A 95,188-nucleotide genomic window follows, 5' to 3' on the forward strand; every position below is an offset into this window, starting at 1 on the left:
TATGTCAGCAAATGCATTAACGCCTATGTTGTGGTTGCAAAAATTAGTACCAGTATTAACCGGAAAACTAAGGTGTAACTTAATTGTGTTCAGCGCTAGAGTTGGCAGTATTAGTGAGAATCAGCTTGGAGGTTGGTATAGCTACCGAGCGTCAAAAGCCGCATTGAATATGATGCTAAAAACGGCGTCGGTAGAGCTTGCTCGTCGAGCAAAAAATATCAAAGTCATAGTCTTTCATCCAGGTACTACCGATACTGAATTATCAAAACCGTTTCAGAAAAACGTTCCTAAAGGTAAGTTGTTTACCTGCGAATTTGTTGCTCAGCAATTATTAGAAATAGTTACAAGACAGGAACTAGATCACACTGCCAGTTTCTTAGATTGGAAAGGTGAAACCATCAACTGGTGAGCAAGGATCAACTGGCGAACAACAATCAGCTTAGTGGCAGGTCAAGCTAAGCTGATCTTTAGCTTTAATCGAAGCTTATTTTGAAGATAGATAAAGAAAACGTTTTTGGTTTGTGGTTTTTTTTTGGGTGAATAATGAGCTTAGTAAAGTTAAGTAAAAATCCAACTTCAACAATATTCTCAGACGTTAACTCAGGTGCATTATCAATGTTACGACCTCGGAAATACGCTTGAAAATCACTTAATTTAAAGGTTATTTGTTGTCTTTCATTAAGGCTAGTAGCGAAATCCTGTTTGTAAGATAAACGATAACCATCAACTATAGTAACCAGTCTTAATTGATAAATATGACCGTCACCTTGCACATCTATGCTGATGGTATCGATACCTGGCTCTAAAGAGGTCACTGGATGAAAAGTAGAGGTGAATCCACCGTTATTTTCCAACGAAATTTCACCAGTAAATAACACTCTATCTTGAGCAAGTATTATTTCACCTTGCGACTTTCCACCCATAACACTGTCGTTTGTAATGCGCCAATTAGCTAACTCTTCAGAGCCTGTATAATCATTAATGCCAACCATATTATTTTTCAAAGCATCGATTTTCAAACTAGCGTCTTTTAAAGTGTTCATATTTTTACAATAGACCTTTGATAAAATAGCATAAGCTATTAAAGCGAATACAAAAATGATTAACCATTTCATCCTCTTATCCTAATGATGGGTTGATTAAATATTATGTGTATTTTCAATTATGCTTTGTAAATCGGTTAGCTCATTGACCACAAGCGTAGCTAAATGTGCATAGTCTGGTGTATTACCGTGTGTCACTAAACAAGACATTGTATTTGCATTAATCGCGGCTTGAATGTCATATAAATAATCACCTACATACAATAAGTTTTCAGGTGGGATGCCCCATTTATTTGCCAAAAATAATAAGCCGTCGGGAGCTGGTTTTGCTTGGTGTTCTTCTCTTGATATGAGAATAGGAATATTAAGGTTATTATTGTTAATTTTGATTAACGCAGCATCACGACAATTTCGGGTGACGATTGCTATTGGCATGTTTAGCTTATGCAATAATGTTAACAGATTATCAGCGCCGTCTAATTTAACTGATTCGGCCGCTTCTTTGATTTCATAACCAATTAATTTCTGCTCTATTCTGCCTTTCTCTGGCTGAGTCTTCCCATCTAAAAAATCCAATACATCAGTGTCTAGCGGACAACCTAGAGATTTTTTAATTTTATTAAAATTTAGACTAGACGACACTAATGTGTCGTCTAAATCAAAAATAACACCCTGCAATTTATTGGTTAACAAAGCTTATCCTTACAGTATATAAACAGTTAAAAAGTTATGTTTTGACGACATGGTGCAGCCGGACTTAACCCACACATTTCATCGTATGGTGTTTGATATTCAAGTGTTGCTGTGAATATATTTTTTTTACGTAAATAGTTTTTGGCTTCAGTGAGAGACGATGTAATACCTATTTTATTCGACTTATCTAAGCTAATTAAATTGTCCAACGAGTCTTGTACGCCAATTAAATAATGAGTAGATTCTGCTACGCAAATGATAGTTGGTGTTAGCTCTAAATTTGCTTCGGTTAACGTGTTGCTCATAATAAAACTCCAATTAAAGTAGTTTAAGTAATTACGAGGCAATTGCCTTTAAGGATCATCATTAGTTGTGCATTGCTTGATGAAGTTTTGTCAAACTAGGGTGAACTTTATTGAAATCAAGAACGTATATATAACAAATTAAATTTTATAAAAGTGAAATCCCAATGCGTATCGTTATTTTAGCTATATTTGTATCGCTGTTATCAGCATGTGGCACATCTTATCCAAATCAGTCGGTTAAGGGCCAAGTGTTCCCATCCATTACCGGACAAACATTAGAACAAAATCAGTTGAATATTCCTGCTGATTTAAAGCAAGACGCTGTTTTATTATTAATAGGTTACAAGCAAAACTCGCAGTTTGATATTGACCGTTGGTTAATTGGTTTAGACATGACAAATACCATAGTGGACGTGTATGAGCTACCAACTATTCAAGGCATGTTCCCAAGAATGTTTAGTACCGTTATCGACAATGGTATGCGTAAAGGCATTCCAAAAGAGTTATGGAAAGGTGTGGTAACCGTTTATGAAGATGGCGAAAAAGTACAAAAATTTACAGGTAATGAAAGTGGTAATAACGCCAGAGTTGCCTTGATAAATAAAGACGGTGTTATTTTGTATTTTTATGACAGAGGCTTTTCGGTTGGAGCGCTGAATGAGTTAAGAAATGCATTAGAAGCTACTAGGTAAGAGGATAAATTTATTGACTCATTCTTATACCGGGGTATACACTTCATATATGTTGTATATATAAAGTGTATAAAGCCAAATGGGTATAGTAAAAATATCAGAAACATTGCATGAAGAAATTAGACGTTCTAGCAATGTCATGTCTAGGTCCATTAATTCACAAGCTGAGTTTTGGATAAAAGTCGGGCGATTAGCAGAGTTGAACCCAACACTGACTTTTACTGAAATAATGAAAGCTGAGTTACTTAAAGCCGATCAGACTATTGCAGAGGCGTTTCATGAGTAAAGCCATTTTAAAAAATGAACAAGAAATTGCATTAATGCGTGAATCTGGCCGACTGTTGGCACAAGTATTTAAAATGTTAGATGACTTTATTTGTGAAGGCATGACAACATTGGAAATAGATACCAAAGTTGAAGATTATATTCGTAATGAATTGAATGCTCGTCCCGCCAGCAAAGGTCAATATGATTACAAGTTCTCGTTAAACTCATCCATTAATGACGTGGTTTGCCACGGTGTTCCTAGCGATACAGTCAAGATCAATGCTAAAGATATTATCAATCTTGATATCACTTTAGAAAAAGACGGGTTTATTAGCGACTCCAGTAAAATGTTCACCTTTAGCAATACCAGTGTAGAGGCTAAGCGCTTAGTTAAAACCACTTATGATGCCATGTGGAAAGGCATTAACGTGGTGAAGCCAGGAGCAAGATTAGGAGATGTTGGTTATGCAATTCAAAAACATGCAGAGCAGGCCGGTTACAGTGTTGTAAGAGAATATTGTGGTCATGGTATCGGCCGTGAAATGCACGAAGATCCTCAAGTATTGCATTACGGCAGACCGAATACGGGACTAGTTCTGAAAGCGGGTATGACATTCACCATTGAACCTATGATCAACCAAGGTACTCACAAAATTAAAAACAAGAAAGATGGTTGGACAGTAGTCACAAAAGATAAAAAACTATCTGCTCAATGGGAGCATACAATTTTGGTGACCAAAACGGGGTTTGAGGTATTAACGCTGCGTCATGAGGAAACTCTGTAAATTAATATAATGCCCAGCCTATAGTCCACTTATAGCTAATTATAATGTATTACTTATGTTTCATCATTTGACTTGAAACTACTGTGGCCAAATTTCGCTAAAATATGTTTTTAATAATTCGGCCACTATCACCACTCTTTCAACGTGCTGGTAGCGCTTATGGATGACGATATGTAATTCACCAGCGGCAACTTCACTTAGGTCAATGTCTAGAGCTGTAAGTCCTTTAATTAATGGGCTTTTTACAAAACTAGTAGGTAAGGCTAATGCTCCTAATCCGGCACAACACGCCGCTACTTGGACGTTATAATCATTAGAGCTGAATACTGGCTTAAAGTTTTGTATTTCCCTCTTTAAAATTTGATTAGTCAGTAAATGATCGTGGTCTTCCGACCAACAAATCCAGTTTAACTCTTGAAAAGTCACATCATTACTTAACGAGTTGGCAACATCTTCCGATACATAAACGTTTATTCCACAATAAAAAGACGCCATACAAATTAGGTCTTTATCTTTTGGTTTTTCTGTACGAAATGATATATCTGCCTCGCCACGGGTAAGATTAAAGGTATTGGTGCCACTTAACACTTCGAGCTGAATACCGGGATATTTGTCTTTTAGCTTTTTTCCTACCTGCGGTAAAAAGGCAAAACAAATTCCAGGAGGCGCGGTGATCCGCACTCTACCTTCAACTTTATTTGGTGCTTGAGCCTGCGTCATGGTTTCAACTGACCAAATTGCCATTTGTTTTGCTGCAGGCAAAAGTTTTTGCCCTAATGCTGTAAGTTCACAACCCTGACTAAAACGAGAAAATAATGGCTGACCAAGCTGTTGCTCCAGCTCTGCAATACGTCTGCTGAGTGTTGGTTGGCCAAGTTTTAAATTTCTGGCTGCAGCACTAAAACTACCACTCTCAGCTACCGCTAAAAAAAGTCGGATGTCTTGCCAATTTAATTCATTGCTATTCATTTTTGGATATGCCGATTGTTATTTAGTGGATTTACATGATTTATAGAATGGCTAAACTATGCCATATCTTCTTTTACTACTAAAGGTAAAGAGAGAATAAATCACATTAACTAATTATGGAGTAAATAATATGAGTAAGAATAGGTTCTATATAAAAATGGTAATTGGCTTTGTTAGTCTTTTATTTCTCTCTTCCATAATATGGATTAATCAAGCAACGCAAACAAACCACCCATCTATTACATCAACATTAGGGCAAGAAAGTAATTATCAGTCTTTAGTTGATAGCCTAACTACAGGAAAAAAAATATCGGTGAACAAGGTTAAATCTGCAAACTGGAAAGTCCCTTTAAGTGGTTTACTTAATCTTGAGTCCGCAGCCGCAAAACATGAAGGGTTGGAAGATCATGATGAAGACATTCAAATTTATACTTTCCATTTAACGCATCCTTTACACGGAGACTTTTTGATTGATACAGGCGTTAGCCAACAGTTTTATAATGATCCAGAGTCGTTAGGTATTCCTAGCTGGTTAGCATCTGGGTATGGATTAGAGAACATGACAATACTGACGGCAACAGATGATTATATAAAACAAAGAAACTTGGATTTAAAAGGCGTGTTTTTAACGCATTTACACCTTGATCATATAAGCGGTATATCGGCAATAGATAAACAGGTTCCTTTGTATGTAGGAGAAGGAGAAACTGAAGAACGTTATTTCTTATACGCAGCAACGCGAGGTGCTACCGACACTATGCTTAACGGCAGACCGTCGTTGCAACAATGGACCGCAGAGTATGTTGATGTGTTTGGAGATAGTAGTGTGTTTGCAATTCATTCACCTGGTCACACAGCGGGTTCTACCGCTTATTTAGTAAATACATTTGAAGGTCCGGTGCTTTTTACTGGTGATGCAAGCCATACTACGTGGGGATGGAACCATGGCGTTGAACCTGGCAGCTTTTCAACCGATCAAACTCGCAGTCTTACAAGTTTAAACAAACTGATTGAACTAGTTAAAAGCTACCCTGAGATCCGAGTACAGCCTGGACATCAAAGTCTATAAATTATGCTCGTTATATTTAATCAGGCATTTAATGTCTGATTAAATAGCCGCATCATAAATGAAGTAAGATAGAAGCTTGATCTTTTTGCGGCATATTGCCTACAACTAACATGTAAGAGTTATCGATCATGCGCTCAATTTCTCCTTGAGGAACTGAACCGTCTAAAATAATGGTATTCCAATGTTTTTTGTTCATGTGATAGCCTGGGATTATAGAAGGGAAAATATCACGTAACATTATTGCTTCATCTGGGTCACATTTTAAATTTAGCCAATACGGCTCAGAGCCGTCTTCTGCTTTAACCTCAGCTTTACTTTCGCTAAGAATTGCAAACATCTTATGTTTAACTTTATACACTTCAGATACGTCATTAAATGGAAAATTTACTAAGGTTTCAGGCTTTGATTTTAAGTACGTTTGAACTGGAATTTGAAAATTCATTAATAGCTTCCATTTAAGTGAAAATATGCGTAGCCAAGGTATGCTTGTAAAGAAAAAAGCGCAATATATATACTGCGCTTAATGTACCATTATTAACAGCTAGTAATATAATTATTCAGTAACTTTTCGGCTACGAGAGATAAAGAATGCCCCAACAATAGCTGACAGAATAGATCCCGATAATACACCGACTTTAACGCTATTTAAATGTTCAAACCCTTGGTGTTCAAAAGCTAATGATCCAATGAATAAGCTCATGGTAAAACCAATCCCACATAAAAGAGTAACTCCATAAAGTTGCAGCCAATTTGTTCCATCAGGTAATTTAGCTAATCCACTCTTAACGGCTAACCAGCAAGCACCAAAAATACCAACTTGTTTACCAATAAATAATCCAGCAACAATACCCATGACAATAGGGTTAAAAATATCTTCTGTTGTTGTTCCAATAAGTTGTACACCTGCATTGGCAAAGGCAAATACTGGTAAGATAAAAAAGGCGACCCAATTATGTAAGCTGTGCTCCATGTGATGCAGCATTGGATGACCATCTTCGTTCTTAACATTAATAGGAATAAACATGGCAACCGCAAAACCTGCAAGAGTTGCATGAACGCCGGATTTTAAAACAGCTGCCCATACAATAATTCCAATTAAAACATACGCACCTTGTGCTCTAACTTTATAGCGATTTAAGCCAAATAGAGCTAACAGCCCTACAGCAGCAATAATTAAAGATGTTGTGGATAAGTCAGCAGAATAAAATAACGCAATAATCACTATCGCGCCTATGTCATCAAAAATTGCTACCGACAATAAAAACAGTTTTAACGTTATAGGTAACGAACGACCAAATAAACTAAATACTCCAAGCGCAAATGCAATGTCTGTAGCAGAAGGTATTGCCCATCCGGTAACGGCAATAGGATCATCTTGGTTAAACCAAACATAAATTAATGCTGGTACGGCGATACCTGCAATTGCAGCTATTGCTGGTAAGGTTATTTGAGCAACAGAACTTAAATGACCCTGTAGAATTTCTCGTTTAATTTCTAAACCCACCATAAAAAAGAAAATGGCCATCAGCCCATCGTTAATCCATAACAGTAAAGGTTTAGCTATTTCAAATGAACCGAACTGAATTGCTACTGGTAGATTTAACATACCATTGTAGAAACCATCTAAAGGCGAATTAGCAAAGATAAGAGCCAGGATTGCGGCGCAAACAAGAATAACTCCACCTGCAGCATCGTGTTGGATCATTTGTTTTAATTTTTTAGACATTAGTGGTTTCTTTAAATATTTTCATGAAGCTAACCATAACAAGGAATTAAGGATATAGAAATAAATAGACGGTTAATCGACTAATTTCAATTATATAAGGTCACTTTTTTAACCAGAAAAATAAGCAGTTAACTTGATATAGCTCAATATTAGTTGTCGTAAGTTGGCGGGATCTGGATTCGTGGTTTACTTTTATAGTCGTGATATCGATTTATCTCATATCACTAACTTTCACAACAAAGCGTTCATGGTCGATTTTTTGATCGCTGACTTTAAATATAATATCAACAACAACATGGGTCGTATTTAATGAAAAACACTCTAGCAGCAGCAATTATAGTTGCACTTGGTGCAACATCGACATCAGCTCTGGCATTAGCAGATACCCAGATTAAGGGCTTTGCCTCAGTCGTTGCAGGAATTACAACAGACGCAGATACAAGCTTGTTTGGTTATAATGATAAACTTTCATTTAAACCAGAAAGTCTATTTGCTTTACAGATTTCGTCTGACTTAGGTGAGGGGCTATCAGCAACCGCACAAATAATGTCTCGTGGAGAAAATGATTATTCTGCAAATTTTGAATGGGCTTATTTGTCTTATGAGATATCAGACAACTCTCAAATAAACGCAGGCCGATTGCGTATTCCATTTTATCGTTACTCTGACTTTTTAGATGTTGGTTACGCTTATAACTGGAATCGTCCACCTTCGAGCGTATATAACTCAGATTTTTCCTCTTTTGACGGCTTAAGCTATGTATATAGCAGTACGCTAGGAGATGCCGACTCAAGCTTGCAATTAATTGCAGGATCAAATGACAGTATAATTAATGGAAACCCCTCTAAGCTAGATAATTTAGTGGGCATTAACTGGACCGTAACTTACGACTGGCTAACGGCTAGAATAGGCTACTTTGGTGCAGACGTTACTGTAGATATACAAAATGAAGGTTTGGTTGCTCTAATAGCCGGATTAAATAATGTTGGCTTGGTAGATGATGCAAATGGCATTGCAGTTATTGAAGACTTTGGTGACTTTTTTGCTATAGGTTTAAGTGCTGATTACAACGACTTTCTTTTTGATTTTGAGTTAATTAGCTCTGGAACCGAAGACGCCGTAGCGGCAGATCAGGATTCATCTTATGTATCGGTTGGATATCGTTTTGACCAATGGATTGTATTAGCTACCGTTGAAACCCGTGAAGATGGATTTGATGACTCTAGGTTTGGTCAAATCCCAAGTGTGTATGCTCCGCTTGATTCATTAGTAGATGGAGCACTTGAAGGTCAAGAAGTGCAACAAGATAGTGTATCGGTAGGTGTGCGTTACAACTTCCATCCATCAGCGTCATTGAAATTTGATTATACAAGTAGTGAAATTAACGATGCAGATGCGGTAAATGTATTCACCGTTGGTGTGGACTTGGTATTTTAAGGGGTAATAAATGAAATTTTTAAAAACTAAATTATGTGTAACGATTCTTGGCCTAACGTCAGTGTTTGCCCAAGCAGAAATTGCAGTGGTGGTTCACCCTTCAAATGCATCTGCACTTGATAGCTCATCTATCTCTAGAATATTTCTAGGTAAATTAAAAAGTTTTGATGGTGGCGGCCAAGCGGTCCCTATCAATCAGGAATCTTCAATGCCTGCGACAGATGAATTTAACTCTAAAGTGTTAAATAAATCGGGGAGTCAGTTGAAGTCATACTGGTCTAAATTGGTATTTACCGGAAAAGGTACACCACCAAAAGTGGTAGCTAATGATGCAGAAGTTATTAGTTTAATTTCAGCAAATCCAAATTTAATTGGATATATCGACGCAAGTGCCGTTACAGGTAATGTGAAGGTAATCGCTAAGTTTTAAATTAAGCATAAGCTCCTTAATATAAAAAAGGAGCTTATGCTCCTTTTTTATATACTTATTCCTGTGTTGAATAACATTAGGGGAAACCACTATAGGTAGCGTATTACCAAAATGGTATAATTTACACGTAAAGTCATTAACTGTTTATTAAAGATACTATCTTCTTTTATATTCGATAGAGTTAATGTAAACATCAATAAAAAATATGGATCATTAATTAATGAAAAATACACTTGTAGCAGCAATTATCGTTGTACTTGGTGCAACATCAACATCTGCTCTTGCGGCAGACACTAAAATAAATGGATTCGCCTCTGTTGTTGCTGGGATAATGTCTGATCCTGATACAGAACTGTTTGGCTACTCAGATAAAATGTCATTTAAGCCTGAGAGTTTATTTGCTTTGCAAATTACTTCAGATTTAACTGAAAGCGTAACGGCAACCGCACAAATAATGTCCCGCGGAGAAAATGATTACTCTGCTGAATTTGAATGGGTTTATTTGTCTTATGAGATATCAGACAGCTCTCAACTAAATATAGGTAGATTACGTATCCCATTTTATCGCTACTCTGATTTCTTGGATGTTGGTTATGCTTATAATTGGGTTCGTCCACCTTCAACCGTATATAATTTAGATTTCACGTCTTATGACGGGGTAAGTTATGTATATAGCAGCACAATAGGTGACGTTGACTCTACTCTACAATTAATTGCTGGCTCACATAATAGTGTGATAGATGGAGATCCTTCAGAATTAGATAGTTTAATGGGCGTTAACTGGACATTAAATTACGACTGGCTAACAGCTCGAGTCGCTTACTTTGGTGCTGATGTGAGTGTTGAGGTTGGAGCTTCGGCTCCCTTAATTACCGCACTAACATCCGTTGGCTTGAATAATGATGCAAGTAATATTGAAATTGCTGACGATTATGGCGACTTTTTAGCGCTAGGTTTAAGTGTTGATTACAATAATTTTTTAGTTGATTTTGAAATAATCAGTGTAGCTGTAGAAAATAGTATTTTTGCGGAGCAAAATTCAGCTTATCTATCTCTAGGTTATCGTTTTGATGAGTTAACTCTACTGGCAACTATTGAAAACCGCAATGATGAACATGACGACTCAAGGTATGGTCAAATTTCAAGCGCTTATGGTGTATTAGGGCCGACAGTGGATAGCGTATTAAAAAGCCGAAAAATAAAACAAGATATTGTTTCTTTAGGCGCGCGATACAACTTCCACCCATCCGCAGCATTAAAATTTGATTATACGAATAGTGAAACTAACAAAGAAGCGCGCGAAAGTTCGTTATCAGTTGGTGTGGACTTGGTATTTTAAGAGGCAATAAATGAAATTTTTAAAAACAAAATTATGTGTAACGATTCTTGGCCTAACGTCAGTGTTTGCCCAAGCAGAAATTGCCGTGGTTGTTCACCCTTCAAATGCTTCAGCAATTGATAGCTCATCTATCTCTAGAATATTTCTAGGTAAAAAGAAGAGTTTTGATGGTGGCGGTCAAGCAGTACCAATTACACAAGATGCATCAAGTGCAGCAACAGATGAATTTAACTCTAAAGTGTTAAATAAATCAGGCAGCCAAATAAAGTCATACTGGTCTAAACTAGTATTTACTGGTAAAGGCACACCACCAAAGGTTGTGGCTAATGACGCAGAAGTTATCAAGCTTATCTCGGCAGATCCGACTTTAATTGGTTATGTTGATGCCAGCGCTGTAACTGGTGCAGTAAAGGTAATAGCTAAATTTTAAGCTCTGAGCTCTGATATATAGGGCTATATTAAGTTTTGTTACGGTAATGAAAATGAGTTCATGCTTCGATTTATTATCGTAAATGTAAGAATTAACAACAAAATATGGATAAACAACTAATGAAAAATACACTAGCAGCAGCAATTGTACTTGCACTTGGTGCAACATCGGCCTCAGCTATAGCAGCTGATACAAGAATTAATGGGTTTGCGTCAGTCGTTGCAGGCGTAACTACTGACGAAGACGCAAGCATGTTTGGCTACAATGATAATATTTCATTTAAACCGGAAAGCTTATTTGCTTTACAAATATCTTCAGATTTAGGTGATGGCTTATCAGCAACAGCGCAAATTATGTCTCGCGGGTCGAATGATTACGCTGCAGAATTTGAGTGGGCTTATTTGTCTTATGATATTAATGACAGTACACAAATAAATGCCGGTAAACTTCGTATTCCATTTTACCGTTATTCTGACTTTTTGGATGTTGGTTATGCATATGCATGGGCTCGTCCACCGCAAGCAGTTTACAGTTTAGTATTCTCTACATTTGATGGTTTAAGCCTTGTTAATAATCATACGATAGGCGATTGGGATTCAACTATCCAAGGTTTCTATGGTAGTTATGATGGTAGCGTTGATTTAGTATCTGATGAAGATCCAGCCACATTAAATAACATGATGGGTATTAACTGGACTGTTACTTATGACTGGTTTACTGCTCGTGCAATATATGCTCAAGCCGAAACATCAATTAGTTTTGAAAATAATGAAGATCCAGAGCGACTTTTAAATAACGGTATTGCACTGGTTGGTAGTATATATCCACAAGTTGCTAGTGATTTAAATGTTGACGAAGATATAGGTTCGTTTATTGGACTTGGATTCGCTGTTGATTATAATAACTTATTAGTTGAAGCTGAATTTACAACTGTTGACGTAGAGGATAGTATTGTAGCAAAACAAGAGCAGTATTATGTATCTGTAGGATACCGTTTTGATGACTTTACTGTTTATGCAATAACTGAGCACGGCGAAGATACTAATGAGGGTGATTACGATTACAGCTCTGATTTACCAGAAAGCTTAGCCATAACAGCCGATTATACTGTATATCCGAGAACTGCATATCAAACTCTTATTTCATCTCAAGAGGAAACAATTGATACATTTACTGTTGGTACCCGTTACAATTTTCACCCATCAGCAGCATTAAAATTTGATATCACAAGTACTAAAATTAACGATGCAGATGCAATAAATGTATTGTCAGTTGGTGTGGACTTGGTATTTTAAGGGGTAGTAAATGAAATTTTTAAAAACAAAATTATGTGTAACGATTCTTGGCTTAACGTCAGTGTTTGCCCAAGCAGAAATTGCCGTGGTTGTTCACCCTTCAAATGCTTCAGCAATAGATAGCTCATCTATCTCTAGAATATTTCTAGGTAAAAAGAAAAGTTTTGATGGTGGCGGTCAAGCGGTACCAATTACACAAGATGCATCAAGTGCAGCAACAGATGAATTTAACTCTAAAGTGTTAAATAAATCAGGCAGCCAAATAAAGTCATACTGGTCTAAACTAGTATTTACTGGTAAAGGCACACCACCAAAGGTTGTGGCTAATGACGCAGAAGTTATCAAGCTTATCTCAGCAGATCCGACTTTAATCGGTTATGTTGATGCGAGTGCGGTTACTGGTGCAGTAAAAGTAATAGCTAAATTTTAAGTTCTTATAACGCTAAATTTATAGCAAGATAAGTACATTAATAGTCATAAAAAAAAGGAGCGTAAGCTCCTTTTTTTATATCTGTATTTTAATAAATTTAGAGAAGGTTTAAACCAATAAATCTTTAATATTGGCTAATTCAGTTTTACCTTCTAACAATTCTTCTTTTGTTAAGCCAGAAAGTTCATGCGGGAATACTAACCACTCTTCGCTTTCGTTTATATAATAATCCGGCACGATATCTACCTGGTTATTAGTTGGTTTATACCAAGGGCAAGCAATACGTATGTCTTGTGGTGTATTAAGGCGAGATAATGAGCGTATTTGCTTAATTAAAGCGTCAATGCTGCGACCTGAGTCGAATACATCATCAACAATTAGTAATGAATCCGAGGCATTCGCGTTTTCAATTAAATAGTGCAACCCGTGTACTTTGATCTCTTTCGATTGTTGTCCAATACCGTAGTAAGACGAAGTACGAACCGCAATATGATCAGTTTCTACTTTTTTAAAGTCAAAAAACTCTTGAACCGCTATACCTATTGGTGCACCACCGCGCCATATACCTATGATAAAGTCTGGACGGAAACCATCTTGAAATACTTTGTGGGCTAATCTAAATGAATCTTCTAGAAGCTCTTGTGAAGTTATAAATTTTTTTGTACTCATGAGTGGGCTACCAATTAATAAATGACTTCAAATTATAGATTATTTATTAAGTAGCTAAAACGTAATTCTTGCAGAACTCGGTAATATAGAGCAATAGTGTTGGTTTATATTAATTTTAAGCTGTATTGGCAGTTAATTTAATGCACGGACGGTTGTTGTTGAGGTGTTTTTTGAGTTGGCTCGTCAAAACCATCATTTAACCCTCTTATATTAAATGGCTTTTCATCATTAATCTGTTCTGCACTTTTTTCTGCAACTCCCGATAAGGTATCAAGGGAGTAGACAAACTCTTCAAGAATAGTTGGTAGTGCTATATTATAAAAATTAACTTTAAAGTCACGGGCGCTAATAGGAATTGACTGGATAAATTTATCAAACACATCTGGGAATTCTTCAGGGTATTGACTGTTATCTATTCGACACTTATCAAACACTCCTCGGCATGACTCAACGATATGCAATAATCTTTCAATGTTTTGTTCAGAGACCGGTTGAAAAACAAAAAAGTTAGAGACTATTGATGTTAGTCTTTGTCTCGACATGACATTGACTATATTGTCTGTATAAAGCGGAGCAACAAGCTCACGAAAGTCGGCTTGTATATCTCTAACTTGTTTGTTCATTGATTTGTTTTTAGCTTCTATCTTTCTTGCTTCTTGAATGCGCACCAAAGCTAGGCCTATCATCAAAGTAAAGACGATGCTTACAATAAATGAGACTATAAATGTCATAATAAGGTCCCCAAACAGGTAAAAAAAGTTGTTGAAAAATATACCCTAATGAATGTTAAGTCAAATGAACATTTTTATACTATAAAGTGAATGGATAACGAGATAACTAGTGAGAAATAGTAAACACGCACCAGATTTAAATCCAACCGAGTTTAGCTGGCGCTCAATAGCGTCATTATTACCATATTTAATGGAACATAAACTTCGAGTTGTGTTGGCGTTGATATGTTTAGTGTTAGCTAAAATAGCAATTGTCGGCTTGCCATTTGTTTTGAAAGAAATTGTAGATTCATTAGATCAGGTTAATGATGGTGTTGTGGCTATCGTGGCAGTACCGGTTAGTTTGGTATTAGCATATGGTTTACTCCGTTTTTTAAATGTAATTTTAGGTGAAATTAGAGATACCTTATTTGGCAGAGTAACAGAGCGAGCCATGCGTAGAGTTGGCTTAAAGTTATTTAATCATTTACATAATTTAGACTTGGATTTTCATTTAAACCGCCAGACAGGTGGACTTTCCCGAGACATGGAACGTGGTACATCTGGCATCAGTTTTTTAATGCGCTTTATGGTGTTTAATATCGTTCCTACCTTATTAGAAATCCTATTTGTTGTGGCTATCTTCTTTTATCAATACGGCGTGAGCTTCGCGTTAATAACGTTTAGCTCTATTGTCTTGTATATTGCCTTTACGGCGTATGCAACGGAGTGGCGCACTAAATATATTCGCGAAGCCAACAAAGCAGACTCATCCAGCAACTCACGCGCAATCGATAGCCTGCTAAATTACGAAACCGTTAAATACTTTAATAACGAAGAGTACGAAGCCAAACGCTATGATGATGAATTAGCATTATGGGAAAGTGCGCGTCGAAAAAATAGGTTAACCTTATTTGGTCTAAATAGCGGCCAGGCGATGATTATAGCGTCGGCTATGACCGCAATGTTATTACTAGCAGCTCAAGGTGTTGTAGCTAAGGAAATGACCTTAGGTGACTTTGTGTTGATTAATGCCTTTATGATGCAGTTATTTATGCCATTGAACTTTTTAGGGTTTGTTTATCGTGAAATTAAAGGCTCATTGGCAAATATTGAACGTATGTTTGAGTTACTGGCTCGAAAACCAAAAGTGACCGACTCGAAAGACGCGGCAAACTTACAAATCGGCAAGGGTGCTATTCGCTTTAATGATGTTAAATTCGAATACGACCCTAGTAGACCGATTTTAAAAGGTATCAGCTTTAACATTAACAGCGGTGAAAAGCTGGCTGTGGTTGGTGAAAGTGGTTCTGGAAAATCGACATTAGTGAAATTGTTATTTCGTTTTTATGATGTGACTCAAGGTTCAATTGAAATTGATGGTGTTGATATAAAAACAGTGACACAGCAGTCGTTACGCAAACATATGGGCATAGTTCCGCAGGATACCGTTTTATTTAATGACACTATTTTTGAAAATATTCGATATGGCAACCCCAATGCTGATGATTCGGAAGTTTGGCAGGCCATTAAACACGCTCATTTGTTTGACTTTATTCAAGATCTACCCAAAAAAGAACATGCTGTTGTGGGCGAAAGAGGTTTGAAATTATCTGGTGGAGAAAAACAAAGAGTGGCCATCGCCAGAACAATCTTAAAACGTCCGCCAATACTTATTTTTGATGAAGCGACGTCGTCGTTAGATTCTGGCTCAGAGCAAGCAATCTTGAAAGCATTGCAAGAGATCTCCACCGGACATACATCGTTAGTGATTGCTCACCGACTATCCACTATAGTCGATGCCGATAAAATTATTGTCATGCATCAAGGTGAGATTGTAGAAACGGGTGATCATCAGCAATTAATCGCCGCTAACGGACGTTATGCAAAAATGTGGGCGATGCAACAAGATTAATACCGGTATTAGTTAATCTAGTCCTGTGTTAATAAGTAGTGAGTACCTTGTTTATCTGCCTGGTAAAGCGTTGGTAAAAAGGCATTGAGGTTACTCACTTCTTCTACTTGATGTCTAATTGATTGTTTAAGCATGTCTTCTGGCAGTATTTTGTAGCGAATAATTAAATTTATAACGGGACCAATAATTGGTAAGTCAGATCCTATTAAGCTGCTGACTTGGTATTGAGTTCCTGTTTTTGTTTTAATGAATAAGTGTTCAACTTGTGCAAAAGATAATCCGGCAAGCTCAGGTTTAAGTGTCATGCCTTGTTCTGAGAATGCCATAACACGTTCGGTTGTTAGACTATTGTAAGAACCAAACCACTGTTTTTTCTCTATTAATGCTCCGATTCCAAGACCAATAGAACCGTCGGTGGTTGACTGTAAAATATTAATACTTTGATGTTCTGATGGATGGAATATTTGATACCAGGGTAATATTTCTTGGCCAATTTGTACGCTTGATACCGGTAGGTTTTGATAAAACCAAGTCAACATTTTAGGCGTGATATCAATAAGTGGTACATGAGTAATGGAGATCAAGATTTGGCCATTTTCTAAATACTGATAATTTGTTTGAGCTAAGCTAGTATCTTGAATCTGCCAAGGTAGAGTCACGGGGTTGTGATGCGGGAAGTCAGGCATAGGCTTTACTAAAAAACCAATAACTAATAACAAAACTAGATAGGTGAAAATTTTGAAGCCTGTCTTTAACATGTATTTATATCTATTTAATAACTTTGACATTATCTTAACGTTAAAATTACATCTTTGAAATCGACAATCAGGCTTAATGTTTACAGTGAACCTTAGTCTAAAAATTAATTTTAGTGTTAATTACGCTAATTAACGGAGAACTAAATATCCAATATATTGACCGTTATATATTTATACTTTTAATACTCATGATCCCATTTAACTCATTGGCTGACGCTGGTAGTTGTGACATATTTGAAGTAATCGATTGTGATAAAAATGTCGTTTCCCCTAAAGAAAAAAAGGGTAAATGGATACTAGGTGTCGGTTTAGCTCATGCACATGGCGTTCCTGATTATATAGGCTCAGATGAAAGTCGTAATTTAACGCTTCCGCTGCCTTATATTCTTTATAACGGCCCTAAAATGAAAATCAGCTCAAGCGGTATTAATCGGAAATTATTTCATCATGATAAGCTTTTTGTCTCATTAAGTTTATCAGGCGCTATTCCTGTCGACAGCGATAAAAACCAAGCAAGAAAGGGCATGGATGATATCGATGCCGTTTTTGAATATGGGCCAAGTTTTAAATATTTTTTACAAGGTAATAACAAAGCCGACAGTGCGCTGTTTATTGATCTCAATTTTAGAGAAGCAAGAACCTTAAAGCTTGATTCATTAAATTTTAGCTCTAGCCCGAGTGTTGTATTCAGAAAGAAATTACAACAAGATTACTTTATGGGGCAAGTAAGCATGTCGAGTACCTTTAAGTTTGAATTTGTATCTGACAAATATGCTCAAGCTTTCTACGGTGTTGATGAAGCCTTTGAAACGGCCACTAGAGAAAGTTACAAAGCTGAAGGAGGTTATGCGGGCATTCGCTTCAATAGCAGTTTACGTTGGCAAAGAGACAATCAAATTGTTAGTTTGTTTTTTGCTTATAGCGATATCAGCGCCGCAAAATACGTATCTTCTCCTTTAGTAAAAGTGACAAGCCATACTTTATTTGGCGGCTCTTATTTTTGGCTATTTGATTAACCTGAATTAGGGCAATTAGATCTTATTGTTTAAAGTGGAAATTAATACATGGCAATTGGCGTTATATCAGAATTAGTTATTTATCCGGTTAAATCTCTGCAAGGGATCAGCTTAGATAAAAGTATGGTCACAGAACAAGGGCTTAAATGGGACCGACATTGGATGATAGTTAACGACGATGGTTTGTTCTTAACTCAGCGCACTTGGCCTGAAATGGCAACAATTCAAACTAGCATTACAGATACCCACCTTATTCTGAAACATCCAGAACATGAACCCCTACAGATATTGTTAGAGTCTAATTCAACAGAAGAAAAACAAGCTAAGGTTTGGAAAAGTGAATGTCAGGTATTAGATGAAGGCCAGGCTGCATCTGACTGGTTAGTGCAAGTTTTAGGTTTATGGCGAGAGCAGAAACTACATTTGGTGCGCATGAGTCCAGATTTTAAAAGACAAGTAAGCGTAAAGCATAGCCAGGGTAATAAAAACACAACCAACTTTGCCGACGGTTATCCATTTTTAATTACTAATACTAATTCGTTGCTTGAGCTTAATAATGAATTACAGGCTCAAGATATCCCAACGATTCCTATGAATCGCTTTCGTGGCAATATTATTGTGGATAATGTTCCTGCATTTATAGAGCACCAAAGTGACAATCTTAGATTACTTGGTCAAGATGAAACTCAAGTTGGAGTTATCGACTTTTGTAATCCTTGTCAGCGCTGTCCTGTGCCAGGGATTGACCAATTTACCGCGCAAGTACCAACACCTCAGCAGCCATTAAAAACTTTGTTTAATATGCAGCATGTCCCAGACAAAGGAGCTTTTTTTGGACAAAACGCAGTGCTTGCACCAAGTAGTAAAAGCCTTCCAACTTTTATGATCGCCATTGGCGATAAAGTTGAATTTGTGAATGAGAACCATTGATAGATAGTGAGTTTTAGTATGATCCAAGCTGTAATTTTTGATATGGACGGAATTCTTATTGATTCTGAAGCCATGTGGGTAGAGGCGGAAAAACAAGTTTTTTCATCTGTTGGTGTTGAAGTAACCGACGAGCTCTCAAAATTAACCTCGTCTTTGACAACAAAAGATGTAACTGATTTTTGGTATGCAAGATCGCCCTGGGAAAATAAAAGTTTAGAACAAGTAGAAAATGAAGTAATTAGAAAAGTAGAGCAGCTGATCAAACAAAGTGGACAGCAAATGGACGGCGTACAATATCTGTTAGATTTGCTGGTCAAACATAAAGTAAAAATAGGTCTGTCGACAAACTCACCAAGCTGTCTTACTAAAGCGGTATTAAATAAGTTGGACATTGCGCATTATTTTGCAGTTACGACATCGTCGGATCAAGTTATTAATGGTAAGCCTAATCCTGAAGTTTACTTAGCTACCGCTAAAAAATTATCAGTAAAACCAGAACATTGTTTAGTGTTTGAAGATTCTATAACAGGACTAACTGCAGCGATTGCTGCCAATATGCAAGTAGCCGTTGTACCTCCATTAGCTTCTTTTTCTAATGAGAAGTATGCACCTGCCATTCTAAAATTACGCACACTAAATGAATTTAGTGAACAAGATCTAACCAGATTAATTGGCCGTGTAGATTAATCTGGTATTAGTATTTTGTAATTGAAGACCGTAATCTTAATTTTTAGCCAATGTATTATTATGCTGCGAGATAAGCTTAGCGAGCTTATTCGCTTCAATCGGTTTAGACGCATAATCATTCATGCCAGCGTTTAAGCAAATATCAATATCTTCTTTACCGACATTTGCGGTTAACGCGATTATTGGCAAGTCTTTAAATATAGGCATAGTTCGTAGTATTTTGGTTGCTTCTACACCGTCTAGAACCGGCATTTGCATATCCATTAGAACGACATTATATGCATCGTGATTTAACTCAAGCAGCTCAATAGCTTCGGCACCATTATCAGCAACTTCAAATGTAGCACCTAGTTTAGCTAATATTTTGCCACAGACTGTCTGGTTCACTCTATTATCATCAACCACTAACACATGAATTCCTTTCAATACATCGGCGTCAAATTGAGTTGGTGACAAAGCGATAGACTGTTTAATATCTTTGTTTTTGATTAAGCTGAGTTGTTCGTTTACCACATCAAATACGTCTGATGGCGTGATTGGTTTTACCAATAATTGATTTATAGAATCAGAAAAACCAGCTTCTCGCATCACTTCACGTCCGTATGCGGTTTCCATAATAATAACTGGTTTCTTATCTGAACTTAGCTCGGTAATTTTCTTGGCAATCGACAAGCCATCTTTACCTGGTAAGCGCCAATCCATAAAGATTAAATGTATTTTTTTCCCCGCCATAATAGATTGCTGGTAAAAAGCTAAACTATCTTCGCCAGTTGCAAAAGACGTGACTTGGCAGCCAAAGCTATTGAGGATCGAGGTTAAGTATTCTCTGGCCACGTTGTCATCATCAACCACTAATACGTTTAGCTTTTTAAAGTCGATTTCATCGTATGCGCGGTACTGTACTTTGGTTTTACTACGTGAAAATGGTAGCTCTACAACAAAGGTGGAACCTTCATTAATCGTGCTTTTTATTGCAATTGAACCACCCATTAACTTAGTTAATTGGTCAACAATCGAAATGCCTAAACCTGTACCACCAAAGCGTCGAGTCGTTGATGTATCAGCTTGCTGGAATGGGTTCCGAATTAACTCAATCGTTTCTTCACTCATGCCACAGCCTGTATCTGTGACGGTAAATTTGGCTAAAACCACATTGTCTTGTTCTACCGTTTCTATGTCTAAAGTTACATGACCTTCACTAGTAAACTTAATGGCATTACTGATTAAGTTAATCAGTATTTGGGTCAATCTAAATGCATCACCAGAGAGTTCAGAGATAATGCCATCTGAAATAGATGTTAATACCTGGATATCTTTATCTTTCGATAATTGTCGACTCATTCCTGCAACGTTGTCTAATATTTCGTGTAAATGGAAGTCTTCTTGTTCTAACCTGAGCATATTGGAGTCGATTTTCGAGTAGTCCAAAATATCGTTCACTATTGACAATAAATGACCACAACTAGACTCTAAAGTATTAATCAACTTAAGTTGTGATTCTGTTGGTGAGTCATTTTTAATTAAAAACAACATACCAACAATTGCGTTAAGCGGCGTCCTGATCTCATGACTCATATTAGCTAAAAAACGACTTTTGAATTCAGCGCCACTTTTTGCTTCCGATAACGAATGGATAATTTGTTGTTGGTGTTGGCCTTTTATTTTTTGATAGCGAATCGTGATAAAGAGTAAGGCGATACTAAAAGCACTAATAAGTAAAAAGTAAATTAGGTAATGATATTGCAAGTTTGAAATGGCTGAATTTATTCTTTTAGCTGGAGTCGATACCGCAATAAATCCAGAGTAAAGACCATTTTGTGGGCTGTATTGCATCGATAAAATAGATCCGGATTTATCTTTAATGGTTTGTGTTTTAGCTAATATCGGCATTATATCTTGGCCGATATTTTCAGTTATCGTGGCGCGCTCTCGATCTGGTAAAACGTTGCCCCATCTCAGTTCATCATTCCTGTGGTATAAAAAATAACCTTGATTATCTGTATGAATAAATTCTAAATTTCTAGACTCTACGAAGGTATTTACTTTTTGATACAGATTATTGAGATCTAAATTGAGAATAACAATACCGATACGTTCGTCTTGTTTATCTGTGATTATTTTTGCTGCACGAGTTGTCGCTATAAAAGGCGTTTGAATAACACCTTGTTCTATATTTAAGTCTATATTTGACCAGTACGTATTACCTTTGGGGGTAGCGAGAGCTTCTACAAAGTAAGTTCTAGATGATTTGTTTTGTAAATCTGAGGCTTTAGCAGTAATGATTTTGGAACCTTTATGATCGACCCTGATTTTCTCCATGCCATCTTGGTCAATAACTCTGGCTTGTAGATATAAGTTTTCTCTAGCGTTTAATAAGTCTTGGAAAAGTAAGGCAAGTGACCTTGGATCATCAAGGTGGTGGGCATACGAACTAGCTAATAAAGTTAAATCTTGTTCTACTACTTTTTGTAATTCCCGAAAGGTTTCTTTTGATAAAATTAATACCGACTCGCGTTCATTTTTCAGTTCAAGAAGGATTAAATCTTTATCTTTTACATAATTGAAAACTAAAGCGACAACTAATAAGGCAAACAATAATAGCGAGGAAGCTACACCAAATATTCCATCTTTCATCATTAAGTCATACCTATAATTTGTCTCGATTTCTTATGATAAAGACTATATCACTAAAATAAAATAGCGTATGGATTTAATTATTTAAGTCATATCTAGGCTGTAATAACGTGAAATACTATTTATTCATTTCCAGTTTACACTCCACTTATAAACTCATTGAAGCTCCCAGTAATACTAGCGAAGCTTGCAATTTACAACGCATAGTAAATTAATAAAGGTCGATAAAACTACAATGATATTAGAAAAAATAAAAAACATTAATTTATCAATAAAAATGGTTTTAGGGATTGTTTTTTTAATACTAGTAATCTTATGGTGCGTGAGCATACATGACCTAGATCCATGCTTGGATAACACTACACCTAAACTAGATAAAAACTTCCAACCTCATTCTTTAGGTATCGACGTTTCTCATTACCAAGGGGATATTAATTGGTCTACCGTTGAGCTGTCTGGGATTAACTTTGCTTATGTTAAAGCAACAGGAGGCGAAACTTACAAAGATCCTAAATTTGACAAAAATTGGTACCTCCTTAGAACGACTAAGGTTCACCGTGGTGCTTATCATTTTTTCTTTGCCCACGACAATCCTAAAACGCAAGCTGAACACTTTATAAAAACCATTGGTGAGTTACGAGAGTACGACTTACCGCCTATGTTAGATATAGAAGTTAGTGATCATAAGTCTTATAAAATTGTAGAAGAAAGAGCATTGATTTGGTTGCAAGAAGTGGAAAAGGGAACAAAGCGCATACCTATTATCTACACCAATAGTAGCTTTGGTAGTGAAGTGTTAACTCAAGAAAAATTTTCCCGTTATCCCTTATGGATAGCAGAGTATGGGAAAGAGATAAAAGAGATTCCATCACCATGGAAACATAGTGGTTGGACAATTTGGCAACACTCAATGAAAGGTAAAATAAATGGCATTAATGGGCATGTTGATTTAAATCGATTTTATTCGGATAGCGGGAAATTATTACGATTTATTGAAGAGTCACATACCGAAAGCATTACCATTCGGCCGTAGATATGACAGATGAAAGTAATATTAAACAATCATTAGTTCAACGTTCTCTGGTGCTGATAGTCATTAGTATAATGGCTTATTTATCGTACCTAGGGTATTTGTCAGCTTGGTTCCGTCAAGTAACGGGTTCAAACCATATAGACGCAACTAATGTAGCTTATTTGGCATCGGCTAGAGATTATACCGCTGACTTATTGGCCATATTGACGGAAAGTAAAATCGTACTTGCTGTCTTACAAAGTAGCCAAGGCGGAATTAGCTTTATTGTGGACGTACAAGTTCAGTTAGGTCAGATCCTTTCCAGCTTGCATGACGTTATTAATTTATCGTGGCAACTCACACTAGCGTCGTTATCATCAATCGAATTTTTGTCACTATTACTGGAGGCGAGTCATTTTTCGATGTCAGTAATGTTAACCATGTTCTTTATTTCATTAGGCATTAGTGTTTGTTTTTGGAAGCGTTATCATAAAATATCTCAAATGGTCAGTAAGATCTCGGCTACTCTAGGGCTTATTGTACTGGTTACTCACTTTATATTGCCTTATTCAATTTACTCAACGGCCATGTTGAGTAAACACCTGCTATCACCTCATAAGTCTGAAATATACCGAGGGTATTCAAGTTTTCATCATCAACTTCCACAATACGAGGGCAGTTCTGACTTGAAAGATAAAGTAAAAGGAACGATGAGTTACTTTAAAGACAAACCAGAGCATTTAGGAAAGCACTCTGAGAAAATGTCAGCTTTGTCAGCCAAACATTTAACATTAATATTTGTCGAGTATCTGTTTATGCCCTTATTTATCATTTATTTTTTTATTCGGCTAACTAAGCAAGGGTTCAATTCCTTGCTGTTACATAGAAAGTAACAGCAGCGAATAACTAGAGCATCCTGCTCTTTGTTAATGGATTTTTACGTAGAATAACGATGCCTGCTATCCATCGCCTCAACTCAGAACGATTCTAGTTTGAACGAAATTTATACCGCAAAGATAAACACGCTCTAATATACTCACCGCTTTAGTTAGACGGCACGGTTTAATGATGTGTTTACTTAAATGGCATAGTTAACAATGATAAAAGTGAACTGTTTTGTTTAGCGCCTGGATATTCAACTAAACCGATATTAAGGTTCTGATCACTTTTTTCCGCACTACCTTTGTAACTATTAAATAATTTGTCCCACCAAATAACACTAAAACCATAATTTGAGTTGGTTTCATTTACCACTTGGCTGTGATGGATACGATGCAATATTTGTGTCATCAATATAAGTCGTAACGGCTTCTCTATGGCATTAGGTAAGCGAATATTGGCGTGGTTGAATAATGCTAAGCCGTTTAAGGTTATTTCAAATATAAGTACTGCAATGGCAGGAACGCCCAATGCCGTTACGGCCACAAACTTGACCGCTATGCTAATGACAATTTCAATTGGATGAAAACGTAATCCTGTGCTGGTATCTACATGGGCATCAGCGTGATGTACTTTATGTAAACGCCACAGCATTGGCACTTTATGAAATAACCTGTGTTGCCAGTAAATTAAAATATCTAACAACAACAGGCTTAATACAATGATCAACCAGTTTGGCATGTTAGTCGTTAGCTGTAATTGATTAAACAAACCTATGTTCTGTTCTGTGTTGTACAAAGCAACTGCGGTTAAGCCAATTGGGATCACTAATCTTGCAAACAATGACGAGGTAAATACCAAGCCAAAGTTAGCCAACCAACGTTTAGTATTTTTAATAGGGGATTGGCGTGCAGGCAGTCGCCATTCAAGTAACATCATTATTACTAAAATGCTGAAAAAGAATCCAAGTCTCCACCATACTTCGTTAGTCATTTTCTACCTTAGCGGTTTCATTAGCCGTATCGTTTGTTTCTTCGGTGTTGGCATTTACATTCGCTTCTTGCTGCTTAAGTGTGTGATAACCACCGTGTATCCGAGTGAAAATTGTGATGGCACACGCTGTTGCAAAAACACTGGCTAACAAAACAAAATGCTGCGGCCAAATACAAAAGGCAATAAACAGAGCAATGGTTTCGGTGCCTTCGGTTAAGCCGTTTAAATAATAGAAACTTTTGTACTTAAACTGCGGTTTTTCTAATTTGAATTTCTCGGCGGCAATAGCGAAAGCTAAAAAGCTGGAGCCTGTGCCAATAAAGGTGGCCAGTAAAATAGAACCAGCGATGGCATTTTGTTCAGGATTTGCCAATATAAAACCAAGCGGAATGGCCGCGTAAAACAAAAAGTCTAACGTAATATCTAAGTAACCACCGGCGCTAGAGCTTTGATTTGCGTAACGGGCGAGTGCACCATCTAATCCATCCAAAATACGATTAAGCACAATAGCGGTTAATGCGCCGTACCATAATTCAAATGCTAATAACGGAACCGCTAACATGCCAATTAAAAAGCCAATCACTGTCAATTGGTCCGCAGTTACGCCTCGTTTATGTAATAAGCTCACAACAGGAATTAATATTGGTTTTATAGCTGGCGTAATAAATTTATCTAACATGTACTTCTCTTGTAAGTAGCTCTTGCGAATCGCTTTGTAAGTGTTCTTGCGAATGCAGCGTTATGATTTTACCTTGCGCTGCTTCAGCATCACTATGATCGTGGGTGACCATAATTGCAGGTAGTTTATGTTCACGGATTAGATCAAACACTAATTTTCGCGTATCGACACGTAATTGAGTGTCTAGTTTACTAAACGGTTCGTCCAATAAAATAGCTTTGGGTTCACTTAATAACATTCGTAGTAACGCTACTCTTGCTTGTTGACCACCAGAAAGGCTATCCGGGTGGCGATCCCCCATGTCTTTCAAGCCTACTTGCTCCAGTGCTTGATCTACTTTTTCAAGTCGTTGTTTTTTATTACCTTTGGGCATGGCAAATAGGATATTACCGGCCACTGATAAATGTGAGAACAACAGGGCGTCTTGGTATAACACTCCAATATGGCGCGAATTCGCCGGTAAATCCCCAATGTTTTGACCATTGAGCCATACCTCACCGCTAGCGCTGAATACACTAGGTAATGTGCCCGTAAGCCAATTCAATAAGCTAGATTTACCACTGCCAGAAGGGCCCATAATTGTAAGAACGTCGCCGCCATTCACTAACTCGTTTAGGTTAAGTAGTTGCTCACTCTGACGAAACAATTGTAAATCTTTGATCTGTAAAGAAGATTGCATTTAAAAACCTATGCTTTTGCAAGTATTAACTGGGTACGCTCTCATCGATGTGCGCTTTTAAAAAAGTATTTAGGTAACAGCCAGGCCAATATAAATCCTATTAATGGCAACACCATTTGCATAATGGCATAAACCGCACTCGTACGCCTACTAGCACCATTGGCAAGTGTAACGGCTTCTGTTGTTATGGTGCTTATTCGCCCACCGCCAGCTAAAAGTGTAGGTAAATATTGACCAAAACTAATGGCTAAGCCAAGGGCAATAGCTATTAAAATTGGTGAAAATAATTGAGGCAACTTAATTTGCAAGAATACTTTTGCAGGGGATGCACCAAGGCTTGCTGCAACATGAGCAAAACGTGGATCTAAACGTCTATAACTACTAGACAGTGATAGAAAAACATACGGTAAAACAAATAATAAATGGGTAAACACTACATTAAAAAAGGAAGTTTGGTTATGCACAAGTTGTTGCATCCATACTAAGCCAAATAAAAATGCAATACTTGGGACAAGTAAGGGGATGTAAATAACTAAACTGGTAAAACGAGACATAGGTTTTGCAGTTAATTGCTCTGACTCTAAACAGAGCAAAGTGATGATAGTGGCAAACACCGTAGTGATTATACCTATAGCAAGGGTGTTAAATAGTGGTTCACTCATTTGCATCAATGCATTTTGAAAATGTGATAATACAAACTGATCTGGCATAACAGCAGGGAAGCGCCAAAATCCAGCGACCGACCACATAACTAAACCAATTAATGACAGTAATATAAAAGCAATAACTAAGGTGGTAAGCACTAAGGTAATTGTTTGCCAAAAAGCGCTGCCATATCGGCGTTGGCCGTTGGTCATTAAGCCGCTAAATAAGACTTTAACTGCCTTTTCGCCGCCAAGCCATAATGCTAGCAATCCGCCAGTCAGCGTCAGTTGTAATAACGCGCCGGCTGATGCTTTGATACGCAAGTTTAAGTCAACATCACTAAACCAGTGCATAATCGCAACTGCAAGAGTGGGAGGGGTGTTTGGTCCCAATATCAGTGGCATTTCCACACTCGCACTAGCATAGGCGAGCACCGCTAAAATAGGTAAACGTAATAAAGGATAAAGACTTGGTAGTATGACTTTAAAAAAGGCTGTCATAGGACAATAGCCTAAGTTAAGTGCCACCTTATGTTGCTGGCGTAATTTTTTGCCAAGTTCAGGTTGTGCCAATACACCAAGGGCCATTAACAATAAAAACGGTAACTCTTTGAGTGTTAACCCTAAAATAATACTGATGCCATAAGGGTCGTGTGGAAACAGGCCATTTGGGGCTAATTCCCATCCTGTTAACCAAGGCGATAGTAATCGTGAGATCATGCCGGAAGGCGCAATTAAAAAGCCAACAGCAATAGCCGCTGCCGCATGTGGAATAACTAAAATAGGGCTGAGTAAACGTTGAATACGGTTAAGCCAGGGACTGTTAAAGAATGCGGCTAAGATCATTAAGGTAATAATAAAAGCCAGTAAAGTGCTAATTAACCCTGTCGAAACACTCAGTGTTACCATTTGGCTCAAGCCAGGTGTTTGCCAAAGCGCATAAAATCCATGCAGCCCAATACTTGTTTGTTCGAGTTCTGGAGCCCAGCCAAAAGCTGGTAGTAATACACTAATTAAACCAGCAAAAATCGGTAGTAAAAGTAGGGCAAGTAGAAAACGTGGGCTGAGTTTTACCATACGGGTAAATACATCAGTTTTTATGTTGCTCGTCATTGGCTTACCCCGTAACGAGTTTGCCAGCCTGTCATAATGGCTTCAACCCAACTAGGGTGTGGTTCGCTCAAAGTTCGTTTAATACTATTAAGTGGTAGCGCACTTGGATGTGGAGTGTCCGTTTGAAATAAAGCTTGCTGATCAGAGGATAAGGTTGACTGAATTAGGACGGTTTTATCGCCCCAAACACTTGGCTTTTGTTTCTGGGCTTGCGCTTGTGGACTGAGTAAAAAGTTAGCCACTAATTGTGCGCTTTGCTGGTGGCTCGCGTTATAAGGGATAGCGACAAAATGTGTATTACTTAAACTGCCATCACTCATAGCGTAACTGCGAATACTCTTTGGCAAATCAAAGCGTTTCACTGCGGCTGGTACTTCTGGTGCTGAGAAAGTAAAAGCTAAGCTTAATTCTGTGTCATCCACTAAACGGCGCATTTGTGCGCCATTTTGCATAAAATGTTGTCCGTGACGCCAAAGTGTTGGATGTAATTTATTTAAAAAATTCCACAGTGGCATTAATATTTGTTGTGTATTTTGCTTGGTAGCCATTTGGTTTAATTGTGCTTTTATTGTTTCATCACTTTGTTGATGTAGCATAACAAGTGCATATTTTAAAAAGCTCATCCCCAAATAGTCAGGCGGTTTAGGATAACTAAAGCGCCCTGGATTTTGTGTACTCCAAACTAATAATTCATCTAGAGTAGTTGGCAATTGATTATTAGCAGAGCCGTTAATGGCCAGATTGTCATAATAAAAAGTAAGAGAGGCTAATCCCCATGGTGCTTCCATCCCTTGAGTTGGAATGCCAAAATCAAAAGTAACGGCAGGGTTGTTTACTGGATCTGTGTATTGAAAGTTGGGCAATTTATTTGCCCATTGCTTCAATAATAATGTATGCTCGTTCATAGTCGCGAAGTTAGCACCGTTAATCCACATTAAATCGACGCTGCCTTGGTTGTTATTATTTGCAGATTTTTCCGCAAGCACACGACTTACTGCTTCACTAGTATCACTTAGTTTTACATGTACTAAGTTAATATTATATTTTGTTTTAACTTGCGTAGCAGCCCATTGAATATAAGCATTTACTTGTGAGTCAGCACCCCATGCGTAGAAGTATACGTCTTGATTTTCACCCGTCTGTTCAATTTTTTGCCAGCGTGATTGCTGGGCTAAATTTGAGTTTTGTTCTGTGTAGGCAAAAATGGCTGTTGGAAATAGAGAGACACTTAGGGTTATACAAATGAAAAAAGCGATGCATGAAAAGTAGTGTCGCGAGTTCACCTGCCAAAATTTAGTTAAGGGCATTTAAGTCCCAGTTGTAATCTAAAAAGTTAATTTTCATATCGTCGTTTTTAAGGGCTTGTTGTTGAGCTGCGTTTAGTTTTAGTTCGTTAACGTACAACAAAAGAAACTCTTCAAAGCTAGTTGCTGCTTTAAAACCATTCTTAAAATCGTCACCGTACCATTTAAATATTGAAGAAATATTGAGGTTATTACCTTTGGCAAAATTACGTGATGAGTCTGATATAAAACGAATGGTTTGTTGCTGTAATTGTGTTTCTAACATCTCACCAGTATAAGCTTCTTCACGAAGTGCAGGGCAGCCAATGCTAGCGCAGTTTAAGGCAAAATGGATACGCGGTTCGTTATATTTAGATTTGCCTGTATCAGTGACTCTTGTATCAACCGCACCACGAATTAAACCATGTTCAATATCATCAAGGCTCAGAGTCTCACCAAATAAAGGAATGAATTTTTTGCTCCAAGGTGATCTAAAAAAACTACCCAAATCCTTAATTGATTTAAGCTTTGGGTGTTGTTTAGTTTGGTGATTTTTTTGGGGGTGGTAGTTACTTACAATAAGCTCAACGGTCCATGCGTTATAAGCGTTGATTAAAAAAGCCAATTGCTTAGACTTTTCCCAGCTATAAAATTCACTTTTACTGGTAGCACTTAATAAATCTAAATAGGCTTTTAACTGACTGTGCTGTGCTTTAAATCCTGCGTAATTGACTTGTGTGCTGTGGCCATTATTAATGGCCACGACATTGTCACTTAACAGTTTATCCCACACTTTATGCGTTATATCAGTGCTAATCTCACTTTTAACATTAGCTTGAACTAGGTTAGCAAATAAACCTGCAAACAAAGTTAAACTCAGTAAAAGTGATTTGATCATATTAGCCTCTGCGCCACGTGTGGTATTTTTCTAGCAAGTTAAGTACTTTTTCAGGAGCATGGTTACGTTTCCACTCACCCGCTGCGAATTTATTGCCTTCAGCCCATGTAGGGTAGCTGTGAATTGTACCTAATATTTTATTAAGTCCTAAGCCATGTTTCATGGCTAATACAAACTCAGCAATTAAATCACCCGCGTGTTCAGATACTACCGTTACACCCAATATTTTGTCTTTACCTTTTGGCGTAATGACTTTAATAAAGCCTTTAGTTGCACTGTCGGTAATTGCACGGTCTAGCTCTTCAAACTCAAAACGGGTAATTTCAAAGTCGATGCCTTTATCTATAGCGTCTTGTTCGTTTAAGCCAACACGTGCTACTTCTGGGTCAATAAAAGTAGTCCATGGAATAACACGGTAATCTACTTTAAACTTTTTAAGATGACCAAATAAACCATTTACTGCTGCGTACCAACCTTGGTGAGCTGCAACATGAGTAAATTGGTATGGACCAACAATATCACCAGCGGCAAAAATGTTAGGGTAAAGTGTTTCTAAGTATTCGTTGGTAACAACGGTACGATTGGTTTCTATGCCCAGCTCTTCAAGGCCATAACCTTTAAGGCGAGCACTACGACCAACGGCACATAACAATTCGTCGTATTCAATCTCAACTTCTTCGTCTTTACCATTATCTTGGCTAAGGCGTTTAACAATAATGAATTTTTTACCATCACGAGCTTCACAGCGTAATGCTTGGTGTGAGGTTAAAATATTAACACCACTTTCAGTTAGTGCTTGGTGTGCAAAGGTCGACACTTCAAGATCTTCTTTGATCATGATGCGCTCAGCCATTTCAATTTGTGTCACACTTGAACCCAAACGAGAAAAGCTTTGTGCTAACTCACTACCAATTGGGCCACCACCAAGAACAACTAGCTTTTTAGGTGCTTCGTCCAACTCAGCAAATTTGCTCCATAAAGTATCACTCGTTACATAACCTGTTTCTTCAATACCCGGAAGAGGTGGAACAAATGGACGTGCGCCAGTGGCGATAACAATGGTACGAGCCGTTAACGTTTGTGTGCCACCGTCGTTAAGTTTGATCTCAACTGTCCACGGGTCGATTAACTTACCATAGCCTTTTACAACTTCTACACCTAAGTCAGTGTAACGTTCTACGCTGTCATGCGGGGCTATATCTGCAATGACTTTATGTACACGAGCCATTACTTTTTTGAATGAAAATTGTGGTGTTGCGTTCTCAAGACCGTAGTTTTCGCCGTGGCGAATTTGTTCTGCAATTTTTGCGCTTTTAATAACGGCTTTACTTGGAACACAACCGTAGTTTAAACAGTCGCCACCCATTTCACCGGCTTCAATTAAGGTTACTTTTGCTTTAACCGCTGCTGCGATGTAACTCGTTACTAAGCCGCCAGCGCCAGCGCCAATAACAATCATGTTGCGGTCAAATTTCTTAGGCTTAGTATAATTTTTGTAAACACGACGTTTTTTAAACACGTTTAATATTCCTTTTGCAATCAGTGGGAAAATACCCAATAAAGCGAATGATAAAATAAGGTTAAAGGATAAAATTCCAGACAAGCTATCTATTTGAGCAAGTTGAGTACCGGCGTTAACAAATACAAATGTTCCGGCTAACATACCTATCTGGCTTACCCAGTAAAAAGTCCATGACTTAATCGCGGTAACACCCATTAATAAGTTAATTAAAAAGAATGGGAACACAGGCACTAAACGTAGTGTGAATAAGTAGAATGCACCTTCTTTCTCAACACCTGCGTCAATTGCGCTTAAGCGCTCTGGAAAACGTTGTTTAATGTAATTACGTAATAAATAACGTGATACTAAAAAGGCCAGTGTTGCACCTATGGTCGATGCAAAAGAAACGATTAATAAACCTTCCCCTAAGCCAAACAATGCACCTGCTGCCAGAGTTAAAATTGCAGCGCCCGGTAAAGAAAGCGCCGTCACTAAAACGTACAGTAAGAAGAATCCACCAATAACCAGCAGTGGAGATTGGGCTTTATAGTCGTTGAATTGGTCCATTGAGCCTTTTAGGCCATCAAGGGTAAGTAACTGATGTAAGTCAAAATGAAAGAACAAACCGATAGCGGCGGCTGCAATCAATAATAGGGCTAGCTTTTTAATCATGTATCTCTCTTTAAATTCTTGTTTATATTTCTATCTATATGCGTATTAGAAAGTATGGGTAAGCGTTAATTTGGCGTTAATCGGTAACTCAGGAAACACTAAAGTTGCGCCAAAATAACCACCTTCAAATACAGGACGCCAGTTTTCTTGATTGGTTATGTTATTTACATCTAATCGTAATTTTGTATTAGGGCTAAATGAATAACTGCTGTTTACGCTTAACGTGTGTTGATCTCGGATATTAACCGTCGCCAAAAAGTCCAACGGATAACTCTTAGTATAAAGACCCGAGAAACCCACTTGCCATTTCGCATTAATTGAATAATTTCCGTTAAAGCTAAATGATTGTGGTGGCATGCCTTGTAAAGTGCGATTTGATGCGGCAAAAACAGTGTAACTTGGTGCACCAACGCTTGTGCCATTAACTATGTCAGGGCGTGAATTATCAAAGGCATCTATTACTTGGGCTGAATCTTGTGCACTTGTTGAGTTATCATACGTTGCATGTAAATAACTGTAACCTGCACTTATCCAGTATGGGTAAGAGTCGTAAAATACTTGAGCTTCAAAACCGTTAGTATCGATACCAGAATTACTGCCATCACGGTTACGTAAACTACGTCTTTGATTAAAGATAGTGGCATCTGCATACCAGTCGTTGTCAGCTGGCGCGTACTTTAAACCAAGTTCAAGCAGCTTGTTTCCAGTGGCAAAGTTTTGCTCGCTAATAACATTGTCACCGTTAAGTGCATTACCGCCAGCCATGCTGTTTGATGTCGCGTCGTTGTAGCTTAATACTCTATAAACCGTAAAGTCGTCATTGATTTTGTAATTTGCACTTATTTGAAACGAGTGCAGAACTTCGTTTATGTCATCGCTCGCTGCTACTTGTCCTTGTGGTGCAATAGGGTCTTGGGCATGAACATCGTAAAAGTCGGCACGATAACCAATGTTTATATGCAATTTTTCTGACCAGTATGAGTCATGTTGGATAGCCAAACCAGTTTGCCATGAGGTTGAGTCTGTGGTGTCTGACATATTAAAGTCACCAACACCGTCGTTATCAATATCGTACTGGCCACCAGGGGACACAAATACACCAGGACGAAGTTCCACTAGACGCGCTTGTTGTTCAACCGTCAAAGGAATACGGCGATTTGAAATTGGGCCAGTTAAATCAATCGGTAAGTCTGCTTCGGTGGTAAATTGGCTGTAACCTAATACGTCGTTGTAACGTACGTCAAAGGCCAAAATGGTTTGTTCTTTGTCATTCCATTGATAGGCTAATTCGGTACGATTTTGTGCTGTGTGAGCCGCATCAATAATTTCAACAAAACTGTTTTGCGCAATGCCTTCACGTTCTAAGTGCTGAAAGTACGATGTATTTTTAACGGATAAGCTATCTGAAAGCTCTCGTTTATAAATACTGTGAATTAAATAGGTACTGGCATCGTTTAGGTTATCAGGGTCGGTAAGTACATTACTGCGGTCAATAACAACTTGTCCGGTTGGTGAAATGATGGAACCTGCCGCAGGTACTGTGCTGCCATTACTTTGTACACCTTGACCTGTGATATATAAGCCGTCATCAATTAGTGCTTGAGTAGGGCGGTTAATCCCTGCGTTGTCTGTGAATTCAACTTGGTATAATTCAAAGTTGATATCCCAGCTGCTTTTATCGTCCGGTAATATGTTTAATGCGAGAAATAAGCTATCGCTTTTGGTACTAGAAAAGTCATAAAAGCTGCCGTTATCAATATGTTCAGCACTGACTCTAAAGCCAATTTGATTTTTTACAATTGGCGCTGTGTAATCAACCAAAGCACGATATTGATCCCAACGTCCTGCAGATAAACTCACTTTGCCTTTCGTTTCATAGGTTGATGCTTTTTTAGAATGTAAATTTACAAAACCACCATTACGTTGGCTCGAGCCAAACAATACAGTTGGCGCGCCCTTTACTACATCAATTTGTTCAATTGAGTTAAATGACAGGGGGACACCAAAACCATTATTACCGGCTTGACGACGAGTGCCATCTTGAAATAATTCACCGAGTTGTCCGCGAATAGTTGGTAAGCTTGGTGCACCAAAGCCACTAGCAGCATACGTATTAGGGCTCACTGCAAGGACATCTTGTAAAGTCGTAATATTGAGTTGTTCAATTAATTCGCTGGAAATAGGCGTTAACGAACGGGAGATATCTTGTAAAGCCAGGCCGTCACCAAATGGACCGTCTACTTTTGCATCTTTAACCGATAATCCTTGAGATTTAGTCACTTGACCTACCACTTTAATTACTTCGATTGATTCATCATTTACTTTATCTTCTGCACTCACAGTAAACGGTATCTGTAACGCTGCCAATATTGATAGGGTTAAACATGCAAGCTTCAAATTTTTACTCTCTACAATTATTTTATGATTAAGCATAGGTGTTAAGACCTAAACTGGGGTAAATAAATTTCATACCACGGCAGTATATTTTTAAAATGACGATTAGGAAAAATTATTTTGAAATAAAAAAAGTAAAGCTGCGGTCTTAGTCTCCGAATGTTTATTAATTTAATTTTTTTAGGAAGAGTTTATGAGTAACCCAATAGATACAAATGTACAGAATCGTTTGCAATGGTCTTTATTTTCGCTACGTCTTGGCGTGTTTATCGTAATGATAATGTGGACATTGGATAAATTTATGAATCCAGGCCACAGTGCTAAAATCTTTGAGCATTTTTATGGCATAAGCGGTTCAACTGATATGGTTGCGTATGTGTTAGGTGCGCTTCAATTAGTGTTGGTTTTTGCATTTGTTGCTGGTATTCAAAAGAAAATCACTTACGGTGTGATCTTTGTAATGCACGGTTTATCAACTTTATCGTCGTATAACCAGTACATTGATGGTTTTAATAACCTATTGTTCTTTACTGCATGGCCTATGTGGGCAGCATGTTTTGCACTTTACTTGTTACGCGATCAAGACGTTAAGTTCACTGTAAAATAAGCTAGCGTATTCAATTTATGAACACTCATTAGTAATATCTCAAGTGAGCAATTTACATAATTGAAGTTCATTCTTTGTCACCAAAGCCTAATAAAAAAGCCCGTAATGCAAAACATTACGGGCTTTTTTGTGTACTTTTATTTAGTTCATTTGAAACTCAATGAGGTTCTATGAAACGGTCAGATGAAAATCATTAGGTTAGACAAGCTTTTGATACTGTTGATAAATAAGGAAGGTTTAAGGATGATTGATAGGTTTAATATATAAGAAAGATGTTGGCCAGTTTTTTTCTGAGCGTTAAACGTCTTTAGCATCTTCGCTTATAAACTCTTTTACAAAACCCAATAATTGCAGCAAAAATATAAGTAAAAAAGGTAAGGCGCCAATAATGGCAATGCTTCGATTTAATGACTCGTTATTTTGTACCAACAAAACATAGGCGCATAAGCCTAATGCAAATGACCAACCGTATAAGCTCCATGTTTTCGTTTCGTTAGCTCCACTTAACTGACGAATAACTAATATAGCTGAGTCAGCCGAGGTGGCGACAAAAATTAATAGCAATAATAAACTGGCCCAAACGAGTACAGCACCTTGCCATCCTAGTTGCTCAAAAAACACAAATAAGCCTTGGGTATAATCAGTTTTAATTGCCTCTAAAATACCACTTTGGTGTACTGAATCCCAAGCAATAGCTGAGCCTGAAAATACACTAAACCAGACAATAGTGACAAGAGTCGGCACTAAGACCACACCTAAAATATATTGCCACACCGGACGGCCTTGGCTAATTTTTGCTAAAAATACGCCAACAAATGGCCCCCACGCTAACCACCAAAAATAATAATTATAAGTCCAACCATTGGCCCATTCAGGATCGTTAAGTTGATTAGCAAAGTGCCAAGTACCATTGGTGATCAATTGTATGTAATCCCAAGTTCCACCAACTGCAGTGTCAATAATAGGTTGGATAGGCACAAACATTAATAACCAAATAATCAAAGTAAATGCGATATAAACGTTCAATTTGCTAAGCGCTTGAATTCCTTTTTTAAGACCAAATTTGGCTGATAAAGTATATAAAATCACAATCAAACCAATAATGATAAAACCTGAGAACAAAGCTGATCCAACATTCAGTTTAATTTCTAAACCTTTACGGAGTAATAACGTCGAGTTGGCTATGGTGCCAACAACGCCAAAAAAGATGGCAAAAATAGCTACTAATTTAATAATAAACCGCAACTTGTTTAACCATCTTTCGCTGAGCATACCTCTGCATATGCTGATCACAGGGGCACTAATATCACCGGCTTTACCGCTTTTAGTACTTAACCCACCTAAAACCAAACCAAATACTGCATAGAGTGCCCAAGCATGCGCTCCCCAATTAACTAACGTTAAAGCTAATCCGCTTGATTGTGGATTGGCGTATAAGTCTGCTTTTAAAGGTGAACTAATAGTATGTAATGCGGGCTCGGCAATCCCCCAGAAGATAAGCCCTGACCCCATACCCGCAGCAAATAACATGGACAGCCAGCCAAATAATTTGAATTCTATAATCGCCTGTTCACCACCCATTTTGCGTCGGCCGATTGGACTGATAGCAATCACTATTACAGTCAGCAGTAAAATATTAACCAATATGAAAAATGGTGAGCCTAAGGCGGCTAATAACTGATTAACTATCGGTTGTAACTTTTGAGTCAACAAGTCGGGAAACCAAAACGCCACAATCGACAAACTGACACATAAGATCAGTGCTGTTTTCTCGAGGTTAGTGGCTTTATTTAAGGACAAGATAGCGGCCTAATTTCGATTCAATAAATAATTAGCAAAGTAATTTTTTTGGTCAGTAAATTTAGAGTTAACCGAGAAGTCTGTTTTAGCTAATATCTTTGCTAAAACATCGTCGTCATATTTACGTGATATTTCAGTATGAATTTTCTCACCAGCGCGAAAGTGATAGGTTTTTCCTGTGGCTGCTATTTTAACCGATTGCTCTTTGTTACTTAATAAATAACTCTTAGCAATCCCCTCATCTTCATTATATTCAGGGGCGTGGGAAAATGCGTCAAGGTCAAAGTTAGCACCTAGTTCAGTATTCATTCTATGTAATAAATTAATATTAAACGAATGTGTGATACCTGATTCATCGTTATACGCGGGTAACACAATATCTTCAGATTTAATTAAATCAGTTCCCAGTAGTAACTTGTCATTTTTACTTAAATTAGCACCTAACTGATAAAGAAAGTCACTGGCTACAGTGTCTGTCATATTGCCGATATTTGAGCCTAAAAAGAGTACAATTTTTGGATGATGGCTATCCTTCACTGAACCTAACATCTCAAAATAGTCACCATGTTTTGGAACAACTGACACCAGTGGTAAATGATGTTGTAATGATAGCTGTAATTGCTCTAAAGAATTTTGGGATATGTCTACTGGTAAGTAATCAAATTGATAACCTTTATCACTAAGCGCTGCAAGTAACTTACGTGTTTTACTGCCATCACCGGCACCAAGTTCAATTAACTCAAAATACTCATTTTTATCAGCCCGAAAAGAGTCGACTAATTCATCAGTTTGGGTAGTAAATATTTCCATTTCGCAACGGGTTAAATAGTATTCGGGCATGTTCATGATTTCTATAAATAGTTCGTCACCATTTTTGTCATAGAAATATTTAGAAGGTAAGGTCTTTTCAGATTTGCTCAGACCTAGATCTACATTTTCTGCAAATTGTTCAATCATGTTATTTGAGGATCCTTTTATTGGGTACAGCCCATTTATTTGACTAAACGAATGCCAGAAAATTGCCATTGACATTGTGGCTGGAAAAAATTTCGATAACTGGCTCGTGAATGGTTTTCTGAAGTCGCTACGGAAGCGCCTCGCAATACCATTTGATTAACCATAAACTTGCCATTGTATTCACCTACAGCACCTTCACTGATAGCAAAACCTGGATACGGAAGATAGGCTGAAGATGTCCATTCCCACCTTTGTCCCCAGTTAAATTGAGTGGCAGCGATTTCCCACTCAAACTCAGTGGCCAAACGCATTTTTTTCCAAGTAGCAAAAGCATTCGCTTCATAATATGAAACATGGGAAATAATGGCATCTGGCTCAACTAACTTTAAACCGGCTAGTGTGTAGTAATACCATTGGCCATCTAAGTACTGCCAATATAAAGGACTGTTTATTTGATTATTGCATAACCAGGCCCAACCATCGTCTAACCAGTATTGAAAGGTGCTATAACCGCCGCTTTCTATAAACTCAATATATTCCGCGTTAGTCACTAATGACGTTGCTATTTGAAAATTTTGTAAATAAACCTTATGTCGCCCTAGCTCATTGTCAAAACAAAAACCTGAATCCTTATAACCTATTTCATAAACGCCTTCGGAAAAACTAAGCCATTGTTTTTCTTCAGTGCGTACTAGGGGCTGGCTAACGAGATCAAAGTCTGGATGATAAACCGGATGAGTAGGGTTTAACGATAAGGTGTATTTAAGATCAGTTAATAATAACTCTTGATGCTGTTGTTCGTGATTAATACCCAAAATGATAAGCGCTTGGATCTCCTCAGAAATATCATCACTGAGTAAACGCTGAATATGCCCATCTACATAATGTCGGTATTGATACACTTGTTCTACAGTAGGCCTGGTCATTATGCCACGCTGAGCCCTTAGCGCTTTTTCCCCAACAGTTTGATAGTAACTATTGAATAAGAAGCCAAAATGTCGATCAAACACAGCATAATCCGCAACAAATTTTGTCAGGATCATTTCTTCGAAAAACCAAGTGGTATGGGCTAAGTGCCATTTAGGCGGGCTGGTGAAATCAACTGCCTGGGGAATATAGTCTTCTATATTCAGTGGAGAACAGAGGGATTCTGTGTATTTTCGCGTTTTATTATATTGGTTTAATAACATCTACTGCACCTAAATTTTAACCTATAGATAGGCTTAGTTGTTAGTTAGCTTGCTGTAAAACAGCAAGTTAATCAACTAGAACATGCCATATTTGATCCGTTATTGGCTTGCTTTAAGCGCAGAAAAATAAGACTGCCAAGTCTGATGTTCACGACCTGCTGCAGCCAGATAATGACTAACATTATCTGATTTCCCCAACCTAATGCCTTGGTAAATACCCGCTATAATATTACCGATGAAGTCGCCCAACTCAGCTTGACGCTCTGCACGGTATTCTTCTACTGACATAGATTTATAAACTAAATCAGTACCAAAGGCGCTATTTAAATAGTCGGCAAGTTGGTATTGGCTAATTGCTTCACCGTGTAAATTGTAGGTTAGGCCGTTATGTTTATCTTCAGTAAGCATTTTGGCATAAGCGAAGGCTAATTCTGTTCTTGTGGTATAACCACAAAGGCCATCACCTGCACAATTAAAAATACCTCCTGATTTTTTGTAATTGTCTATGTATTCAATATCAGGTTCAATATAGATACCGTTACGCCCAATTACCCAATCTAGACCACTACTACAGACATCTTTTTCAGTTTGGCGGTTACTTTGCACAACTGGCGAAAACGCGGTGTTTTCTTCAGCACCTTGCACGCTGGTATAGACAATCTTTTTAACACCTGCTGATTTTGCAGCCTGAATGACATTCCTATGTTGTTCTATACGTTTATCTGGTGCATCCATCCCCGAGACCAAAAGTAACGTATCGATAGATTGTAAAGACGCTTCCAACATACCTTTATCATTGTAATCACCTGGGCGTATTTCTATTCCCAAGTGTTTGGCTTTCTCTGGCGTACGTGCCAAGCCAATAATGTTCTCTTTTGCTAGTAAGCTTGTAGTTGCTTTAATTATTGCAGAACCTAAGTTTCCACTTGCGGCGGTAATTGCGATTTTCATTATTTATCTACCTTAAACCTATCACTAAAATATGGATTTATTGAGAGGTGTATACCTTCAATATTTCGTTTTTATGCCGCTAATTAATAAATTATTAGGCTGTAACCATGTTTGAACAATATATGACTACCAAGTTCCAATCATAAAAATATAACCTGTTCACGAACGCATTATGTGTTTAGCTAATACACTTATATTTAGATGTGTTAAATTTAATCAATACATGGGATTACCATTTTTAGTTGCAGCGGGGATCTCTTGTATTGAATCCCAGTGTTCTACGATTTTTCCAGCATCATCAAAGCGGAAAAAATCCATAGTCACATATTGATCACCACCTGGCCATGTCTGGTGAGTATGTAACGCTACGAGATCGCCTTCAGCAATAGCTCTAACAAACTCTATAGTTTTCCCAGGATAATCTCTATCCATCTCACTGAAGTAATCAATAAAGGCCTGCTTACCATCAGCCACAACGGGATTGTGCTGTATGTATTCTTCACCTACATACATATCCACCGCTTTGCTAGGTTCGCCTAAGTAGGCTGTTTTGTAAAAGGCGATGGCATTTTCTTTGTTGCGTTTTAAATCAGGAGTCATAGAAAGCCCTAAAAAATAAGTACATCATGTTTCGAATGATAACGATTTACAATAGACGATATTAACTATTTTAGTTTTATTTAACGGTGATTGAGCTTTTTTGAGTTTATAGAGAATTAGATTAAACATCTCAACCATTAATATTCCGCCTTATAAAATGGTGAACAAAATTTAGGGGCAAATCAATTTGTTAAAACTCATGGGTGCCGACGAAACGACTAAATTTTGTCTCTCTATCTTGTCAGCCGCATATACCAAGATTGGTTATAATGAAGGTACCTTGCTAAATTTGAGCTTAAAAGTAAAAAGAACAATAATATTTAGAATTACAAAATCACAGTCAGCATATTTATCACTAACAATTTTCAGCTAAAAAGCGTACTAACAGCAAGGTCAAATTTTCGCGCCGCGATTTATTCGGCCAAACGGCATAATAGCCTAAAGATTTAAGTTTCCATTCTGGTAATACATGCACCAAATCACCATTTTTAATATCGTCGGCAACAATATGCTCTGGTAAATAAGCTAAGCCCATATGTTTTTTGACAAAGCTAGACAAAGCGTCAGCGCTATTCACACTAAAGCGAGTGTTTTCTGTGATAGATACTTTTTCGCCAGTCGGAGATTCAAACTCTACAGAACTAGAACGAATATCAAAGCGTATCCAGTCCCAACTTAATAAATCTGATGGGTGAGTTGGTGTAACTTTGCTTGCTAGATACTTGTTACTAGCGACTAATAAACGTCTTCCATCATAAAGTTTACGGGACATCATAGTACTATCTTGTAACCAACCCACGCGAATACTCATGTCGATGCCTTCATTCAAAATGTCGACTATGTGATCAGTGAACATCAAAGATAGGGTGACTTTAGGGTATTGTTTAGCAAATTCAGCAATGGCTGTTGAAATCGTTGAGTAGGTAAGAAAAGCAGGAAGAGATATTCGCAAAGTCCCAATGTGCTGTTGTGAAAGTGCATTCAGCTCATTTAAACCAGCCTCTGCATTTTTTAGCATTTCTAAAGCATGAGTATAAAACTTGGCTCCTTCGCTAGTCAGTACTAGTTTTCGGGTTGACCTGTATAGCAAGGTTACACCTAAATACTGCTCTAGATCTGCGACTGTTTGACTAGTTCTTGATGGTGCTAAATTCAAAGTTTTAGCTGCTCGACGAAAAGATCCTTCATCTACTACTCTGGCAAAAATGGCCATGTGCTTTAAGTGATTTATCATTGTTCTGTTTTTCAGAATTATAAAATCAAATTATTGCATATATTCAGGGTAATCAGAAAGGAATAAGATCGTTTCGAGTTTAATAAAACAGCATTGAAAATGAATTTCCCATTTTTAATGGATGAAAACATTAAAGGATAAACGATGAAATATATTCCAAAAACATTAGCAATTAGCATTGCGGTTGCTTTAGCAGCTCCAATGATAGCTCAAGCCGATGGTTTTTATGGCACAGGTCAATTGGGTAGCAGTCAACAAATAAATGGCTCTCAAGCCTATGGTAACAATATTGCGAAAGATACTGATTTCCCAGCTGAGTTTGATGTGAATTCCGGCACAGTAGGAAGTATCGGAATAGGTTATATAATCAATAGACAATTCCGCGTTGAAGGCCGTATAGGTTATCGAGAAAGTAGCTTTGATCAACAAAGGTTTGGTACAGGAGCTCGCACAGATGAAGAATATATCTTGGATGGTGAAATCGAAAGTTTCACTTATACAATAGAAGGCTTTTATGACTTCGCTAATGACTCAGTTTTCACTCCTTATATTAAAGCGGGTATAGGGATTGCTGATAATAGTTATTCGGCCAAATTAGGAGGGGCTGGCGTAGCCGCATTTGACCCCTTTGATGGATCTGCTGATGGTTTTTACGACGGTTACGCCGACGACAAATCAACTGAACTTTCTTGGAATCTAGGTTTCGGTGTTAATTACCAATTAACTGAAATTGCAGCCGTTTACGCTGAATATCAGTACACCTATTTAGGTGATGTCATGACTGGACAAGATTTATTTACAGATGGTTTTATGATCGATGATCTAGCAGCCAATGAACTATCAATCGGTCTTCGAATTAACTTTTAACTAGGAAAAAATAATGAAATCAATCAATAAACTAATACTAAGTCTAGCTATGTTAACTTCGCCAATATTTGCCTTTGCTGAAGTAATTGAAGTCGCAAGTTTTAATCTTAATAAAGATGTGACTTATCAAGAATTTTCGGTAATTGATAAGACCGTAGAAAAAGAACATGTAAGTAAACAACCTGGCTTTATTTCGAGAGAAACAGCTAAAGGTGAAAAGGGCGAATGGCTAGTTGTAGTTCATTGGGAAACATTAAAAGATGCTGATGCCTCAATGAATAGTTTTATGCAAGCGAAAGCAGCAAGCACGTTTATGTCAAAAATTGATACATCCAGTATGATTATGAAACGTTATACTAAATAATTACAAAGCAAAAAGTTATTTGGGGTAAACGATACTTACCTCAAATAAAACGCTTTTAAATGTTTTCTTCAAAGTACTCTTGTTTTGATTAAAGCTGCTTTCCAATTTTTATGTACGTTTGATTATATAAAAAAACAAAAACCTGCTGAAGCAGGTTTTTTTATTTTAAGAGGCTTGTATTGTGAACCAACAATTAAATGGCCAGCGCAATTAAATTTGTGGATGAAAGAGCAAGAGTTAGAGTTAGAGTCGGGCGTTGTGTTATTGATGCCACAACAACTGAAGTAATAAACGCTAGATAAGGTTATGAAAATAGTTTTTATAACCTGTGTGACTCCATTTATATTGAGTTTTAGGCCAGTGGTTTCGTTACTGTTTTTTAAGTCATGAAACAACTAAGCCACTTAGAATATAAGTGGCTTAGTTTATTGAGCTAATGCTAATGCTAATACTAACGCTGGTTAGCGTTTAGAGCTTTTTAACAAGCTTATAAAACTTGGATTATTTGCTCTTTCGCTAAACGCGACTTAGGTAACTTAGCGTTATAATCTTCAGCGTCATCATGGTAGCCAAGCACTAATGCTACGTCACAGATGTAACCGTCTAATTCTTTTTCAAAAATTTCACCAATAAGTTCAGCATCTACGCCTTCCATTGGGGTTGAGTCAATACCTAAACGCGCTGCTGCATGCATGGTGTTACCTAAAGCAATGTAGGTTTGTGCTTTAGTCCATGTTGCATTGTTGCCTTGCTCATCTGTATTCATATCAACAAAAGCAAAAGCGCCAAACGCTTGCTCACGGTTCTCAGCTTGAGTGCGACCATTTTTAATATCGGCATCAATGACTTTTGCGTAATCATCGCGAGTATATTCAGGGTTGTAAGCAAATAAAATAACGTGCGAGGCTGTTTTAATGTGTGGCTGATTAAACTGAAACTTATTAGCAAAAGTATTATGCATACGTTCTTTAGCTTCATCAGACTCAATAACAATAAACTTCCAAGGTTGTGAGTTAATTGATGAAGGAGAAAGACGCATAGCTTCAAAAACTACGTCTAGGTCATCTTGAGGAATACGCTTGGTGGTATAGCGTTTAGTAGTATAACGTTTTTCTAAATCACTAATGATTGGGTGAGTCGTGTTTTGTTGAGTCATGGGTTTCTCCGTTAGGTGGCCTGTTTTGCCGATGTTTACTATGTTGAGGCTTTGTTATTAAAAACAAAGCCCGTGTAACAATTAATTACTTATTTGCTGAGCCATTGGCGAGTAACTTCATCTAATACCTGTCGCTCTTTACTAACTTTGTAATCAAGCGCGGCAATTATGTCGTTTGAAAAATGTAGCTTATCAAGTGTTTCTAATTGTGTTTGACTAAAAAGTGCTTGTTTATCTTCTCTTAATAATAAAACCGCTCTATCAACGTTACCGAGTAAACCTTTAGGGTCTGCAAGTTCACGTATATTATGTTTATGGTGTAAAAATTGCGGCTTCCAAAGTGGTACTACGCACCATGTGTTTGTCGTGATTGCATCTTCAAAAGCGCTAAAACAATCTTCTTCTGTGCCCGTGAAAAACTCATAACCTGCTTGGGTTAATCCGTACTCTTTCATCATGTTGATAGAGAAACGAGTAATGCCAGCACCGGCATTAATGCCCTGAATAGATTTTTGCATTTTTGCGATTACGTCAGGTTTAAGTAAGTCGCTAATTTGGCTTACGATTTGCTCTGGTATGTAATCTGGCACGCCCCAATGAGCATAAGGTTGATAATGTAAACCAAGCTCCATAAGTGGCATAACTTGCTCTACATCTGCTTTATAAATACCGTGGCTTGAAGGCAGCCACGCAGAAGCGAGTAGATCTATCTCACCTGATTTTAAATTTTTAAAGTTGTCTTGATGCGGCGCGTAAATACGCTCAACGCTAAAGCCCATATCAGTTAAAACATGGCTGACAATTGAAGCGGTAACTCGATGAAATGATAAGTCGGTTACACCTAATTTTAGATGTGGCTTATTCATAGTGTGTTACTCCATTTGATAGAGCAACCCATGCTTGGTATTTGCTCTTTTGGACCTTGGCCTGTTGTGGCTATTTGGCGCATTGCATTGATGAGTTCTGGCGAACGGTTAGTAGCATCATTCATTTTTGTATCGTCTAACCTGCCGCGATATTGCAGTTGCCCATGCTTATTAAAACCAAAAAAATCAGGTGTACATACCGCGCCATAGGCTTTGCCTACGCGCAGGTCTTCATCAACCAAATACGGGAATAAAAAACCATGTTGTTTAGCAAATTTTTCCATATTGGCCGGAGAGTCTTCTGCAACATATCGATAGTCGTTTGACATAATCGCTAATACATTAATGCCTTCACTGATAAGTAGCGCCGTGTCTTGGCTCAAACGTTCGGCTATGCGTTGTACGTAAGGGCAGTGGTTGCAAATAAACATAATAAGTAAGCCATTTTCGCCAAGGTTATCGGCTAATGAAAACGACTCTCCTAATGGATTTTTTAATGTGAAGTTAGGGGCTTTCCAGCCAAAATCGCAAATGGGAGTATCTAATAACATATGTTAACTCCTAGCAGGCCAGCGTTGATGCCTGGCCTGGTTAAATTTTCTATTTAAATTCTGGTTAGAATCTATTTAAGTTATTGCTAAAAAATTTACTGTTTAAAGCGAAAGCGCGTTAATACGTAAGGCGGTTTAGCATTACCAAGACCTTGGCTGAACGCCGGGTGTTGATGAAGTTGGTCTTGTGTTACATAAATCCAACCTTCGCTAACGGCTAAGCTGTCTGGCCATGATAATTTTTTATCTTGCACGATGATTTCGTAGTGGCCTTTAGTCGTTAAGCCGATGGCGTTGTTTTCAAGATCAGTGACTAAAATGCCACCGCCGGGGGCGTAGGTCATGCCATCGCTTGGATTTTTAGGGCCAAATATTTCAATGTTTTTTTCTTTTTTACTATTGGAGTAACTGCTATTAGCCAATGTTTTTGCTGGAATACGGTAAACCTTGGTGCCAGTAAATGAGCCAAAGTAAACCCACTCGTTATCGTCATCAATCGTTATTGGGTTTAAACCAAAGCGAAGATTAGTGGTTTTTCCTTCAGGTGATTTAGATGCGACAGGTGACGCTTCAATAACAAGGTCACGCTCTTCAGGCATTAGCGTTGCGCTGCCTTCAAGTACGCGAGTAGAGTCGCCCGTTTTTAAATCAACAACAATAAAGGCTGGCTTGGTTGCACCCATAAAATTACCGAACGACATATCAGCAATGTAAATTTTGTTATTAAGCTCATCAATGACAAAGTCTTGTAAGAATGAGTTAGCAAGTACCGCTGATTTACTTAACGTTATGGTATTTACTAAGCTGTTATTTACGCTATTCCAGGCAATAAGTTTAGGCGCTACCTTTTCACTGCCCATGTCTAAGATCCACACAACGCCTTTACTATCGCTATGTATGCCAATGACTGCAGCCAGACCTACTTCGCCAATTTCTGGACCGTCTGCCCAATCGGTTGTTGGAAATGGTTGTTGCGCACCATTAGCCATAATTTCAACAACGCGTGTTTTAGGGTTATCTAACGGGTGCATACTCACTAACATTCTGCCTGCTGGTGTAATAGTAATACCTGCACCACGGTACTCAGTAAAAGTTGTTACTGTTTCAAGTGGACCAACTTCTGCTGCGTTAAGATTTGTAAGGGCGCTTGCTACTAGTGATAGTGTGGCTATGGCTAAAGTGCTTTTTAACTGTTTCATAATTTGTTACTCGCTGTATTTATCTAAATTGTGAATAAGGCCGCACAGATCTTATGTTCATTTATGAACAGCCTTATTGTTTGCTTGAATGAATAATAGGCGGGTATTGAAATGTAATAAACAGTGTAATAATTGAATCTTTATCAAATATTTATAGATAATAAAAATATGCAATAAAAAAACACCAATATAAATTGGTGTTTTTAGTTAGCAGACAATCTGTTGTTAACTGATAGCGGTCAGCTCACTAGCATTCATCGAAACAATACAGCCATCAACTTCTGCTAAGTAGTTTTTAAAATTCTGCGCATCTACATGCTGTTGCCATAATTCATAACTTTGCCAGTTTTCATAAAACACAAAATGAGCATCATCTTGGTTATTCTGATGCAAGGTGTAAGTAACACATTCAGGCTCTTTGTGCGTCTGTTCAATAAGTAACAAAAGTGCACTTTTGACAGGGGCGATTCTATCGCTGTTAGCAAAAATTTAGCTGCGGTAGTTCAACATTAATCAGTGTCTGAAGCTGGACGTGATTGTGTAACCTATTACTTTCTAGATGGTGGAGTTAGTTTACGTTTTACACTCATTTAGATAAACAACATAATCATTGAAGAATTATCAAAAAGTAATAGATAATCTTAATGTTGATTTATGCTTTTAATGCTGCAGGGAGTATATTTTTTGTTATTAGCTTCAATTAGATCTAACCGAAGTGGATTTATAAAAATGTTGTTAGAAGACCTACAGGTAATATTAAAAGTATTACCGCCGATGCTTCAAATCTCGATATGCGAACGGCCACTGCGGCAGTTAAAAGGGCAGAAAATCGCTTGGGCTAGATCTATTTATTTGTACCACTCGTCATTTTCGTTTGTCAGCTGAGGGAACGCTATACCCATTTAAAAAAGCCCGTAGACAATAAAATCTGCGGGCTTTTCTGTTTTCAGCTTATGGGGCTGAGGTATCTACATAGTCAAATTCGACTACATCATGCCGCCCACCTACAACTTAACCAACTGATATTTAAATAAAAATAAAATTCATGAAGAGGGATACCACCCCCTACCAATTAAGGGGCTTAATTAAACAGTTACAATTTGATGAAATAATATGCTTCTTAAACATTCCACCCTGTATCATCATTATTTCAACACAGAGTGTAAAATTGTTACTACTCATTGTGTGGATAGTCACCTAAGAACTTCATCAGATACTAAAAGCCTTCTAGAGGACGGCTCTTAGCCAGAAGCTGACATTAACACTTGTAAAATCATAAACATATTAGGGGAAATTTGAATCAGAAATCACTATAGGTTAAAGGGGAGGGGGTAAACTCAAGCAGACGATTGAAATCGTTCGTTTTAAAACAAAGTCAGAATTTTAAGTTTAAGTCGCTTTTTGTCTTTAACCGGTTATAAACTATAAGTTAGTGGTCCAAATGGTTCATCCGCCACATATCAATTAACAGGAAATTAAAGCTTTAAGCGTACATTATATTTAATAAGCTTAACCGATAGCTTAGCTTTGTCATTATTTTTAACCTTTCTTATTACGACTAACTAAAAACTTAAGGCCTGTAATTAGTTTCATTACCAATAAAGCTAACCCTAAAGGAATACCAATTAAGATAAACTCTTTAACAAAAGGTAAAACATACATCAATATAGTTGATATATTTCGTTGCCCATCACCTCCACCACTATGGGAATAACCTTGTTGATTAATCTGCTCAGCCCATTGTGTTTGCTCTAAAGTTACCAGTAAAACACTGACCACTATTGAAACGAGTAGTACGGTAAAGGTGCGAGACTGCCAACTATTTTTTAGGTATTTCATACTTGAACCTTTTTTTTCAACATTTGCTTGCTTAATTTAACAATCCACGACCAGTAAAGAGCTAGATGCACACCTAACATTGGCATGATCAACGTAGCTGAATCATGATGTATTTTTGACCAAAAACCTTGTATGTTAAGGTCTATATTTAATGCTGGTAACAATGCAACAGAAACTAAAAATCCGCTAACAAAAACTGTCAACATCAATAAATATAATAAATAATTCCAGATAATACTAAAGCGTTCCTTTCCCTGTATTCGAGTAAATAAACGCAAAAAACTTTTTTTAATCCAATCCCAATGTAGCAACAAATGAATAACCAACGGCACAACAAAAAACAGACTTAACCACTCATGAGCAGCAATACCTGTAGATTGAGGGGCTGATATCAACATAAAGCTGAACAGTAACAATACATCCATCACATAACGTGTTTTATGTAAGTTTTCTTTCCAATCTGACATGGTTTCTTTCTCATTTTTTAAACAATACTAAACATAGCTAAGAACAAAAAAATAATTAGTCATTCCAATATGGGCTAGCATACAAATTTGATTTATTATATTGGCAATTTTTGTTCAAATACGCTTTTAACTGCTTAACAATACTTGTTGCACCAGCAATAAAAATCGCGGTATTCCTTAGATCTTTTGGTTGTGCTTTTAATGATTCTAAAAATCTATCGGTTAGCTTATCTTTTGTAACTACCCATTGCACATCAACCCCCTTTGGCGCATCTAAAAGCTGAATATCTGCTTCATTGGGAACTTGAATACAGGCGCTACCCACAGCACTTGCCGGTAATTGCTCAAGTGTTGACGCAATAGCTGGTAAAGCCGTTAAGTCACCGATAAAAATATGATGCTCTGCATTTAAGTTAGTATGTTTAATTTTGCTGCCAGGCCCTGCAATACCAATATAATCACCTTCTTTAGCTTTAGCAGCCCAATTACTTGCAAGACCTTCATGGTCATTAATCGCAAAATCTAAAGTAAGCTGTAATTCTTTTTGATCAAATTTACGTACGGTATAAGTACGCATCCACTTTTTAAATCCGAAGTAAATCCCTAACATTGGCTTATTATCTATCGCGTCAGGTTTTGGAAAAATAACTTTAACATGGGCGCTCTCTCTGTCTTGTGGAAAGTCAGTTAACGACTCACCAGTAACTGTAATACGCCTCATATGTGGAGACAAATCTTCAATCGATATAACTTGAGTCATTCGCATTTTTGGGCCCATCATGTTGTTCTCCTGTATTTAATTATGAGTGCAACCTATGAATCGACATAACATAGTTGATAAAGTCATCTACACTAACAAGGTGGATGATAATGTCAACCATATTATTAGGCATATAATAAAATCAGGAGCATGTATGAACCTAAATGGAGCACGTTTTAATTTAATGCACACTGTTCGTAATACGATGATCAATAAAATAAAAGCACTAGATATGAACTTGTCACCTATGCACTTAAAATCTTTAAAAATCATTTCTACTATTGATGATTGCACAGGTCAAAAACTTGCAGGTTTTATGGGACGGGATAAAGGGCTTAATCAAAGAATTATCAGCCAAAATTTTTTGATAAAAAAAGATAACGAAAAAGATAAACGCAGCGAATGACTGAGATTAACGTATCAAGCGAGTGGGCTAGTGAATCAATTTAACGAAATGGAACAAGAAGTTTTTCAAGCAATGGCGATTAATATCTCAGATGAAAAGATAGAAGAATTCATTGCATTGGCTGATAAGTTTACAACAAATCTTAACGCTGCAACTAATAAATAAGACTAATTGTCTTTCGGTAAAGAGTAAAGTAATACTACTATTAAAAAAACGACTTCAAAAAATAATAAGCGGATCTACAATGTCCGCTAACGTATCAACGAAGGCATTAGTTTTAGTTTTGCTTGGAAGATAGCTTTCGCTTTACCCACAATTACTACATAACAAAAGTATTATTCGATATTGATAAAAAGCCTAATAAAAAAGCCCGTGATGCATAACATTACGGGCTTTTTTGTGTACTTTTGTTTAGTTCATTTGAAACTCAATGAGGTTCTATGAAACGAGTAAATGTTGTCTTTCGACTACATCATGCCGCCCATACCACCCATTCCGCCCATGCCACCCATATCTGGCATAGCTGGAGCTGAGTCTTGTGGAGCGTCAGTGATCATTGCTTCTGTTGTGATCATAAGACCAGCAACTGATGCTGCGAACTGTAACGCACTACGAGTTACTTTAGTTGGGTCAAGAATACCTTCTTTAACTAAATCAACGTATGTGCTGTTTGCTGCGTTATAACCAAAGTTAGCAGTAAGCTCTTTTACTTTATTTACAACAACAGATGCTTCATCACCTGAGTTGAATGCGATTTGACGAAGAGGTGCTTCCATTGCGCGTAGGGCAATTTTAATACCGTGAGTTTGATCTTCGTTGTCACCTTTTAAACCAGCTAATATAGCGGCAACACGTACAAGTGCAGTACCACCACCGGCTACGATACCTTCTTCTACCGCTGCGCGAGTAGCGTGAAGAGCGTCGTCAACACGGTCTTTTTTCTCTTTCATTTCCATTTCAGTTGATGCGCCAACTTTAATTACGGCAACACCACCAGAAAGTTTAGCTAAACGTTCTTGTAGTTTTTCTTTGTCGTAATCAGAAGTAGACTCTTCAATTTGCGCTTTGATTTGAGAAACGCGGCCATCAATGCCTTCTTGTTCGCCAGCACCGTCAATGATTGTTGTGTCGTCTTTAGTGATAACAACACGTTTTGCTGTTCCTAAATCTTCAAGTTGTGCTTTTTCTAGTTCCATACCGATTTCTTCAGAAATAACAGTACCACCAGTTAATACAGCGATGTCTTGTAACATTGCTTTACGACGGTCACCAAAACCAGGGGCTTTAACCGCTGCAACTTTAACGATACCGCGCATGTTATTTACAACTAGAGTTGCTAACGCTTCGCCTTCAAGATCTTCAGCAATAATTAAAAGAGGTTTACCAGACTTAGCAACGCCTTCTAATGTTGGCAATAATTCACGAATGTTTGATATCTTTTTATCTACTAATAAGATGAATGGGCTGTCTAGTTCTACAGAGCCATTTTCTTGGTTAGTCATAAAGTATGGAGATAAGTAACCACGGTCAAACTGCATACCTTCAACAACGTCAAGTTCAGTTTCCAAAGATTGACCTTCTTCAACAGTGATAACGCCTTCTTTGCCAACCTTTTCCATTGCTTTTGCAATGATGTCACCAATTTCAGTGTCTGAGTTTGCAGAAATAGTACCTACTTGAGCAATGGCAGTGCTGTCTGAACATGGTACAGAAAGAAGTTTTAATTCTTCAATTGCAGCTTTAACGGCTTTGTCGATACCACGTTTCAAATCCATTGGATTCATGTCTGCGGCTACGGCTTTAATACCTTCAGAAATAATAGCTTGTGCTAATACTGTTGCCGTTGTTGTTCCGTCGCCAGCTGCGTCATTGGCTTTAGAAGCAACTTCTTTAACCATTTGAGCGCCCATGTTTTCAAACTTGTCTGCAAGTTCGATTTCTTTTGCAACAGAAACACCGTCTTTAGTGATTGCTGGGCCACCAAATGATTTGTCTAAAACTACGTTACGGCCTTTAGGACCTAATGTTACTTTTACTGCGTCTGCAAGTACGTTTACGCCAGCTAACATTTTGATGCGAGCGTCATTACCGAATTTTACGTCTTTTGCTGCCATGATATTTTTTCCTAATAATTCTTTTTGTTAGTTACTTATTTTAGCTACTTAAATAATTAGATTAAGTCGTATTATTCTACGATGGCTAAGATGTCAGATTCTGACATGATAAGAACTTCTTCACCGTCTAACTTCTCAGTTTTCACGCCGTAACCTTCACTAAATATAACTGTGTCGCCAACTTTAACGTCTAACGCTCTTACGTCGCCGTTTTCTAAAATGCGACCATTACCCACGGCAATTACTTCACCACGAGTTGATTTTTCTGCTGCTGAACCTGTTAATACGATTCCGCCAGCTGATTTAGTTTCTTGTTCATTACGTTTAACAATTAAACGGTCATGTAGAGGACGAATAGTCATGTATCATAATCTCCAGATTTAAGGTTATTTTATGCTCAAGGGCATTTAATTAGTTGTTGATATAGTGGGGGTGATTACCTAGATTCCAAGTCAAAAAATAAAAAATGTTGCCATCGGTAGTTACATTATTATTTAATGCCAACGCTAAGAAGGTAAACCCTTACAAGGAATGAATTTGAAACATTGGATTTTTTTATTAATAGCCGCCGTATCGCTAACAACATCAAACTCTAGTGTTGCCAGTGTTGTACTGAAAAAGGCAAACAAAGATTGTTCTAAAGAATGCTCACAAAAATTAATAGTGGGTACTAAAACCTTTCGTTATAACTACAAAGCCTCACTACAAATTAGCGCTATCTATAACAATATAGAGTGGGCGTTAATATCGTTACCTATAAAAAACAATAAAAGAACCATAATGCATTACTACTTGCACAGCTCTAACAGTAGAAAGCGATTCTCTACCACAAAAATGTGTAAAGGTTTAGACCGTGATATTTCAAGTCAGGGTGAAGTGGTGTGTATTACCGGTGGGAATGTAGAAGTGGTAGGTAAGTTTTCTGGTAATAAAGACAAAACCTTTCCGTTATTACCTAATGTAAAAATTGCTGTGGTCGATCATTATCCAGGCGGTGTTATAAACCTTGCTTATATAAATGAAACAATCAACGAATACGATGAAGGGTTATTGGAATATCAACTTAATGTAAACGACTTGAACAATCTTAAAAAGTCACAGTCTAGCTGGCTAACAACACAAACCAATTTACATAAAAATAGTGACTTTGGCGATATTCTAGCGGTGAATTCAAGAGGTGACCGTAAATTCTCTGCAGCAGTTTACGAGTGGGTAAATGCCTATAATAAAGCGTTGGTTGCTTATAACTTTTCTTCTACCGGCATTGATAATGTAGGAAAGATTAATGCTAGCGAATTACATAACTATGGTTTTTCACCAAGCGTTGAAATGACCAAGCGTAATGTCACATTTAGTGCGTTAAACAGCTCAAGTGGTGAGCGAGAAAGATTCAGTTACTCGAATACTGACTTAACTAAAATGAATTATGAGCAACACGAATTTGCTAACGCGAGTACGTTTGAGTTTATGTTTGGTGCTGGTTTTCAACCGTCATTTTGGCACGTTAGTCAAACGGTAGATGTTGACGATATATCAAAGGCAAGAACCAAATATGAAATGAATACCAATACGTTAACGTCTTACTATATGCAGGGGCGTTGGGGCGACAGCCAACTAGCGGTCAGTTTGCTACAAAATAAAGCCAAAGAAAAAGTTAATCACGCGATTGATAATAAATTAATACAAGAAGTGGTTAAAGAGTATGTTGTTCAGTATGACTATCATGGGCTGTTTTCTGGGGCTAGTACATTAAGGTTAATGTATGGATCTTTAAATGCCGGAGGTATTGCTACCTATCAAGTGGATGATGAAGAAGAATCTGAGTACGCATTTGAAAGTAAACGTGTTATTTATCAGGCGCTAGTGATGGCTGAAAAAGGCATGTACGCTGGTGGATATTATTCTACTTATAATTCACCAAGCATGGTTGGATTTGCGGATGAATATCGAGATTATGCTGGTGTCGCATTCGATAAAGATTTTAGATTATCTAAATACGGTGTTGTGCTTGGTTACGATGAAGGCTGGTATGGCAGCCGCTATGAAACGGATTACAACCGCTGGTATATAAGTGGTGAAGTTGGTTTAGGTATGGTTCGTTTACACGCCAGTAGGCAAGTATTACTTGATGCCGTTGGCACTGATGAGGGTGATATTCATGGTAAAAACACCATTGAATTAAAATGGGCGATTGACGCAGGTTATGTTTGGCAAAGACGTATTAAATCATTAAAAGGTTTAGGCATGTCAGTGTTGGCTGGGTATAAAATACAAATGGAGTCTTTGGGTCAAGACCCAGAAGATGGTGAAGAAGACGAAGACGGTGGTTGGATCATCAACTATCAACGCCAGGATATTATCCATGGCCCATACGTTAAGCTAAATGTGATTTTTTAGTATTGGTTTTAAGGTTTTAAGGCTTTAAGGTTGTAAGGCTATAAGGCTATAAGGCTATAAGGCTGTAGGCTGTAGGCTGTAGGCTGTAAGGTAGTAAGGCTGTAAGGTAGTAAGGCTGTAAGGTAGTAAGGCTGTAAGGTTGTAAAGTTGTAAAGTTGTAAAGTTGTAAAGTTGTAAGGCTATAAGGTTATAGCCTTACACTTAGAGTTAGTCTTTGCGCTCAAAGTCACCATCTAAGGTTGTTGGTTTATGCTCACTAATACGGTGATCATTATCCGTCTCTGTTGTTTCAGTAAACTCGCCTTCAAAAGTTGAATGATTTTGAGATTGTTGGAAATGTGCAGACGCCGCAGCTTTAAATTTTATTTTGCTACCAAACTGTCGATAAGAAACCGCTCTAAATGCAGGGATCATTAACAACAGTCCAATCACGTCAGTAATTAAACCCGGAGTAATTAACATGACACCGGAGATAAGAATACAAATACCATCAAACAATGACTGAGCCGGTAATTGTCCTTGCGCCATTTCTTGTTGAATATTGGTCCAAGTTTGTAAACCTTGCTGTTTAACTAGCTTAGCGCCTATAAACGCAGTTGCGATAATAATAACAAATGTCCAGCCAGTGCCAATGATGCCACCCACTTGAATGAGTAACATTAATTCAATGAGAGGGATAACGATTAAGATTAAAAATAAGGGCATAATAATTTCACAATTTGTTAATGTAACTCTATTTATATGGGACATGTTTGCTGTTATCAAGTACAGTATTTACAGCGGCTTATAATTAAAACTAAATAATAAGTAACTAAACGTAAATAACTCAAATATAAACAGCCAATATGACCTATAAACTTATCTTAACGACTTGCCCCGATTTAGCGTCTGCACACTTGATAGCAGAGGGATTGGTTAAGCTTGAAATCGCGGCTTGTGTAAATATCTTACCTACCATTATCTCTATTTATAAATGGCAAAATAATATTGAGCAATCGGCGGAATCTCAATTATTTATCAAAACCAATGAAAGTAATTGGCCTAAAGTAGAGTCTTATATAAAAACCAACCATCCTTATGATGTTCCTGAATTGATAGAGCTCGATATCTCTAACGGCAGCCCAGAATACTTTTCTTGGATGGATAATAATTTACAACAAGGCGAATGATGATGTTTCGAACTTTTGCAAACCTGCTAAATCCTATTTTATTGTCGATTACCTTGATGATGTCACTGTCTGCTTCTGCAGCGTTTAATTCTGACAAAGATCCGCTAAAAGACATTTTCTCTAGCCAACCAAGCTTTTTGGAAGTTGAAGATGCCTTTATGTTTAACTTTGAGCAAAAAGGCTCAAAACTAACCCTGTCTTGGGTTATTGCCGATGATTACTATTTATATACCGACAAGTTCCAATTTGCGGTAGAAAACGCCGATATCACTAAGAACATAAAAGAAAAGGGCACTCAAATAGTTGATGATTATTTTGGCGCAACCGATGTGTACTTTTTTGAAACTAAGATTGAACTTGAGTTAGCTAATATTACAGAAGGTGCTTTAGTTAAAGTACGTTATCAAGGCTGTGCCAATGCAGGCTTATGTTACAACCCAGTAACTAAGGTAGTAGAACTTGATATTATCGAAGAAACTGCTGGTGGGGCGGTTGACGAGAACACGGCAATAGCTGATAAAACTCAGCTTGGTAGCGATAGTTCACAGCAAAATCAACTTGCCGATACTTTAAACAGTGGCAGCTTACTTTTTAGTTTACTGATCTTTTTCGGTTTAGGTGTTGGTTTAGCTTTTACTCCATGCGTATTTCCAATGTTTCCAATTTTGTCAGGCATTATTGCTGGGCAACAAAACTTAACCATTAAAAAAGGTCTGTATTTAGCCTTTATTTATGTGCAAGGTATGGCGTTGACTTATTCTTTACTTGGCCTTGTTGTGGCCAGTATGGGCGTGCAATTCCAAGCCTATTTACAGCACCCTTCAGTATTGATTGTTACTAGTATTATTTTTGTTTTATTAGCGGTCGCTATGTTTGGTTGGGTTAATTTACAACTGCCTGCATCTTGGACTTCAAAACTCACTGAGGTGAGTAACAAACAAAAGTCAGGCAATGTATTTGGCGTATTCGCTATGGGGTTATTAAGTGGCCTTATCGCATCTCCTTGTACTACAGCGCCATTGACTGGCGCTTTGTTATACGTAGCTCAAACGGGTGATATGTTAATTGGTTTTGTCACCTTGTATGTGTTGAGCTTAGGTATGGGATTACCGTTATTAGTCATTGGTGCATCTGGTGGTAAGTTATTACCAAAAGCTGGAGCGTGGATGGATATGGTAAAAGTCATCTTTGGATTTATTCTATTGTCTATTCCACTTATTTTGTTGGAACGCATTATTGATGTATCTATTGTATTGCAGTTAGCTGGCGTATTGTTATTGGTATTGGCTGCGTATTTACGTTTTCAGTACTTGTCTCATAACGGCACTAAGGTTAAGAGCATCTTTTGGTTGTTATCTTTAACCATATTGTTAACTGGGTTTGTGTTAGTCGCTAAGCCTTGGTTGCCAACGAGTAACGTTTCTGCTTTACAAGAGTCGGTTGAAAGTCACTCAGACAAGTTTATTAAAGTGGTCACTTTGCAAGATATTCAGCAGCAAGTTGAGAATGCCAAAGTAGATAACAAAACAGTGATGTTAGACTTCTATGCTGACTGGTGTGTGGCTTGTAAAGAATTTGAAACGTACACCTTTTCAGATAAAACCGTAAAAGAACAAATGACCTCTTTTGTTTTATTGCAAGTTGATATGACGGGGAATACGGATAAGGACATAGAAATATTAGAGCACTTTAATATCCTAGGCTTGCCGACAATTATGTTTTTTGACCCAAGCAAAGGTGAGTTAACCAATAACCGAGTCACCGGCTTTATGAATGCTAAAGCATTTTCTCAGCATATTGATTTAATAACTAAGTATTAAACAATAAATAAAGAATAAATAAAGTAGTAGCATCTTAAAAATAAGATGCTTTTCCACTAACCAATATCCTCTTTTTGGTTCGTTTTTTTAAATTCATGGTTTATCAATATTTAGCTTATAAATAATAAGCCATGAATCTGTCATTTTATCGAGTTCGAACAATTTAAAAACTGATATTACAGACCAAAACTCGCTTTATCTTAGCGATGAATTTTTACGCACCCCTTATTTTTAATGGTCTCAGCTTGGGGTTTGTGTCATTAGACCAGTATTTTGCTGCTAATTGTGTTGATTTCTCTATAATACATGCTTAATTTCTTTACATTCTTGTTTTTTACTCGTAATTTGATTACAACGACAAAATGTCAAAAAGAAATGCATGATAAGAACAAAAGGTGGGTAAATGACTACAAATAGCAGTGTTTTATTGTTGAATGGACCAAACTTGAATTTGCTAGGCAAAAGAGAGCCAGAAATTTATGGAGCTCAATCTTTAGACCAATTGGTTGGTGAGCTAAAAGCTCAAGCTTCAGCAGAGGGTGTTCAATTAACACATACACAATCAAATTCAGAAGCTGAATTGATAGATGTTATTCACCAAGCTATGGGGAAAATAGATTTTATTATATTTAACCCTGCCGCTTTTACTCATACAAGCGTGGCACTACGAGATGCTTTATTAGGTGTAAATATTCCTTTTATTGAAATACATATCTCAAATGTTCACGCTAGAGAAGATTTTCGTCATAAATCATTTTTATCTGATATTGCTCAGGGTGTGATTTGTGGACTTGGAACGGATGGTTATCGTTACGCACTAACGCACGCGATTAGCCATTTATCAAAATAGTATTTAACAAATTAGCTTTTAACAAGTAGGTATTAAAGTATGGATATTCGTAAAATTAGAACATTAGTTGATATGGTTATTGAATCTGGCGTTGGTGAGATTGAAATCACTGAAGGCGAAGAATCAATTCGTATCTCTGCAGCAGCACCTGCACCAATTATGCAGGCTACGCAAATTGCAGCAGCACCTCTTGCAGCTCCAGTAGCAGCGGCAGCAGCCCCTGTGGCAGCGGCTCCAGCTGAACCAACTGGCCACCAAGTTAAATCGCCGATGGTTGGTAGTTTCTACCGTGCATCTTCACCATCTACACCAGCATTTGCTGAAGTAGGCCAAACGGTTAAGGTTGGCGATGTGTTATGTATCATTGAAGCAATGAAAATGATGAACCAAATCGAATCTGACAAAGCTGGTGTAATTAAAGCTATTCTTGTTGAAAACGAAGACCCAGTAGAATTTGATCAACCTTTATTCATAATTGAATAAGTAGGGGCATCACATGATAGATAAAGTCGTTATTGCAAACCGAGGTGAAATCGCACTTCGTATTTTGCGCGCATGTAAAGAATTAGGGATTAAAACAGTTGCTGTTCATTCAGTCGTTGATAGAAACCTTAAACATGTATTGTTAGCTGATGAAACCATTTGTATTGGTAAAGCGTCGGCGCAAGAAAGTTATTTAAACATCCCTCGTATAATCGCTGCTGCTGAAGTGACTGATGCAGTTGCTATTCACCCTGGTTACGGATTTTTAGCAGAAAACGCTGATTTTGCAGACCAAGTTGAAAAAAGTGGTTTGATCTTCATTGGTCCAACTGGCGACACTATTCGCTTAATGGGTGATAAAGTTTCTGCAATTGAAGCAATGAAGAAAGCAGGGGTGCCTTGTGTTCCTGGTTCTGATGGCGAGCTTGGTGAAGATCCAGATGTTAATAAATCTATCGCTAAACGCATTGGTTATCCATTGATCGTAAAAGCTGCTGGTGGCGGTGGTGGTCGTGGTATGCGCGTTGTAAGAAGCGAAGCTGATTTAATAGATTCAATAGCATTAACTAAACAAGAAGCCGGTGCTGCATTTAATAACGATGTGGTTTACATGGAAAAATTCCTTGAAAACCCACGTCATATTGAAGTTCAAGTATTGGCTGATGGTCAAGGCAACGCGATTCATTTAGGTGAACGTGATTGTTCTATGCAACGTCGTCATCAAAAAGTAGTAGAAGAAGCTCCGGCTCCAGGTATTACGGCTGATTTACGTAAGTACATTGGCGACCGTTGTGTAAGAGCTTGTGTTGAGATTGGTTACCGTGGTGCGGGTACGTTTGAGTTCTTATACGAAAACGGCGAGTTTTATTTCATTGAAATGAATACTCGTATTCAGGTTGAACATCCAGTTACTGAAATGGTAACCGGTGTAGATTTGATTAAAGAGCAACTGCGTGTAGCCGCTGGTCAGCCTTTATCGCTTACTCAAGAAGATATTGTTATTCGCGGACATGCAATTGAGTGCCGTATCAATGCAGAAGATCCAGAAACATTTATTCCATGTGCAGGGGAAATTACACGTTTCCATTCACCTGGTGGATTAGGTGTTCGTTGGGATTCGCACATTTATACTAATTATAAAGTGCCACCTAACTATGACTCTATGGTTGGTAAGCTTATTACTTATGGTGAAAACCGCGGTATCGCTATCAAACGTATGGAACATGCACTTAATGAGTTGTTGATTGAAGGGATTAAAACTAACATTCCTTTGCAACAACGAATTATGGATGATGAACATTTCCAAAATGGTGGTACTAACATCCACTATTTAGAAAAGAAATTAGGCATGTATAAATAGTTAATTCTATTGTTAAAGAACCGAGCATCTGCTCGGTTTTTTTGATCTTGGACTAAGACTAAGAGGTGTATCTAAGTACGTAGTCTATTTTAATTAGCTGCTGATTTAGTTAGTCACTTATACCAAGGGAGAAAAACTGTTCAGCGCTAGCAATTCCTATATGCGTTTCACCGTCTATTACTTTTTCTTGGCCGATATTTACCCACTGATAATATACATTTCTATGTACTTTAGCGGTTAAACCTCTATGTAACTCTACGTAGAGCTTAGGTTGCTCAGGGTTTGATGTATTTACCGTAATAGGGTGTTGCTTTGACAGAATAGCTCTGTGGCCTAAATTTGAAGTTACTTCTATTGCGTCACCCACATCGGTTGGGATAGTTTGCCAATCAATAATAACAAATGGTGCCTCTTCTACTTTTATCCCGACTTTTTCCGCTGGCGTTTTTAAAAAAAACTTGGAACTCTCTTTGACCAATACATTGGCAAACAGCTTAACTAATTTTACTCTATTGATTGGTGTGCCCATATACCACCATGTACCGTCGGATTTAATCACCATGTCTATATCACCACAATTTGGTGGATCCCATAGCTCAAAAGGTGGTTCTGACTCAAGCGAGTCAATTTGTTGGACTAAATTGGTTAAATCCATTCAGCACTCAATATTTATTCTGATATAGTTTAGCGATGCTAGCACAATATGATTTCGCTAGGCGAGCAATCAACCCAACCTGAGATTAAATTGGCTAACTTTGGTGGGTTATAAATATCAATATGGTTTAGATCACCACAGTTAAATAAGTAGTAAGTATGAAACTCGACTTTAAATATCAACTAATTAATGACGATAATATAATTAAGGTGAATGTAGATCCCCAGCCCGATTGGGATGAATTTGAACAGTTTGTTGATTTATTCTTGGAAAATGAAGGTGTTACCCGGATATCACAAGATCTTGGAATGGACAGACATCAAGTGCGTTATAGGAAAGGTGATAAACAATTTATCCTACAATATGAGCATTATTCCAACTCAATTTGGATTGAGCGAGATTTTTAAACAAATGTTTGAATTTAACTTCTAAAGTTAAGCCTAGTTAAGATAAAATAGAATTATGTTGTGCAGATTAAAGTTTGATGAAAATTTTAGTCTGTATTTTGAAATTAAGAGTTGAAGAGTGAAACGTGTTGAATAAAGTCTTTGGGATGTTAGTGGCAATTGTAGCGTTAAGTTTTTATATGCTTAATACCTTTTTTTGGTGTCTGCCAATATTTTTATTGTCGATTTTTAAGTTGATCCCTATTACTGCACTAAGAGCTGCAATCGGTCGTGTTTTAGACCGCTGTGCAACCGGCTGGGTAACGATGAATTATTTCATTCAGCGGGTATTTAGCCGAATGGATATTCGAGTATCTGGTAATTATAAATTATCGAATAAAGATTGGTATTTGGTTATATCGAATCATCAATCTTGGGTTGATATTGTTGTTCTACAACGTGTATTTAATCGTAACATTCCATTTTTAAAGTTCTTTTTAAAACACGAATTAATTTACGTGCCTTTATTGGGCCTTGCTTGGTGGGCACTAGATTTTCCTTTTATGAAACGTTATAGCAAATCATTTTTAGCTAAGTATCCGCACCTTAAAGGCAAGGACCTAGAGACAACTAAACGTTCTTGCGAGAAGTTTAAACATACTCCTGTGTCTATTATGAATTTTATGGAAGGGACTCGCTATACAGATGACAAACATCTAAAACAAAGTAGTCAGTTAGAAGGTTTATTAAAACCTAAATCTGGTGGTGTAGGATTTGTATTAACCGTAATGGGTGAGCAATTACATAAAGTGATAGATGTCACTATTTACTACCCTAATAAAATACCAACGTTTTATAACTTCTTATCAGGGCGTGTTAAAAATGTATTTATGCATATTGATGTGCACGAGATCAGTAACGACCTAATTGGTGATTATGCTACGGATAAAGAATACAAAAAGCATATACATCAATGGGTATCTGGCATATGGCAGCAAAAAGAGAAAACATTGCAAAAGCTGAAGCTAGAGGCGGAAAGTCAGGGCTTGAACTAATTGTAATTAGTTTGTCGCACTGGTAACTGAGAGTTGCCAGTTAATAAAAAAGGGAAAACATAGTTTTCCCTTTTTTAGTTGTATTGTCCCGACCTAAAATTAGTATTACTTGCTAAGAGTAAATTCCAGTATTAATTGGCTGGTATCCAGTACGATTTGTTCTGCATACTTTTGCTCTGCTTCCATACGTTGAAGATCTAATTTTAGTATGTCTTTTTTACTAAACTTCTTTCTTGCTTCGTGGGTTGGCATATCTTTTATTTCTGAATATAAAGCAGAATAGCCACTGTATAATTCGACATAATCTTTAGGCTCAGCTTGAGCTTTATTATAATGCTCAAGTAAAACCCAAATTCTTAATACACCTTCAGAAGGTTCACACTGTTCTGCTTTCATCGCTTTTGCGATATGACAGATACTGTCAGTGATATAATTAAGTCGTTTAGTTTGTTCTTCTTCTACAGCTTTTTCTTGTTGTTTTACTCGCCACAATAATGTGCCAGCATAATAAGAAAGAGCAACAAGAACCACTACACCTAATGTAATAATTAAATACAAAATGTTACTACCCTATTTATTCGTCTAACAGATCATCCCATTGGTCGGATTTTAATCCTTCAATTGGGTCAACATCATCTTCAAGAGCGTCATCTTCTTCATCTTCAACACCGAGGATTTTAAGAAGCTCAGCGTGACGATCCATTAATTTATTAAAGTACTTAGCTTCTTTACCTGCAAGTAGCTCACCGTCTTCTACACGCTCAACTAATGCAATTAATGTTTCATCTGATTCTATATCAGTTAATTCTACATCTGGTGGGATCTTATCAGCTTTTGCTTTGCTAAGTTTTCCAATTGGTTTGTTCGTTGAATGAATAATTTCTTTTTCAACTGGCTGTTTAGCCGAAGGTACAGTCAACGAAATAGGCTTTTTACTACCATGCTTTGGATCTTTTTTAATATTAGAGCCCGTTATAGCTGTTCTTTGTTCTTCAACTAAGCTATTTCTAGTTCCGGCTTTTTGACCTTTAGGCGTTTTCTTTCGACGATTTTCGGTAGGTTTTTCATCACGAGTTTCTTTACTTCTAACTCTGATCTCTGCAACTTTTCTGCTTTTTTTCTGGCGTGTCATTATTTATCCGACATATAGGGTGTTTAGTTAATGTGAGTTTACTGAAGAATTTGTATTTATGGAATAAAAGGCAATAAAAAAGGCGACAGTGTGACATCTATCGCCTTGAATTTTTGATTGTGTTCAAACTATGTTTGACACCTCTCCTATTTAATTTCGATAATTCCTTCCGAAAGCACGACACCTTGTCTAGTCACTCATTTAATTATCCGTATTATTTTTATTTAATGTCCGTATATGTCTTTATTAATTATTGGTCATCATGACACTTTATTATGTTCATCCTTGGGAGCCCAATTGGTAACTCCGCAATTTGTACCCACACCCACTTCCTTGAGTCGCATCCATATTTTTATTTGCTAAGCGGTAACGGGGATTAATGTACTCTAATTGACAAAAGTCACAAGTAAATATTTATATTTTTTTACGCCTGTTCAGTAAATAAACTAGTAAATCTTTAATTTACATGGCCTTGACGTCATATTGAGATTTTTTTGTCAGATATATCCTACAAGCTATAGTGAGATATATCTCACAAATTACTGTGGTCAATGGCTTACATTTTTCAGGAATAAAAAAAGCGTCTAGGACGCTTTTTTTTATTTTATCGTTTTCAAACAGGCTGACTAGTGAAGTCCAGACATGTATTTTGATAATATTTCGATATCTTTATCAGTTAACTTAACAGCAATGTCTCGCATCATGCCATTCATATCGTTGTTTCTTGTTCCTGCACGGAATTTCTCTAACTGAGATTTAATGTAATCAGGATTCTGAAATGAGATTTTTGGGAAACCTGCAAGGCTGTGACCTACGCCTCGTGGACCATGACATGCTAAACATGCTGGAATACCACGTTCCATATCACCGCCGCGGTACAAATCTTGACCTGTAACAACAACGTCTTCTGCAGTTGAACCAGAAGTCATTGTTTGTGATGAGAAATAAGCTGCTAAATCTTTCATGTCTTGATCTGACAAAGGAGAAGCCATCGCACTCATTACCGGATCATATCGGCCTTCTTTTCCGCCAGATGTCATTCCTAGCTTTAATTCAGTTAGCTGTTTATAAATATAACCAGCATGTTGGCCTGCAATCTTAGGATAAATAGTGATTGCAGCATTACCATCGGCTCCATGACAAGCAGCACAAGGGGCTGATTTTGTTTTACCGGCTTCGGCATCGCCTTCAACAGCTTGAGCTGAGCCAATGAGTCCAACTAACATGGTAAGTGTAAATGCAATATTTCTCATAGTATTGTCTCTATTATTTAAGTGATCTCAAACCCTTTGTCTATGAAGCAGTTCATGCAAAGAGTATAATAAGGATATTCTACACCAAATGTGAGAATGTGAAACATTCTTAGAGAGTATATTTCTCTCAAGTTGCTGAATACTAAAGTTAGAAAACACACATATAGAGGAAATACGGTGTCTAAATCAATTATTAATTATACAAAAGCGTCATTTTTAACGTCGGCGCCTGATATTCGCCGCTTACCTATCGATGCTGGATATGAAGTTGCGTTTGCTGGTAGATCAAATGCCGGCAAGTCCAGCGCCTTAAATACATTAACCGATCAAACAGGCTTGGCCCGTACCAGTAAAACACCAGGTCGAACGCAGTTAATTAATGTATTTGATGTAGGTAATGAACGTCGTTTAGTCGATTTACCAGGTTATGGTTTTGCTAAAGTACCATTAGCGATGAAATTAAAGTGGCAAAAATCGTTAACTGAATACTTACAAAAAAGAAATTGTTTAAAAGGTCTGATCATCTTAATGGATATTCGTCATCCAATGAAAGATTTAGATAAAGACTTAATACATTGGGCTGTTGAAGTGGAATTACCCGTTTTAGCTTTATTAACTAAAGCGGATAAATATAAGTCAGGAAAACGTAAATCAGAATTATTACGTATTAAAGAGATGGCTAAAGAGTTTAATGGCGATGTGTCAGTTGAAACATTCTCATCATTGAAAAAGTTAGGTATTCCTCAACTATCTAAAAAGCTAGATCTTTGGTTTGATGCTGAAGAATTAAAACCCGCCGTTGTTGAAGGACCAGAGCTTTAACTTTTCTAAATCCCCCGCTTGTTTATACAACTATTAATATTGATTAATAGTTGTAATCAAATTACAAAACAGTCAGTTAATTATAAAAATGCAAAAAAAAACCGATACTTTAAAAGTATCGGCTATAGCAAATTTGGGGAGAGGCTATTAATTCTCGTCAAATATCAACAGGGTCAACTCATAAGAGCGACTGTGGACATAATAACGTTTTAAACATGAAAGTAAAGTCTTTACTCTAAATTAGTTGAGTTTTTATTCTTTATTTATCCCTGTATTTAAAGGGGTCTTATCATTTGGTTGATATTTTTCATGATAAATTAGTAATTTAACTCTAATGTTTGAGATTTCATTTTTATGCTTTTATAAATGAAATAACCGCAAAATATAAAAGGTTTATTTGAATTCAGCCGATTTTCTTGGAGAATAAAATCAAAAAAAGCCATGTAATAAAATTACATGGCTTTTTGTTTTACTATCATTTATCTAATCTAATGTGCTTGATCCCAATTATCACCCGTGCCTGAGTCAGCAATTAAAGGTACTTTTAATGATGCGGCACTTTCCATTAAATCGGTAAGTATTGGCAAGTATTCATCAACAAGGTTTTCATCTATCTCGAAAACCAATTCATCGTGTACTTGCATTACTATTTTCACACCTTGTATATCATTTGAGGTGAGCCATTGGTAAACATTGATCATCGCCATTTTGATAATGTCAGCTGCGGTACCTTGCATTGGTGCATTGATTGCGGCACGTTCAGCGGCTTTTCTACGAGGCACATTACGTGCAGTAATGTCAGGTAAGTAAAGGCGTCTGCCAAACAAGGTCTCAACGTAACCTTGTTTCTCTGCATTGACTCTTGTCGTTTCCATATAAGTGAGAACACCAGGGAAACGTTCAAAGTATTTATCTATATATGACTGTGCTTCGCCACGTTTAATATCTAGCTGTCTGGCTAAACCAAATGCGGACATACCATAGATTAATCCAAAGTTAACCGCTTTAGCTGCACGTCTTTGTTCTTTTGTTACTTCTTCAAAAGGTGTTGAGAATACTTCAGAGGCCGTTTTTTTATGGATATCTAAGTTATTTGCAAAGGCAGTTAATAGCCCTTTATCATCACTTAAATGTGCCATGATGCGTAATTCGATTTGTGAATAATCGATGGCAACTATTTTGGTACCTTGTGGTGCAACAAACGCTTCTCTTATTCTTCTACCATTTGCATTTCTGATTGGAATGTTTTGTAAGTTTGGATCGGTAGAGCTCAATCTTCCTGTTGCAGCAATTGCTTGATGATAAGAGGTATGAACTCTTCCCGTTGCCGGTTTGATCATTAACGGTAATTTATCTGTGTAGGTCGATTTAAGTTTACTTAACCCTCTAAACTCCATAATAACTTTTGGTAAGTCGTAATCATGAGAAAGTTCTAGTAATACTTCTTCCGCTGTCGATGGCGCACCTTTTGGGGTTTTCTTTACAATAGGTAATTCTAATTTCTCAAATAGAATAACTTGAAGTTGTTTTGGTGAGGCTAAATTAAACTCCTCGCCAGCAATTTCATGAGCTTTTAACTCAAGCTCTTGTAATTTTATCGAGAACTCGCTGCTCAGTGCATGCATCTGATCAGCGTCTATTAATACACCGTTATGCTCAATGTGAGATAAAATAGGCATTAAAGGTAGTTCAATGTTCTTCATTAACTCATTTAATGGCGCAATATTTTGTAATTTCTCATCAAAGTATTTATATAAACGCAATGTGATGTCGGCATCTTCTGCAGCATAAGGTGCAGCTGTTTCGATACTAATTTGATTAAAGGTTATTTGCTTAGCACCTTTACCTGCAACATCTTCAAATGAAATACAATTATGACCAAGGTATTTTAACGCCAGAGCATCCATATTATGTTTTGTTGCTGTGCTGTTAAATACATACGACTGCAACATAGTGTCGCCAACTACACCTTTAATGGTTAGGTTATATTTAGCTAACACATTTATGTCGTACTTTAGGTTTTGGCCGACTTTGGAAATGTTCTTATCTTCTAATAAGGCTTTTAAACTTGGTGTTATTTGCTCCAATGAAATTTGTTCCGGGGCATCTTCGTAATCATGCGCAAGGGGAACATATATCGCTTTAATGTCGTCATTCAATTCGTAAGCAATAGAAAAACCAACTAGCTCGGCATCCATGTAATCGATTGATGTGGTTTCGGTATCAAATGCAATTAGTTTTGCATTGTTGATCTCAGCTAAGATTGATTGCCATTGTTCAAGAGTGAAAATGGTTTGATACAAGTCTTTGTTAATTGATACTGCATCTATACTGCTATCTTCATCTTGATCATCAATTGATGTATTAGCAGGCTTTGTTGTTGAACCAACAAGTGGCGGCTCTGAATTACTATTGCCGGCAAGTACTTCTGCCAACCAACGTTTAAACTCACACTCTTTATATAGCTCGGCTAGTTTTTCTTTATCTGGAGACTGAATGAACATCTTATCTGATGTTATGCCATGGTCTACATCAAGCTTTATGGTTGCTAGCTGATAAGAAAGCTTAAGTTGATCTTGGTTATCAACCAATTTTGCTTTCATGGTTTTTGAACCACGGAATCCTAAACCTGCAACGTCATCAAGATTTTGATAAATATTATCGATGCTGCCTAAACCTTGAATAAGTCCAACCGCTGTTTTTTCACCAACACCTGGAACGCCAGGAATATTGTCCGACTTATCGCCCATTAATGCTAGGTAATCAATGATTTGTTCTGGTTTTACACCAAATTTAGTCTCAACACCTTCTGGATTCAAAATAGTATTGGTCATGGTATTAATAAGCGTAACGTGTTCATTAACAAGCTGCGCCATGTCTTTATCGCCAGTACTTATTAATACTTTATTACCTAATTTGGATTGTTGATCTGCAATTGTCCCTATTACGTCATCGGCTTCTACACCTTCAATAGCGGTAATAGGCAATCCCATTGCTTCAATAATTTTATGCAAAGGTGCAATTTGAGTTCTTAGGTCATCCGGCATAGGAGGGCGGTTGGCTTTATATTCAGAATACATTTCATTTCTAAATGTTGGGCCTTTGGCATCAAAGATAACAATCATCTGTTCAGGCGAGTATTGACGCACTAAACTTTTCAGCATGTTGATCACGCCATAAATAGCACCAGTGGCTTCACCGCGAGAATTAGTTAGATGTGGTGGTGAATGATATGCACGAAATAAGTACGAAGATCCATCAACTAAAATTAAAGGCGAACTCGGGTCTGAAATACGATCATTAGACATGTGGATTATTTCCAGATTACTTTGAATAAATTAGTGTGTAAGAATGACATAAAATGTCGAAAGCCGCTATAGGCATAGCGTTCAATAGGAGATTAAATTTGTGTATAACATTTTAAACTTGTGGATAAGTACGTGAATAACACTTTATTCAGCTAAGCAAAAATTTAAATTTTAAATGAGGTTATTTGTTTAGGTTAAGTAGCAGTAGCAACTCCAATTTCTTATTATTATAGTGTTTCATCTACCAATCTCTAAAGGGCTGGTTTTTTGTTCTGTTTCGAAAAACAGGAGGAGTAATTTACACATAAAATCGAATTGGATCTAGGACTTTTTAATATTTTTTACACTTAATGTACTTTTATTAATATCGTCTATCCTAGGTATAGAAGTTTAGAGGCAGTTAGCCTTAATAACCTACTTATAATAGGGGCATAGGTTGTATTTAGTGAGGTTTAAGGTTTAACAATAGTTATTTGGTCAAGCAATTGAATAACAAAGTTGGGATAATAAATAACCTCTAGTAATAAAAAACTAAATAAATATAGGCATTTACTTGATTTGATAGTGCTTATAAATCCATAATATCGTTATGGATGTAAAATCGATAGAATTTATAAGATACAATGTCTGTGTATCTTAAAAAATAGGTGAGCTCAGAATGAGAAAAATACTTGTAACACTTTTAACTGTACTGTCTATAGCTTCAGTTCAAGCAACTGAACCTACAAAAAGCGCTGTAGAGCAAAGAATTCAACCGGTTGGAGATGTTTATCTTGCTGGAGCTGAGCCTGAAAAGCCTGCAGAACCTGCTGGACCTAAGTCTGGTGAGCAAGTTTATCAACAAGCTTGTTTTGCTTGTCATGGAACTGGAGCATTGGGTGCACCTAAAAACGGTGATGCAGCAGCATGGGCTCCAAGAATGGCACAAGGTATAGATGTATTATTAAAACATGCAATCAATGGTTTTAATGCGATGCCTCCAAAAGGAACATGCATGGCGTGTTCAAGTGATGAAATTAAAGCTGCAATTGATTTTATGACTAAAAGCTAGTTTTTAAATTATTACTGGATGTAATTACATCTAGCATAAAAAAAGCCAATCTGATGATTGGCTTTTTTGTGTTTGCGGTTTGATATATTTATTTTTGTAACATAGATCGCAAATTAGCTATGTTGGCTTTATTTTTTTGCTGACGTTGTTCTTGTGGTACAACTTGCCCTGTTTTTTCCCAGCGAAGATCTTTCTGATCAAGCTCCTCAATAAACCTTGATGGTTCACTTATAACAGTCTCACCATATTGACGACGCTCCTTGGTGTAAGTTAACACCAACTCTTTTTGTGCTCTAGTGATCCCAACGTAGGCTAAACGTCTTTCTTCTTCAATGTTGTCTTCGTCAATACTAGACTGATGAGGTAGGAATCCTTCTTCCATACCCACCATAAAGACGTATGGGAACTCTAAACCTTTCGACGCGTGCATTGTCATTAACTGAACTTGATTATTACTCTCGTCTTCATCTTCGTTTCTTTCCATCATGTCGCGTAGAGCTAATTTATTTACAGTTTCGAGTAATGTTAATGGTTCATGCTCACTGTCGCCTTGTAACATTTGAGTTACCCACTTATATAACTCACTGACATTTTTCATTCTCATTTCTGCCGCTTTAGGGCTAGCGCTGGTTTCAAATAGCCAGTCTTCGTAATGAATGCCTTTTAATAACTCTTTCACCGCATCAAGCGGTTCACTACGTAATACCTGATCGCTTATTTCTACAATCCAGCGGGTAAAATATTGAATGGCTGATTTGGCTGGACCCGAAATCATACCAATAAAAGCATTATCAAATGACGCTTCAAACAAGCTGATGTGTTTGTCATTGGCTAAATGGCCAAGCTTTTCTAATGTAACAGGGCCTATTTGACGCCTGGGTGTATTCACAACACGTAGAAATGCATTGTCGTCATCTTGGTTAACGACTAAGCGTAAATACGCCATGATGTCTTTAATTTCTGGACGAGAGAAGAATGACGTTCCGCCGCTTATTTTATAAGGAATTCTATTTGTGGTTAGCAGCTTTTCAAAAATACGACTTTGGTGGTTACCGCGATACAAAATTGCGTAATCACCATAATGTGTTTTGTTGGTAAATCGGTGACCAATAATTTCGGCAATAACTCGCTCAGCTTCATTGTCTTCATTTTTGGTTTGAATAACTCGAATAGGGTTACCGTATTCCATCGTCGTTTTGAGTTTTTTATCAAAAACGTGCGGGTTTTTATCAATTAGAACATTTGCCGCGTGTAGTACACAGCCTACCGAGCGGTAGTTTTGTTCCAGCTTTATTAAGTTTAAGTTGGGAAAATCTTTGCTTAATAACACTAAGTTTTGTGGTTTAGCGCCACGCCATGAATAGATAGATTGGTCATCATCGCCAACTACTGTGAAGTGAGCGCGCTTACCAACTAACATCTTAACCAGTTCATACTGACTGGTGTTGGTATCTTGATATTCATCCACTAGTAGATATTGAATTTTTTCCTGCCAACGAGCAATTACTTCAGGGTAATTTCTAAATAATAAGGTAGGGATTAGTATTAAGTCGTCAAAGTCCAACGCGTTATACGCTCTCATTTGAGATTGATAACGCTGATATAGCTCAGCATACAACGCCGTTTCAGAATCTTCTGCCTGACTTATGGCCGCTTGCGGCAGCATTAATTCATTTTTCCAGTTAGAGATATGCTTAATTAACTGGTAAATGCTTTCTTTGTCTTCTTGTAACTCGACTTCAGTGAGTTCTTTTAATAACGCAAAGCAATCTTGGTCGTCAAATAATGAAAAATTTGATTTATATCCAAGTATTTTTATCTCTTTTTTTATTATATTTAAGCCTAAAGTGTGAAATGTTGATATTTGTAAACCTTTCACTTTATGTTTTTCAATCGACTGATTAACACGTTCTCTCATTTCACGAGCGGCTTTATTGGTGAACGTAACCGCTGCAATTTTATTTGCAGGAACATTACAGTTTTCAATAAGATGGCCGATTTTATTTATGATAACTCGGGTTTTGCCAGAACCGGCACCAGCTAATACTAAGCATGGGCCATCCACATATGTAACGGCTAATTCTTGTTCTGGATTTAATTTCACGTGGTTCCCTTTTAATTAAGTGCGGGATATTATCAAATAAATATGACAATATGCAGAATAACTGTAATTCGATAGAAGTTAATTTAATTGGGTTAATACCTCGAATAATTAGGTTTATTTACTATTATGAACATTGGTATAAGATTTACTTTTTTCTAGGAGAACTCATGAAAAAGTCAACATTAACTATTGCAACATTGGTGGCATTAACAAGTACCTCGGCATCTGCATTTGATTACTTTTTTCAAACCGGCCGCTCTATGGGTTACGGAAGCGCAGGGACGACTTATGCACATTGGTCTGCAGCCGCAAACTATAATCCAGCTCTTATTGGCTCAGCAGCTGGTACAGAAGAAGACTTTTTCTTTGTATTAAATGGCTCACTTCGAGTAAATGAGCAAAATGATGCTATCGATACCATGGACCAATTCTCAGAAGATACAGAGTCATTTGACGGTTTTTCAGATGTAGATTTGCTGGAAGGTGATAAAGCAGCGTTACAAAATAATGTTGATACTGCTAATCAGTTAGTGACGTCAGTTGAAAAATTAGATGGTGCAGGCATGAACCTTGGCCTTGGTATAAATGGCGGTTTAGGTATGTCATTTGAAACCTTTGCCATGTCATTCCAAGTGAATACTCAAGTAGTGGTCGGTGGTACGGTAAATATAGCGGAAGAAGATACTTCTATGTTTCGTCGTTTTACAGAGTTAGGTCAAGTGTTAATTGATGATGTTCGCCCACTCTATGATGATTTAAAAGTAAAAGAAGCTGAGTTAGCTGCAATTCAAGAGTCGTATGAGGCAGGCAACGCGACACAGGACGATATTAATGACGCACAATTATTAGTAGACGAAGCGGAAGCAATAGCAGAAGACGCTAAAAATACACAGGTTGGTATTGAAACAGACTTCGCTGATATTTTTGATACAGAAACTCAAAGTATTACTTTCAATGACGAAGATTTGAAATCTAACACTCGCTTTGCTGCAATTGGTTGGGCTGAAGCTGGCATGACTTTAGGTAGTAACTGGAAGTTAGACGGTGGGAAAGTACTGAGTGTTGGTGCAACATTTAAAGCCGTCCATCTAGAGTTTTATGATTACCAAGCGTCTACTGCTGGTTTTGATGAAGATAACCTTGATGGCGATGCGTATAAAAGTGAAGAAGACTTTGTTACTGCAGATATAGGTGCAATTTTAGCGTTAGACTCAGCTGATAAGTGGCGTGTTGGTATATCCGTTAAGAACTTAAATGGCGTGACGATAACAACTAACCCAGCAGGATTACAAGCTGGGCAGGAAGAGTTGATCTTTGAAGTGAAACCTCAAGTTAGAATTGGCACCAGTTATAACGGTGGTTGGTATCGTTTAGCTGCGGATGTTGATGTAACGGAATCTAAAGGACCACACTATGCTGATGGCACTGAATTTTTCAAAGGTACTCAATACGCAAGTTTAGGTGCAATTATCAATGCTTGGGACTTTATTGAGTTAAGAGTTGGTTATAGACATAACCTAATCACAACCGATGAATTAGCCGCTCGTACGTCAGAAGCAGATGGTTTAGTTACCGCCGGTGCTGGTATTTATCTAGGACCTGTTCAGTTTGATTTAGGTTTACAAGCTTCTGAAGAAGAAGTTGGTGGCGGCTTGCAAGCGATGATCACTTGGTAACCAGTAAGTAAAATTAATAAAATACATGATAAAGGCCAACATTTGTTGGCCTTTTTTTGTATTATCTTACCAATAATAAATATTACGAGAATCACACTATGTTAAACGCTAAAAAAATAGAGCAATTAGCTGAGCAAATAACGAATGCAATCCCTCCTGGGGTTAAAAACATAGCTGACAATGTTGAAGAAAAAGTCAAAGCAGTTCTGCAAGCTAAACTCACTCAATTAGATGTGGTTAGCCGAGAAGAATTTGATGTGCAGACTCAGGTATTAGCACGTACTCGTGCAAAGTTGGAACAGCTTGAAGCCATAGTTGAAGAGTTAAAAAATAAGTAACTTTCCTTAAGAAAGTTTTGTATTAACTCTCCAGTATAAATAAGTAGCATATTTACAAAATGTGTTACTTAGCTTTATTCCATAATTCAATATCTTCAGGAAAACTGAAGTCTTCAATCTTATTGACCATTAATATATGATTTTGCATATTAGGTACGGCAAAAATATAGTGTTTATAATTGAATGCCTGCTTCAAATAATCCCCTAACAGCATGACCTCCTCATCGTTATCAATTAAGCAGTTTATTATTAACCAACCATTTGGGTTTATTAGATCGTAAAGTTGTTTAAACAATCGTTGGTTTTTAATCAATATAGGTGATTCATCACCTTGGAAAAGGTCGGATATAATCCAATCGTAATGTGTTTGGTTTTGATGAGCGGTATCGATAAAGCTAAAGGCATCTTGTTTAATAACTGATGGTTGGTCTATGGCCGGAAAATACTCATCAACTACATCTATAATCTTCTGACTTCCTTCAATACTGGTTACCTTAATTGAAGGGTAGGCGTAACTTAGGTAGCGTTGTATAGCAAGACCGCCCCCACCTAGTTCCAGAATCGAATTAGGTGTTTTATGATGAAGCATAGGCAATAGCATTACAAAGCAATGGGGAAGAATCGGGCGATACGGTCTCTGGTTCTCTATGGCACTTTGAATGACGTCTCGGACTAACAGCCAAGTGTAGTTTTCATTTTTATATATGGTGATTCTGTCATTTAAACTGCTATCCATATAAACCAGTTTAGCTTGTTTATCTGGAGATAGTGTTTGCGCTAAGTTCATGAATAGTCTTAAATGGTTCAAAGGTTAAGTTATTTGTAACGTAAATAATAAATAATAAAAAATATAAACATAAAAATAACAGTGTTTTGAATTAGGCAGAGGGTATATATGTATCAAGTGGTTGCTCCACAGACAGAGGAAGAGTGGGAACATTACTACGAAATCCGTTGGCAGGTATTAAGAGCGCCTTTACAGGAGCCTAGAGGATCAGAGAAAGATGAGTATGAACAACACGCTTGGCATCGAATGGTCATTGATGATCAAGGTAAGGTTGTTGGCGTTGCACGATTACATATAGTTAATACGGATGAAGGACAAATCCGCTATATGGCTGTTATTGAGCAACATAGGCGTAAAGGCTTGGCAACTATCATGCTGGAGTCTTTAGAAGCAATAGCACGACAAGAGAGTGTTAAACGGGTTATTTTAAATGCTCGTAAAAGCGCGACAAATTTCTATGAAAATTTAGGTTATCACGTAACCGGTGAAGCACCAGAGATATTTGGTCAAATCCCACATATGCAAATGTGTAAACCGTTAGAGGGGGTGGAAGTCATTATCCGAAACCCTCAATGGTGTTTAGATTTACAAAATATTTGGCATCAACAAATACCAATAACTCAGTTAATGGGAATACGAGTATTCCAATATACAGGTTCTACGTTTGAAACGAGAGCGGCACTAAATCCAAAAATGAACTTACAAGGCACTATGTTTGCTGGCAGTATTTATTCATTAGCCACCTTAACTGGGTGGGGGTTAGTTCACCTGATGATGAAAGAGCAGAAAATAGAAGGTGATATTGTACTGGCCGATGCGGATATTCATTATCATAAACCCGTTACAGAATTACCTCGCTCAATTGCCAACTTTGAGAATATAGAAGGTGACTTTAAACCGTTAGAGAATAATCAAAAAGCCAGAATAACAGTAAAGGTAGAAGTGTTAGACGATGTAACACCAGTTGCTGAATTTATTGGACAGTACGTGGTTATGCCAAAAGAGAAGATTGAAGATTAGTTACTGCTTTGCAATATAGTGGCAGTGTGTTGGTTAATAAAAAGCAGTGATATCTATCACTGCTTTTTTGATTTAACGAGCTGACTTTGCCAGCCATTGATCGAGTTGGTTAGCAAACTGCTGCTTATCTTTATCACCGTACTTTGGTTGCCCTGTGCTATTAATCCCGCTTGAACGCATGGTATCCATAAAGTCGCGCATATTAAGTATTTGTTTAATATTGCTGGTGGTATAAAGCTCACCCCTAGGGTTTAACGCTAATGCACCTTTTTCTACAATCTCAGCCGCTAAGGGAATATCCGACGTTATTACTAAGTCACTAGGTTGTGCGCGCTTTACAATTTCATCATCGGCAACATCAAACCCGCTTGGCACTTGTATCATTTGAATAAACTGTGATGGTGGAATTTTAATATATTGATTTGCCACTAAAATTAACTGTGTTTTTGTTCGTTCTGCAGCCTTAAATAAAATTTCTTTTGCTGGAAGTGGACAAGCATCCGCATCAACCCAAATAGTCATAGTTGTTATTACTTTTCTGTTATTAGAACACCTAGTTTGAATTCTGTTGTATTTTTACTAATTTATCTATCGTTTATTAATACTAACAATAAGAAAAACTCAAACTATCAGCTATATTTCCTATAGTGTTTGTTAAGTCGGTGAGAATACATTCAAACGTTTGTTTTAATTTATTCTTAATGTATAGTTTGTTAACTTTTGATCAATGAGTGAAAAAAATGAGTAAATATTCTGCCCCTGTAAATGACATGAACTTTTTATTATTTGACGTATTTAAGGCGGATAAATTTTGGCAAGGTAATGCCCAATTAGCAGAAAGCATTGATCGCGAAACTGCAAACGCCATTTTACAAGAAAGTGCCAAAGTAACAGAAGGTGTTATCGCACCAAATAGTCGTGCAGCAGATGAAGAAGGCGTGACTTGGGTTGACGGTAAAGTAACAACACCTAAAGGCTTTAAAGAGGCTTATAACGTAGTATCAGAAGGCGGCTGGGTTGGTTTAGCTGGCGATCCTGAGTATGGCGGTATGGGCATGCCTAAAATGTTATCAGCTATGCATGAAGAAATGATGTGTGGTGCCGATCTTGGCTTTTCTTTGTATTCAGGTTTAACTGCTGGCGCATGTGTATCTATTCATGCCCATGCATCAGAAGAATTAAAAAACATTTATTTACCAAATATGTATGCAGGAACATGGACGGGCAGTATGTGCTTAACCGAAGCTCATGCTGGAACCGACTTAGGTTTAATTAAAACTAAAGCCGTTAAAAATGATGATAACAGCTACAACATAACCGGTAGCAAAATTTTCATTACTGGTGGAGATCACGACCTAACAGAAAATATTATTCATTTAGTATTAGCCAAATTACCAGGCGCTCCAGAAGGCTCTAGAGGCATATCTTTATTTATAGTACCAAAATATAATGTCAATGAAGATGGCTCATTAGGTGAACTTAATACACTAGGTTGTGGCTCTATTGAACATAAAATGGGTATTCATGGCAGTTCAACCTGTGTAATGAACTTTGATGACGCTAAAGGTTATTTAGTTGGTGAAGAAAATAAAGGGTTAGCCTGCATGTTCACTATGATGAACTACGAGCGCTTGTTTGTGGGGATTCAAGGGTTAGGCGCATCAGAGCGTTCTTATCAAAATGCGTTGGAATACGCTATAGATAGAAAGCAAGGTAAGGGGGCAATTAAAACCGCAGATAAAAAGCCTCAGCCAATTATCGTTCATCCAGATGTTCGTAGAATGTTATTAAACATGAAAGCTTTAAACGAAGGCGCAAGAGCATTTAATACTTATGTTGCGATGCAACTCGATATTGCTAAATTTTCAGATGATGCGGATGCAGTCAAAACCGCATACGATAAAGGTCAGCTATTAACGCCAATTGCGAAAGCATTTGTTACAGACATGGGCTTTGATTCATGTGTTGCCGGTCAGCAAGTGTTTGGTGGGCATGGTTACATTCGCGAGTGGGGGCAAGAGCAACTTGTTAGAGATTGTCGTATTACTCAAATTTATGAAGGGACGAATGGTGTACAAGCACTCGATCTCATAGGCCGTAAGGTCGCTATGGATAATGGCCATACTGCGAATTTATTAGCAAAAGAAGTGATTGAATTTGCTAAACAGAATGAAGCAAGTTTCCCAGATGAGTTAGCCCAACTGATAGCAGCCGTTGACTTGTTATCTGCGGTAACTGTTGATGTGTTAAAAAAGGCATCTACTAACCCTGATGAGCTAGGCGCTGCGTCGGTGGAGTACTTGCATTTGTTTGGCTATGTTATGTTTGGTTATATGTGGGCTAAAATGATGGTCTCAGCCAACAGCATAGATGACAAAATGTTGGCTCAATCTAAAGTGAAAACAGGTAAATACTATTTTGCCAGAGTATTGCCGAAGATCATGAGCTTAAAACTACAAATTGAATCTGGCGCTGATAATTTATATCAGTTTGAATTAGAAGATTTCTAATAATCTTTTAATAGCAGAAGTATTTATTGAGCTGAAACCAATAAATATCAATTAATCTAGCTATTCCTTACTATCCTTCCGGCCTGTTCTTAGGCAGGAGGGTTAGTTTATCCAAACATCCTCAGCATTAAATCTAACTAATCACACCTGCATTGAATTAATTTATCTAAATACCAATTACCTGTTGCATTTATAATCAGAATCTATAGAATGCGCACTCCCATTTTGTACTTGTTGCAATTGTATGGGCAAACCAATAATTAAAATGTTCTTTTGATTGGTTTGAATGACTAGCGATATGTTAGTCGATACAGAGGTTCCAATTAGGAATCTAATTAATAGATAAATTTACACCGCTTAGGTTTCCTTTAAAGAAAACTAATGCGATGTTTTTTTATGCTCTTTCTAAAATGCTCTTTTGAGGTAAGTAATGAACAGTCAACGTATTCGTATCCGATTGAAAGCGTTCGACCATCGTTTAATCGATGCGTCAACACAAGAAATCGTAGAAACGGCTAAGCGTACAGGCGCGCAGGTTCGTGGTCCTATTCCACTGCCAACTCGTAAAGAACGCTTCACTATATTGGTATCTCCGCATGTAAATAAAGATGCGCGTGACCAATATGAAATTCGTACGCACAAGCGTTTAATCGACATTGTTGAACCAACGGAAAAAACTGTTGATGCATTAATGCGTTTAGATCTTGCTGCTGGTGTAGATGTTCAGATCAGTCTGGGTTAATCGAGAGATTAAAGGGGTTTCAAAATGACTATAGGTCTAGTCGGACGTAAAGTAGGAATGACACGTATCTTCACTGAAGATGGTGTATCAATTCCTGTTACGGTAATAGAAGCAACACCTAACCGTGTTACTCAAATCCGTAACGAAGAAACCGACGGTTATCGCGCATTGCAAGTAACTGCTGGCACAAAAAAAGCGAACCGCGTAACTAAGGCACAAGCAGGACACTTTGCGAAAGCAGGTGTTGAAGCTGGCCGTGGTATGTGGGAATTTCGCTTAGCTGCAGGTGAAGGCGACGATATCGCAGTTGGTAGCGAAATTACTGTAGAAGTATTTAATGACGCTAAATTAGTAGACGTTACAGGCACGTCAAAAGGTAAAGGTTTCCAAGGTGGTGTTAAGCGCTGGAATTTCAGCATGCAAGACGCAACTCATGGTAACTCTCTTTCTCACCGTGCGCCGGGTTCAATTGGTCAAAACCAAACTCCAGGTCGTGTATTTAAAGGTAAGAAAATGGCTGGCCAAATGGGTAACGTACGTACAACAACTCAGAATCTTGAAGTTGTACGTGTAGATGCAGAGCGTAACTTACTATTAGTTAAAGGCGCTGTACCTGGTTCAATTGGCGGCGACGTCATTGTTAAACCTGCTGTTAAAGCGTAATCCGGAGAATAGTGATGAAATTAAATTTTGCTGGCGCTACGGGCGCTGTTGAAGTTTCTGAAGCTACCTTCGGTCGTGAGTTCAACGAAGCATTAGTTCACCAAGTAGTAACTGCATACGCTGCAGGCGCTCGTCAGGGTTCTAAAGCTCAAAAAACTCGCTCAGAAGTTAGCGGTGGTGGTATAAAACCATGGCGTCAAAAGGGAACAGGTCGTGCTCGTGCGGGTACTATTCGTTCTCCAATATGGCGTTCTGGTGGTGTTACATTTGCTGCAAAGCCACAAGACCATTCACAAAAAGTGAATAAAAAGATGTATCGTGGTGCTATCCAAAGCATCCTATCTGAATTAGTTCGTCAAGAACGTTTCGTAGTTGTAGAAAGTTTCGAATTAGAAACTCCTAAAACTAAAGCACTAGCTGCTAAATTAAACGAAATGAGCTTGAAAGATGTACTTATCATAACTGAAGAAGTATCTGAGAACTTATTCTTATCAGCACGCAACTTATATAAAGTTGATGTACGTGACGTTGCAACAATCGACCCGGTTAGTTTAATCGCGTTTGATAAAGTTGTAGTAACTGCTGGTGCCGTGAAACAAATTGAGGAGATGCTAGCATGATAAGCGAAGAACGTTTGTTAAAAGTATTAGTAGCTCCGCATGTTTCTGAAAAGAGCACATTAGCGAATGAAGCTAACAATACGTTAGTATTCAAAGTTGCTGTAGACGCTACAAAAGCTGAAATTAAAGCTGCTGTTGAAAAACTTTTCGAAGTTGAAGTTACGAAAGTAAATTCACTTAATGTGAAAGGTAAAGCGAAACGTACTGGTGCCCGCATGGGTCGTCGTAAGAATTGGAAAAAAGCTTACGTGACACTTGCTGAAGGTGCTTCTCTTGATCTTGAAGACGGCGCAGCCGAGTAATAGGAGACTAAAAAATGGCTTTAGTAAAATGTAAACCAACTTCTCCTGGTCGCCGTCACGTAACGAAGGTAGTAAATACCGAGTTACATAAAGGCGCACCATACGCTCCTCTTTTAGAGAAAAAATCTAAATCAGGTGGTCGTAACAATAACGGTCGTATTACTGTTCGTCACATTGGTGGCGGTCATAAACAACATTACCGTGTTGTGGACTTTAAGCGTAACAAAGACGGAATTCCTGCGAAAGTAGAACGTCTAGAGTATGATCCAAATCGTAGTGCAAACATTGCATTAGTTCTTTATGCAGACGGTGAACGTAAGTACATCATCGCGCCTAAAGGTCTAAAAGCAGGTGATCCAGTTATGTCTGGTATCGATGCCCCGATTAAACCTGGTAATGCTATGCCTATGCGTAACATGCCTGTAGGTAGCACAGTACATAACGTTGAGTTGAAACCTGGTAAAGGTGCACAGCTTGCTCGTTCTGCAGGTGCTTACGTACAAATCTTAGCATTTGATGGTCAATATGTAACAGTACGTCTTCGCTCTGGCGAAATGCGTAAAGTTCTTGCTGATTGTCGTGCGACGTTAGGTGAAGTTGGTAACGCTGAACATATGCTTCGCAAGCTTGGTAAAGCTGGTGCAAGCCGTTGGCGCGGTGTACGTCCTACAGTCCGTGGTGTTGTTATGAACCCGGTTGATCACCCACATGGTGGTGGTGAAGGTCGTACTTCTGGTGGTCGTCACCCGGTTACTCCTTGGGGTAAACCGACTAAAGGTGCTAAGACTCGTAAGAACAAGTCAACGGACAAGTATATTGTTCGTCGTCGTAATAAATAATTAGTGAGGTAATACCATGCCACGTTCTCTCAAGAAAGGTCCTTTTATAGACCTGCACTTGCTGAAGAAGGTTGAAGCAGCCTTGGAAAGCGGGAACAAGAAACCAATTAAAACTTGGTCTCGTCGCTCAATGATCATTCCTGATATGATTGGATTGACCATCGCTGTCCATAATGGTCGTCAACACGTTCCAGTATATGTATCTGACGAAATGGTTGGACACAAGTTGGGTGAGTTTTCACCAACTCGTACGTACCGCGGTCACGCGGCTGACAAGAAAGCTAAGAAGAAGTAGGAGTAGAAAATGGAAGCTTTAGCTAAACATCGTTTTGCCCGTACTTCTCCACAGAAGGCTCGCTTGGTAGCTGACCAGATTCGTGGTCTACCAGTGGACAAAGCGTTAGAAATTTTGACATACAGCAACAAAAAAGCAGCTGTGTTAGTGAAGAAAGTTTTAGAATCTGCAATCGCCAATGCTGAGCATAACGACGGTGCAGATATCGATGAACTTAGTGTTGCGAAAATCTTTGTGGACGTAGGTCCTACAATGAAACGCATCAAGACTCGTGCAAAAGGTCGTGCTGATCGCGTTCTTAAGCGCTCTTCACATATCACTGTTGTAGTAGCGGATTAGGAGATTAACTAATGGGTCAAAAAGTACATCCTACGGGTATTCGCCTAGGTATCACTAAACCATGGGTTTCTACCTGGTACGCGAATACTAAAGAATATGCGAGTCACTTAAATGGCGACATAAAAGTCCGTCAATTTTTGACTAAAGAATTAAAAAACGCTTCAGTATCTAAGATTACGATTGAACGTCCAGCGAAATCTATCAAAGTAACTATACACACGGCTCGTCCAGGTGTTGTTATTGGTAAGAAAGGCGCAGACGTTGAAAAACTTCGTAATGTTGTTGCAAAATTGACAGGTGTACCTGCTCAAATCAACATCGCAGAAATACGCAAGCCTGAGTTAGATGCACAGCTAGTAGCTGACAGCATCTCTAGTCAGCTTGAACGTCGTGTTATGTTCCGTCGTGCTATGAAGCGCGCGGTTCAAAATGCAATGCGTATTGGCGCTAAAGGTATCAAAGTTGAAGTTAGTGGTCGTTTGGGCGGAGCAGAAATTGCACGTTCAGAATGGTATCGTGAAGGCCGTGTACCTCTACACACTTTACGTGCTGATATTGACTACGCAACTTCTGAAGCATTAACTACTTACGGCATCATCGGTGTGAAAGTATGGATCTTTAAAGGTGAAGTACTAGGTGGTTTCGGTTCTGTTCAAGTTGAAGAGCCAAAACAACCAAAACCAGCGAAGAAGCGTCGTAGCCAGAAAGCAAAGTAGGGAGTAGACGATGTTACAACCAAAACGTACAAAATTCCGTAAGCAGCATAAAGGCCGCAACCGTGGATTAGCACAAAACGGTAACAAAGTTAGCTTTGGTACTTTCGGCCTTAAGGCTACTGGTCGTGGTCGTATGACTGCTCGTCAAATCGAAGCAGCTCGTCGAGCAATGACACGTCACGTAAAACGTCAAGGTCAAATTTGGATCCGCGTTTTCCCTGACAAACCAATAACGGCAAAACCGTTAGAAGTTCGTCAAGGTAAAGGTAAGGGTAATGTAGAATATTGGGTTGCTGAAGTTCAACCTGGTAAAGTACTTTACGAAATGGATGGTGTTAGTGAAGAACTAGCACGTGAAGCATTTAAACTTGCTGCACGTAAATTGCCATTCAAAACCACTTTTGTAACTAGAACGGTGATGTAATGAAAGCTAGCGAACTTAAAGATAAATCTGTAGAAGAGCTAAATGCTGAACTACTAAGTTTGTTACGTGAGCAATTTAACTTGCGCATGCAACATGCTTCGGGTCAACTAGCTCAATCACATTTACTGAGAATAGTACGTCGCAACATTGCACGTGTTAAAACAGTAATTGCACAAACTAAGGTAGGTGCGTAATGAGCGAAATTCGTACATTACAAGGCCGCGTAATTAGCGACAAAATGGACAAGTCTATTGTTGTTGCTATTGAACGCAAGGTAAAACACCCTATTTACGGAAAATTCGTTAAGCGTACAACTAAGATGCACGCACATGACGAAACTAACCAATGTGGAACTGGCGACACGGTAACTATCCGTGAATGTCGTCCACTGTCTAAGAATAAATCTTGGACGTTAGTAGACGTAATAGAAAAAGCAAAAGCGCTTTAATTTAATTAAAGAACTTTTGTAATGAAAACCGGAGCTTAGCTCCGGTTTTTTTATACAGATACAGTGTGATATTTAACCTGTATTTTAACCCTTACTTCTTTGCATTGAGGTCATGGTTTATATTTTCTTGCGCAGTTGAACAAATCTTAAACATATTCAAATCATTGGTTGAATTTGTTTGGACGTTCAGTTACACTTGCGCGCCCTTTTTGAGGGTAACCTCGTAAAGAGGTTTGAAGGTAAGCTTTGTCCGAAAGGGCAGTAAAAGTAAATTAATAGTGGAGCACTAAACATGATCCAAATGCAAACTACGCTTGATGTGGCTGACAACAGCGGTGCACGTCGCGTACAGTGTATTAAGGTTCTAGGTGGCTCTCACCGACGTTACGCCCGTGTAGGCGATATCATTAAAGTTACCGTTAAGGAAGCAATTCCTCGTGGTAAAGTTAAAAAAGGTGATGTTCTTAACGCGGTGGTAGTTCGCACTAAAGCACCTGTACGTCGTTCAGATGGTCAATCCATCCGTTTCGATAGTAATGCAGCTGTTATATTGAACGCCAACTTGCAGCCAATTGGTACTCGTATTTTCGGACCTGTTACACGTGAATTACGTAATGACAAGTTTATGAAAATCGTGTCCTTGGCACCTGAAGTAATTTAAGGAGCTAAACATGGCAAGCAAAATTCGTCGTGATGATGAAGTCATCGTTATTGCTGGCAAAGATAAAGGAAAAACTGGTAAAGTTTTGAAAGTTATCGCTGGTACTGAACGAGTAATCGTTGAAGGGATCAATCTGATCAAGAAGCACACTAAGCCTGTACCACAGTTACAGCAGCCTGGTGGGATTATTGAGAAAGAAGCGTCTATCAACGTATCAAATGTTGCGGTTGTTAACCCAGAAACTGGGAAAGCAGATCGTGTTGGATTTAAATTTGAAGACGGAAACAAAATTCGTTTCTTCAAATCTAATGGTAAAACTATCTAATCTTGGAGTATACGATGGCGAAACTGCATGATACTTATAAAGACAGCGTAGTGCCTGAACTAGTTAAACAGTTCGGCTACACATCTGTCATGCAAGTCCCTCGACTTGAGAAAATTACCCTGAACATGGGTCTGGGTGAAGCCCTAGCTGATAAGAAAGTTCTTGAAGCTGCAACTGGAGACATGCAAGCAATTGCCGGTCAAAAGCCTGTAGTAACAAAAGCTAGAAAATCAGTTGCTGGTTTCAAAATCCGTGAAGGATACCCGATCGGTGCCAAGGTAACTCTACGCGGTGAGCGTATGTGGGACTTTTTAGAACGCCTTATTACTATTGCACTACCTCGTGTACGTGACTTTCGTGGTTTAAACCCGAAATCATTCGATGGTCGTGGTAACTATAGTATGGGTGTACGTGAGCAAATAATCTTTCCGGAAATTGATTTCGATAAAGTAGATAAAATTCGTGGTTTAGATATCACAATTACTACTTCAGCTGGATCAAATGAAGAAGGTCATGCTTTGTTAGCTGCTTTCGGCTTCCCATTTAAAGGATAAGGTGTAGAGTTATGGCTAAACAATCAATGAAAGCACGCGATGTAAAGCGTACTAAATTAGTTGCTAAATTTGCTGCTAAACGTGCCGAATTAAAGGCTACTATCAGTGACGTTAACACGTCAGATGAAGATCGTTGGGCAGCAGTGCTTAAGCTTCAAGAGCTTCCTCGTGATTCAAGTGCCTCGCGTCAACGTAATCGTTGTAACGTGACCGGTCGTCCTCATGGCTTTTTACGTAAGTTCGGCTTAAGCCGTATTAAACTTCGTGAAGCAGCTATGCGTGGTGAAGTTCCAGGCCTTAAAAAGGCTTCTTGGTAAGAATCTGGGAGTATTGAAAGATGAGCATGCAAGATCCTATCGCGGATATGTTCACCCGCGTTCGTAACGGCCAAATGTCTAACAAGGTTGCCGTTACTATGCCTTCATCAAAGTTGAAAACAGCGTTAGCTGAACTTTTGAAGAGCGAAGGTTTTATTGCTGGTTACGAAGTGTCAGGTGATGTTAAGCGTGAGCTAAACGTTACTTTGAAATACTTTGAAGGTAATCCAGTAATAGAAACAATTAAACGCGTTAGCCGCCCTGGTCTTCGTATATATAAGAAGACTGGAGACCTACCTAAAGTAATGGGTGGTCTTGGCGTAGCTATCGTATCAACATCGAAAGGTTTGATGACTGACCGTGCTGCTCGTAAAGCGGGTATCGGCGGCGAAATCATCGGCTACGTAGCTTAATAGGAGTGTCATAATGTCTCGTGTAGCAAAAGCACCTATTAATGTTCCTGCCGGTGTAGAAATCGCCGTAAATGGTCAGGACGTAAAAGTTAAAGGTAAAGTAGGCGAGTTAGCTATTATTGTTAACCCTGCTGTTGAAGTTGTCGTTGAAGACAACGTAGTTCGCACAGTTCCACGTGACGGTTTTGCCGACGCATGGGCTCAAGCGGGTACAGCTCGAGCTAACATAAACAACATGGTTGTTGGTGTTAGTGCTGGCTTTGAAAAGAAACTAGTTTTAAATGGTGTTGGTTACCGTGCAGCTTTAAAAGGCAACGTACTTAACTTATCACTAGGTTTCTCTCATCCAGTTAATTTCGATGTACCAGCTGGTGTAACTATCGAAGTACCTACTCAGACGGAAGTCATAGTTAAGGGTGCTAGCAAACATCTAATTGGTCAAGTTGCAGCGAATATTCGCGCTTATCGTGAACCAGAACCTTATAAAGGTAAAGGTATACGTTATAGTGATGAAATTATTCGTCGCAAAGAGGCTAAGAAAAAGTAGGGTAAGACGATGGATAAAAAAACAGCTCGTTTACGTCGTGCCAAACGCACTCGCAGAACGTTTATTGAAAACGGTGTTACACGTTTAGTAATGCACCGTACGTCACGTCACGCTTACGCTCAGGTAATTTCTCCTGAAGGTAAAGTATTGGCGGCGGCGTCTACTGTAGAAAAAGATATCCGCACAGCGGTTTCTTCTACAGGTAACGTTGATGCTGCAGCTGCTGTTGGTAAAGCAATTGCAGAACGTGCGGTTAAAAATGGCGTTGAGAAAGTGTCATTTGACCGTAGCGGTTTTAAATATCACGGCCGTGTGAAAGCGTTAGCAGACGCTGCTCGCGAAGCCGGTCTTCAGTTCTAGGAGTAGCTCATGTCTAATGTAGATACAAAACAAACAGAATTCGAAGAAAAGCTTATCGCGGTCAACCGTGTATCAAAAGTAGTTAAGGGTGGTCGTATATTCTCGTTCACTGCTTTAACTGTTGTTGGTGACAAAAACGGCCGTGTAGGTTTTGGTTATGGTAAAGCGCGTGAAGTTCCAGCTGCTATTCAAAAAGCAATGGAAAAAGCGCGTCGTAACATGGTAAATGTAGAGTTAACTAATGGTACATTGCAACACCCAATTAAGGGTCGTCACTCTGGATCAAAAGTTTACATGCAACCAGCTTCTGAAGGTACAGGTATCATTGCCGGTGGCGCTATGCGTGCCGTCCTTGAAGTAGCAGGTGTACATAACGTACTTTCTAAATGTTACGGTTCTACTAACCCAATCAACGTAGTTCGCGCTACAGTAGATGCTCTTGCTGGAATGAAATCTCCTGCACAAGTAGCTGCTAAACGTGGTCTTAACGTTGGCGAAATTTTGGGGTAATAAACCATGGCTCAGAAAACGATTAAAGTAACACAAATTCGTAGCTCTATCGGTCGTTTGCCGAAGCATAAAGCTACACTTCGTGGCTTGGGATTACGCCGTATCAATCACACAGTAGAGTTGGAAGACACTGCATGTGTGCGTGGTATGGTAAACCAAGTTCAATACATGATTAAAGTGGAGGGGTAATCGATGCGTTTGAATACTCTATCTCCAGCGGCAGGTTCTACCAAAGATAAGAAACGCGTTGGTCGCGGTATCGGTTCTGGTAACGGTAAAACAGCCGGTCGTGGACACAAAGGTCAGAAATCTCGTACTGGCGGAAGTGTAAGACCTGGTTTTGAAGGCGGTCAAATGCCTTTACAACGTCGTCTACCGAAATTCGGTTTCACTTCACGTAAGTCTTTGGTAACTGATGAAGTAACATTGTCTGAAATCGCTAAAGTTGAGGGTGACGTAGTCAACCTTGAGTCGCTAAAAGCGGCTGGTTTAGTGAAGAAAGATATACTTTTTGTAAAAGTTGTAATGTCTGGCACTCTTTCACGTTCGGTAACTGTAGCTGGTCTACGTGTTACTAAAGGTGCATTAGAAGCTATCACTGCAGCTGGCGGAAAAGTAGAATAAGGATAAGTACATTATGGCTAAACCAGGATTAGACTTACAAAGCGGACAAACCGGTTTTTCCGAGTTGAAACAACGCTTATGGTTTGTATTGGTCGCAATCGTAGTATTTCGATTGGGATCATTTGTTCCAATTCCTGGGATTGACGCCGCAGTACTAGCTGATCTATTCGAGCAGCAAAAGGGTACCATCGTAGAAATGTTTAATATGTTCTCCGGTGGTGCGCTTGAGCGTGCTTCAGTATTAGCGTTGGGTATTATGCCGTATATAACAGCCTCTATTATTATGCAGTTATTAACGGTTATGCATCCTTCTTTAGCTGAGCTAAAGAAAGAAGGCGAGTCTGGTCGTAAGAAAATCAGTCAATACACACGCTATTTTACGCTGGTACTAGCGACATTCCAGTCGTTTGGTGTTGCTACATCTTTACCAAGTATGATGCCCGGACTAGTTATTGATCCTAGCCCAGGTTTTTACTTCACCGCTGTAGTTAGTTTGGTTACCGGCACCATGTTTTTAATGTGGTTAGGCGAACAAATTACCGAACGTGGTATTGGTAACGGTATTTCAATACTAATATTTACTGGTATCGTTGCAGGATTGCCGTCAGCAATAGGACAAACCGCGGAGCAAGCCCGTCAGGGTGAAATTCACGTATTGTTGTTATTGGTGATTACGGCTGTTGTTTTTGCGGTAACATACTTTGTTGTTTTTGTTGAACGTGGTCAACGTCGAATCGTCGTTAATTACGCTAAACGCCAACAAGGCCGCCAAGTGTTTCAAGCACAAAGTTCACATTTACCTCTCAAGGTAAATATGGCTGGCGTAATACCTCCAATTTTTGCTGGTAGTATTATCATGTTTCCAAGTACAATAGCAGCTTGGTTTGGTACAGGTGATGGACCTGTTGCAGAATTCTTGCAACAAATGTCTTTAACTTTATCCCCAGGGCAACCTCTATACGTAATGTTGTACGCGGCTGCTATAATATTCTTCTGTTTTTTCTATACGGCGTTGGTTTTCAACCCGAGAGAAACAGCTGATAACTTAAAGCGCTCAGGTGCATTTATTCCAGGTATCAGACCTGGTGAACAAACGTCTCGTTATGTTGATAAAGTAATGACTCGTTTGACACTAGCTGGTGCTATGTACATCACATTTGTTTGTCTTGTACCGGAATTTATGATGATAGCTTGGAACGTCCAATTTTATTTTGGTGGCACATCGTTGTTAATCATCGTTGTCGTTGTCATGGATTTTATGGCTCAGGTTCAAACTTTATTGATGTCTCATCAGTATGAATCTGTTCTTAAAAAGGCAAACCTAGCAGGAAATGCTTTAGATAAAGCTAACCTGAAAGGTTATAGCCGCTAAAATTGCGGAGTATAAGCAATGAAAGTACGTGCTTCCGTTAAGAAGATTTGTCGTAACTGTAAAGTAATTAAGCGTTCAGGTGTTGTTCGCGTAATTTGTACAGACCCTAAGCATAAACAGCGTCAGGGTTAATACGACATAAACTTGATGGGCGAGAATATTTCTCGCCCTTATTTACAATCGGTCAGAGGTCGAGTATCCTAACGGGCTTTTCGACTGACCCATAACTATAGGAGATGTGTTAGTGGCCCGTATCGCTGGCATTAACATTTCCGATCGTAAACATTCTGTAATCGCTCTTACAGCGATTTACGGTATCGGCAAAACACGCTCACAAGCTATTTGTGTTGCGGCTGGTATCGCAGAAGATACGAAAATCGGAACTTTATCTGAACAAGATTTGGATAAATTACGTGAAGAAGTTGGCAAGTACACCGTAGAAGGTGATCTTCGCCGTGAAGTAACATTGAATATTAAGCGTTTAATGGATCTAGGTTGTTTTCGTGGCATACGCCATCGTCGCAGTCTTCCTCTACGCGGTCAGCGCACTAAAACTAATGCGCGTACCCGTAAAGGTCCACGTAAACCTATTTCAAAATAAGGCGGAGGTAGCAAGAAATGGCAAAAGCTCCAACTCGTTCACGTAAAAAGGTAAAAAAGCAGGTTGCTGATGGTATGGCTCATATCCATGCGTCTTTCAACAACACAATCGTTACATTAACCGACCGTCAAGGCAATGCGTTGTCTTGGGCTACGGCAGGTGGTTCAGGTTTCCGTGGTTCACGTAAATCTACACCATTCGCTGCACAAGTAGCGGCTGAACGCGCAGGCGAAGCAGCAAAAGAGTACGGTTTGAAGAATATTGAAGTTTTCGTAAAGGGCCCAGGTCCTGGTCGTGAATCTGCAATCCGCGCATTAAATGGCGTAGGTTTCAAGATTACTAACATTACCGACGTAACTCCTATTCCTCATAACGGTTGTCGTCCGCCTAAAAAACGTCGTGTATAACGACTGTTAGTGGAGAAAGAACATGGCTAGATATTTGGGTCCAAAGCTAAAGCTTAGTCGTCGCGAAGGAACAGATTTGTTCCTTAAAAGCGGTGTACGTGCAATAGAATCTAAATGTAAAATCGATACTGCACCTGGTCAGCATGGAGCTCGTAAAGCTCGTTTGTCTGATTACGGTTTGCAACTTCGTGAAAAACAAAAAGTACGTCGTATTTACGGTATTTTAGAAAAACAATTCCGTAACTACTATAAACAAGCGGCTCGTATAAAAGGTAATACTGGTGAAAACCTATTACAACTTTTAGAAAGCCGTTTAGATAACGTTGTTTATCGCATGGGTTATGCAACTACTCGTGCTGAAGCTCGTCAACTTGTTAGCCACAAAGCAATTGTAGTTAACGGTGTCGTAGTGAACGTTCCTTCCTACAAAGTGTCTGCTGAAGACGTGATTGCTATTCGTGAAAAATCGAAGAAACAAGATCGTATTGCTGCAGCTCTTGAGTTAGCTGAACAACGTGAAAAACCGACTTGGATTGAAGTAGATAATAAAGCTATGACTGGTGTTTATAAATCAAACCCAGAACGTACTGATTTATCTGCAGAGATTAATGAACAGTTAATTGTTGAACTTTACTCTAAGTAAAGTTGAAACATAAGAGGATATATAATGCAGGGGTCTGTAACTGAATTCCTTAAGCCAAGGCTTGTAGATATAGAACAGGTGAGTCCAACTCGCGCTAAAGTAACACTAGAACCATTAGAACGTGGGTTTGGTCACACTTTAGGTAATGCGTTGCGCAGAATTTTGTTGTCTTCTATGCCTGGTTGTGCAGTGACCGAAGTAGAAATCGACGGTGTTCAGCACGAATACAGTGCCAAAGAAGGCGTGCAGGAAGATGTGATTGAAATATTGTTAAACCTTAAAGGTTTGGCAGTAAGCGTAGAAGGGAAGGACGAAGTTATCTTAACTTTAACTAAGTCTGGTAGTGGCCCTGTTACAGCTGCTGATTTTCAGCACGATGGTGATGTAGAAATCATCAACCCTGAGCACGTAATTTGTAATTTGACGAGCGCAAACTCTGAAATTTCAATGCGTGTAACAGTGCAGCGTGGCCGTGGCTATGTTCCTGCATCTGCGCGTGTGTCCTCTGACGACGAGGATCGTCCAATTGGTCGTCTTTTACTTGACGCATCATTCAGCCCTGTTGAGCGTATAGCTTACAATGTTGAAAGTGCTCGTGTAGAACAACGTACTGATCTAGACAAATTGATCATTGATATGGAAACGAATGGCACATTGGATCCTGAAGAGGCAATCCGTCGTTCATCTACTATTTTAGCCGAGCAATTAGATGCGTTCGTAGATTTACGTGACGTAACTGAAGTTCAGCAAGAAGAAGAGAAACCAGAATTTGATCCAATTCTATTACGTCCTGTGGACGATCTAGAGTTGACTGTTCGTTCAGCTAACTGTTTGAAAGCTGAACAAGTACAATACATCGGCGATTTGGTTCAAAGAACTGAGGTTGAGTTACTTAAAACTCCTAACCTTGGTAAAAAGTCTCTAACAGAAATAAAAGACGTTTTGGCGTCTCGCGGGTTGTCACTAGGCATGCGTCTAGAAAATTGGCCGCCAGCTAGTCTGTTAGAAAATGACTAAACCGAATTACGGTTAAACGAATTAGTTAGAAGGAAAAGCTCATGCGCCATCGTAAGAGTGGTCGTCAATTAAACCGCAACAGCAGTCATCGTCAAGCGATGTTCCGTAATATGGCGGGTTCATTGGTGAAGCATGAAATCATCAAGACAACTTTGCCTAAAGCTAAAGAATTACGTCGTGTTGTTGAACCATTGATCACAATGGCTAAACAAGACAGCGTAGCTAACCGCCGCTTAGCGTTTGCTCGTACAAGAGACGCAGAAGTAGTTGGTAAGTTATTTAGCGAATTAGGTCAACGTTACAGTGAACGCCCTGGTGGATATACACGTATCATTAAGTGCGGCTACCGTACTGGTGATAAAGCACCAATGGCATACATTGAACTGGTTGAAAGACCAGAAGTTGATGCAGATGCTGAAGTAGTTGAAGCTACTGAAGAGTAAAGAAAAGCCGGGTTCGCCCGGCTTTTTTGTATCTAAAATTTATGATCACTTATTTCACCTCCTATTTCAGTTCTGTTAGTTAAACTTTTATATCCTACTTATTTAAATTATTTCCTACCTTATATAGTCAAACCTTCTTTTTATAATTAAGTTATTTAATTAGATGAAAGATAAATAATCTATTAGCAACTATATAGTGAATTTTTTTAAAGTAATTAAACTAGATTATTAGTTATTAGCTTCATATATTGATGATAATTCCATATATGAATCATAGTAAATCGGCCATATATCTTCCTATATATGTCATATTTAATCGTTTTTTATACAAGATGTTTGCTATTTGACCAAACAAACATAAATGTTAAAAAAGATCTTGCGCGTGTTTAAAAGATCCCTATAATGCGCCCCATGTTGTCAGGGAGACATCAAACGGCAGAAAGACAAAGTTAAGTAAGCAGTTTGAGATTGAAATTGATTAGGAAGTTTGCAAAAACTAAATAAAAAAGATTTCAAATAATCGTTGACAACGATAACGGGAAGTGTAAAATGCGCATCCCGGTTGAGACAAGCCTTGAGCGACTCAAATGAGAGTCAGTCTTAACCAGAACCTTCGGGGTTCGAAATGTTCTTTAACAACTTGTAATTAATTATCTGTGTGGGCACTTGTGAATGATAGTAACAAAAAGATTTACTATTTTTTAAGTGTCTGTGCAAACAAATTTATTTATTTGAACAGTATTTATTGAGTAGGATTAAATGAAACACTTTAAAGTGAAGAGTTTGATCATGGCTCAGATTGAACGCTGGCGGCAGGCCTAACACATGCAAGTCGAACGGTAACAGAACTAGCTTGCTAGTTGCTGACGAGTGGCGGACGGGTGAGTAATGCTTGGGAATTTGCCTTTAGGTGGGGGACAACAGTTGGAAACGACTGCTAATACCGCATAATAGCTACGGCTTAAAGGGGGCTTCGGCTCTCGCCTTTAGAGAAGCCCAAGTGGGATTAGATAGTTGGTGTGGTAATGGCGCACCAAGTCAACGATCCCTAGCTGGTCTGAGAGGATGATCAGCCACACTGGAACTGAGACACGGTCCAGACTCCTACGGGAGGCAGCAGTGGGGAATATTGCACAATGGGCGCAAGCCTGATGCAGCCATGCCGCGTGTGTGAAGAAGGCCTTCGGGTTGTAAAGCACTTTCAGCGAGGAGGAAAGCTTAGTAGTTAATACCTACTAGGTGTGACGTTACTCGCAGAAGAAGGACCGGCTAACTCCGTGCCAGCAGCCGCGGTAATACGGAGGGTCCGAGCGTTAATCGGAATTACTGGGCGTAAAGCGTACGCAGGCGGTCATTTAAGTCAGATGTGAAAGCCCCGGGCTCAACCTGGGAACTGCATTTGAAACTGGATGACTAGAGTGCGACAGAGGGTGGTAGAATTTCAGGTGTAGCGGTGAAATGCGTAGAGATCTGAAGGAATACCAATGGCGAAGGCAGCCACCTGGGTCGACACTGACGCTCATGTACGAAAGCGTGGGTAGCAAACAGGATTAGATACCCTGGTAGTCCACGCCGTAAACGATGTCTACTAGCAGCTTGGCGCTTAAGCGCTGTTTTGCGAAGCTAACGCGATAAGTAGACCGCCTGGGGAGTACGGCCGCAAGGTTAAAACTCAAATGAATTGACGGGGGCCCGCACAAGCGGTGGAGCATGTGGTTTAATTCGATGCAACGCGAAGAACCTTACCATCTCTTGACATCCAGAGAATTTTCTAGAGATAGATTAGTGCCTTCGGGAACTCTGAGACAGGTGCTGCATGGCTGTCGTCAGCTCGTGTTGTGAAATGTTGGGTTAAGTCCCGCAACGAGCGCAACCCTTATCCTTAGTTGCTAGCAGGTTATGCTGAGAACTCTAAGGAGACTGCCG

At 38.2% G+C, this 95,188-nt stretch carries 108 protein-coding genes and 1 rRNA gene (2 of these 109 only partly in view); 66 read left to right on the top strand and 43 right to left on the bottom strand.

The window, feature by feature from the left end:
• A protein-coding gene (locus BTO11_RS04215) for an SDR family NAD(P)-dependent oxidoreductase (RefSeq protein WP_105051414.1) crosses the window boundary here: on the top strand, nucleotides 1-409 show its 3' portion. Its footprint begins 335 nt before the window's first position; 409 of the gene's 744 nt are visible here — the last part of the coding sequence; its start codon lies beyond the left edge, outside the window; the stop codon is at nucleotides 407-409.
• A gap of 64 nt (nucleotides 410-473) precedes the next feature.
• Here BTO11_RS04215 and BTO11_RS04220 read toward each other — a convergent pair whose 3' ends face one another.
• From BTO11_RS04220 to BTO11_RS04230, 3 genes are all read right to left on the bottom strand, one after another.
• Nucleotides 474-1,043, bottom strand: coding sequence for a CIA30 family protein (locus BTO11_RS04220; RefSeq protein ID WP_229793399.1), 570 nt, complete (start codon nucleotides 1,041-1,043; stop codon nucleotides 474-476).
• Between the two features lie 96 nt (nucleotides 1,044-1,139).
• Nucleotides 1,140-1,736 carry an HAD family hydrolase gene (locus BTO11_RS04225; RefSeq protein WP_105051415.1) on the bottom strand — a complete coding sequence of 199 codons (597 nt, stop codon included), beginning with the start codon at nucleotides 1,734-1,736 and terminating at the stop codon, nucleotides 1,140-1,142.
• Between the two features lie 26 nt (nucleotides 1,737-1,762).
• The gene (locus BTO11_RS04230) at nucleotides 1,763-2,041 is read right to left on the bottom strand and encodes a DUF6482 family protein (RefSeq protein WP_105051416.1); all 279 of its coding nucleotides are present in this window, start codon (nucleotides 2,039-2,041) and stop codon (nucleotides 1,763-1,765) included.
• 164 nt (nucleotides 2,042-2,205) lie between these two features.
• Here BTO11_RS04230 and BTO11_RS04235 point away from each other — a divergent pair, with 164 nt between their 5' ends.
• The 3 genes from BTO11_RS04235 (at nucleotide 2,206) to map (ending at nucleotide 3,785) form a co-directional block, all read left to right on the top strand.
• Nucleotides 2,206-2,733 carry a hypothetical protein gene (locus BTO11_RS04235; protein WP_105051417.1) on the top strand — a complete coding sequence of 176 codons (528 nt, stop codon included), beginning with the start codon at nucleotides 2,206-2,208 and terminating at the stop codon, nucleotides 2,731-2,733.
• Nucleotides 2,734-2,812: 79 nt separating this feature from the next.
• Complete coding sequence (locus tag BTO11_RS04240; protein WP_105051418.1) at nucleotides 2,813-3,019, top strand: ParD-like family protein; 207 nt, start codon at nucleotides 2,813-2,815, stop codon at nucleotides 3,017-3,019.
• Complete coding sequence (gene map / locus BTO11_RS04245) at nucleotides 3,012-3,785, top strand: type I methionyl aminopeptidase (RefSeq protein WP_105051419.1); 774 nt, start codon at nucleotides 3,012-3,014, stop codon at nucleotides 3,783-3,785. Before BTO11_RS04240 ends, map begins: the two co-directional genes overlap by 8 nt.
• A 78-nt stretch (nucleotides 3,786-3,863) precedes the next feature.
• On the opposite strand, the gene BTO11_RS04250 is transcribed toward map, so the two are convergent.
• Entirely contained in the window at nucleotides 3,864-4,754 is an 891-nt protein-coding gene (locus tag BTO11_RS04250) for a LysR family transcriptional regulator (protein ID WP_105051420.1), read from the bottom strand.
• 130 nt (nucleotides 4,755-4,884) lie between these two features.
• Between BTO11_RS04250 and BTO11_RS04255 the strand changes: the two genes are divergently transcribed.
• Nucleotides 4,885-5,823 carry an MBL fold metallo-hydrolase gene (locus tag BTO11_RS04255; RefSeq protein ID WP_105051421.1) on the top strand — a complete coding sequence of 313 codons (939 nt, stop codon included), beginning with the start codon at nucleotides 4,885-4,887 and terminating at the stop codon, nucleotides 5,821-5,823.
• Between the two features lie 52 nt (nucleotides 5,824-5,875).
• On the opposite strand, the gene BTO11_RS04260 is transcribed toward BTO11_RS04255, so the two are convergent.
• Both BTO11_RS04260 and nhaA read right to left on the bottom strand, forming a co-directional pair.
• On the bottom strand, nucleotides 5,876-6,265 hold the full coding sequence (locus BTO11_RS04260; RefSeq protein WP_105051422.1) for an MmcQ/YjbR family DNA-binding protein: 390 nt from the start codon (nucleotides 6,263-6,265) through the stop codon (nucleotides 5,876-5,878).
• A 111-nt stretch (nucleotides 6,266-6,376) separates the two neighbouring features.
• Complete coding sequence (nhaA, locus tag BTO11_RS04265; protein ID WP_105051423.1) at nucleotides 6,377-7,549, bottom strand: Na+/H+ antiporter NhaA; 1,173 nt, start codon at nucleotides 7,547-7,549, stop codon at nucleotides 6,377-6,379.
• Nucleotides 7,550-7,858: 309 nt separating this feature from the next.
• Here nhaA and BTO11_RS04270 point away from each other — a divergent pair, with 309 nt between their 5' ends.
• The 6 genes from BTO11_RS04270 (at nucleotide 7,859) to BTO11_RS04295 (ending at nucleotide 12,910) form a co-directional block, all read left to right on the top strand.
• The gene (locus BTO11_RS04270) at nucleotides 7,859-8,986 is read left to right on the top strand and encodes a porin (RefSeq protein ID WP_105051424.1); all 1,128 of its coding nucleotides are present in this window, start codon (nucleotides 7,859-7,861) and stop codon (nucleotides 8,984-8,986) included.
• A gap of 10 nt (nucleotides 8,987-8,996) precedes the next feature.
• Nucleotides 8,997-9,416 carry a type 2 periplasmic-binding domain-containing protein gene (locus tag BTO11_RS04275; RefSeq protein ID WP_105051425.1) on the top strand — a complete coding sequence of 140 codons (420 nt, stop codon included), beginning with the start codon at nucleotides 8,997-8,999 and terminating at the stop codon, nucleotides 9,414-9,416.
• Between the two features lie 220 nt (nucleotides 9,417-9,636).
• Nucleotides 9,637-10,755, top strand: coding sequence for a porin (locus BTO11_RS04280; RefSeq protein ID WP_105051426.1), 1,119 nt, complete (start codon nucleotides 9,637-9,639; stop codon nucleotides 10,753-10,755).
• Between the two features lie 10 nt (nucleotides 10,756-10,765).
• Complete coding sequence (locus BTO11_RS04285; RefSeq protein ID WP_105051427.1) at nucleotides 10,766-11,185, top strand: type 2 periplasmic-binding domain-containing protein; 420 nt, start codon at nucleotides 10,766-10,768, stop codon at nucleotides 11,183-11,185.
• A 119-nt stretch (nucleotides 11,186-11,304) separates the two neighbouring features.
• Complete coding sequence (locus tag BTO11_RS04290) at nucleotides 11,305-12,480, top strand: porin (RefSeq protein WP_105053662.1); 1,176 nt, start codon at nucleotides 11,305-11,307, stop codon at nucleotides 12,478-12,480.
• A 10-nt stretch (nucleotides 12,481-12,490) separates the two neighbouring features.
• On the top strand, nucleotides 12,491-12,910 hold the full coding sequence (locus tag BTO11_RS04295; RefSeq protein WP_105051427.1) for a type 2 periplasmic-binding domain-containing protein: 420 nt from the start codon (nucleotides 12,491-12,493) through the stop codon (nucleotides 12,908-12,910).
• Nucleotides 12,911-13,018: 108 nt separating this feature from the next.
• Here BTO11_RS04295 and BTO11_RS04300 read toward each other — a convergent pair whose 3' ends face one another.
• Nucleotides 13,019-13,579 carry a phosphoribosyltransferase gene (locus tag BTO11_RS04300; RefSeq protein ID WP_105051428.1) on the bottom strand — a complete coding sequence of 187 codons (561 nt, stop codon included), beginning with the start codon at nucleotides 13,577-13,579 and terminating at the stop codon, nucleotides 13,019-13,021.
• 137 nt (nucleotides 13,580-13,716) lie between these two features.
• Nucleotides 13,717-14,310, bottom strand: coding sequence for a hypothetical protein (locus BTO11_RS04305; protein WP_105051429.1), 594 nt, complete (start codon nucleotides 14,308-14,310; stop codon nucleotides 13,717-13,719).
• A 109-nt stretch (nucleotides 14,311-14,419) separates the two neighbouring features.
• Here BTO11_RS04305 and BTO11_RS04310 point away from each other — a divergent pair, with 109 nt between their 5' ends.
• On the top strand, nucleotides 14,420-16,204 hold the full coding sequence (locus BTO11_RS04310; RefSeq protein ID WP_105051430.1) for an ABCB family ABC transporter ATP-binding protein/permease: 1,785 nt from the start codon (nucleotides 14,420-14,422) through the stop codon (nucleotides 16,202-16,204).
• Between the two features lie 17 nt (nucleotides 16,205-16,221).
• On the opposite strand, the gene BTO11_RS04315 is transcribed toward BTO11_RS04310, so the two are convergent.
• Nucleotides 16,222-16,992: a hypothetical protein gene (locus BTO11_RS04315; RefSeq protein WP_146105457.1), complete on the bottom strand. Its 771-nt coding sequence runs from the start codon at nucleotides 16,990-16,992 to the stop codon at nucleotides 16,222-16,224.
• A gap of 158 nt (nucleotides 16,993-17,150) precedes the next feature.
• On the opposite strand from BTO11_RS04315, the gene BTO11_RS04320 reads away from it, so the two are divergent.
• Genes BTO11_RS04320 through hxpB form a run of 3 tightly spaced genes read left to right on the top strand, consistent with a single transcriptional unit; the run spans nucleotide 17,151 to nucleotide 19,595 of the window.
• Nucleotides 17,151-17,978 (top strand): MipA/OmpV family protein, encoded by an 828-nt coding sequence (locus tag BTO11_RS04320; protein WP_146105458.1) that lies wholly within the window; start codon nucleotides 17,151-17,153, stop codon nucleotides 17,976-17,978.
• Between the two features lie 48 nt (nucleotides 17,979-18,026).
• Nucleotides 18,027-18,908, top strand: a complete 882-nt coding sequence (locus BTO11_RS04325; protein ID WP_105051433.1) for an MOSC domain-containing protein — start codon at nucleotides 18,027-18,029, stop codon at nucleotides 18,906-18,908.
• A gap of 18 nt (nucleotides 18,909-18,926) precedes the next feature.
• Nucleotides 18,927-19,595: a hexitol phosphatase HxpB gene (gene hxpB / locus BTO11_RS04330; RefSeq protein ID WP_105051434.1), complete on the top strand. Its 669-nt coding sequence runs from the start codon at nucleotides 18,927-18,929 to the stop codon at nucleotides 19,593-19,595.
• 36 nt (nucleotides 19,596-19,631) lie between these two features.
• Here hxpB and BTO11_RS04335 read toward each other — a convergent pair whose 3' ends face one another.
• The gene (locus tag BTO11_RS04335) at nucleotides 19,632-22,232 is read right to left on the bottom strand and encodes a response regulator (RefSeq protein WP_105051435.1); all 2,601 of its coding nucleotides are present in this window, start codon (nucleotides 22,230-22,232) and stop codon (nucleotides 19,632-19,634) included.
• Nucleotides 22,233-22,578: 346 nt separating this feature from the next.
• Between BTO11_RS04335 and BTO11_RS04340 the strand changes: the two genes are divergently transcribed.
• On the top strand, nucleotides 22,579-23,262 hold the full coding sequence (locus BTO11_RS04340) for a glycoside hydrolase family 25 protein (protein ID WP_181135837.1): 684 nt from the start codon (nucleotides 22,579-22,581) through the stop codon (nucleotides 23,260-23,262).
• 2 nt (nucleotides 23,263-23,264) lie between these two features.
• The gene (locus tag BTO11_RS04345; protein ID WP_105051437.1) at nucleotides 23,265-24,134 is read left to right on the top strand and encodes a hypothetical protein; all 870 of its coding nucleotides are present in this window, start codon (nucleotides 23,265-23,267) and stop codon (nucleotides 24,132-24,134) included.
• Nucleotides 24,135-24,315: 181 nt separating this feature from the next.
• Here BTO11_RS04345 and BTO11_RS04350 read toward each other — a convergent pair whose 3' ends face one another.
• From BTO11_RS04350 to BTO11_RS04385, 8 genes are read right to left on the bottom strand one after another with little or no spacing between them, the layout of a single operon-like run.
• Nucleotides 24,316-25,113 (bottom strand): sterol desaturase family protein, encoded by a 798-nt coding sequence (locus tag BTO11_RS04350; protein WP_105051438.1) that lies wholly within the window; start codon nucleotides 25,111-25,113, stop codon nucleotides 24,316-24,318.
• The gene (locus tag BTO11_RS04355) at nucleotides 25,106-25,792 is read right to left on the bottom strand and encodes a CDP-alcohol phosphatidyltransferase family protein (protein WP_105051439.1); all 687 of its coding nucleotides are present in this window, start codon (nucleotides 25,790-25,792) and stop codon (nucleotides 25,106-25,108) included. The genes BTO11_RS04350 and BTO11_RS04355 overlap by 8 nt, the downstream gene beginning before the upstream one ends.
• Nucleotides 25,782-26,471, bottom strand: a complete 690-nt coding sequence (locus tag BTO11_RS04360; RefSeq protein ID WP_105051440.1) for an ATP-binding cassette domain-containing protein — start codon at nucleotides 26,469-26,471, stop codon at nucleotides 25,782-25,784. The genes BTO11_RS04355 and BTO11_RS04360 overlap by 11 nt, the downstream gene beginning before the upstream one ends.
• Nucleotides 26,472-26,512: 41 nt before the next feature.
• Nucleotides 26,513-28,228, bottom strand: a complete 1,716-nt coding sequence (locus tag BTO11_RS04365; protein WP_105051441.1) for an ABC transporter permease — start codon at nucleotides 28,226-28,228, stop codon at nucleotides 26,513-26,515.
• The gene (locus BTO11_RS04370) at nucleotides 28,225-29,535 is read right to left on the bottom strand and encodes an ABC transporter substrate-binding protein (protein ID WP_105051442.1); all 1,311 of its coding nucleotides are present in this window, start codon (nucleotides 29,533-29,535) and stop codon (nucleotides 28,225-28,227) included. The genes BTO11_RS04365 and BTO11_RS04370 overlap by 4 nt, the downstream gene beginning before the upstream one ends.
• Complete coding sequence (locus BTO11_RS04375) at nucleotides 29,522-30,409, bottom strand: DUF547 domain-containing protein (protein WP_105051443.1); 888 nt, start codon at nucleotides 30,407-30,409, stop codon at nucleotides 29,522-29,524. Before BTO11_RS04375 ends, BTO11_RS04370 begins: the two co-directional genes overlap by 14 nt.
• A gap of 1 nt (nucleotide 30,410) precedes the next feature.
• Complete coding sequence (locus BTO11_RS04380) at nucleotides 30,411-32,582, bottom strand: FAD-dependent oxidoreductase (protein WP_105051444.1); 2,172 nt, start codon at nucleotides 32,580-32,582, stop codon at nucleotides 30,411-30,413.
• Between the two features lie 45 nt (nucleotides 32,583-32,627).
• The gene (locus BTO11_RS04385) at nucleotides 32,628-34,979 is read right to left on the bottom strand and encodes a TonB-dependent receptor (protein ID WP_229793398.1); all 2,352 of its coding nucleotides are present in this window, start codon (nucleotides 34,977-34,979) and stop codon (nucleotides 32,628-32,630) included.
• Between the two features lie 190 nt (nucleotides 34,980-35,169).
• Here BTO11_RS04385 and BTO11_RS04390 point away from each other — a divergent pair, with 190 nt between their 5' ends.
• Nucleotides 35,170-35,583, top strand: coding sequence for a hypothetical protein (locus tag BTO11_RS04390; RefSeq protein ID WP_105051446.1), 414 nt, complete (start codon nucleotides 35,170-35,172; stop codon nucleotides 35,581-35,583).
• 297 nt (nucleotides 35,584-35,880) lie between these two features.
• Here the strand turns inward: BTO11_RS04390 and BTO11_RS04395 are convergent, their stop codons facing one another.
• The 6 genes from BTO11_RS04395 to BTO11_RS04420 form a co-directional block, all read right to left on the bottom strand.
• A complete protein-coding gene (locus BTO11_RS04395; RefSeq protein ID WP_105051447.1) occupies nucleotides 35,881-37,383 on the bottom strand; it encodes a BCCT family transporter in 1,503 nt (500 codons plus the stop codon).
• A gap of 9 nt (nucleotides 37,384-37,392) precedes the next feature.
• Entirely contained in the window at nucleotides 37,393-38,340 is a 948-nt protein-coding gene (locus BTO11_RS04400; protein WP_105051448.1) for an L-histidine N(alpha)-methyltransferase, read from the bottom strand.
• Between the two features lie 35 nt (nucleotides 38,341-38,375).
• Nucleotides 38,376-39,530, bottom strand: a complete 1,155-nt coding sequence (gene egtB, locus BTO11_RS04405; protein ID WP_105051449.1) for an ergothioneine biosynthesis protein EgtB — start codon at nucleotides 39,528-39,530, stop codon at nucleotides 38,376-38,378.
• Nucleotides 39,531-39,629: 99 nt separating this feature from the next.
• Nucleotides 39,630-40,481 (bottom strand): SDR family oxidoreductase, encoded by an 852-nt coding sequence (locus tag BTO11_RS04410; protein WP_105051450.1) that lies wholly within the window; start codon nucleotides 40,479-40,481, stop codon nucleotides 39,630-39,632.
• Between the two features lie 216 nt (nucleotides 40,482-40,697).
• Entirely contained in the window at nucleotides 40,698-41,081 is a 384-nt protein-coding gene (locus tag BTO11_RS04415; RefSeq protein WP_105051451.1) for a nuclear transport factor 2 family protein, read from the bottom strand.
• 355 nt (nucleotides 41,082-41,436) lie between these two features.
• Nucleotides 41,437-42,315, bottom strand: coding sequence for a LysR family transcriptional regulator (locus tag BTO11_RS04420; RefSeq protein WP_105051452.1), 879 nt, complete (start codon nucleotides 42,313-42,315; stop codon nucleotides 41,437-41,439).
• 144 nt (nucleotides 42,316-42,459) lie between these two features.
• Here BTO11_RS04420 and BTO11_RS04425 point away from each other — a divergent pair, with 144 nt between their 5' ends.
• From BTO11_RS04425 to BTO11_RS04435, 3 genes are all read left to right on the top strand, one after another.
• Nucleotides 42,460-43,182, top strand: coding sequence for an outer membrane protein (locus BTO11_RS04425; RefSeq protein ID WP_105051453.1), 723 nt, complete (start codon nucleotides 42,460-42,462; stop codon nucleotides 43,180-43,182).
• Nucleotides 43,183-43,195: 13 nt separating this feature from the next.
• Nucleotides 43,196-43,546, top strand: coding sequence for an antibiotic biosynthesis monooxygenase family protein (locus tag BTO11_RS04430; RefSeq protein ID WP_105051454.1), 351 nt, complete (start codon nucleotides 43,196-43,198; stop codon nucleotides 43,544-43,546).
• Between the two features lie 84 nt (nucleotides 43,547-43,630).
• Complete coding sequence (locus BTO11_RS04435) at nucleotides 43,631-43,834, top strand: hypothetical protein (RefSeq protein ID WP_105051455.1); 204 nt, start codon at nucleotides 43,631-43,633, stop codon at nucleotides 43,832-43,834.
• 199 nt (nucleotides 43,835-44,033) lie between these two features.
• Here the strand turns inward: BTO11_RS04435 and BTO11_RS04440 are convergent, their stop codons facing one another.
• The 8 genes from BTO11_RS04440 to BTO11_RS04480 form a co-directional block, all read right to left on the bottom strand.
• Complete coding sequence (locus tag BTO11_RS04440) at nucleotides 44,034-44,702, bottom strand: nitroreductase family protein (RefSeq protein WP_105051456.1); 669 nt, start codon at nucleotides 44,700-44,702, stop codon at nucleotides 44,034-44,036.
• 89 nt (nucleotides 44,703-44,791) lie between these two features.
• Entirely contained in the window at nucleotides 44,792-45,568 is a 777-nt protein-coding gene (locus BTO11_RS04445) for a glycine betaine ABC transporter substrate-binding protein (RefSeq protein ID WP_105051457.1), read from the bottom strand.
• Nucleotides 45,565-46,119, bottom strand: coding sequence for a thioredoxin family protein (locus BTO11_RS04450; RefSeq protein ID WP_105051458.1), 555 nt, complete (start codon nucleotides 46,117-46,119; stop codon nucleotides 45,565-45,567). The genes BTO11_RS04445 and BTO11_RS04450 overlap by 4 nt, the downstream gene beginning before the upstream one ends.
• A gap of 95 nt (nucleotides 46,120-46,214) precedes the next feature.
• Nucleotides 46,215-47,318 carry an L-dopachrome tautomerase-related protein gene (locus BTO11_RS04455; RefSeq protein ID WP_105051459.1) on the bottom strand — a complete coding sequence of 368 codons (1,104 nt, stop codon included), beginning with the start codon at nucleotides 47,316-47,318 and terminating at the stop codon, nucleotides 46,215-46,217.
• A gap of 225 nt (nucleotides 47,319-47,543) precedes the next feature.
• Nucleotides 47,544-47,762, bottom strand: a complete 219-nt coding sequence (locus BTO11_RS04460) for a putative quinol monooxygenase (protein WP_229793397.1) — start codon at nucleotides 47,760-47,762, stop codon at nucleotides 47,544-47,546.
• A 1,095-nt stretch (nucleotides 47,763-48,857) separates the two neighbouring features.
• Complete coding sequence (locus BTO11_RS04470) at nucleotides 48,858-49,157, bottom strand: hypothetical protein (protein ID WP_105051461.1); 300 nt, start codon at nucleotides 49,155-49,157, stop codon at nucleotides 48,858-48,860.
• On the bottom strand, nucleotides 49,154-49,624 hold the full coding sequence (locus tag BTO11_RS04475) for a DUF4405 domain-containing protein (RefSeq protein ID WP_105051462.1): 471 nt from the start codon (nucleotides 49,622-49,624) through the stop codon (nucleotides 49,154-49,156). Before BTO11_RS04475 ends, BTO11_RS04470 begins: the two co-directional genes overlap by 4 nt.
• Before the next feature lie 55 nt (nucleotides 49,625-49,679).
• On the bottom strand, nucleotides 49,680-50,405 hold the full coding sequence (locus tag BTO11_RS04480) for a siderophore-interacting protein (RefSeq protein WP_105051463.1): 726 nt from the start codon (nucleotides 50,403-50,405) through the stop codon (nucleotides 49,680-49,682).
• Nucleotides 50,406-50,538: 133 nt separating this feature from the next.
• Between BTO11_RS04480 and BTO11_RS04485 the strand changes: the two genes are divergently transcribed.
• Nucleotides 50,539-50,790, top strand: coding sequence for a hypothetical protein (locus BTO11_RS04485; protein ID WP_105051464.1), 252 nt, complete (start codon nucleotides 50,539-50,541; stop codon nucleotides 50,788-50,790).
• A gap of 30 nt (nucleotides 50,791-50,820) precedes the next feature.
• A complete protein-coding gene (locus tag BTO11_RS16665) occupies nucleotides 50,821-50,955 on the top strand; it encodes a hypothetical protein (RefSeq protein ID WP_268245088.1) in 135 nt (44 codons plus the stop codon).
• A 302-nt stretch (nucleotides 50,956-51,257) separates the two neighbouring features.
• Here the strand turns inward: BTO11_RS16665 and groL are convergent, their stop codons facing one another.
• Nucleotides 51,258-52,904 (bottom strand): chaperonin GroEL, encoded by a 1,647-nt coding sequence (gene groL, locus BTO11_RS04490; RefSeq protein ID WP_105051465.1) that lies wholly within the window; start codon nucleotides 52,902-52,904, stop codon nucleotides 51,258-51,260.
• Nucleotides 52,905-52,975: 71 nt separating this feature from the next.
• The gene (locus BTO11_RS04495; protein ID WP_105051466.1) at nucleotides 52,976-53,266 is read right to left on the bottom strand and encodes a co-chaperone GroES; all 291 of its coding nucleotides are present in this window, start codon (nucleotides 53,264-53,266) and stop codon (nucleotides 52,976-52,978) included.
• A gap of 175 nt (nucleotides 53,267-53,441) precedes the next feature.
• On the opposite strand from BTO11_RS04495, the gene BTO11_RS04500 reads away from it, so the two are divergent.
• On the top strand, nucleotides 53,442-55,301 hold the full coding sequence (locus BTO11_RS04500) for a hypothetical protein (protein WP_105051467.1): 1,860 nt from the start codon (nucleotides 53,442-53,444) through the stop codon (nucleotides 55,299-55,301).
• Between the two features lie 207 nt (nucleotides 55,302-55,508).
• Here BTO11_RS04500 and BTO11_RS04505 read toward each other — a convergent pair whose 3' ends face one another.
• Nucleotides 55,509-56,006, bottom strand: coding sequence for an FxsA family protein (locus BTO11_RS04505; RefSeq protein WP_181135838.1), 498 nt, complete (start codon nucleotides 56,004-56,006; stop codon nucleotides 55,509-55,511).
• 140 nt (nucleotides 56,007-56,146) lie between these two features.
• Between BTO11_RS04505 and cutA the strand changes: the two genes are divergently transcribed.
• From cutA to accC, 5 genes are all read left to right on the top strand, one after another.
• Entirely contained in the window at nucleotides 56,147-56,470 is a 324-nt protein-coding gene (gene cutA, locus BTO11_RS04510; protein WP_105051469.1) for a divalent-cation tolerance protein CutA, read from the top strand.
• 2 nt (nucleotides 56,471-56,472) lie between these two features.
• Entirely contained in the window at nucleotides 56,473-58,290 is a 1,818-nt protein-coding gene (locus tag BTO11_RS04515; protein WP_105053663.1) for a protein-disulfide reductase DsbD, read from the top strand.
• Nucleotides 58,291-58,693: 403 nt separating this feature from the next.
• The gene (aroQ, locus tag BTO11_RS04520; protein ID WP_105051470.1) at nucleotides 58,694-59,140 is read left to right on the top strand and encodes a type II 3-dehydroquinate dehydratase; all 447 of its coding nucleotides are present in this window, start codon (nucleotides 58,694-58,696) and stop codon (nucleotides 59,138-59,140) included.
• 39 nt (nucleotides 59,141-59,179) lie between these two features.
• Nucleotides 59,180-59,623, top strand: a complete 444-nt coding sequence (gene accB / locus BTO11_RS04525; RefSeq protein ID WP_105051471.1) for an acetyl-CoA carboxylase biotin carboxyl carrier protein — start codon at nucleotides 59,180-59,182, stop codon at nucleotides 59,621-59,623.
• A gap of 13 nt (nucleotides 59,624-59,636) precedes the next feature.
• Entirely contained in the window at nucleotides 59,637-60,983 is a 1,347-nt protein-coding gene (gene accC, locus BTO11_RS04530) for an acetyl-CoA carboxylase biotin carboxylase subunit (RefSeq protein WP_105051472.1), read from the top strand.
• A gap of 109 nt (nucleotides 60,984-61,092) precedes the next feature.
• Here accC and BTO11_RS04535 read toward each other — a convergent pair whose 3' ends face one another.
• Nucleotides 61,093-61,638, bottom strand: a complete 546-nt coding sequence (locus BTO11_RS04535) for a DUF1285 domain-containing protein (RefSeq protein WP_105051473.1) — start codon at nucleotides 61,636-61,638, stop codon at nucleotides 61,093-61,095.
• A 158-nt stretch (nucleotides 61,639-61,796) separates the two neighbouring features.
• Between BTO11_RS04535 and BTO11_RS04540 the strand changes: the two genes are divergently transcribed.
• Together BTO11_RS04540 and BTO11_RS04545 are read left to right on the top strand one after the other, a co-directional pair.
• Nucleotides 61,797-62,045: a DUF3630 family protein gene (locus tag BTO11_RS04540; protein WP_105051474.1), complete on the top strand. Its 249-nt coding sequence runs from the start codon at nucleotides 61,797-61,799 to the stop codon at nucleotides 62,043-62,045.
• Between the two features lie 125 nt (nucleotides 62,046-62,170).
• On the top strand, nucleotides 62,171-63,079 hold the full coding sequence (locus BTO11_RS04545) for an acyltransferase (RefSeq protein ID WP_373295213.1): 909 nt from the start codon (nucleotides 62,171-62,173) through the stop codon (nucleotides 63,077-63,079).
• 105 nt (nucleotides 63,080-63,184) lie between these two features.
• On the opposite strand, the gene BTO11_RS04550 is transcribed toward BTO11_RS04545, so the two are convergent.
• The 3 genes from BTO11_RS04550 to BTO11_RS04560 all read right to left on the bottom strand — a co-directional run bounded on the left by BTO11_RS04550 (nucleotide 63,185) and on the right by BTO11_RS04560 (nucleotide 65,464).
• Complete coding sequence (locus BTO11_RS04550; RefSeq protein WP_181135839.1) at nucleotides 63,185-63,637, bottom strand: DUF2489 domain-containing protein; 453 nt, start codon at nucleotides 63,635-63,637, stop codon at nucleotides 63,185-63,187.
• A gap of 16 nt (nucleotides 63,638-63,653) precedes the next feature.
• On the bottom strand, nucleotides 63,654-64,211 hold the full coding sequence (gene yihI / locus BTO11_RS04555; RefSeq protein ID WP_105051476.1) for a Der GTPase-activating protein YihI: 558 nt from the start codon (nucleotides 64,209-64,211) through the stop codon (nucleotides 63,654-63,656).
• A 626-nt stretch (nucleotides 64,212-64,837) separates the two neighbouring features.
• Nucleotides 64,838-65,464 carry a c-type cytochrome gene (locus tag BTO11_RS04560; RefSeq protein WP_105051477.1) on the bottom strand — a complete coding sequence of 209 codons (627 nt, stop codon included), beginning with the start codon at nucleotides 65,462-65,464 and terminating at the stop codon, nucleotides 64,838-64,840.
• Between the two features lie 189 nt (nucleotides 65,465-65,653).
• Here BTO11_RS04560 and yihA point away from each other — a divergent pair, with 189 nt between their 5' ends.
• Entirely contained in the window at nucleotides 65,654-66,286 is a 633-nt protein-coding gene (gene yihA / locus BTO11_RS04565; RefSeq protein WP_105053665.1) for a ribosome biogenesis GTP-binding protein YihA/YsxC, read from the top strand.
• Nucleotides 66,287-66,774: 488 nt separating this feature from the next.
• On the opposite strand, the gene polA is transcribed toward yihA, so the two are convergent.
• Entirely contained in the window at nucleotides 66,775-69,594 is a 2,820-nt protein-coding gene (gene polA / locus BTO11_RS04570) for a DNA polymerase I (RefSeq protein ID WP_105051478.1), read from the bottom strand.
• A gap of 658 nt (nucleotides 69,595-70,252) precedes the next feature.
• Between polA and BTO11_RS04575 the strand changes: the two genes are divergently transcribed.
• Nucleotides 70,253-70,645: a c-type cytochrome gene (locus BTO11_RS04575; RefSeq protein WP_105051479.1), complete on the top strand. Its 393-nt coding sequence runs from the start codon at nucleotides 70,253-70,255 to the stop codon at nucleotides 70,643-70,645.
• Between the two features lie 88 nt (nucleotides 70,646-70,733).
• Here the strand turns inward: BTO11_RS04575 and rep are convergent, their stop codons facing one another.
• Nucleotides 70,734-72,749, bottom strand: a complete 2,016-nt coding sequence (gene rep / locus BTO11_RS04580) for a DNA helicase Rep (RefSeq protein ID WP_105051480.1) — start codon at nucleotides 72,747-72,749, stop codon at nucleotides 70,734-70,736.
• Between the two features lie 167 nt (nucleotides 72,750-72,916).
• Here rep and traF point away from each other — a divergent pair, with 167 nt between their 5' ends.
• On the top strand, nucleotides 72,917-74,425 hold the full coding sequence (gene traF, locus BTO11_RS04585; RefSeq protein ID WP_181135840.1) for a conjugal transfer protein TraF: 1,509 nt from the start codon (nucleotides 72,917-72,919) through the stop codon (nucleotides 74,423-74,425).
• A 98-nt stretch (nucleotides 74,426-74,523) separates the two neighbouring features.
• A complete protein-coding gene (ubiK, locus tag BTO11_RS04590) occupies nucleotides 74,524-74,763 on the top strand; it encodes a ubiquinone biosynthesis accessory factor UbiK (protein WP_105051482.1) in 240 nt (79 codons plus the stop codon).
• A 64-nt stretch (nucleotides 74,764-74,827) separates the two neighbouring features.
• On the opposite strand, the gene BTO11_RS04595 is transcribed toward ubiK, so the two are convergent.
• Nucleotides 74,828-75,550, bottom strand: a complete 723-nt coding sequence (locus tag BTO11_RS04595) for a spermidine synthase (protein WP_105051483.1) — start codon at nucleotides 75,548-75,550, stop codon at nucleotides 74,828-74,830.
• A 108-nt stretch (nucleotides 75,551-75,658) separates the two neighbouring features.
• Here BTO11_RS04595 and BTO11_RS04600 point away from each other — a divergent pair, with 108 nt between their 5' ends.
• Nucleotides 75,659-76,570 carry a bifunctional GNAT family N-acetyltransferase/hotdog fold thioesterase gene (locus tag BTO11_RS04600; RefSeq protein WP_105051484.1) on the top strand — a complete coding sequence of 304 codons (912 nt, stop codon included), beginning with the start codon at nucleotides 75,659-75,661 and terminating at the stop codon, nucleotides 76,568-76,570.
• 72 nt (nucleotides 76,571-76,642) lie between these two features.
• Here BTO11_RS04600 and BTO11_RS04605 read toward each other — a convergent pair whose 3' ends face one another.
• A complete protein-coding gene (locus BTO11_RS04605; protein WP_105051485.1) occupies nucleotides 76,643-77,092 on the bottom strand; it encodes a YaiI/YqxD family protein in 450 nt (149 codons plus the stop codon).
• Nucleotides 77,093-77,310: 218 nt separating this feature from the next.
• Between BTO11_RS04605 and BTO11_RS04610 the strand changes: the two genes are divergently transcribed.
• The 30 genes from BTO11_RS04610 to BTO11_RS16545 form a co-directional block, all read left to right on the top strand.
• Nucleotides 77,311-79,080 (top strand): acyl-CoA dehydrogenase C-terminal domain-containing protein, encoded by a 1,770-nt coding sequence (locus BTO11_RS04610; RefSeq protein ID WP_105051486.1) that lies wholly within the window; start codon nucleotides 77,311-77,313, stop codon nucleotides 79,078-79,080.
• Between the two features lie 430 nt (nucleotides 79,081-79,510).
• Nucleotides 79,511-79,822, top strand: coding sequence for a 30S ribosomal protein S10 (gene rpsJ, locus BTO11_RS04615; RefSeq protein WP_105051487.1), 312 nt, complete (start codon nucleotides 79,511-79,513; stop codon nucleotides 79,820-79,822).
• Nucleotides 79,823-79,846: 24 nt separating this feature from the next.
• Nucleotides 79,847-80,485 (top strand): 50S ribosomal protein L3, encoded by a 639-nt coding sequence (gene rplC / locus BTO11_RS04620; protein WP_105051488.1) that lies wholly within the window; start codon nucleotides 79,847-79,849, stop codon nucleotides 80,483-80,485.
• A gap of 14 nt (nucleotides 80,486-80,499) precedes the next feature.
• Nucleotides 80,500-81,105, top strand: coding sequence for a 50S ribosomal protein L4 (gene rplD / locus BTO11_RS04625; RefSeq protein ID WP_105051489.1), 606 nt, complete (start codon nucleotides 80,500-80,502; stop codon nucleotides 81,103-81,105).
• On the top strand, nucleotides 81,102-81,407 hold the full coding sequence (gene rplW, locus BTO11_RS04630; protein WP_105051490.1) for a 50S ribosomal protein L23: 306 nt from the start codon (nucleotides 81,102-81,104) through the stop codon (nucleotides 81,405-81,407). The genes rplD and rplW overlap by 4 nt, the downstream gene beginning before the upstream one ends.
• A 14-nt stretch (nucleotides 81,408-81,421) precedes the next feature.
• Entirely contained in the window at nucleotides 81,422-82,246 is an 825-nt protein-coding gene (rplB, locus tag BTO11_RS04635) for a 50S ribosomal protein L2 (RefSeq protein WP_105051491.1), read from the top strand.
• A 16-nt stretch (nucleotides 82,247-82,262) separates the two neighbouring features.
• Nucleotides 82,263-82,541: a 30S ribosomal protein S19 gene (rpsS, locus tag BTO11_RS04640; RefSeq protein WP_105051492.1), complete on the top strand. Its 279-nt coding sequence runs from the start codon at nucleotides 82,263-82,265 to the stop codon at nucleotides 82,539-82,541.
• Between the two features lie 9 nt (nucleotides 82,542-82,550).
• The gene (gene rplV / locus BTO11_RS04645) at nucleotides 82,551-82,880 is read left to right on the top strand and encodes a 50S ribosomal protein L22 (RefSeq protein WP_105051493.1); all 330 of its coding nucleotides are present in this window, start codon (nucleotides 82,551-82,553) and stop codon (nucleotides 82,878-82,880) included.
• Between the two features lie 11 nt (nucleotides 82,881-82,891).
• Nucleotides 82,892-83,596 carry a 30S ribosomal protein S3 gene (gene rpsC / locus BTO11_RS04650; RefSeq protein ID WP_105051494.1) on the top strand — a complete coding sequence of 235 codons (705 nt, stop codon included), beginning with the start codon at nucleotides 82,892-82,894 and terminating at the stop codon, nucleotides 83,594-83,596.
• A gap of 10 nt (nucleotides 83,597-83,606) precedes the next feature.
• Nucleotides 83,607-84,020, top strand: coding sequence for a 50S ribosomal protein L16 (rplP, locus tag BTO11_RS04655; protein ID WP_105051495.1), 414 nt, complete (start codon nucleotides 83,607-83,609; stop codon nucleotides 84,018-84,020).
• Nucleotides 84,020-84,214: a 50S ribosomal protein L29 gene (gene rpmC / locus BTO11_RS04660; protein ID WP_105051496.1), complete on the top strand. Its 195-nt coding sequence runs from the start codon at nucleotides 84,020-84,022 to the stop codon at nucleotides 84,212-84,214. The genes rplP and rpmC overlap by 1 nt, the downstream gene beginning before the upstream one ends.
• Nucleotides 84,214-84,468: a 30S ribosomal protein S17 gene (gene rpsQ / locus BTO11_RS04665; RefSeq protein WP_105051497.1), complete on the top strand. Its 255-nt coding sequence runs from the start codon at nucleotides 84,214-84,216 to the stop codon at nucleotides 84,466-84,468. Before rpmC ends, rpsQ begins: the two co-directional genes overlap by 1 nt.
• A gap of 292 nt (nucleotides 84,469-84,760) precedes the next feature.
• Nucleotides 84,761-85,129 (top strand): 50S ribosomal protein L14, encoded by a 369-nt coding sequence (rplN, locus tag BTO11_RS04670; RefSeq protein ID WP_105051498.1) that lies wholly within the window; start codon nucleotides 84,761-84,763, stop codon nucleotides 85,127-85,129.
• A gap of 10 nt (nucleotides 85,130-85,139) precedes the next feature.
• Complete coding sequence (rplX, locus tag BTO11_RS04675; protein WP_105051499.1) at nucleotides 85,140-85,454, top strand: 50S ribosomal protein L24; 315 nt, start codon at nucleotides 85,140-85,142, stop codon at nucleotides 85,452-85,454.
• 14 nt (nucleotides 85,455-85,468) lie between these two features.
• Nucleotides 85,469-86,008, top strand: coding sequence for a 50S ribosomal protein L5 (gene rplE / locus BTO11_RS04680; RefSeq protein ID WP_105051500.1), 540 nt, complete (start codon nucleotides 85,469-85,471; stop codon nucleotides 86,006-86,008).
• 11 nt (nucleotides 86,009-86,019) lie between these two features.
• Entirely contained in the window at nucleotides 86,020-86,325 is a 306-nt protein-coding gene (gene rpsN, locus BTO11_RS04685; protein ID WP_105051501.1) for a 30S ribosomal protein S14, read from the top strand.
• A 20-nt stretch (nucleotides 86,326-86,345) separates the two neighbouring features.
• The gene (gene rpsH / locus BTO11_RS04690) at nucleotides 86,346-86,738 is read left to right on the top strand and encodes a 30S ribosomal protein S8 (RefSeq protein ID WP_105051502.1); all 393 of its coding nucleotides are present in this window, start codon (nucleotides 86,346-86,348) and stop codon (nucleotides 86,736-86,738) included.
• Nucleotides 86,739-86,751: 13 nt separating this feature from the next.
• A complete protein-coding gene (gene rplF, locus BTO11_RS04695) occupies nucleotides 86,752-87,285 on the top strand; it encodes a 50S ribosomal protein L6 (RefSeq protein ID WP_105051503.1) in 534 nt (177 codons plus the stop codon).
• A 9-nt stretch (nucleotides 87,286-87,294) separates the two neighbouring features.
• Complete coding sequence (rplR, locus tag BTO11_RS04700; RefSeq protein WP_105051504.1) at nucleotides 87,295-87,645, top strand: 50S ribosomal protein L18; 351 nt, start codon at nucleotides 87,295-87,297, stop codon at nucleotides 87,643-87,645.
• A gap of 9 nt (nucleotides 87,646-87,654) precedes the next feature.
• The gene (rpsE, locus tag BTO11_RS04705; RefSeq protein WP_105051505.1) at nucleotides 87,655-88,155 is read left to right on the top strand and encodes a 30S ribosomal protein S5; all 501 of its coding nucleotides are present in this window, start codon (nucleotides 87,655-87,657) and stop codon (nucleotides 88,153-88,155) included.
• 6 nt (nucleotides 88,156-88,161) lie between these two features.
• Nucleotides 88,162-88,344 carry a 50S ribosomal protein L30 gene (rpmD, locus tag BTO11_RS04710; protein WP_105051506.1) on the top strand — a complete coding sequence of 61 codons (183 nt, stop codon included), beginning with the start codon at nucleotides 88,162-88,164 and terminating at the stop codon, nucleotides 88,342-88,344.
• Nucleotides 88,345-88,347: 3 nt separating this feature from the next.
• Nucleotides 88,348-88,779 (top strand): 50S ribosomal protein L15, encoded by a 432-nt coding sequence (rplO, locus tag BTO11_RS04715; RefSeq protein ID WP_105051507.1) that lies wholly within the window; start codon nucleotides 88,348-88,350, stop codon nucleotides 88,777-88,779.
• 13 nt (nucleotides 88,780-88,792) lie between these two features.
• Complete coding sequence (secY, locus tag BTO11_RS04720) at nucleotides 88,793-90,151, top strand: preprotein translocase subunit SecY (protein WP_181135841.1); 1,359 nt, start codon at nucleotides 88,793-88,795, stop codon at nucleotides 90,149-90,151.
• A gap of 18 nt (nucleotides 90,152-90,169) precedes the next feature.
• A complete protein-coding gene (gene rpmJ / locus BTO11_RS04725) occupies nucleotides 90,170-90,283 on the top strand; it encodes a 50S ribosomal protein L36 (RefSeq protein WP_105051509.1) in 114 nt (37 codons plus the stop codon).
• Between the two features lie 112 nt (nucleotides 90,284-90,395).
• Entirely contained in the window at nucleotides 90,396-90,752 is a 357-nt protein-coding gene (gene rpsM / locus BTO11_RS04730) for a 30S ribosomal protein S13 (protein ID WP_105051510.1), read from the top strand.
• Between the two features lie 17 nt (nucleotides 90,753-90,769).
• Nucleotides 90,770-91,159 (top strand): 30S ribosomal protein S11, encoded by a 390-nt coding sequence (gene rpsK, locus BTO11_RS04735; protein WP_105051511.1) that lies wholly within the window; start codon nucleotides 90,770-90,772, stop codon nucleotides 91,157-91,159.
• A gap of 22 nt (nucleotides 91,160-91,181) precedes the next feature.
• Nucleotides 91,182-91,802: a 30S ribosomal protein S4 gene (gene rpsD, locus BTO11_RS04740; protein WP_105051512.1), complete on the top strand. Its 621-nt coding sequence runs from the start codon at nucleotides 91,182-91,184 to the stop codon at nucleotides 91,800-91,802.
• A 24-nt stretch (nucleotides 91,803-91,826) separates the two neighbouring features.
• Nucleotides 91,827-92,819: a DNA-directed RNA polymerase subunit alpha gene (locus tag BTO11_RS04745; protein ID WP_105051513.1), complete on the top strand. Its 993-nt coding sequence runs from the start codon at nucleotides 91,827-91,829 to the stop codon at nucleotides 92,817-92,819.
• A gap of 41 nt (nucleotides 92,820-92,860) precedes the next feature.
• Complete coding sequence (gene rplQ, locus BTO11_RS04750; RefSeq protein WP_105051514.1) at nucleotides 92,861-93,262, top strand: 50S ribosomal protein L17; 402 nt, start codon at nucleotides 92,861-92,863, stop codon at nucleotides 93,260-93,262.
• A gap of 771 nt (nucleotides 93,263-94,033) precedes the next feature.
• A 16S ribosomal RNA gene (locus tag BTO11_RS16545) occupies nucleotides 94,034-95,188 on the top strand (it continues 1,512 nt past the right edge of the window).

The organism is Psychrosphaera saromensis (genome assembly GCF_002954545.1).
In the GTDB taxonomy this organism is placed as follows: Bacteria; Pseudomonadota; Gammaproteobacteria; order Enterobacterales; family Alteromonadaceae; genus Psychrosphaera; species Psychrosphaera saromensis.

What these genes read in the sequence shown, in the direction of transcription:
- rplN (WP_105051498.1), top strand. Translation starts at nt 84,761, where the DNA reads ATGATCCAAATGCAAACTACGCTTGATGTGGCTGACAACAGCGGTGCA.
- BTO11_RS04515 (WP_105053663.1), top strand. Translation starts at nt 56,473, where the DNA reads ATGTTTCGAACTTTTGCAAACCTGCTAAATCCTATTTTATTGTCGATT.
- groL (WP_105051465.1), bottom strand. Translation starts at nt 52,904, where the DNA reads ATGGCAGCAAAAGACGTAAAATTCGGTAATGACGCTCGCATCAAAATG.
- BTO11_RS04350 (WP_105051438.1), bottom strand. Translation starts at nt 25,113, where the DNA reads ATGACTAACGAAGTATGGTGGAGACTTGGATTCTTTTTCAGCATTTTA.
- BTO11_RS04455 (WP_105051459.1), bottom strand. Translation starts at nt 47,318, where the DNA reads ATGAAACAGTTAAAAAGCACTTTAGCCATAGCCACACTATCACTAGTA.
- BTO11_RS04560 (WP_105051477.1), bottom strand. Translation starts at nt 65,464, where the DNA reads ATGAGAAATATTGCATTTACACTTACCATGTTAGTTGGACTCATTGGC.
- BTO11_RS04325 (WP_105051433.1), top strand. Translation starts at nt 18,027, where the DNA reads ATGGCAATTGGCGTTATATCAGAATTAGTTATTTATCCGGTTAAATCT.
- rpsE (WP_105051505.1), top strand. Translation starts at nt 87,655, where the DNA reads ATGTCTAATGTAGATACAAAACAAACAGAATTCGAAGAAAAGCTTATC.
- BTO11_RS04255 (WP_105051421.1), top strand. Translation starts at nt 4,885, where the DNA reads ATGAGTAAGAATAGGTTCTATATAAAAATGGTAATTGGCTTTGTTAGT.
- yihI (WP_105051476.1), bottom strand. Translation starts at nt 64,211, where the DNA reads ATGACACGCCAGAAAAAAAGCAGAAAAGTTGCAGAGATCAGAGTTAGA.
- rplR (WP_105051504.1), top strand. Translation starts at nt 87,295, where the DNA reads ATGGATAAAAAAACAGCTCGTTTACGTCGTGCCAAACGCACTCGCAGA.
- cutA (WP_105051469.1), top strand. Translation starts at nt 56,147, where the DNA reads ATGACCTATAAACTTATCTTAACGACTTGCCCCGATTTAGCGTCTGCA.
- map (WP_105051419.1), top strand. Translation starts at nt 3,012, where the DNA reads ATGAGTAAAGCCATTTTAAAAAATGAACAAGAAATTGCATTAATGCGT.
- rplC (WP_105051488.1), top strand. Translation starts at nt 79,847, where the DNA reads ATGACTATAGGTCTAGTCGGACGTAAAGTAGGAATGACACGTATCTTC.
- BTO11_RS04280 (WP_105051426.1), top strand. Translation starts at nt 9,637, where the DNA reads ATGAAAAATACACTTGTAGCAGCAATTATCGTTGTACTTGGTGCAACA.
- BTO11_RS04320 (WP_146105458.1), top strand. Translation starts at nt 17,151, where the DNA reads ATGATCCCATTTAACTCATTGGCTGACGCTGGTAGTTGTGACATATTT.
- BTO11_RS04250 (WP_105051420.1), bottom strand. Translation starts at nt 4,754, where the DNA reads ATGAATAGCAATGAATTAAATTGGCAAGACATCCGACTTTTTTTAGCG.
- polA (WP_105051478.1), bottom strand. Translation starts at nt 69,594, where the DNA reads ATGTCTAATGATCGTATTTCAGACCCGAGTTCGCCTTTAATTTTAGTT.
- rpsC (WP_105051494.1), top strand. Translation starts at nt 82,892, where the DNA reads ATGGGTCAAAAAGTACATCCTACGGGTATTCGCCTAGGTATCACTAAA.
- BTO11_RS04425 (WP_105051453.1), top strand. Translation starts at nt 42,460, where the DNA reads ATGAAATATATTCCAAAAACATTAGCAATTAGCATTGCGGTTGCTTTA.
- BTO11_RS04300 (WP_105051428.1), bottom strand. Translation starts at nt 13,579, where the DNA reads ATGAGTACAAAAAAATTTATAACTTCACAAGAGCTTCTAGAAGATTCA.
- BTO11_RS04470 (WP_105051461.1), bottom strand. Translation starts at nt 49,157, where the DNA reads ATGAAATACCTAAAAAATAGTTGGCAGTCTCGCACCTTTACCGTACTA.
- rpsQ (WP_105051497.1), top strand. Translation starts at nt 84,214, where the DNA reads ATGAGCGAAATTCGTACATTACAAGGCCGCGTAATTAGCGACAAAATG.
- rpsS (WP_105051492.1), top strand. Translation starts at nt 82,263, where the DNA reads ATGCCACGTTCTCTCAAGAAAGGTCCTTTTATAGACCTGCACTTGCTG.
- aroQ (WP_105051470.1), top strand. Translation starts at nt 58,694, where the DNA reads ATGACTACAAATAGCAGTGTTTTATTGTTGAATGGACCAAACTTGAAT.
- BTO11_RS04600 (WP_105051484.1), top strand. Translation starts at nt 75,659, where the DNA reads ATGTATCAAGTGGTTGCTCCACAGACAGAGGAAGAGTGGGAACATTAC.
- BTO11_RS04420 (WP_105051452.1), bottom strand. Translation starts at nt 42,315, where the DNA reads ATGATAAATCACTTAAAGCACATGGCCATTTTTGCCAGAGTAGTAGAT.
- rpmD (WP_105051506.1), top strand. Translation starts at nt 88,162, where the DNA reads ATGGCTCAGAAAACGATTAAAGTAACACAAATTCGTAGCTCTATCGGT.
- BTO11_RS04540 (WP_105051474.1), top strand. Translation starts at nt 61,797, where the DNA reads ATGAAACTCGACTTTAAATATCAACTAATTAATGACGATAATATAATT.
- BTO11_RS04410 (WP_105051450.1), bottom strand. Translation starts at nt 40,481, where the DNA reads ATGAAAATCGCAATTACCGCCGCAAGTGGAAACTTAGGTTCTGCAATA.
- nhaA (WP_105051423.1), bottom strand. Translation starts at nt 7,549, where the DNA reads ATGTCTAAAAAATTAAAACAAATGATCCAACACGATGCTGCAGGTGGA.
- BTO11_RS04440 (WP_105051456.1), bottom strand. Translation starts at nt 44,702, where the DNA reads ATGACTCAACAAAACACGACTCACCCAATCATTAGTGATTTAGAAAAA.
- BTO11_RS04365 (WP_105051441.1), bottom strand. Translation starts at nt 28,228, where the DNA reads ATGACGAGCAACATAAAAACTGATGTATTTACCCGTATGGTAAAACTC.
- rpsH (WP_105051502.1), top strand. Translation starts at nt 86,346, where the DNA reads ATGAGCATGCAAGATCCTATCGCGGATATGTTCACCCGCGTTCGTAAC.
- BTO11_RS04270 (WP_105051424.1), top strand. Translation starts at nt 7,859, where the DNA reads ATGAAAAACACTCTAGCAGCAGCAATTATAGTTGCACTTGGTGCAACA.
- rplD (WP_105051489.1), top strand. Translation starts at nt 80,500, where the DNA reads ATGAAATTAAATTTTGCTGGCGCTACGGGCGCTGTTGAAGTTTCTGAA.
- BTO11_RS04450 (WP_105051458.1), bottom strand. Translation starts at nt 46,119, where the DNA reads ATGTTATTAGATACTCCCATTTGCGATTTTGGCTGGAAAGCCCCTAAC.
- BTO11_RS04445 (WP_105051457.1), bottom strand. Translation starts at nt 45,568, where the DNA reads ATGAATAAGCCACATCTAAAATTAGGTGTAACCGACTTATCATTTCAT.
- egtB (WP_105051449.1), bottom strand. Translation starts at nt 39,530, where the DNA reads ATGTTATTAAACCAATATAATAAAACGCGAAAATACACAGAATCCCTC.
- BTO11_RS04480 (WP_105051463.1), bottom strand. Translation starts at nt 50,405, where the DNA reads ATGATGGGCCCAAAAATGCGAATGACTCAAGTTATATCGATTGAAGAT.
- BTO11_RS04305 (WP_105051429.1), bottom strand. Translation starts at nt 14,310, where the DNA reads ATGACATTTATAGTCTCATTTATTGTAAGCATCGTCTTTACTTTGATG.
- rplO (WP_105051507.1), top strand. Translation starts at nt 88,348, where the DNA reads ATGCGTTTGAATACTCTATCTCCAGCGGCAGGTTCTACCAAAGATAAG.
- rplV (WP_105051493.1), top strand. Translation starts at nt 82,551, where the DNA reads ATGGAAGCTTTAGCTAAACATCGTTTTGCCCGTACTTCTCCACAGAAG.
- ubiK (WP_105051482.1), top strand. Translation starts at nt 74,524, where the DNA reads ATGTTAAACGCTAAAAAAATAGAGCAATTAGCTGAGCAAATAACGAAT.
- rplW (WP_105051490.1), top strand. Translation starts at nt 81,102, where the DNA reads ATGATAAGCGAAGAACGTTTGTTAAAAGTATTAGTAGCTCCGCATGTT.
- BTO11_RS04235 (WP_105051417.1), top strand. Translation starts at nt 2,206, where the DNA reads ATGCGTATCGTTATTTTAGCTATATTTGTATCGCTGTTATCAGCATGT.
- rpsJ (WP_105051487.1), top strand. Translation starts at nt 79,511, where the DNA reads ATGAACAGTCAACGTATTCGTATCCGATTGAAAGCGTTCGACCATCGT.
- rpmC (WP_105051496.1), top strand. Translation starts at nt 84,020, where the DNA reads ATGAAAGCTAGCGAACTTAAAGATAAATCTGTAGAAGAGCTAAATGCT.
- BTO11_RS04315 (WP_146105457.1), bottom strand. Translation starts at nt 16,992, where the DNA reads ATGTCAAAGTTATTAAATAGATATAAATACATGTTAAAGACAGGCTTC.
- BTO11_RS04430 (WP_105051454.1), top strand. Translation starts at nt 43,196, where the DNA reads ATGAAATCAATCAATAAACTAATACTAAGTCTAGCTATGTTAACTTCG.
- BTO11_RS04605 (WP_105051485.1), bottom strand. Translation starts at nt 77,092, where the DNA reads ATGACTATTTGGGTTGATGCGGATGCTTGTCCACTTCCAGCAAAAGAA.
- BTO11_RS04610 (WP_105051486.1), top strand. Translation starts at nt 77,311, where the DNA reads ATGAGTAAATATTCTGCCCCTGTAAATGACATGAACTTTTTATTATTT.
- BTO11_RS04355 (WP_105051439.1), bottom strand. Translation starts at nt 25,792, where the DNA reads ATGTTAGATAAATTTATTACGCCAGCTATAAAACCAATATTAATTCCT.
- BTO11_RS04370 (WP_105051442.1), bottom strand. Translation starts at nt 29,535, where the DNA reads ATGCCCTTAACTAAATTTTGGCAGGTGAACTCGCGACACTACTTTTCA.
- rplF (WP_105051503.1), top strand. Translation starts at nt 86,752, where the DNA reads ATGTCTCGTGTAGCAAAAGCACCTATTAATGTTCCTGCCGGTGTAGAA.
- traF (WP_181135840.1), top strand. Translation starts at nt 72,917, where the DNA reads ATGAAAAAGTCAACATTAACTATTGCAACATTGGTGGCATTAACAAGT.
- BTO11_RS04240 (WP_105051418.1), top strand. Translation starts at nt 2,813, where the DNA reads ATGGGTATAGTAAAAATATCAGAAACATTGCATGAAGAAATTAGACGT.
- rplP (WP_105051495.1), top strand. Translation starts at nt 83,607, where the DNA reads ATGTTACAACCAAAACGTACAAAATTCCGTAAGCAGCATAAAGGCCGC.
- BTO11_RS04485 (WP_105051464.1), top strand. Translation starts at nt 50,539, where the DNA reads ATGAACCTAAATGGAGCACGTTTTAATTTAATGCACACTGTTCGTAAT.
- BTO11_RS04285 (WP_105051427.1), top strand. Translation starts at nt 10,766, where the DNA reads ATGAAATTTTTAAAAACAAAATTATGTGTAACGATTCTTGGCCTAACG.
- BTO11_RS04595 (WP_105051483.1), bottom strand. Translation starts at nt 75,550, where the DNA reads ATGAACTTAGCGCAAACACTATCTCCAGATAAACAAGCTAAACTGGTT.
- accC (WP_105051472.1), top strand. Translation starts at nt 59,637, where the DNA reads ATGATAGATAAAGTCGTTATTGCAAACCGAGGTGAAATCGCACTTCGT.
- BTO11_RS04335 (WP_105051435.1), bottom strand. Translation starts at nt 22,232, where the DNA reads ATGATGAAAGATGGAATATTTGGTGTAGCTTCCTCGCTATTATTGTTT.
- BTO11_RS04275 (WP_105051425.1), top strand. Translation starts at nt 8,997, where the DNA reads ATGAAATTTTTAAAAACTAAATTATGTGTAACGATTCTTGGCCTAACG.
- BTO11_RS04260 (WP_105051422.1), bottom strand. Translation starts at nt 6,265, where the DNA reads ATGAATTTTCAAATTCCAGTTCAAACGTACTTAAAATCAAAGCCTGAA.
- accB (WP_105051471.1), top strand. Translation starts at nt 59,180, where the DNA reads ATGGATATTCGTAAAATTAGAACATTAGTTGATATGGTTATTGAATCT.
- rplX (WP_105051499.1), top strand. Translation starts at nt 85,140, where the DNA reads ATGGCAAGCAAAATTCGTCGTGATGATGAAGTCATCGTTATTGCTGGC.
- BTO11_RS04745 (WP_105051513.1), top strand. Translation starts at nt 91,827, where the DNA reads ATGCAGGGGTCTGTAACTGAATTCCTTAAGCCAAGGCTTGTAGATATA.
- BTO11_RS04535 (WP_105051473.1), bottom strand. Translation starts at nt 61,638, where the DNA reads ATGGATTTAACCAATTTAGTCCAACAAATTGACTCGCTTGAGTCAGAA.
- rpsK (WP_105051511.1), top strand. Translation starts at nt 90,770, where the DNA reads ATGGCAAAAGCTCCAACTCGTTCACGTAAAAAGGTAAAAAAGCAGGTT.
- rplB (WP_105051491.1), top strand. Translation starts at nt 81,422, where the DNA reads ATGGCTTTAGTAAAATGTAAACCAACTTCTCCTGGTCGCCGTCACGTA.
- BTO11_RS04390 (WP_105051446.1), top strand. Translation starts at nt 35,170, where the DNA reads ATGAGTAACCCAATAGATACAAATGTACAGAATCGTTTGCAATGGTCT.
- rplQ (WP_105051514.1), top strand. Translation starts at nt 92,861, where the DNA reads ATGCGCCATCGTAAGAGTGGTCGTCAATTAAACCGCAACAGCAGTCAT.
- BTO11_RS04345 (WP_105051437.1), top strand. Translation starts at nt 23,265, where the DNA reads ATGACAGATGAAAGTAATATTAAACAATCATTAGTTCAACGTTCTCTG.
- BTO11_RS04220 (WP_229793399.1), bottom strand. Translation starts at nt 1,043, where the DNA reads ATGAACACTTTAAAAGACGCTAGTTTGAAAATCGATGCTTTGAAAAAT.
- BTO11_RS04400 (WP_105051448.1), bottom strand. Translation starts at nt 38,340, where the DNA reads ATGATTGAACAATTTGCAGAAAATGTAGATCTAGGTCTGAGCAAATCT.
- BTO11_RS04230 (WP_105051416.1), bottom strand. Translation starts at nt 2,041, where the DNA reads ATGAGCAACACGTTAACCGAAGCAAATTTAGAGCTAACACCAACTATC.
- rpsD (WP_105051512.1), top strand. Translation starts at nt 91,182, where the DNA reads ATGGCTAGATATTTGGGTCCAAAGCTAAAGCTTAGTCGTCGCGAAGGA.
- BTO11_RS04290 (WP_105053662.1), top strand. Translation starts at nt 11,305, where the DNA reads ATGAAAAATACACTAGCAGCAGCAATTGTACTTGCACTTGGTGCAACA.
- rplE (WP_105051500.1), top strand. Translation starts at nt 85,469, where the DNA reads ATGGCGAAACTGCATGATACTTATAAAGACAGCGTAGTGCCTGAACTA.
- BTO11_RS04495 (WP_105051466.1), bottom strand. Translation starts at nt 53,266, where the DNA reads ATGACTATTCGTCCTCTACATGACCGTTTAATTGTTAAACGTAATGAA.
- rpsN (WP_105051501.1), top strand. Translation starts at nt 86,020, where the DNA reads ATGGCTAAACAATCAATGAAAGCACGCGATGTAAAGCGTACTAAATTA.
- secY (WP_181135841.1), top strand. Translation starts at nt 88,793, where the DNA reads ATGGCTAAACCAGGATTAGACTTACAAAGCGGACAAACCGGTTTTTCC.
- BTO11_RS04295 (WP_105051427.1), top strand. Translation starts at nt 12,491, where the DNA reads ATGAAATTTTTAAAAACAAAATTATGTGTAACGATTCTTGGCTTAACG.
- BTO11_RS04415 (WP_105051451.1), bottom strand. Translation starts at nt 41,081, where the DNA reads ATGACTCCTGATTTAAAACGCAACAAAGAAAATGCCATCGCCTTTTAC.
- BTO11_RS04475 (WP_105051462.1), bottom strand. Translation starts at nt 49,624, where the DNA reads ATGTCAGATTGGAAAGAAAACTTACATAAAACACGTTATGTGATGGAT.
- BTO11_RS04375 (WP_105051443.1), bottom strand. Translation starts at nt 30,409, where the DNA reads ATGATCAAATCACTTTTACTGAGTTTAACTTTGTTTGCAGGTTTATTT.
- hxpB (WP_105051434.1), top strand. Translation starts at nt 18,927, where the DNA reads ATGATCCAAGCTGTAATTTTTGATATGGACGGAATTCTTATTGATTCT.
- BTO11_RS04505 (WP_181135838.1), bottom strand. Translation starts at nt 56,006, where the DNA reads ATGCCCTTATTTTTAATCTTAATCGTTATCCCTCTCATTGAATTAATG.
- rpmJ (WP_105051509.1), top strand. Translation starts at nt 90,170, where the DNA reads ATGAAAGTACGTGCTTCCGTTAAGAAGATTTGTCGTAACTGTAAAGTA.
- BTO11_RS04575 (WP_105051479.1), top strand. Translation starts at nt 70,253, where the DNA reads ATGAGAAAAATACTTGTAACACTTTTAACTGTACTGTCTATAGCTTCA.
- BTO11_RS04360 (WP_105051440.1), bottom strand. Translation starts at nt 26,471, where the DNA reads ATGCAATCTTCTTTACAGATCAAAGATTTACAATTGTTTCGTCAGAGT.
- BTO11_RS04380 (WP_105051444.1), bottom strand. Translation starts at nt 32,582, where the DNA reads ATGATTAAAAAGCTAGCCCTATTATTGATTGCAGCCGCCGCTATCGGT.